The following is a 115,343-nucleotide window of genomic DNA, read 5'->3' as shown; positions in this document are numbered from 1 at the left end:
GTTCGGTGTCAGATTGCGCGAACGCCATGGAGGGCAGACTGCCGCAAAACAATGCCGCGACAATAAGGCGACGAAAAAACATGTGCTTACTCCGTTTTGCTGCGTTCAGTGTATCAGGCAGCGACCATCAACTGACTCTTTTGTTTGTTGTCTTAGTTGTGCGCCAAGTAAAGGGTAACGAAGGTTCGAGGAGTAAAAGGATCGTCAGCGCCAGTTGATATGTGTTTCCACAGGGTAAGAGATACGGAGCCAAGACGGAATTTCAACTGTTCTGGGGAACATCAAACCCGCCCTTCACTAAACTGGGGGTCAAGTCGCAAATAGGTGCACGACGGCAGGCAGAAATGCTTACCCGATCAAAAGGATGTACGGCGCCACCAACCGACAACTAGAACGCGATTTGCACATAAAACTTGCTAAGAGCGCTAAAAATAATGAATATTTGTATATATTTTTAGTGAGTCAATAAAGCTGCAAACAAGCTTATTGTGAGGCAAGTGTCGAGCACAGTGCGATCCGCACGCATCAGGACCCAAAGGGGGAAGGGGCTCGATTTTGTCGTGGTTAAAGATTGTTTTGATTCTTTTCGTCGTCGTGATCATACCGTCGCAGACGATTGCTAATATTGGGAAAGTCATCAGCGCGGAACAAGGTGCACAGCTTATTCGAGGGGGAAAAGCACAGCCCGTATATTCAGGGATGGAGGTCGCGTCAGGGGATACTATTTCGACGGACCGGACGGGTTTGATCCAAATCGTCTTTGTGGATGAAACCAAGATCGCAATTGGACCCAACGCTCGTATGGTGTTGGATGTGACCCTGTTGCGTGGCAACCGCAAAGCCAAGAGCTTTGCTGTTCAGGCTCTGGGCGGCAGCTTTCGGTTCATTTCCGGCAAAAGCCGAAAGCGGGCCTATTCGATCAGGACACCATCCGCAACGATGGCGGTGCGCGGCACAACGTTCGACATGTGGATTGTGTCAGACCAACAAAGTGCCATGCTTGTCTTGCAGGGTACGGTTCGAATGTGCGGTCAGAAAGGCTCGTGTAGGTCTTCAGGACGCCAGTGCAGTATGTACGCAACAAGCGGGCGTGGAACTGTCGGACGCCCTGCTGATCAGGCGCAATACGAACAAGCGCTGAAAAGTGGATTTCCTTTTATCCAATCGCAAGAGAGTTTGTTGCCCCCATTGCAGGTAAGAGTGGAAGGTTGCGCCGGTGAAGCTGCACCTGTGCGGCGTGTCAAACCCAACAGATCAGAACCCCGCGCAGCCGCTCCTCAGCGGCAAGTGTCAACCGAAACCGTGAATGTGAGCCCTTCGTCAAGCCCGTCACCTTCAGGTAGTCCGTCACCTACAGAGCAGGCTGAACCGGAAAGAGAAGAACCAGAACAAGAGGAGCCGGAAAGAGAAGAACCAGAGCATGATGAGCCTGAGCATGATGAACCAGAGCCTGACGAGCCGGATCGAGAAGGGTCTGAAGAGGGGCTCTCGATAAACGTATTTGATTAACAAGGGCTTGTTCCTCTTTTCCGGAGGATAGATTGAGCGAAAAAACACGAAAAACCAAGAATGGACGATGGGCTTTTCGCCTTGTGGGATTGGTCCTGATCCTCGTGGGCTGTTTTATCCGGGTATTGGATCCTTACCCCGTACGAATGACGCGTCTTGTCTATTTCGACGTTCTTCAAAGATTATCCCCTCGCGAGTTCAATCCCGACCTTCCCATACGCGTCGTGGATATAGATGAAGATGCACTTGCCAATTGGGGGCAATGGCCGTGGCCGCGCACCCTCGTGGCTCAGCTGGTTCAAAACCTGGGCGAATACGGTGCCGCAGCCATCGCATTCGATATGCTGTTTGCCGAGCCTGACAGGTATTCACCATCGCGCCTTCTGAATGATCCGTCCCTGGCGGGAATTCTGACCGTGGAACACCATGCCAAGAGATTGGACAATGATATATTGCTTGGGATGGAAATCGCCTATTGGCCAGTGGTTTTGGGCGCGGCCGCACGGTTGTCTGAAGAAGGCAAGAATGTCACCTCCAAAGCCGGTATCGTCGAGTTTGGTGAAAATCCGACTGCGGGTCTGATCTCGGTTCCTCATTGGACGCCAATTGCACCGCCTTTGGATCGCACCGCCGCGGGTATAGGTGGGGTCAATGTCTCTCCTATCGGCGGGACCGGAATTGTGCGCCGCGTACCGGTTCTTTGGAACGGGCCGGATGGGCCAATGCCAGGTTTGGCCGTCGAATCTCTGAGGGTCGCACTGGGAGAAACCAATATCTTTGCCGAAGGCTCAATGGATGAAGAGGGCATCATGCTGGCTGTTGAGGTCGGCGGATACCAGGTGCCAACGACCGAGAATGGCGAGCTTTGGCTGAAGTACAGGCGGGACACTCCCGATCTTTACATTTCGGCAGGTGAGGTCATGACCGGTTCTGCCGACCCGTTATTGCGTGCCGAAATCGAAGGGCGCATCATACTTGTTGGAACCTCTGCCGCCGGTTTATTCGATATTCATCAAACGGCGCTGGGTGAAAGCGTTCCCGGCGTTTCCATTCACGCACAGATGATCGAGCAAGTCCTGACCCAGGAAATGCTCAGCCGGTCTGACGTGACTTCGGCGCAGGAATTGCTAGCCTTTGCGCTTCTTGGGCTTGTCGTGATCGCGGTCATGTCCAGCTTTGGCGCCGTAGCATCCTTTATTGCCGGTGGTGTTGCCGCAGCAGCTGTTCTTGCCATCAGTTGGCTGGTTTTTCAAAATCAGTCGGTACTGTTTGATGCAACGTTTCCCTTGATTGGCGGAATCGCAAATTTCGGTCTTTTGGCTGGATACTTGTTCATATCGACCGAGCGAGAAAAGCGTGAGATCCGAAAAGTTTTTTCGCACTACGTTGCACCGGAAATCTTGGATGAAATGGAGCATACGGGCCACCAACTGAAACTGGGAGGCGAGATTCAGGAAATCACCGTGATGTTCTCGGATATCCGTGGGTTTACGGCTTTGTCCGAGTCTGCGTCGGCAACAGAGCTTGTTTCGCTTTTGAATGCGCTGTTTTCCAAGATTGGGGATCAGATTCTGTATGAGCGGGGGACAATCGACAAATTTATCGGTGACGCGGTCATGGCTTTCTGGAACGCACCTTTGCCCGTTGCGGATCACCCATGCCGTGCGGCGCTTGCTGCGCTCAGGATGAGAAGTGCCCTGGCGGAGTTCAACGCATCCGACATTATGCAAGACCGACAACCCATCGCACTGGCAACCGGAATTGCCACAGGGCAGGCTTGTGTCGGGAACATCGGGTCACAAAAACGGTTCAACTACACAGTTATTGGTGATGTGGTGAATGTTTCGGCGCGGATCGAGCAATGCTGTCGCACCGTGGACTATGACATTGTTGTCTCAAGCGCAGTTCACCAAGCAGGTCAGTCTGATCTGGCCTTATTGGAGGCTGGCCACGTCGACCTGAAAGGCAAAGCTTTTCCCGAGCCCGTCTTTATTCTGGTAGGAGACCGCTCAGTGCGGGAAACTGATGCGTTCCAGAATCTCCTTGCTTTGCATGGCGAGTTGTCTTCGGCGTTGGCGGCGCGAGAGGCTCAGGCCAGCATTGAGCGTATATGTCAGCGTTGCGAAGAAATAGCCGAAGACATCGAGCCGGGGTTATGCCAGTTTTATCGCGCAATACCGGGTCGCGCGGCTGATTTCAGGTCAGACATGCCGACTGGGCATTATGTGTTCAGTAGATACAATCGTAGAGTGGGAGCTGAATAGCCTTTGGATCCAACGGCTTTGCGTTATTGGTCGGCGTTGGATCATTGCGCCACGCCTCCCAAGGGTGTTGGTTGACAGCTGACCCAAGATTGGCAGCTGAGCGACCAAGGTCCGTATATGGGCGCGCGGCTGTCATTGTCGTCGGGATTGAAATCCTGGGTTTATGACTTTCAGGTCAGTTTCAGGTTCAAGATAAACGCGCTGCAGGCGTCTATCAGACCGTCGAAGCGGGAACTCTCCTTTACGTACAGGTAAACCTGCCGTCTGTCGGGTAGATCGGGTAAATCCCTGAATGTGACGTTCTCGGGGATTATGCGAGCGATGGTCTGAGGAAGAAGTGTGATCCACTTGCCGGTTCCCACCATCGTTATGAGTGATTGTGTATTGTGGATAGTGACATCGACGTCGTCGAGCGCATTTACAAACTCTGGCGTCTCAATGAGGTCACACAGAGTATTTCGCACGAACGAGGTGGTTACTACATCTTCCACGGTTGGGCGCTCGGGCTTAGTCATCAGGGGATGATCAGCCGCGCACACCAGTCCGAACTGATCTTCAAACAAAGGATGCGCTTTCACACCTTTCACAGGATGAAAGCCGGACGCAATTCCAATATCGGCTTTGCCATCTGCAAGCGCATCCAGCACTTGCCGCGTATCGGCGTCCCTGAGCTCGATCTTTGCACCGGGAAAACGACGCGTCATGTTTTCAAGCACAGATGGGAAAACCAAAGCGGCGACAGAAGGGACGGATGCTATTCGGATCAACCCATTGGCTGCATGGGCGGCGGTTTCGATGGATTGCACTGTCTGGTCGAACTGGCGAACCTGTTTGAGGGACATCTCAAACACCTGCTCGCCCAAGACTGACAATTGGTTCTTTCTTTCCCCAACAAACAACTTTTTCCCCAAATGATCTTCAAATTGCTTCAGGGTCATCGAGACGGCGGATTGGGTTCGCCCTAATCGATCCGCCGCTTCGGACAAGTTTCCCGTTTGCGCGACGGTGCAAAAACAACGCAGCATTTCGATTTTAAGTGTCACGTTTCAGAAATCCTGAAGTTTAGTTAATTTAATTGAATTTGACTGATATTGCGTAAGAAGTCCATTCTAGCCTCAACTTCTTTTATCTTGGGGCAAACCGTGACCAACCTGAACCTGATTGCTGGCGAATGGCTTGCCGGCGAAAGCGAGATTGAAAACCGTAATCCTTCGGACCTGAGCGACCTGGTTGGCCATTTCGCGCAAGCCAGCGCGGATCAGCTGGAGGCAACGCTGGATCAAGCGCGCGTCGCGCAAGCCGAATGGGCAGCCTATGGGCTTGAACGCAAGCAGGCCGTGTTGATGAGCATTGGCAATGAGCTGATGACCCGCGCCGAAGAACTGGGCAATTTGCTCAGCCGGGAAGAGGGCAAGCCGCTTGCAGAAGGGAAGGGCGAGGTCTATCGCGCTGGGCAGTTCTTCACCTACTATGCCGCTGAATGCCTGCGCCAGATTGGAGAGAACGCGGATTCCGTGCGTCCTGACATCGAGATTGACGTGCGCCGCGAGGCGGTTGGGGTTGTCGCTGTCATCAGCCCGTGGAATTTCCCGACCGCAACAGCCTCGTGGAAGATTGCCCCGGCGCTGTGTTACGGCAATGCAGTGGTCTGGAAACCGGCCAACATCACGCCTGCCTCTGCCGTGGCCCTGGCCGAGATCATCAACCGTCAAGACATTCCCAAGGGCTTGTTCAGCCTTGTCATGGGTTCGGGTCGGTCCATTGGACAACGGCTGGTGGAAAGCCCCAAGGTCAACGCCATCTCGTTCACAGGGTCAGTGCCAGTGGGTAAGGGTATTGCAGCGGCGGCCATCCAGAACCTGACCAAGGTGCAGATGGAGATGGGATCGAAAAACGCGCTTGCCGTGATGGACGACGCCGATCTTGACCTTGCAGTTTCGTTGGCGTTGGGCGGTGCGTTTGGGGGAACCGGTCAGAAATGCACCGCCTCGTCGCGGCTGGTGGTTCATGCTGCTGTGCATGACGCATTTGTCGAGAAACTGGTGGCTGGTGCACAGGCTATGAAAGTCGGTCACGCGCTGGAAGAGGGGACACAGATGGGGCCCGTCGTCAGCGCACAGCAATTGGCCGAGAATCTGGCTTATGTCGATCTGGGCAAATCCGAAGGGGCGGAACTGGCCTGTGGCGGGCAGCGTTTGGAAATGCCGCATGATGGGTACTACATGAGCCCCGGCGTGTTCCTGAACACGACCAACGACATGCGTATCAACCGGGAAGAGATGTTCGCGCCGCTGACCTCGGTGATTAAGGTTGGCAGCTATGATGAAGCGCTCGCAACCGTGAATGACACCAATTTCGGTTTGACCTCGGGCATCGTCACGCAAAGCCTGGCCCGCGCCACGCATTTCCGGCGCAACGCGCGCACCGGGGTAGTGACGGTGAACCTGCCGACGGCGGGCACCGACTATCACGTGCCTTTTGGCGGACGCGGCGACAGTTCTTACGGCCCACGTGAACAGGGCAAGGCCGCGGCCGAGTTCTATACTACGGTCAAAACCGCATATATCAGCGCAGGAAAGCCAATGTGATGCGGATAGATGGTCTGCAATACGCCAATTGGTCCGAGAAGACTTTTCGGCAATTGCGCGAAGGAGGCGTGGACGCGATCCACGTCACCATCGCCTATCACGAGAATTTCCGCGAAACTGTTCTGAACTTTGAAAAGTGGAACCGCTGGTTCGAACAATACCCGGATCTGATCATGAAAGGGCTGTGGGCCAGCGATATCGACACCGCTCGGGCAACAGGGCGCACGGCGGTGTTCTTTGGGTTTCAGAACCCATCGCCCATCGAAGATGACATTGGGTTGGTCGAAATCGTCCATACGCTGGGCGCGCGGTTCATGCAGCTGACCTATAACAATCAATCGCTATTGGCGACGGGATGTTACGAAGCCGAAGACACCGGGATCACCCGCATGGGGCGTCAGGTGATCAAAGAGATGAACCGGGTCGGGCTTGTTGTTGACATGAGCCATTCAGCCGACCGTTCCACCATCGAGGCGGCCGAGCTGTCCGAGCGTCCGATTGCGATTACCCACGCAAACCCGTTTGATTGGGCCCCCGCCCTGCGCAACAAGCGTGACACGGTAATCCGAGCGGTGACTGAAAACGGTGGGATGCTGGGATTTTCGGTCTATCCTCATCACTTGAAAGACAAGTCGGGCTGCACCCTTGAAAGCTTCTGCGAGATGATTGCGCGGACAGCTGAGCGATACGGAGCGAAACATCTCGGGATCGGCACGGATCTGTGTCAGGATCAGCCCGACAGTGTCGTCGAATGGATGCGGGTTGGCCGTTGGTCGAAGCAGATCGACTATGGCGAGGGGTCGGCAAGTAACCCCGGATTCCCCCCGATGCCGTCCTGGTTTCGGGACAATCGGGATTTTGGAAACCTTGAAGAGGGATTGCGTGCGACCGGTCTGAACGATGAAGAAGTGGCCGGTATCATGGGCGGAAACTGGTATAGGTTCTTTGCTGAGAACTTCGGTGCTCAGGGGTAGTCGGATGGACACTCAAGCGCAGACACAGATTGAAAGGCGCGACCCGGCCACCGTTATGCGGCTGTCGCGGCTGGGGTCGTTGCATCAGTGTCGGCTGAGTTTCATGCGGCAGTTGACCCGCCGAATGGCCAGTGAAAACTGGTCATTCACGCGGCCTGTCTTCGACATTGACACCAATGGCGTCGGTCGGGCGGTCTATACCGCTCAAGGGCCGGACCGGGCGTACTCTCTAGTTGCCTTTGCACATGACCTACCACCGGAACAACGCTCGGACCGCGTGATTGCCGATGCGTGGGATGCCACTTTTGCCTTGTTCGACGGTATCCCGACCGGGGCTGATATCGAACGCCTTTCTCAAAACGTACCTCTGCAAGAGGCTGGACGGGTGAGCGAGAGCGAGTTGTCCTTGTCCCGCGCCAATCGCTCGGTTCGCCTTTGGGATCATGTTGTGGAGGCTCTGGCCGCAGGGCATCAGCCGGATGTGGAGCAGATCTATCAGGTCGGGTACTTGATGCGTACGACTGCTGTCTATGGCTCGGGCAAATTTGGCGCGGCAGATCGGGAGAAAGTTGCAGACCGGTCCGAGACTCAGGCCCCATTTCAGGTTGAGATGCTTTCGGTCTTCCTGACCCGGACGTTTGTGCGTGATCTGGTGCAGCATATGGCAAATGTCAAAGGCTGCGGCCAGGCCGCGACTTTGGACCCCGAGATTGCCCGCTGGCTTGGAATTGGTAACTCTACCGGACTTGGCATGGCGCCCTTCATCGTCAACCACCCGGTTCTGTTCAACAACTGGATCATGGTGCGGGAGGAGGCGATAGCACGGGTTCGGTCTGTGGAAGTGGCCAGCACGACTGAGATCTCTCAGTTCCGGGATGTCTTTGAACGCAGCCAGTTGTCGATGTCGTGGTGGCGGTCCGAGCATCCTATCCAGATTGGTAAACTTGAAGAACTAAACGCGGACCTGCATTTGATTGCCGAGTACTTGCGCCACAACGACCTGAGGGGGAGTAGACCTTGGAATCGGGTGATGAGCTGGTCAGAAACCAAGCTTAGCGAGGAAGGTCAGGAGTTTCTGGCGTCGTTGATCCTGGAGCCTTATGGCGATCTTGTGGATGGGCTGACCTCTTGCATGGCAGACAGCTGCACGCAGGCGTTTGTGATCGATGGGACCATGCTCATCGGGAAGGTCTGCGACCTGATCCGGGAAACATACGCCTGGGCTTTAGACCTGGATTGGGAAGCCCGCGAGAACTGCGCCCGGGCCTGGTACGTGTCGGAGGAAAAGCTGGAACCCCGCATGGGCGAACGGTTCGATGAACCCATTTCAGACTATGAACAACCTCTGGCCCCGGCGCGGGATGCAGCGGCTGTCTATGACGCGCTGCAGGGTTGGGATGACACCAAACCCGTGGCCGAATTCCTGCTGCACCACCCGGAACATCGCCATACGATCCGGCGTATTCAAATGACCACCTCCGCGCCTTACGGCGAAATCCGGGACAACACGATTGGGTCTAAGGTGCTGCCCATCGACATGCTTCGGGCAAAGCTTTCTTTCTTTGGCGCGACCCATTTTGACCCCCGCTCGGATCGGTGGGTTCGTATCTGCATGTATTCCGGTGCGCCGTATCCGGAAGAGCTTACTTCAGAAAACGCGGATCTCTGGGTCTACCCGCAGGAACCAACATGAATTTTTCACTTAACGAGATGGAAGCGACCGCCAAACGCGCGACACGTGGCGCGGGCTATTCCTGGGGGCAGGCCGAGGAGGCGTCGAAGGCGGCCCGCTGGCTGTGCGCGCAGGGAATGGACGGGGCCGGGGTTTTGGCAGGGCTGTTGGAGCAGGGGCTGGCCTCGGACTCGGCGGCGCATCGTCCTGGGCAGATTGATCGTCTCTGGCTGAGTGAAAGAGCGTTGTGTCCATTATCCGCGGGGCCTTTGTTGTCTGATGCCGCCCACTTGTTGAAAACGGGCCCGGTCGAGATGCGGAATGTCGCAGCGCCCGCTTTGTTGCTGCCGTTTGCGTGCCATGCAGCACGCCTTTTGAAAGAGGTGCTGACGATCGAGATCGACGGTGCGCAAATGATGACGGACGGGGAACGGCTTGTGGCCCCGGACAGTTTGCCCGACACGGTCCACAAAGTTGTGGTTACAAATGGGGGGGCGCTTACTACCCCTCGTAAACAAAATGCGCGCGCTTGTCCTGACCCACAGGATTGGTGCGTACTGAACCGCTTTGCCCACCGCACCTATGCCCCCGCAACCGAAGAATCCCGCCTGCTGGGTGCAGGGTCCGGGCTTTCTGACAATGATTGAAGAGATGCCAAAGTGACCGATACACAAACCCTGACCCTTGCTGAGATCGAAGACCTGTCCTTCCGCGCGCTGGTTGCCGCAGGGACATCCGAAGAAAATGCCCGCCCGCTGGCGCAGGCCACGGCGGCAACCGAAGCCGATGGCGTTGCAAGTCACGGGCTGGCCTATATCCCGATTTATTGCGAGCATGTGCAATGCGGCAAGGTCGATGGGAAGGCGGTTCCGGTTCTGTCGCGCCCCAAACCCGGCGTGGTGGCGGTTGACGCTGCAACCGGCTTTGCGCATTCGGCTATCGACGCAGGGTTCGAGGCCCTGATCCCGGCGGCTCGAGAACAGGGTGTATCGGTGCTGGCCATCAAAAACAGCTATAACTGTGGCGTTTTGGGCTACCACACCTATCGGCTGGCCCAGGCTGGGCTGGTGGGTCTGGGATTTACCAATGCCCCAGCCTCGATTGCACCTTCCGGGGGATCGAAGCCCGTGGTTGGTACCAATCCCTTTTCCATCGCAGCGCCCGGTGTCGATGGCGATCCCACCCTTTTGATCGACCAAAGCGCCAGCACCATTGCCAAAAGCGAGGTCATGAAACATGCCCGCGAAGGCAAGCCGATCCCTGTCGGGTGGGCGCTGGATGCAGAGGGTAATCCCACAACCGACCCGGAAATTGGTTTGAAAGGGTCGATGGCACCGTCAGGCGGGTACAAGGGCGTTGGCGTTGCTTTGACCGTCGAACTTTTGGCCGCAGCGCTGACCGGTGCCACATTGGGGATTAACGCGTCACCATTTTCCGGAACGGTGGGTGGTCCACCCAAAACAGGCCAATTGTTCATAGCGATTGATCCTGATGCGACGGCCTCTGGTGGATTTGAAAACGGCGTTTCAGCTCTGGTAGAGGCGATCCGTTCACAAGAAGGCGCTCATCTGCCCGGAGATGGTCGCGGGGCCAAACGGTTGGCCGCCCGCACAACGGGCGTCGCGGTCAGCAAGGCAACACTGGCCAAGATCGAAAACTTTTTGTAGGGCGCGACCGAAACGGGTTTGGCGGGTCCGCAGGCACAGAAATTCTCTGAGGCCAAAGGCGAAAAGCACGTCGGATTCACCGGCGTGCCAAATGGATTCCTGCGATAGTGCAGCGCACCGAACCGCCGGCCATTTCGATTGTCGGGATGGGAAGCGGTACGAGTTCCGCGCTTTTTTCGATGATTGTTTTCTGATCTTCCATCAACGCATCAAAAGCTGTTTGCGACAGAGCAAGAATTCGACCGTTTCTGCCCTGAAGTTCAATCGCGTTACCAGCGAAGGCTTCGATCTGGTCATGGCTGAGTTCGATCACGTCACGGCCGGGTTGCCCGAGACGCTCGACGATTTCTTTGCGGCGGTTTTCGTCAGTGATCATGCTTGCACCGATCAGTGCATAGTCCGTACCGATGCACATAAGAACGTTTGTGTGATACACTGCCACACCCTGTGCATCTGTTGCGGCGAACGCCATCGGCTCATAGTTGAAGTGAGTGCAGAAACGCTCCAACAGGATCGGGCTTGTTCGATCAGATTCAACGGCATAGGCAACACGGTCGGCATGATCGATGACCATGGCGCCGGTACCTTCAAGGAACAGATTGTCCTGCTCAAGCCCCGAGTAATCGATGATATCCTGCACTCGGTACTTTTGCTTGAGCAATTCGATCACGTCGGTTCGACGCTCCAGACGTCGGTTCGGCGCCATCATCGGATAGATAGCGACATGCCCACCAGCATGGGTCGAAAACCAGTTGTTGGGGAAAACGCAGTCTGGGGTGCGGTTGTCGTCTCCCTCGAATACATGAACAAGTACACCGTGCTGGCGCAGGATTTCCGCCGACCGTGTTGCCTCGTCATATGCCTGCTTGGCGATATTGTTGCTTGCAGGCAGGCTTGCCTGGAACACGTTGTCGCCGGTTTCCGTATTCACCGAAAAATGATGCGGACGGATCATGACCACAGAAGAAGGGGCTTGAATGCTGGGCTTTTCCATTTGGTGAACTTTCAAACAGCCCGTTACTTGGCGCGCAGCAACATGCCGAACAGATCGCGGGGATCGTCCGGGTCAGCCAACATGTCTAGGTCTTGATAGAATTTCGTATCTTTGACGCGGTCACGGATGAAACGTAGGGCCGAGAAATCCTCGATCGCAAAGCCGACACCGTCGAACAGAGTGATCTGACGATCGCTGGTCCGGCCTTGCTTGGCGCCGGTGATGACTTCCCACATTTCTGTCACACCAAAATCTTCTGGCATCTGTTGAATCTCACCCTCAACACGTGTTTGCGGCGGATATTCCACAAAAACGTCTGAGCGCAGCAATATGTCCTTGTGCAACTCGGTTTTGCCGGGGCAGTCGCCACCGATGGCGTTGATGTGCACACCGGCGCCAACCATGTTGTCGGTCAGAATTGTTGCGTTTTGCTTGTCAGCCGTACAGGTGGTGATGACCTGAGCGCCCTCGATAGCGTCTTCAGGTGTTTCGCAAGCCTTAATGTTGAACCCGCGCCCTTCAAGGTTGCGGACCAGTTTCTCGGTCGCCTTGCTGTCGACGTCATAGAGGCGCAGAGTGTCGATACCGCAGAGCACTTTCATCGCGGTGGCCTGGAATTCGGACTGGGCGCCGTTCCCGATCATCGCCATGCAGCGCGCGCCCTTGGGGGCCAAATGCTTGGCAACCATAGCAGATGTTGCAGCGGTACGCAGCGCCGTCAGAATCGTCATCTCGGTCAGCAGAACCGGATAACCTGTATAGACATCCGCAAGCAGACCGAAGGCGGTGACGGTTTGCAGACCTTCCTTGGTGTTTTTCGGATGGCCATTGACGTATTTGAAGCCATACGCTTCGCCATCCGAAGTCGGCATCAATTCGATCACACCAACTTCCGAATGGCTGGCCACGCGCGGGGTTTTGTCAAATTTTTCCCAACGGCGGAAATCGTCCTCAATGTAAGACGCAATTCCTTCCAGCATGGCCTCAAGTCCGATGCTGTGCACAAGGCGCATCATGTTTTCGACGCTGACGAAAGGAACATATGCGAGTTCGGATGGGGACGGTTTGGTCATGGGTGCGCTTTCGAATCTTGGTTTTCTTCATTATCTTCTGTAAGAAATTTTGAATAAATGAGCTAATTGCTTAAAATTATCCCCCTCGACTAAGCGAAATGCTAAGCAATTTTGTGCAGAAAGCTAAACATGACAAAGCAAAGCCATAGCAAGCACATCTACGATGACCTCGACCGCAAACTCATCTCTTTGCTTCGTCGCGACGGTCGAGCACCGGTATCAAAGCTTGCGGACGTGCTTGGTGTGACACGGGCCACGGTTCAAAGCAGGATGGACCGATTACTGGAGACGGGCGCGCTTCTGGGGTTCACGGCCCGCGTTCGCGAAGATTATGAAGAAGACTATATCCGTGCGATCATGATGATCGAAGTCATCGGAAAATCCACCAGTCAGGTCATTCGGGCGCTGCGTGGAATGCCCGAACTCTTCACGTTGCACACGACAAACGGCAATTGGGATCTGGTTGCGGAAGTCAGGGTTGCCAGGTTGCACGATTTTGATCGGGTTTTGCGCGAAGTTCGCATGATCGACGGAGTGTCGAACAGTGAAACAAGCCTGCTTCTTTCGAGTGTTTAACTGTCCGTTGTCAGCCATTTCTAGCGCTGGGAAGAAGAGCAAAGGCTGCTCATCTGATCCAGCTTAGCGGTTAGTTTCCTTGCAAAACCGCAAACCGTAACGCTTTCCATAATTGGCCATGAATAGTTGCACGTGACGTTGGTCCTTGTATCCGCGATGCTTGATTTGTGATCGTGTGCTTGGCAACACATCAGAAATCGACCCGTTACCCTTTTCTATCGCGCTTCAGAGGGACATGAACAATGAAATGGAAAAAGACACTTCAGATTGTTGATGCGCACTGCGGAGGCGAGATCGGGAAGGTTGTGACATCGCAAGTGCTAGAGATTCCGGGCGCGACGATGCTGGCTCGGATGAACTATATCAATAATACCGATGACAGCCTGCGCCGCTTGTTGACGACGGAGCCACGAGGGTCTGCGCCTATGTCCGTCAATTTGCTGATGCCGCCACTGCGGCCCGATGCAGATGCGGGTTTGATCGTCCTTCAGGCCGACAGGGCACATCCGATGTCCGGATCCAACGCGATCTGCGTCACTACTGTTCTTCTAGAGACCGGCATTCTGCCGATGCAGGAGGGGCAGAAAATTGTGCGGCTTGACACCCCGGCCGGTCTGGTGACGGCGAACGCCACATGCCTTGATGGTCGTTGCGAAAAAGTCGCGCTGGATATGACGCCCGCCTTTGTTCAGGATCTCGACGTCGCCATCGACACAGAACGCTTTGGCCGTGTGTCCGCAGATATCGCTTTTGGCGGTGTCTTTTACGCGCTGGTGGATGTGGAACAGCTGGGCTTTCGGATTGATCCTGACAACGCAACTCAGCTTGTCGATGCCGGAACTTACCTGAAAACCCAATTCGAACAGCACGTGGCTGTGCGACACCCTGAAAACCCGGATCTGAATAACTTGGCTTACGTGATGTTCCGCCAACGTGAAGAGGATGAGGCCATTCGCACCTGCACGGCCATGAAGCAGGGGCGGCTGGATCGTTCTCCATGCGGGACCGGCAGTTCAGCGCAGTCGGCAGTGATGGACGCAAAGGGAGAGGTCAAATCTGGCGATGTCCTTGTCACACGTTCGATTATCGGGTCGGAATTCCGGGTCGAGCACAAAGGCGCGAAAACGCTATCAAGCGGCGATCCGGCTGTTCTGCCCAACATCACCGGCAGCGCGTGGATTTATGGGGTGTCGCAGATTGGGCTGGACCCAACCGATCCTTTCCCAAAAGGTTTCATACTGGGCGACACCTGGGGACCGTACGCCCACGAGCTTTAGGTCGATCACCTGCGGTCCGATTGCCACAGACCGCAAGTTTCCGGCGCATTTTGAAATAATGATGAAGATGAAAAAAATTCTTACGCCATGTCGAAAATCGATCCGCATTGACGTCCTTGGGGTGTGAACCGAATGATGAAAGGAAATTCACAATGAAATACATGCTATTGCTCTACGCAGCGCCCGACAAAGAACCTGCTTACGGGACCCCGGAATTTGATGAAATGATGGCCAGTTTTGCTGCGGTCAGTGAAACCATGGTGAATGACGGTGTATTCATAGGGGGTGAAGGTTTGCAGGGGAACGAGACGGCAACCTCGTTGCGGATCAAATCCGGTAAGGTTGAAACGATGGATGGCCCCTTTGCCGAAACCCGCGAGCATTTGGGCGGGTACTATGTCTTGGATGTCCCGGACCTGGACACCGCATTAAAATACGCCGCGTCAATTCCAATCGCCCATTTTGGCACTGTCGAAGTTCGGCCACTGTTGGATTTCAATCAGGCAGGTTAAGCGATGAAGAACGCCGCCCCCAAAGCCATTGCAGTCAACCGATTGGTTGAGCACGTGATGCGCCAGAACAGGGGGCGGCTGTTGGCTGGGCTGATTACACGGCTCGGTGATTTCCAGCTGGCAGAGGACGCCTTGCAGGAAGCGTCCGTTTCCGCCCTCAAGCATTGGGGTCGATCCGGGCCTCCTCATGATCCGGTTGCTTGGTTGATGAAGGTTAGTTTCCGCAAAGGGATCGATCTTATCCGAGACAGACAACGGGAACTAAGGAAATCGGACGCGATACGTATCGAGGCACTGGCTGATGCTGAAAGCAAAACACCTCAGATTATTCCCGACGAACGTCTTCGTCTGATCTTCGCATGTTGCCACCCCATGCTAGAAGAAAAATCCAGAGTCGCCCTTACACTGCGAACAGTTTGCGGCCTGACCACTCGAGAAATCGCAGCCGCTTTTCTTGATTCCGAACAAACAATGGGACAACGCCTGTCTAGGGCCAAGGCGAAAATCAAGTCCAAAGGGCTATGTTTCGCGGTTCCGGAACCAGAAGAGTGGGACACACGCCTTGGAACTGTTTTATCGACACTCTACCTGATTTTCACTTCCGGCTATGTAAACGAGGACACTGGGCCTCGGGACCTATGCCAGGAAGGTATCTTCCTGGCGCGCCTCTTGAATGAACTCCGACCGAATGAGGCAGAAATCAAAGGTGCGCTTGCCCTTATGTTGTTGACGGATGCAAGGCGTCCTGCACGAGTTGACGCTCACGGGGCTATCGTGCCCGTAGAAGACCAGGATCATCGTCTCTGGCCGGAAGACATTGTGGCAGAAGCCCGCAAGATCTTGGAAAATGCCGTAAGGCAATTGCAGCCAGGTCCGTTTCAGATCAAGGCGGCCATCTCTGATTGCCACATGGCGCGCCCCACACCCGATTGGCCGCAGATGGCGCTACTCTACGGGTCGCTTTGGGTGTTCGAGCCAACACCCGTTGTCGCGTTGAACTGGGCAGTGGTTCTTGCCGAAACTGGACAAGCTGAACTTGCGTTGCAGAGGCTCGATGAGTTGCAGTCAAGTCTAAGCAACTTTCAGCCCTGGTATGCGGCCCGCGCGCATATTCTGGAAAAGCTTGGGCGCACTTCGGAAGCGCACACGGTTTATCGGACAGCCATTCAACTGGCACCAAATGATGCATCGCGAAAGCTCCTGAGCCGGAAGGTTCAAGCCATCACCATCTGAAAGCGTGCGTTTTCAGGTGCAACGCCATCAGAGAGTTTTCGGTCCCTTCAATTGGACGCGAAGTGGATCAGAACCAAAGACGCAGCTTTGTCTTAAATCGGGGTCTAGTAACATGTTTTCCCTATGGCTCATCAGGCGCATGAGACGCAAGTGTTTCCACTTTCCCTTCGGCTTGACGTGTCAGGGTGGTGACAGTGCGCGACCCGGTCGGTTTTTCGGTCTCGACCAACCAAGATCGGGTTATTGGCGGTCTCGCATGCGGTGGGGTCCTTTCCCAATAACTCTATGACTTGAGCCTTAGCCTGCTTGAGCTTACCAATCAGGTAGAGAATGGCAGGCAAAAGAACGGCGTGACTGCTTCAGATGCTAGGGAAAAGGGCGATCAAATGAGCTTTAACGTCAAACTCTCAGGCGTGATGCCTGCGCTTGTCACCCCCTTCGGGGCCGATGACAAGATTGATTTCAAGGCGTTCGAAAACCTGCTGACCCATTTTCGCGAAGCGGGCGTGACAGGCTGGGTTCCAAACGGATCGACCGGAGAATACTTTAGTCAGTCGACAGAAGAACGCCGTCAGGTGCTGCAGTTCGTCAAGGATTTTGCTCGCGGTGATGAGGTTCTGATTGCCGGAACCAACGCTCCCGCGACCCGTGAGGTGATCGAACAGACCGCGATGGCCGAGGAAATCGGGTATGACAATGTGCTGCTGGCGCCACCGTTCTACACGCGCCCCACGCAAGAAGAACTGATCAGGCATTACGAAACGGTTCTGGCCGAGGTTGACGTGAACATCGTGCTTTACAGCTATCCGCTTAAGGATGGGGCCGATATCTCATTTGAATTGATGGACCATTTCGCTGACAATCCCCGCGTGATTGCTATCAAGGAAAGCTCTGGCGTGTTGCAGTGTGCGATCGATATCGCTTCGCGCTACGAAGGCAAGATTCAGTTGGTTTCCGGTTCGGACGATATCGCCCTGGATTTTATGTTCTGGGGTGCCGAAAGTTGGATTTGCGGACCGTCGAACTGCATGGCTAAGGCGTGTTGTGAACTGGACCGTCTGTATAGAGCGGGTGAATTGGCATCTGCCAAGGACCTGATGAAAAAGCTCCACCGTGCCATGAATATCCTGGAAAGCGGCAAGTTTGTTCAGAAAATTAAGTTCGGTGCAGAGTTGCAAGGGCTGAATGTAGGCGAATGCCGCGCCCCTCTGGGGCCGTTGACTGACGCTGAGAAGGCTGAGTTTGCTGCGGCCATGAAGCCCATTTTGGCGATGTAAGCCACAGGCCGACCCAGAAGTATCGAAAAAAGAACAGGAGCGAACCATGACCGAGAAAACATGCCTTATCATCGGTGGAGGACGTGGGATGGGAGCAGCCACTGCCCGTGAGATGTACGGGCGGGGCTACAAGATGGCGTTGATGTCGCCTTCTGAGTCCTGTGAGTTGTTGGCTCAGGAACTGGATGGGGTCGCACATCGTGGTAAAGCGGAAAATGCCGAGGATACGCAGGCAGTCTTTGATCTGGCCATGTCTACTTTTGGCCGCATCGACGCCTGCCTGATCCATGTTGGTGGACCGCCCAAAGGTGACCTGCTGGACATTCCCGAAGGAGACTGGGACCGCGCACATGAGATGGTTTTGAAGCCTGTCATCCGCATGGCCAAGCTGCTTACCCCCGTGATGGAGGCGCAGGGTGGTGGGTCAATCGTGAACATCACCACGTTCTCGGCTTTCGAGCCATCCCTGACGTTCCCGACCTCCAGCGTGTACCGCGTCGGTGTGTCCAGTTTCACCAAGCAATTCTCGGATCGGTACGGCCCGGCGAATATCCGTATGAACTGCTTGCTGCCGGGGTTCACCGACAGTCTTGATCTGCCACATAAATTTGCCGAAATGTCTGCGCTTGGTCGTTTGGCTCGGGCCGAAGAACAGGCCAAGGCTGCCGCCTTTTTGTTGAGTGAAGACAGTAGCTATATCACCGGTCAATCCCTGCGTGTAGATGGCGGCGTGACCCGGCATATGTAAGTGTTTACCGCGCTGGTCTTGGGGCGGCTTTTTCAGAGTTGAGGAATGCGCAGATGCGTTTGGGGTTCTTCGGAACGGGCGTTATCACCGAGGCTGTCATAACCGGGCTTCTGGCGTCCGATGTCGATATTGGTACAAATTTTTAACACAGCGCAATCGCATGGTGTCTGCCCGGCTGGCTGCATTCAGCGATAACGTGATGATCTGCGACACGTCGCAAGAGGTTTTAGACCGCTCGGATCTGGTGTTTCTGGCAGTTCGCCCGCAGGACGCGCAAGAGGTTCTTACACCCTTACACTTCACCGAAGGACAGCACCTGTGCAGTCTGATTGCTTCTGTGACCCATGAGACGTTGCAAGATTGGATTGGTACACCTGTCCGCCTGTTCAGGTCGATCCCTTTGCCTTCGGTGGCACAACATCGAGGCGTAACCATTCTGTTTCCGCATGATCCGGTAGGCGACATGCTGTTTCGTCCACTCGGCACAGTGGTCAGCGCCAGAACCGTGGAAGAATTCGACGCGCTTGCATCCGCCAGCGCCATGATGGGGACGTATTTCGGCGTACTTGAGGCAGCTTCGGACTGGATGCAATCTAGCGGGATCGGGCAAGGGGATGCGCGAAGTTACCTGAGCGGCGTATTTGCGGGTCTGGCGCAGACGGCGGTGGAGAACCCTGGAAAATCGTTTGATGTGCTGCGCTCCGAACATTCGACACCGGCGGGGTTGAATGCTGAGGTATTTGAGGTTTTTTCTGAAGCCGGTGGAACAGACGCGCTGAAAGCTGGCTTGGACAGCGTCATGCAGCGGCTTACTACAGCCCGAGAGGCGGTCGTAGAACCAGAGACTTAGGTCGGCACTCATGAGCTGACAGGGCAATGCAGCTACCATCGTGCCAAATGTCACAAGCGGTATTGGGACAACAATTCGCATGCATTTCGAAACCAAGACGACGCTGGTTGTCTGCGTGGGACCGTGATGACAGTTTAGGGGCTGACAGAATTTCAGGGTTGATCGATGTTGCGCCCCGCCCTAGCGTTCGACATATGTCAAAGTTTGTTCATCTTGTTATCCTGGAGCACCACTGCGCTCATCGTCGGAAGCGTTTCGCAGGATAGCGGTTCCCGGCATGTACCACCTGGGCGAAACTTTATCCGGATACTTGAGATGAATGAATTTACCGAAATTCCGGTGCTTGATCTGGCACCCTTGATCCATGGCGAAGACACAACCAAACTGTCGCTGGAATTCCTTGAGGCGTATGGAAAGACGGGGTTTGGTTATGTGATAAACCACGGGGTGGACCCGGATGTGCGCACCGCCGTGTTTGCTGCTTCGAAACGGTTTCACGCTTTGTCAGAGGCCGCAAAAGGGGCCATCGCTCTCGACAAAAACCATCGCGGTTACATCGCCATAAACACGTCGACGGACGTGAACTCCGATTTGGCCAAAGTGACAAAGCCGAACCAGTCCGCGTCGTTCATGATGATGAGAGAGGACGCAGAGGTTGACCCGAATGTCTATCTGTCCGGGCCAAATCAATGGCCGGAACTGGATGGGTTCCGAGATACCTGCGAAACCTACGCGAAAGCGATGACCGGATTGGGTCACAAGCTGTTAGGGTTGGCCTTGGGCGCAATTGGGGTTGAGGATCGTGCGATCCTTGCTGCGTTTCAAGAGCCGACGATCTGGTTGCGTCTGCTGCACTATCCGCCACAACCCCCGCAAGCCCCGGATGATCTGTTCGGATCAGCCCCACATAAGGACTTCGGGGTTCTGACACTGTTGGCGCAGGATGATGTTGGAGGTTTGCAGGTTCAGACACCTTCGGGCCATTGGGTCGATGCGCCGCCGATTGAAGATGCATTTGTGGTCAATGTCGGGGACATGTTGCATCGGTTGTCCAATGGCAAGCTCTTGTCCACGCCACATCGGGTGATCAATACCAGTGGGCGAGAGCGTTATTCCGTGCCGTTCTTTTTCGATCCGCATGTATCTGCCGATATCGCACCGCTTCCGGGGACAGGGAGGGCCGAGTTTGCGCCTTTGAATTTTGGCGAATTTTTAAGGAGCGAGCTGGAAGCCAGTTATGAGGCCCACCAAGATGACACATCGGATTCCGAGCCTTGACCGCAGCTTGAGAACACTCTAGGCCCGGCGTCCTTTGCAAATACAGCTCGGAGACATGCGCCATGGCCCCTACCAGCCCGTGGATCGGAATCGACTTTGGCACGTCGAACTCAGCGGTTGCCTATCTCGATGCTGGCGCGCCCCGACTGCTGAAGGTGGATGGCGCTGCAACAACGCTTCCCACCACCTTCTTCTTTGATTTCGACACGCGTGAAACCCTGATCGGTGAGTCAGCCAACCAGGCGCTGCTGGAGGGGTTGGAAGGGCGCTTCATGCGGGCGCTTAAACGGGTCTTAGGCACCACGCTGATGCATGAAAAGCGGCAAATCCTGAATGAACGGGTGACATTTGTCGAGGTCATCGGCTCTTTTTTGCATAAACTGAGACAGCGGGCTGAGGCCGAGCGCGGTGTTCCGTGCACACGTGTCGTTTCAGGTCGCCCCGTGGTCTTTCACGGTGTGAACGACCCGCGTGAAACTCAGGCCGAGGCGGGCTTGCGTGCGTGTTATGAGGCCGCCGGGTTTACGGACATTCGATTTTGCCCCGAACCTGCCGCAGCTGCCGTCGCAACTGGCGCGATTGGGTGGGGGTCGATGACGGGTGTGGTTGTTGATATCGGCGGCGGTACGTCGGACTTTTCGGTTTTTCAGGCCAGCCCGTCAGGGGTTGAAATTCTGGCCAATTATGGCGTGCGTATCGGTGGTACGGACTTTGACCGCGCGATCAGCATAGATCGGGTAATGCCTGTATTGGGCAAAGGCTCGATGATCCGGGATGTTTTTGGAGACGGGCTAACGCAGACTCCCAATGCGATCTTCAATGACCTTGCAACGTGGGAGATGATCCCGTTTCTCTATACGGCGCAAAACCGGCGTTTGGTTGGTGATATGCTGAAGCAAGCGGAATCGCCCGAGCGGTTAGGTCGGCTCGCTGCGGTTCTTGAGCATGAATTGGGTCACGAACTGGCTTTTGCGGTAGAGCGCGGAAAAATTGCTGCGAACTCAGGCGCGAAGGACCCGGCAATCGAATTGAACATGCTGGAGAAAGGGCTGTCGGCCCCACTGAACGATGCTCGGGTGGCAGAAAGTCTTGCTACACATGCAGCACGTTTGGATGGCGGAGCGCAAGAGGTGCTGCGCATTGCCGGGTTCAGCGCAGATCAGATCGACCGTGTCGTCTATGTTGGCGGTTCCAGCCTGATGGCTGTGGTACCGGAAACGATGCGGCGCGTGTTTCCGGCGGCAGAGCATTCCTTTGCTTCGGTTTTTACCGCGGTTGCCGAAGGTCTTGCCATCATGGCTGGGCTTGAGGGCGAATAATAGACCGCGTTCAACAGCGGAAAGCGCCCCGCCTCGTATCGGAAACGGGTGTCATCCAGCGACATGCACGGGTGAGCTGCGTACTGTCAAACTGCGCTGATGAGTGGCATTTCGTCTGCGCGACCTTGTGGGGCGCGCCGTTGCGTGGTCCGGTGTTGCCCCGGCACGCAGCAGGCGCGTCTTTCGGAAACGTTTAGCTGGTTGCGTACGTGGTTTATACAAGCACGACGACGAGCGGGGCTCAGTAGGGCTGCGCGTTCAGGCCTGCAAATCATCCACTGGATGAATTACTTTTCGGCCTTCATCCTTTGTGGCTTCCCTCAGGATCAGTTTGTCCAACGTCAGATCAGAAACTGCTCGTCGCAATCGCTCGTTCTCTTTTTGAAGCCGCTTCAGTTCTTTCAACTGATCTACGCCTATTCCGCATTCTCCGTTGGGCTCGAACCAATGGCGCCGTCAACAACGCCAATCTGTCTCCTCGCATCAAGACGGGACATGCCTTGCCCCATCAGAACTTCAACCAGCCGTAACTTTGAGACAATCTCTTCGGGCTTCGGGCTTCGGGCTTCGGGCTTCGGGCTTCGGTCTCATGTTGGCCATTCTTAGTCCTCCGTTTCCTAAACATAGGGGTGGACCAGTTCAGGTGGGGATGCTCCTTGGATGTCCGCAATGCGCGGGGGATCAATTGACGATTGCAGGAATCACTAGGATCGGCGAACCGATTTCCTTTGCATATGACCTGAAAGGCGAGATCGCAGAAGGGCCTCGAAGATGTATGGCCGCAACACATACTGACACACTGAATTTTAAGGAGACAAAAATAAATTTTGATCTTCTCTGAATAATTCTATTGAATGGCTTGCACTTTCCGAACCTCAGGAGACCACGAATGCAAGCCCCTACCCAGCGTGCCAAATCCAAGCAGAAGGGTAAGCCGACCGAGCTGGGGCAGGCCATCCGCAGGCGTCGAAAGGCAATGGGAAAGACACTGGACCAGGTGGCGAAATCTGCTGAGCTGACAACTGGATTTCTGTCACAGGTTGAGCGCGGGTTGAGCTCTCCTTCACTGACATCATTGATGTCGATTGCGGCCGCGTTACAGACCAGTGTCGAACAATTGCTCAGCGTGCCCGAGGTGTTCTCGCAATACGTTGCGCGCGACAATCGCCAGTCATATTCGCTTGGAACGCGTGGTCGATTTTATGAAAAACTGGGTCCAGGCTTTGCCGGAGCGTTGTTTCACCCACAGATTGTGCACCGCCCACCAGGGCATGTATCCGAGCACATGTGCCACACCGGGGAAGCCTTTTGCTATTTGCTGTCCGGGCAGTTGGAATATCACCTTGGAGATCGGGTTTTTACGATGTCACCGGGTGATGTGATTCATCATGACACGTCAACGCCACATTACTCGATTGTGCTGGGTGAGACCGAGGCGGTTGAGCTTTGGGTGACGACTTCACCAATCAATAACGCCGCAAACGAAAATTCGCCTTCGTAAAAAAAATTTCGGTATTACTAAAAAAAACTTTAGTATTGTTAAAAACTGGGTATTCTCCCATCGCATGAAGCAGATGCTTTTGCGGGAGGAAAAGAGAATGCACTTGAAATCGGTATTGGGACTGGTTGTTGCCTCATCATTGGCGATGCCGGCATTAGCGCAGGAAAGAGGCGGCACGCTGAACTTCGCGCGATACGACGGGTCTAGGTTGATTGACCCGATCTATGCGGATCGAAACCCCGATATTTGGATGGTCGGCAGCCTTTTCGACACGTTGCTGCGTGGCAGTGCCGATGGGAATTCCGTTGAGCCCGGGCTGGCCGAGACGTTTTCGGTCTCTGACGATGGCAAGACGGTATCGCTGACGTTGCGAGAGGGTGTTCTTTTTGCCGACGGATCATCTATGTCGGGTGAAGATGCCGTGTTCTCTCTGGACCGGGCGCGGAACCCGGATCTTAGCCCATGGGCGGGCCTGCTGGGTTCGATTGACAGCGTTTCAGCCGACGGCAATGCGGTCACGATTTCCTTGAAGGATGCGGATCCGACAATTCTGTCGATGCTGGCCACGTTCAACACGGCGGTTGTGTCAAAAGCGGCATATGACGCAGCACCGGGCGACACGGATCAGGATAAATCTGCGGCGATCTTTGCCTCGACATCTGCCGGTGTCGGCTCTGGCCCATTCTATCTTTGCGGTTTCGAACAAGGGGCCTCGATGGATTTTTGCGCCAACGAGCATTACTGGCGCATGGGGGCGGACGGAAAGCCGCTGCCTTATCTGGAAGGTGTACACTTCGAGATCATCCCGGATGACGCCACACGCATACTGAGCTTGCAAGCTGGTGAAGTAGACGCAGCCGAGTTTATCCCGTTCAGCCGCGTGGCCGAGCTGGAGGCTGATCCAAACATCAACATGCAGCTCTACCCATCGACTCGGATCATCTATTCTCCGATCAACACGCGCGACACGCGCGCTGACGGATCGCCAAACCCGTTGGCGGATGCCCGCGTGCGGAAGGCGTTGAACTATGGCACCAACAAAGATGCCTTGATCGGTGTGGTTCTGCACGGCGCGGGTCAGCCGATGAGCTCACCGCTGATGGCGAAGGCAACTCAATATGCATCTGATCTCAGCCCTCTCTATTCGTATGACATGGACAAGGCCAAGGCGCTGATCTCCGAAGCCGGTCTGGAACCGGGGACCGAGGTCACGCTGACGACGCTGGCAGGTTCAGCTGATGACGCAACCATCTTTGCGGCATTGCAACAGATGTGGGCGCCTTTGGGTATCGAATTGGTGGTCGAACAGGTAGATGGTGCCACACGCGGCGCCAAGAACCGTTCGGGTGAGTTCGACATCCACACCTATGGTTGGGTCAACGATGTAAACGACCCAAGTCAGGTCGTAGGCTGGCTGGGATATACGCCGACTGCCAAGGCTGTTGGCACGGGTTGGGAGAATGCCGAGTTCAACACGCTTTTCGAAGAAGCCGCGAAAGAGATGGACCCCGAGGCGCGCAAGGCCAAGTTCGCCAAGATGCAGGACCTCTATGCCGAAGCAGCGCCTCTGCTGTTTATGTATGAGACCCCCTTCGCAGTGGCGCTGGGATCTGCGGTCGAGGGCTATGTTCAGACGCCCTTGGGTAATAACATCTTCGATGAAGCCACAGTCAGCCGGTAAGAGCTGAAGCCTTTGCTTCGCCGCACCCTGGCGGCGGGGCCTTTTCGCGGAGTGCGGATGTGTCCAGCCTGAACTATATCTTCAAGCGCCTGCTGCTGATGGTGCCAACCTTCTTTCTGGTCATGGTCATCATCTTCATGCTGGTGCGTATGTTGCCGGGTGATCCGGCCATTGCGATGGCGGGTGACCGCGCCTCGGATGCCGATATTCAGGCGATCCGCGAGCGGTTGGGTCTGACCGAGCCCATGCTGGTGCAGTTCTGGTTGTTTCTCAGCAATACGGTGCAGGGGGATCTTGGACGATCGATCCTGATGCGGACGGACGTGATAGACGTCATCGCAGACCGCCTGCCGATTACAGTGTTTCTGACCGTTTACTCGGTGGTTTTGTCGCTGCTGATTGCGGGGCCGCTGGCCTTTGTCGCCGCGCTCAATCGCGGACGTTGGCCGGATGCGGTGATCCGCACGATTTTCCAGATCGGGCTTTCAATGCCTGTCTTCTATATCGGTCTGGTTCTGCTGACTTTCTTGGCAGCGCAGCTGCGCCTGTTTCCGGTGGGCGGTTACGGGGACACGTTTGGAGAAAAGCTCTATCACCTGTTTTTGCCATCGGTCACGGTGGCGCTTTACACCTCGGCCATTATCATGCGGAACCTGCGCAGCGCGATTATCGAGGTGCTTGACGCCGAATATGTCCAGTTCGCCCGCGCCAAGGGTCTGCCGTCGCGCCTGATCCTTGGACGGCACGTGTTGCGCAATGCGCTGATCTCAACCGTTACACTTCTGGGTCTGTCCATTGGCAATCTGATGAGCGGAACGCTGGTCACCGAGACAGTGTTTGCCGTGCCCGGTATGGGACGGCTGATGCTCGAGGCGATCTTTGCGCGCGACTACCCGCTGATCCAGGGTCTGACCCTGACCTTTGCAGTGTTGGTCTCGCTGGTTTTCCTGATGACGGATCTTTTCCAGAGCCGCCTTGACCCACGGATGCGCCTGCAATGAGTGATGTAGCTTTCAGTTCGGACCGGCCTTCTTTCGTTCGCAAGGCGTTGCGCAAGCCTGGTCTTGTCGCCGGGATGCTGATCATCGGTTTTTCAATCCTGCTGGCGATTTTCCCCGGTCTATTTGCGCCGTATGATCCAAACGCGATTGACTACAACGCGATCCGTCAGCCCCCGTCTTGGTCGCACCCGTTTGGTACCGATCTACTGGGTCGTGACAGCCTGTCCCGCGTGATCTGGGCCTATCAGGTCAATATGCAGATGGCTGTGCTCGGCACCGTGTTCGCGTTGGTGACAGGTGTGATCATCGGAGCGCTGGTCGGGTATTACCGAGGCATCGCGGATATGATCTTTGGCCGGATCGTTGATGCGGTCATCACCTTCCCGTTTCTGGTTCTGGTTATCGCGGTGGTTGCGGTGCTGGGACCGGGACTGGTCAATATGTATATCGCCATCTCAGTGGTCTATTGGGTGTATTATGCACGTCTGATGCGGGCTGAGGTCATTGCACAGATGGGCAATGACTACGCCGCCGCCGGGGTCGTCATGGGCTATTCCGACAGGCGCATTATTTTCCGCCACTTGCTGCCCAATGCGATCACGCCCGTGATTGTCTATTGGATGACCGACATGGCGCTGGTGATCCTTTTGGGTTCTTCGCTGGGCTATCTGGGGTTGGGTGCGCAACCGCCGCAGGCCGAATGGGGCGTTCTGATTGCCGAAGGGCGAAACTTTATCTCAACCGCCTGGTGGCTGAGCCTGATGCCGGGGCTTGCAATCGTTCTGACCGGCCTTGGTTTTTCCCTGCTGGGCGACGGGTTGGCCGATCTGTTGAGACCGAGGGGGTAAGGGATGGACGAAAACACACCGATCCTGCAGGTCGACGGCCTGAACACCACCTTCTACCGCAATGGCAGCGCCTTGGCTGCCTTGCGTGACATCAGCTTTTCTGTCGCACGGGGTGAAGTGTTGGGTCTGGTCGGGGAAAGCGGGTCGGGCAAAAGCGTCACTTTGCGTTCGATCATCGGATTGGCGCGCCGTTACGGGGATGTAACCGGAGCGGTGCGTTGGCAGGGGCGCGATCTGGTCGGGATGGCAGATCGCGCCTTACGTCAGATACAGGGCCGCGAGATCGCGATGATCTTTCAAGAGCCGATGACCTCACTCAACCCGCTGCTGACGGTTGGTCTGCAACTTGAAGAGACGCTGCGCGCCCATACCGACCTGTCGCGCACAGCGCGTCGGGATCGCGCAACCGAGATGTTGGATCTGGTCGGCATCCCTTCGGCTTCACAACGGTTGAAGGATTATCCGCACCAGTTTTCCGGCGGAATGCGGCAACGGGTGATGATCGCCATTGCACTGGCGGCGAACCCGAAATTGTTGCTGGCGGATGAGCCGACCACGGCGCTGGACGTAACCATTCAGGCGCAGATCCTCGATCTGATCCTTCAGTTGGCGCAGGACTTGGATATGGGCGTGCTGATGGTCACGCATGATCTGGGTGTCGTAGCGCAAACCTGCGACAACGTTGCGGTGATGTATGCGGGCCGGATCGTCGAGCAAGGACCGGTAAGGGATGTTCTGCGCGAACCGCGTCATCCCTACACCGTCGGCCTCATGCGCTCGGTGCCCGAGAATTTGCCGCCGCGCTCGCCTCTCTATTCCATACCCGGCGTGCCACCGGGGCTGGACGCTTTGCCAGTGGGGTGTGCCTTTGCCCCGCGTTGTGCGTCTTGCATTGCGCCATGCAGTCAGGATCGCCCGACCTTGTCCCTGATCACCGAAGGGCGGCAGGTGGCCTGTTTCAATCCGATTGCCACGTCTCAGGGGAATGCCGCATGACTGCCCCGGTGATGGAAATCCGCGACCTGCACCTGCGCTTTCCTTTAGGGCGCAGCCCGGGTGATTTTCTGACGGGGCGGCCGGGTCGCGTCGTGAACGCTCTGAATGGTGTCAGCCTGGATCTGATCCGGGGCGAAACACTGGGTGTCGTTGGAGAGTCCGGTTGCGGCAAGTCCACACTCGCCCGATGTATCGTGCGGCTTTACAAACCCAGCGATGGTGAAATCCGTTTTGATGGCAATGACATCTTTGCGGCCGATCAGCGCTCGGACCGGGTGTATAATCGCCGGGTCCAGATGATGTTTCAGGATCCGTACTCGTCGCTCAATCCGCGGATGACCACGGGACAGATCCTGACCGAAGCTTTGCGCGTGCATGAGATGCGCCCAGAAGCGGACATCCCCGGTCGTGTCGCTGAACTTTTGGAACTGGTGCGATTGCCGCAGGATGCGCAACACAAGCTGCCCCACGAGTTCTCGGGCGGTCAGCGTCAGCGCATCGCGATAGCCCGTGCATTGGCGGTCGAGCCCGAGGTTCTGATCGCGGATGAACTGGTCTCGGCACTGGATGTTTCGGTGCAAGCTCAGGTGGTCAATCTGCTGTTGGAGTTGCAGGATACCTTGGGGCTCACGATCCTGTTTGTCGCCCACGACCTGCGCTTGGTGCGTCACGTTTCAAACCGGGTTGCCGTGATTTATCTGGGCCGGATTGTCGAGATCGGAGACAGCGAGACGCTGTTTTCCGCCCCGTCACATCCCTACAGTCAGGCGTTGCTACAAGCAGCTCCGTCGCTGAACCCCGATGATCGGGGCAGGGCGGTCAAGCTGGAAGGTGAACTGCCCTCGCCCCTGAATATGCCGTCCGGTTGCCCGTTCCATGTGCGCTGTCGTCACGCCACCGATATCTGCAAGTCCACACGGCCCACCTTGCAACCGTTTAAGGAGCAGGGCGAAGTTGCCTGTCATAATGTTGAAGAGATCAATACACATGCTTGACGCCCCTGATGCAAACCGGGCCCCAATTGTCGCCGCCTTGCGGGCCGAACTGCGGGCAAGGCAGTTGGATGCCTTTGTTCTGCCGCGATATGACGCGCATCAGGCGGAATATGTCGCGCCCTATGATGAGCGTCTTGCTTACGTGACAGGTTTCACCGGATCCGCTGGTCTGGCCATCGTAACAATGAATACGGTCGCAATGTTTGTGGATGGGCGCTATGTGGTTCAAGCGGCGAACCAATGCCCCAAGCCACTGTTCTCGCATCACCATTTGTTCAATGATCCGCCCGAGCATTGGCTGGCAGGTGTGACGCAGCCCGGCTGGCAGGTCGGGTTTGATCCGATGCACGTTCCGCCGGCCCAGTTCGACCGGTTTGCCAAAGCGATCCAGCAAGGCACGTTGGTCGCGGTTGAGGACAACCCCGTTGACAGAATCTGGGTGAACCAACCGCAGCCGACAGTAGCAAAGATAGAGCCGTTTCCGCTTCAGATTTCAGGCCAGTCAACCAGTGATAAGATTGAAGAGCTAGTCAGCCGTATGCGGGCCAACAGTGCGGATCTTTTGGTTGAGACGCAGCCCGACAATATCGCCTGGTTGCTGAATGTTCGGGGGGCCGATGTCGCCTTCAACCCAATCCCACAGTCGTTTGTTCTGGTGAACGCGAAAGGCAAGGTGTTTTGGTTTGTTGCGGCGCAAAAACTAAACTCGGATGTGACCGAATTCCTGCCGAACACGGTTCAAATCTGCGGACCTGAGGAGTTCCTGCCCGCAGTGAAAAAGCATGTGGAACCCGGACAAAGTGTCTTGGTCGACCCCGCTTTTTCCCCGGTTGCCGTGCGCACGACCATAGAACAAGCTGGTGGCATTGCGCAGCCGCATTCCAGCTTCCTGACTGCACGCAAGGCCATAAAGAACCCTGTAGAACTGCAAGGGATGCGGTCGTGCCACATCGAAGATGGCATCGCATGGGTTGAGTTCTGCGCCTGGCTCGCCGCCGAAGTCCCGCGCCGCAGCGATGGCGGACAGCCTGTTACCGAGCGCGAGGCAGAAGATGCGATCCTGCGCTTTCGTCGACTTCAGTCCGGTTTTCTTGAGCAAAGCTTCAATTCCATATCTGCCTCGAGCGGTAACGCGGCGATGTGTCATTATTCGACGCACGAAGCCAACCAGGTGGCGATCGGTTCCGGCGATACGTACCTGCTGGATTCCGGTGGCCAGTACGAAACCGGCACCACCGATGCCACCCGCAGCTTTGCTTTTGGTCCGGTCCGTCCGCAGGGATACGATCGCGCCTATACGGCTGTGTTCAAGGCGTTTCATGCCATAGCAACCCTGCGCTTTCCGCAAGGCACGCAAGGCCACCACATCGATGCCATCTGTCGTCGACCGCTGTGGGATCTTGGGCTGGATTACGATCATGGGACAGGCCATGGCGTTGGCCACCGGCTGTGCGTGCATGAACACCCCCAGCGAATTGGTAAGCCTTACAACCCGGTTGATCTGGTGCCGGGCATGATCCTCTCGCTGGAGCCCGGCTATTACGAGCAGGACAGGTTCGGAATTCGGATTGAAAACCTGTTTGAAATTGTCGAGGCAGATGATGGGTTCCTGACCTTCTCGAACCTGACATGGTGTCCTATTCAGACAGATATGTTGCAGACCGAAATGTTGTCGGAAGCCGAGTGTGAATGGCTAAACTCCTACCATCAGAATGTTCTGGATCGCCTTGGGTCGAGCTTGTCTTCTGATGCCCTTGCATGGGCAGAATCAGCCTGCGCTAGGGTTTAGTTCAATCTGGTCAACGCGCAGAGCACCCTTAAGCCGACGGAATATGGTCTTGCGCCGCGGTGTTTCGGTATTGGCGATTACGTCTGTCATTTTGCGTTTCTTGTTCGTTCATCTGCGTAATCCTGGCGGAAACAACTCCGGGTATCTCCGCGAAGAAAGAAAGCGAAAAAATTGTTCCCCTGAAAATTAGAGGTAAGGAGGTTTGCAACGTGCAGCGGGTTCAAGCCGCGCGTATCATTGGCGATTTAGACCTTGCCGCAGCATGGACAATTGACTGTCGTTAATGTGAAAAGACGCCGAAGCCGGATACACAAGAGTTTTTCAACGTCATCGGGCACGCTAAGAGACTCGGGCTATGTCTGGACCGAAAAGCAAGGAACCTGTCATGACCGACACCTCCCAATCTGCATTGGTATTCGATGCGGCTGCCGTGCAGGATCTTTTGTCGAAGGTCGACGCCTTGGGCGCGATGCGTGCCTTGTTCACAGAGCTTGGGCGCGGCCAGGCAGTGCAGCCGGCGCAGGCCCTGACGCTTTTTCCAAATGACAAAGGCGACTTCATCACTTATCTGGGTGCAAGCACTGGCGCTGAATTGTTTGGGGCCAAGCTGTCGCCTTATCTTGTGAAGCCTGGCAAGCCGGTCATCACCGCTTGGACGGTATTGATGTCCATGAAGACAGGTCAGCCGTTGATGCTGTGCGATTCAGGTGAACTGACCACGGAAAGGACCGCCGCGACCACGGCACTGGCCGTTGATCATCTGGCGCGCTCGGAGGCGGAAATACTGGCGGTAATTGGGTCGGGTAAAGTTGCTCAAGCGCATCTGAAGCATGTTCTGGCCCTCCGGGATTGGAAAGAGATCCGCGTTTTTTCCCCAAGTCTGAGTGGCAATGATACTCTTGCAGCGAAGTGGCGTGATGCAGATGCACGCGTAAAGATTGTCGAAAGCGCCAAATTGGCCGGAATGGGCGTGGATGTGGTCATGTTGTGTACCTCTTCCGGAACGCCTGTCTTTGACACAGCGTCAGTCTCGCCAGGCGCTCTGGTCACGTCGATCAGTACCAATGTGGCCAACGCACATGAGGTCGACCCGGCCTTCCTGAACAGCGCCGAGGTTTATTGCGATTATCGCGCGACCACCCCTGCGTCCGCCGGAGAAATGAAGCTGGCCGCAGAGGCTGGGTGGTCTGCCACTGCCATCCGTGGCGATCTTGCCGAACTGCAAACCGAATCCTGTGACAAACCGTCGGGCAGCAAGCCGGTGTTTTTCCGCTCGATTGGACTGGGTCTGGAAGATATTTTCATAGCGCGCGCCATTTACGATGCGGCTTTGGCGTGACCGAGACTTAAGGAGAGACCCATGGACATCAGACCTTTCGGCGTCGAAATGTGGATGAATGAGTTCGAAACCAAATGCGAATTTAATCTGGCGGAAACCTGTGTTGAGTCCATCACGCTGGGTGAACTGTTCGAAATGGCCGGTCAGCATAACAGTATTCTTGGTGACCTGTCGGCCATGAAGATGACCTATGGCGCTATCGAAGGGTCGGATCGTTTGCGTGACGCTATCTGTGGGCTATATGAAAGACAGACGCGCGAAAATATTCTGACAACGCATGGCACGATCGGAGCCAACGCGTTGGTACATCAGACACTTGTCTCGCGCGGGGATCACGTGATTTCTGTGATCCCGACTTATCAGCAACATTATTCGATCCCCGAAAGCATCGGTGCGGATATCGAGTTGTTGCACCTGAAACCTGAAAACGAGTTCTTGCCTGACCTGGACGAGTTGCGCACGATGGTGCGGCCAGACACGCGGCTGATTGCGATAAACAACCCCAACAATCCGACCGGCGCCCTGATGAATCGCGCGTTGCTGGAGCAGATCGTCGACATTGCCCGCAGCGTTGATGCGTGGGTGTTGTGCGATGAAGTCTATCGCGGCACTGACCAGACCGGCGATGGGTTCACGGCTGCGGTTGCGGACCTCTACGAAAAAGGGATCAGCACAGCGGGCATGTCCAAGGCTTATTCCCTGGCGGGCTTGCGGGTTGGTTGGATCGCGGGACCTAAAGACATGCTGCATGAGGTGATGGTTCACCGGGACTACAACACCATTTCGGTTGGTCAAGTTGACGAGTTGCTCGCGGCTATGGCGTTGGAAAACCGCAACAGGATTTTGGCGCGGGCACAGCGGATCACGAGGGAGAACCTGCGGATCGTTGAAGCGTGGATCGCGAATGAACCGTTGATCAGTTGGGTGCCTCCAAAGTCGGGGACCACGGCTTTGTTGAAGTACGACCTGCCCATGTCTTCGCGTGATCTGTGTGTGGCGCTGTTGAAGGAGGAGGGGGTGATGCTGACCCCGGGCAGTGCCATGGATATGGAAGGCTGGTTACGCCTCGGCTACACCAATCCGACAGCAGACCTAAAGGCCGGGTTGGCAAAGCTCTCGGGCTTCTTGACGCGCCACAGCGCCGCGTAGAAGGGCACAGGTGCCAATCTGGGCTATTAAGGAGTGACCCTGGCTGAGGCCTTTGGGATCATTTTGCAAGTTTGGACAAGGTCCGTGAAGCATTTCTGTCTGGCAGGGGCTGACATCAGGTGCACGGGGTCGCTGGTTCGGGTTGCGCCATGCGGTCGCTACACCGAACGATCTGCGATGGCTTTGGAAATCCGACGGGTCACGCCACATTCGTAGTCATCTTCGTTTGAACAGGCGCGCAGCCCTCGTGTCCCGCGCAGATGAGCAGGCTTGCTCTGAAAGGTCCATCCCACCAAGATAGAGTTCCGCGGATCGAACAATTCAACGAGTCGGAGGAAGCAGGATGTATCGCGTCAGACTATTTGCAGTCCGCCATTCTCGTTCGTTTGAATGGATCTATCGCCGCGTTGAAGCCTCTCTGGTTTCGCTTGACCCGGTGTTTCGGCGGATCGGGTATGAACGCGTCGAGCCTTTTGTTGCGACCTTGGAAAGATGGACCAAGTCCTTTCTGTTTGATTGCAAGATGTGCGGGCAATGCGCATTGTCTTCGACGGGTATGTCCTGTCCTATGAACTGCCCCAAGACCCTTCGGAATGGGCCTTGTGGGGGTGTCCGGCCGGGTGGGTATTGTGAGGTCAAGCCCGAGATGAAATGCGTCTGGGTCTGTGCATGGGATGGCGCGTCGCGGATGAGACACGGGAACCAGATCGAAATCGTCTTGCCGCCTGTGGATCATTCGCTGAAAGGCACATCTTCCTGGTTGCGTGTCTCGCGTGAGAAGGCCGTCAGCCTGCGCGAAGCGCAAGAGGCCCGCCGCTCGACTGTCGCCAGAGCCTTTAAATCCGCGCGGGAAAAGGAACCGGCCACGGCACCGCTTGCACCCGAGCCCGGCGAGAAGAAAGACACATAGGACCATGGCCACGGGATTAGATATACCAACCAATTCCTACCCGGAACTGTCCGAAGGCATTGTCTCTGGCAGCCGTCTTGAACTTGCGCTGAAGGCCGGAAAATTTGCGATCACGGCAGAGCTCAATCCTCCGGACAGCGCGGACCCCGATGATGTTTATCAGGCTGCAAGACCGCTGAGCGAAGTTGCTGACGCAATCAACGCCACCGATGCCTCGGGGGCGAACTGCCACATGTCGTCGCTGGGAATCTCGGCCTTTCTGGTTCAGGCCGGTTACGAGGCCGTTTACCAGATCTCGTGCCGTGACAGGAACCGCATCGCCATTCAGGGGGATGTGCTCGGCGCGGCGGCGCTGGGTGTTAAAAACGTCCTGTGTCTTACCGGCGATGACGTCGGGTCGGGGGATCAACCGGGGGCAAAGCCAGTCTTTGATCTGGATTCCGTTTCTTTGTTGCGCACTTTGCGCACGATGCGGGATGAAAGTGTGTTTCTTTCAGGTCGAAAAATCAGTCGCCCGCCTCGGCTATTCATCGGCGCGGCAGAAAACCCATGCGTCGATCCCTTGGAGTGGCGTCCGGACAGGCTGGCCAAAAAGGTCAAGGCGGGTGCCGAGTTCATCCAGACAAACTATGTCTTTGACCTCCCGAGGTTTGAGCAATTCATGTCCAGAGTGCGGGATCTGGGCTTGGATCAACAGATCTTTTTGCTGGCTGGCGTTGGTCCGCTCGCTTCGGCGCGGGCCGCGCGTTGGATGCGATCGAACGTGCCAGGAATTCACATTCCAGATCATGTTATCGCGCGTATTGAGGGGGCGGAAAACCAGGCAGCTGAAGGTGAGAAGATCTGCATCGAACTGATACAGCAGATCCGCGAAATCCAAGGTGTGTCGGGTATGCACATCATGGCCTACAGACGCGAACACCAAGTTTCGAAGATCATAACAAGCAGTGGCTTGCTGGATCGCCGAAACCGACGCTGACGCAGCCATTGTGTGACGTTAAGACCAAGTCCACTGAGACTAAGAACCGTGCGCCGGACCGGGTTTTGTGGGCGAAGGCCCGGACACCGGGGTGTCGGCGGCAGTCACAGTGTCGAACATTATGCAGCATTGAGTCGATGGTGCGCTTGCAAGGTCGGATGGCATTTCCACTCGGTCCGGCTTATATATGGCGTATGAAAGATACGGCTCCGGATTGGTTCGAAACCTGCATCGGCCAGCTGACTGCCAACGGCACGCAGCGGGTATGGTCAGTGCTGGTTACGATTTTTGGTGATCTTGCCCAAAGCGGGTCAGATCAGATCAGCGGTGCGCTGATCACGGCGCTCACCAGTCTGGCGGGGATCAAGTCCGAGGCGACGCGTGTTGCGCTTCACCGATTGCGCAAGGAAGGTTGGATCGAAAGCACGCGGGTGGGGCGCAACAGTGTGCACCGTTTGACGGATTTTGGTCGCGACCAAAGTGCCGCCGCCGCGCCACGAATTTATGCCCGTGACACCAACAACCCTGACACCTGGCATGTGCTTATCGCCAGCGTTTCCGAGAGGTCCCGGAAAGAGCTGTCAGACCTGATGCTCATTGGCGACTATATCCCTGTCAACCCGTCCACTGCCATAGCGCCGGGTCCAGTTCCCGATGGGCTGGAGGATCTGCTGGGGATTGAAAGCAGCGCCATTTCAGTTCCCGACTGGATGCGGGATTTGTGTGGACCTGAACCCCTGAAAGCAGCTTATGAGCAGTTTTGGACAACGCTTCAGCTTGTCGAGCGGCATTTGCCTGCCAACGGGTTGGACGACCCCTTACAAACCGCCGTTCTCCGCGTTCTGATCGTGCATGGGTGGCGGCGACTTATCCTGCGTCATCCCTCTTTGCCCCCCACGTTTCTGCCTGCAGACTGGAAAGGTGCAGAGTGTCGCCAGAAGGTGTTGCAGTTGCTGGACAGGTTGCCTCGTCCAAGCCTTGCATCGCTGGAAGCCGTGCTGGGCGATTGATGTTTACCTAGACCCGCGCATCGACTGGTCTGCTAAGTATTGTTAGGTTCGAAGCTCTATTCTGTCCGAACATCGAAATGGTAAAGTCTTGCCTCAATATGTTACAGAATACTTGAAAATTTTCGTATCGGGGTAACATAAAGCTTGCCTCGAATCGATTGATTCAATATCAACCGACCAGACGGTTAATAAATTTGGGCGCGAACAGGAGACCTCAGAGATGGACGCATTCATCTGCGACGCGACGCGAACACCGATAGGACGGTATGGCGGGGCGTTGTCGTCGGTTCGCACAGATGATCTTGCTGCTCAGCCCTTGGCGGCGTTGAGGGAACGCAATCCTCAGGTCGACTGGGCCAGTTTGGACGATGTGATCTATGGAGATGCCAATCAGGCCGGAGAGAGCAACAGGAACGTTGCACGCATGGCGGCCTTGTTAGCCGGGTTGCCGATCGACGTGCCGGGCACAACGGTGAACCGTCTTTGCGCCAGCGGAATGGACGCAGTTGGAATGGCAGCGCGTGGCATCAAGGCAGGCGATTACGATCTGGCCATTGCGGGGGGCGTGGAAAGCATGTCCCGCGCGCCGTTTGTGATGCCCAAGGCAACCACGGCGTTCACGCGCAGCAATGCGGTTTACGACACCACTATTGGCTGGCGCTTCGTGAACCTAAAGATGAAGCAGGAATACGGCGTAGATTCCATGCCGCAGACCGCCGACAACGTGGCCGAAGACTATGGTATCAGCCGCGAAGATCAGGATGCCTTTGCCGCGCGCAGCCAGGCCCGATGGGAGGCCGCTCATGCGGCGGGTGTCTTCAAGGATGAGATCACTCCGGTTTCAGTGCCCCAGCGCAAGGGCGATCCGATCATCGTGGACACTGATGAGCATCCACGCGCCGGAACCACAGCGGAAAAGCTATCGGGCCTCAAAGGGGTGAATGGGCCGGACAAGACGGTTACGGCGGGCAATGCCTCGGGTGTCAATGATGGTGCGGCAGCCATTCTGATGGCAAATGAGGCGGCAGCGGCCAAGAATGGACTGAACCCCATGGCTCGTGTGGTCGGTATGTCGGTTGCGGGTGTTGCGCCGCGCGTCATGGGCATCGGCCCGGTGCCCGCCAGCCGAAAGGTTCTGGCCCGTGCAGGGCTGAGCATCGAACAGATGGATGTGATCGAATTGAATGAGGCTTTTGCCTCTCAGGGCCTTGCCACCTTGCGGGAACTGGGCCTGCCGGACGACGCACCGCACGTAAACCCCAATGGCGGGGCCATCGCTTTGGGCCACCCACTGGGCATGAGTGGTGCGCGTCTGGTGCTGACCGCAGCTTATCAATTGAAACGTACTGGGGGTCGCTATGCGCTCTGCACCATGTGTGTGGGTGTTGGGCAGGGTGCGGCTCTTATTCTTGAACGCGTGTAACGGAGGAGACGGGACATGTACGCTCAGATGGTTAAATCCGAGGCGTCGAATGACGATCCGGAAAAACTGGCAGAGTTCCAGGCGCGGATTGATGCCGATATCAAGATCGAACCAAAGGACTGGATGCCTCAGGGGTATCGTAAGACCTTGATCCGACAGATCGGCCAGCACGCGCATTCCGAAATCGTCGGACAATTGCCAGAAGGGAATTGGATCACCCGCGCACCCACGTTGGAGCGCAAGGCGATCCTTTTGGCCAAGGTGCAGGATGAGGCCGGGCATGGGTTGTATCTGTACTGTGCCGCTGAAACGCTGGGCGTTAGCCGGGATGAGTTGACTGAGATGCTGCTGGACGGGCGCATGAAATACTCGTCGATCTTCAACTACCCAACGCTGAACTGGGCCGATATCGGTGCGGTCGGATGGCTGGTCGATGGGGCCGCTATCATGAACCAGGTACCGCTGCAGCGGACATCTTTCGGGCCATATTCGCGCGCCATGATCCGCATCTGCAAGGAAGAAAGCTTTCACCAGCGGCAAGGCTATGACGCGATCCGCAAGATGGCCGAAGGTACGCCAGAGCAAAAGAAAATGGCGCAGGATGCGATGAACCGTTTCTGGTATCCGTCGCTGATGATGTTCGGGCCGTCCGACAAAGAATCGGTCCATTCCGCGCAATCGATGGCATGGAAGATCAAGATCAACACCAATGACGAGCTGCGCCAGAAATTTGTCGACCAGACTGTGCCCCAGGCTGAATATCTGGGCCTGACCATTCCTGATCCGGACCTGAAGTGGAACGAGGAACGCGGACATTACGACTTCTCGGAACCCGACTGGTCCGAATTTTTCGATGTGATCAAAGGCAATGGTCCCTGCAACGTCGACCGTCTGGCAGCCCGCAACAAGGCGTGGGACGACGGCAAATGGGTCCGAGACGGGCTATTGGCCCATGCTCGCAAGAAAAAGGCTGGCAATCTGGCCGCTGAATAAGCTTACCCTGAGGAGGAAACCCGATGAACACTGAATGGCCCCTGTGGGAAATCTTCATCCGTGGCCAACATGGGATGAGCCACCGGCATGTCGGCTCGCTGCATGCCCCGGACGCGGAAATGGCGATCAAGAACGCGCGCGATGTTTACACCCGCCGTAACGAAGGCGTTTCGATCTGGGTGGTTGAGGCCAACAATATCTCTGCCTCGTCGCCCAGCGACAAAGGCCCGCTGTATGAACCCAGCGAAAGCAAAGTGTACCGCCATCCAACCTTCTTCGACATTCCCGATGAAGTGGGAGCGATGTAATGAGTGTTTCGGTTTCCAATGACGCTTTGCTGCAGTTTCTGCTGCGGATGGGGGACAACACCCTGATCCTCGGCCACCGGGTCAGTGAGTGGTGCGGTCACGCGCCGGTCCTGGAGGAAGACATTGCGCTGGCCAATACCGCGCTGGACCTGATCGGGCAGACGCAGATGTGGCTGGGTTTGGCAGGTGAGATTGAGGGCGGCAAATCCGCCGATGATCTGGCCTTTCTGCGCGACGCCTGGGATTTCCGCAATGTGCTGCTGGTCGAGGTTCCGAACGGAGATTTCGGCCGCACGCTGATGCGCCAGTTCCTGTTCGATGCCTGGCATTCGATCATGCTGGGGCGCTTGATGACATCCTCGGATGACCGTGTCGCCGCCATTGCCGCCAAGGCCAGCAAAGAGGTTGCCTACCACCTCGAACGCTCGGGCGACACGGTTGTGGGTCTTGGTGACGGCACCGAGGAAAGCCATACCCGGATGCAGGAAGCTTTGGATTATCTGTGGCCTTATGTCGGTGAGATGTTTGCCAGCGACGAGGTTGACGCCAAGATTGTCGCCGCAGGTATCGCGCCGAACCCAATCGACCTGCGAGAGGAATATGACGCTCTGGTCGAGCGGATTCTGACCCAGGCAACGCTGACTATTCCAGAAAGCCGCTTTGCTCATAAAGGTGGTCGCGACGGGCGAATGCATACCGAGCATCTGGGCCACCTGCTGACGCAGATGCAATGGCTGCAGCGCGCCTATCCTGGGGCAAAGTGGTAAGAGCAGATGCAGACCTCGACTGATCAGATCTGGAGCTGGCTGGACGCCGTTCCCGACCCAGAGATTCCGGTGATCTCGGTCGTGGATTTGGGCATCGTTCGTGATGTGCGTTGGGACGCTGAAACGCTGGTTGTGAGGGTCACACCAACGTACTCCGGCTGTCCGGCAACGTCCGTCATCAGTATGGATATCGAAACCGCATTGCGCGACCATGGGATCGGCGATGTGCGGATCGAAACCAGCATAGCACCTGCCTGGACCACCGATTGGCTTAGTGAAAAAGGCCGTGCCAAGCTGGAAGACTATGGGATCGCGCCGCCACAACCGGCGGGCGGACCAGAACGTTGCCCGCGTTGCGGCAGCGAGGCCGTTGAAAAAGTCAGCCAGTTTGGCTCGACCCCGTGCAAGGCCCATTGGCGCTGCACCGACTGTCTGGAACCCTTTGACTATTTCAAGTGCATCTGAGGAGGAGCACCGGATGGCACGTTTTCATGACCTGAAAGTCACCGACATCCACAAAACCATCCGCGATGCGGTTGTCGTGACGCTTGAGCCCGCGAATTGCGGAGCGGACCAATTCAACTTTGCCGCTGGTCAGTACCTGACGTTCCGGCGCGATTTTGACGGCGAAGAACTCCGTCGCTCATACTCGATCTGCGCTGGCAAGGATGACGGCGTTCTTCAGGTTGGTATTAAACGTGTAGATGGTGGAGCATTCTCAAGCTGGGCCAACGCGGAACTGAGCGTTGGCGACGTTGTGCAGGCGATGCCACCGATGGGCAGCTTTCACGTGCCAATCGAAGCGGACGCGGAAAAACAATACGTCGGCTTTGCTGGCGGATCGGGGATCACACCGGTTCTGTCGATCCTGAAAACAACGCTGGCCCGCGAACCCAAGTCCCACTTCACGCTGATCTATGCCAACAAGGGCGTCAACACGATCATGTTCCGAGAGGAACTTGAGGACTTGAAAAACCTCTATATGGGCCGCCTGAACGTGATCCATATTCTTGAGACCGACGCCCAGGAGATTGATCTGTTCACGGGGCTCGTGACGCAGGAAAAATGCGGCGAGCTGTTCAAACACTGGATCGACATCAAGAACGTTGACATGGCCTTCATCTGTGGACCTGAACCGATGATGCTGGGTATTGCCGCCGCGCTGCGGGAGCACGGGCTTGAAGACAACCAGATCAAGTTCGAACTCTTTGCCAGCGCCCAACCTGGTCGGGCCAAGCGCAAGACAACTGCGGCAGAAGCTGGAAAGCAGGCGAACCAGACCAGCGCTTCAATTACGCTCGACGGCTCCACCCAAACAGTAACCCTACCCAAGGATCAGTCCATTTTGGACGCAGCCTTGGAAAACGCCATGGACGCGCCTTACGCCTGTAAAGCTGGTGTGTGCTCCACCTGTCGCTGCCGCGTGCTCGAGGGTGAGGTCGAGATGCTCGCCAATCATGCGCTCGAGGATTACGAGGTCGAAAAAGGCTATGTGCTGAGCTGTCAGGCTTATCCGGTAACAGACCGCGTGGTCGTGGACTACGACCAATAAAGGGAGAGGATAAATGACCGAAGCCATGACACTTGACAGCTATCTGGCCGCGGGCGGGGTGCTGACCAACCCGACCAATGTGCCACCACGTTACCGCGCCGAACTGATGAAGCTGATGGCAACCTTTGTGGATAGCGAATTGGCAGGCGCCGCCGGTTTTGCGGATATCATCAACCAGGGGCCGGGCATCAAGGAACGGATCGCGGCTGCCAAAATCGTGCTCGAGAAAACCGATCACGCAGACCGCGTCCTGAAAATCATGGGGGAGTTCGGTGCAGATACCGAGCGATATGCTACGCATCATCCTTGGACCGCGCGGCTGGATCGCGATGACGATGTCGGTGCGACCCGCAGTGAACATGACATGCGTCTTGCGGTGTTCAACTATCCGATCTCAGGCTGGACCGACGCCGTGATCATGAACCTTCTGATGAGCCGCGCGGTGGCCGAGCAATTGGCTGAGTTTTCGACGGTTTCGTACCAACCCCTCGCGGAGGTCTTCCGTCAGATCGCCCCTGTCGAGGCTCATCATGGCGCGCTTGCGCTTGAGGGTGCTGTGAAGCTGGCAGAAAGCGGAGAGACAGAGCAGATGCAACGCGCCGTGGACTATTGGTGGCCCCGTGTCGCGGTGTCCTTTGGCGGAGACGATCCGAAACGGTTCGCATTTCTGACGTCGATCGGTTTGCGTCACAATCGAAACAGCGCACTGAAAGAACGTTGGGCCCAAGCCGCAGGCGCCGTTGTTGAACAACTGGGGTTGTCCACCCCAGCGTAAGACTTGGCATACTTGGAGCCGGCTTCCGTTCAAAACGGGGGCCGTGTCTTCAAGTCTCAATCTATTCTCTTTTGTAAGTTTTCGCGGGTGTTAGCACCTTCGTGCACGTCGTTGAAATCCTGGTCTGAGAATTGAAGGGGCTGGGTGAAAAAAAGGCGGAGCAGAACGATTTATTGCTGGTGTGCATACTTCTTAGGTGGATCAGAGGCATAGCTCGATCTCGCGCCTCGAAAATCGCCTGAACTCACGGCTCATCATAAAGCAGCTCCGCCAAGTCCGAGAATTTGGAGCCAGGTGCGCACAGCCCCCATACCGTTTTACGTATGGCTTCGGCCCGGTCCGTTCCCAAAGAGGGGGCTGCAAATTCCATGAACTTCTCGTCCACTTCAGCGTCATCCATAGGTGCTTCGGGCCCGCCCCGCGCGTGTACATCGCCTGAGTCCAGAACCTGCCCATCTGTCAGTGTTATCGAGACATCGGCGAACCGACTTTTGGGGAAGCGGCGTGAGTGGCGTTCCGTCTCAAAGACGGAAATGCGATCGGCAATCGACGCGACCAAAGGGTCCGACAGCCCGGCGCCAGTGATGTGTTCGACCCCGATCCGCCTATGGGCGGCCATGGTGGCGACCGCAAACGGAAGGGAATACTGTGCCTTCGACGTATCGTCTGGCATCCCTTGAAACAGACAAGCGCTTTCGCGGAAGGTATTGACCCGGATCGCCGCGATATCCGTGTGATTCAGTTCATGATCGCGCATCAACGCACGTGTTGCGTCAATTGCGGCATGTGCCCAACGGCAGATCGGGTAGGGTTTCACATATTGGCGCTCCATCTGCCAAAACCGCCCCAGGTCTTGCCAGTATGGCGCGACCTCGTCCGCTTCGATGGTGATCGCAGGAGCGCCAACAAAGCCTTTTTCCGCCAGAACGACCGAAGATACTCCGACCAAGGCACCCCAACCTGAACCGTCATGCAACATGGTAGGATTGGCGATTTCCCGCATCATCTGACTGCGGGGCCCGTGGTATTCGGCGATCCCCATGGCCTGCCGCATCTGCTCGGCGCTCAGCCCACGTAGCCGAGCCGCAACTGCCACCACTCCCAACGCGTTCCATGCGCCCGAAGTGTGATAATCGCTGACGGTGTTGTGCAAAGAGATCCCGGCCCGACCAGCAACCTCGTAGCCAATGGTGACACCGACCAGAGCTTCGGGGCCTGAAAAATCTCTGACCGTTTCAGCCACAGCCGCCAGCGCGGGAATAACCGCAACACCGATATGGCCCTTGGTCGGGTTATACCCGTCATGGCCATCCAGATTATCGGTCTGGGTTGCGGCAGCATAGGCGGCTCCGGCGGCACTGACCGGGCGACCATCAAACAGCATCCGCGCAGCATAGGCATCGTCACCCGCGCCATAGAGTGCGCGGGCGGTTTCGCGTGCGATCACCCCGGCCGTCATGGGTGCGGATCCGATCGCGATACCCAACGTGTCCAGCGTCATCCGCGCGGCAGCTCTCAGCGTTGTGGCCGGGATATCCTCGACAGATGTTCCAAGGGTAAAGTCTGCAATATTTTGAAATCTGTCCGCCACGGCCTGCCTGCTTGTGTTTTTGGGATCTGGATACCGATCTTGGCAGAAAATTAAGCGCCTTTTACTTTGGCGGCACGAAAACAATCCAAGGGCATTGGCCCCGGAATTTTTGTGGCAATGAGATCCGTCTTGTCCCATATGTAAAATTCTTTTTGTCGCAAAAGTACAATAGGCCGGGCCTGCTTCGCCATACTCGACATGTAAACTGCCATGGATCACTGCACATGATGAACCTGCCGCACCTGTCCTTTCTGCGCTCTTTCGAGGCCGCTGCCCGTCACCTCAGCTTTACCAGCGCGGCGGAAGAACTGAATTGTACGCAGTCGGCTGTCAGCAATCACGTGCGTTCGCTTGAAGAGTTTCTAAAGCGCCCGCTTTTCGTGCGTCACGCCCGGTCTCTGTCACTGACGGATGTGGGCAAAGCTTATCTGCCCTCGGTGCGCCATGCGTTGCAGGAAATCGATGTGGCCACCCAATCTCTGGTGCTGCGACCTCATACCCGAACAGTTGTCGTCTCTTGTCCTGTCAGCTTGGCCGAAAACTGGTTGCCCGATGTCATTCAGAGTTTCACGGAGGTGCATCCCGACATTTCCCTGACTGTTCACGGCACGATTTGGACCGATGTCGATCCCAACGTCTCAGACATCTCGATCATCATTAGCCATGTCGACGACGTAGCCGAGGGCCTGACGCGGTTGTGGACGGACAAGCTGACTGTTGTCTGCGCCCCGAACTATTGCGTCGCGGATCAACCCATGAGGGACCCGCATCAATTGAGCAGTGCCCAACTGATTCACATTCTTGGACGCCCCGCCTATTGGGAGAAGGTGGCGGTAGAATTCGGGCTGGAAGATCTGAACCAGAAAGAAGGTCCAAGGACCAATGTCTCGAATCTTGCGTTGGAGCTGGCCTCGAAATCTCTGGGATGTGTGGCCTTGCCGAAATCGCTTGCTCGTCCCTATGTGGATCGAGGTTTGTTGATAGAACCTTTCGATCTGAATCTGGAAAGCCCTTGGGCTTATTATGCTAACCTCCGGCAAACGGGGGCCACTCCTGCGGTTCAGCTGTTTCAAGACTGGCTGATGACGGTGGCGGCACAGACGGGCGATCTGCTTGGTTAAGCGGACCTCGTCCGGTGCGGCACGGACACACCGGATCAAAACCTGCGCGCCAGACGCGCAGAAAAATCGACCGCTTTGCCACAGTTTTTTTCGCATGTCACAAGATGTGAACCACCCTAGGGTCCAAACCAACATTTTGAAAGACAACACAAAGCGTCACCTGCCATGAGCCAAACCCCGAGAATTGCGTCAGTTCAGACTTGCAGCCCTTCAACTCAGATCGATCACTTCATGAAATGCGGTGAGCTTAAGGACATTTACTGATGAAAACCCACGCACAAGCTGTTGTCATAGGTGGCGGTCTTGCCGGTACTTCAATCCTGTACCACCTTGCTAAGCTCGGTTGGACTGACGTCATCCTGCTGGAACGGGACGAGTTGACCAGCGGCTCAACCTGGCACGCGGCCGCCAACATTCATGGTCTGCATGACAACAATAACATCACTCGTATCCAGCATTATACAATGAACCTGTATAAAGAACTGGAGAAGGAAACCGGCCAAAGCTGTGGGGTGTTTCAACCCGGGTCGCTTTACCTGGCCCAGACCGAAGAGCGCGAGCAGCAGTTGCGCCTGCAAGAGGCCAAAGCACGATTTTACGGTCTGAACTTCCACGAGGTCAGCCGGGAAGAGGCGAAAGAACTCCATCCGCTGGCGCAGTTCGATGACATTCGTTGCATCATGTACGAACCCGATGGTGGCAATGTGGACCCCTCGGGTGTTCCTCACGCCTATGCTGCTGGGGCCCGGGCCATGGGGGCCACAATTGAACGGTTCTGCCCGGTCATAGGGACTGAACAACAGTCCGATGGCAGCTGGATCGTGCGTACGCCCAAGGGCGACATTCATACCCAGTGGGTGGTCAATGCCGCTGGCCTTTGGGGTCGTGAAGTGGCGGCACTGGCGGGCCTGACCCTGCCGCTGCAACCCACCGAACACCAGTATTTCGTGACCGAAGCCATCGACGAAGTGGCCAATCTGGGCCGCCGTTTGCCCTCGATCGCCGACCGTGACGGCGAATACTACTTCCGGCAGGAAGGCAACGGGTTGCTGATCGGTGCCTATGAGAAAGACATGAAGTTCTGGGCCGAAGACGGCACGCCGCTGGACTTTGCACATGACCTGTTCCCCGACGACCTGGACCGGATCATGGAAAACGTCATCCGCGCCACCGAGCGGGTGCCGGTTGCGGCAACCGCCGGGGTCAAGCGGGTGATCAACGGGCCGATGATCTGGTCGCCTGACTCAAACATGCTGTGGGGGCCGGTGCCCGAGCTGAAGAATTACTTTCTGATCGGGGGGTTGATCCCCGGGTTTTCGCAGTCTGGTGGTCTGGGCCTTTTGGCGGCGCAATGGATGATCGAGGGCGAGCCGCATTATGACATGTTCGCTTGGGATCTGGCCCGTTTTGGTGACTGGGCCGACAAGAAATTCACCAAAGCACGCGTGCAGGATTCCTACATCCACCGCTTCAAGATCCACTTCCCCAATGAAGAGCGCAGCGCAGGACGCCCGGCCCGCGTACGTCCCGCTTACGAGATGCAGAAACGGATGGGCTGCGTCTTTGGACTCAACTGCGGCTGGGAACACCCGCTTTGGTTTGCCGATGAACCCGGCACCGAAGAGACCACCGGCTTTACGCGCCAAAACTGGTTCGATCAGGTTGGGCGCGAGGTAAAGATGCTGCGCAACAGCGTAGGTATCATCGATATCTCGAACTTTGCCAATTACGTGATCAAGGGACCGGGCGCTTACGACTGGCTGGACCGTCTGGTCGCCAATCGCGTGCCGACCGAAGTGGGGCGCAGTTGCCTGACTCCGTTGATCTCGGTTCGCGGCGGTGTGGCAGGTGATTTTACCATTACCAAGCTGGCCGAAGACGAATACATGATGATCGGTTCAGGCATGGCCGAACGCTATCATCAGCGCTTCTTCCAAATGGTCGAAATGCCCGAGGGCACCACGCTGGAGGTTGCGACCGATCGCATCGCCGGGTTCAACATCGCTGGCCCCAAATCGCGCGAAGCGCTGTCGCGTCTGACCAATGCCGACCTGTCGAACGAAGCGTTCCGCTTCATGCGGTCGCAGAAGATCACCGTCGCGGGTGTGGAATGTGTGGCCATCCGCGTCAGCTTCACCGGCGATCTGGGTTGGGAATTGCATTGCGCCGAAGACGATCAGGTTGCGCTTTACACCGCACTGCTTGAAGCTGCCAAGGATTGCGGCGGAGGCCCGGTTGGTGGGCGTGCGTTGGGGTCATTGCGTATCGAAAAGGGCTATGGGTCCTGGGGGCGGGAATATTCTCAGGAGTATTGGCCGCAAGAGGTCGGATTGACCGGGCTGATCAAACTGGACAAGGACTTCCTGCACAAGGACGCCTATTTGGCGATCAAGGACAATACCCCGCGCGAGGTTTTGTCCGTGTTCGAACTGGACGTGACCGAAGACGCCGACGCCACGGGCAGCGAGCCGATCTTTTCGCCCGACGGTGCGCCTGTGGGCCGGGTCACATCCGGGGCGTACGGTTATTCGGTCGGGAAGTCGCTTGCCCTTGGGTTCCGCAACCCCGAAGTGGCAAACCCCGGTGATGAGGTGGTGATCCAGGTGATCGGAACGCCGCACATAGGCCGAGTTCTGGCAGAGGCTCCATTCGACCCAAAGGGCGAAAGGCTGCGCGGTTAAAACCTCTGCACGCGTCCAAAACAATTGGTCCTGCCCAAAATGCGGGGTGGGGCCTCAAAAAACCACCAAGCGCATCGGGACAAGCGATGCGCACGTGCTCCTCACAGGCTGGGCACTGCCGGGTACACCCTCAACCTTGCGAAACCAGCCACTGGAGCACGTTCTGAACTTCGCGTCGGTCCCGGCTTTCGTCCTGGGCTTCGACAAAATAGCCATGCGTTGGTTTGATATCTTCGTCGAAAAGGCGCAGCACGCGCCCTTCTCTGAGGTCTTGATCGATCAGCGGCAACCAACCCACAACCGCACCTTGTCCTTCGGCTGCGCCGCGCAACAGAATATTAGCATCTTCGAAGATCACGCCCTCCAACGCGGATGAGGGCTGCACGTTCATTGCGACAAACCAGTCAAGCCACCCCCAGTGGTTACGTTGGTGTAGGATAGGTTTGTTCAGCAGGTCCTCGGGCGTGTCAATTGGCCCGTATTGTTTGATGTACTGCGCGCTGGCGATAGCGACAGGCCGTAGTTCCAGCAACTTGAGTGCACCACGTGGCATATCCGCCAGGCGATGCCAGCTCAGGACAATATCTGCATGCGTCTGATCGCCCATGCGCGGGCGGTAAAAGGGCACGACCTCAAGCTCAACCCCTGGGAAACTCTGCCACAGATCGCTGATGCGCGGCATCAGCCATCGGGCTGTCAGAATGGGTCCAGCAGCCAGGCGCACAACCTTGCGTGATGTTCTGCGCAGGGTTCCAACCGTGTCTTCCAGCAGTCCAAACGCCTGCGCCGTTGTCTCGGCCAGCCGCTTTCCGTCTTCTGTCAGCCTGACTTCACGCCCTACACGTTCAAACAGCAACGTGCCCAGTTGACCTTCCATTCCACGGATGTGGTGACTGATGGCCGTTGGTGTCACCGCAAGGCGCTCGGCCGCAGCACGAAAACTGCCAGCCTTGGCCGCAGCGTCGAAAGCGCGCAGCGCGGATAGAGATGGAAGCATGAGGTTCTCACTGATGAGTTCAACTCACTAAATGCTGAGGAAAGACCATTTGTAAATAGGCCATTATGGCCGCAACTATTGCAGATAGTTAAACTGGACTCATGCAAAATGACCTCTACCGCCCGCAGGCGTGGCCGCAAGCAGCGGCTGAACCAAACAACTGAACCCGCGTTGAACCCTCCGGTCTGGCCGGGTGTCAATGGTGGGCGGTTTAAGCCGCTTTTGCCTGACGAGGCGGCGCTGGTTGAAGAAACGGCGCTGACGCTGCTGGAAACGCTTGGCCTTAGCCAGGCTATTCCGTCGATGATCGACAAGGTGCTTGCGGCAGGTGGGTCGATGACGGCCGACAACCGTTTGCTGTTCCCCCGCGCGTTGGTGCAACAGTCCATCGTTGATGCAAAGCGCAACTTTCCCCTTTGCGCTCAAACACCTGAACACGACCTGGATATCAGCAACGCCCGCGTGCACATGTCCAGCGGCGGTGCGGCCCCCGGCGTGTTTGACCTGGAAACGGGCAACTACCGGGATTCAACACTGGCTGACCTGTATGACGCGGCTCGGATTGTCGACCAGATGGAAAACATCCACCATTTCAGCCGTTCGGTTGTCGCCCGGGACATCGAAGACAATGCGGTGATGGACCTCAACACCGCTTATGCCTGTCTGGCAGGCACGTCCAAACATGTGTCGATGTCGATCAGCGCGCCTGAAAATGTGTCCACGATTGCGCAGCTATGTTATGCCGTCGCCGGCAGCGAGTCGGCTTTTCGCGCCCGACCTTTCCTGACCGTAATGGTGTGCCACGTTGTGCCACCCATGCGCTTTGCCGGAGAGGCATGTGAAGTGCTCGAAGCCGCAATTCTGGCGGGTTTCCCGGTTCAACTTATCAGCGCCGGACAAGCTGGGGCAACCAGCCCGGCCACCATTGCCGGATCGTTGGTGCAGGCCGTGGCCGAAACGCTGGCGGGGCTTGTGTTCGCCCGCCTTGTTGACCCAGAGGTCAAGGCAATCTTTGCGCCCAAACCGCTGGTTGCAGATCTGCGCACCGGTTCGATGTGCGGCGGCGGTGGAGAACAAGCGATTCTGATGGCTGGCGCTGCGCAGATGGGGCGGCATTTCGATCTGCCAACCTCCTCTATCGCTGGGATTACCGACGCCAAATGTCTGGATGCGCAATACGGGGCCGAGAAATCGCTGGCTGTGACCATGGCTGCCCATGCGGGCTCGAACATCGTTACTCAAGCTGCGGGAATGCAGGCCAGTTTGCTGGGCGTCAGCCACGCGGCCTACGTCAGCGACAATGATATGCTGGGCAATATCCTGCGAACCCTACGCGGGATCGAGGCCACGTCAGAGAATATTGCCGCCGATGTAATCGCCGACGTTTGTCGGGGTGAAGGGCACTATCTGGGCGAACAACACACGTTCAACCGGATGAAATCAGATTATTTCTACCCTGAAATCGGGGATCGCAAGACACCGCGGGAATGGCAGGAAGACGGTTGTCGACTAGTGGGGGACATCGCGCGGGACAAAGCGCGCGAGATAATGTCCGGCCACTTCCCACAGCACATTCCTGATGACGTTGATCGGGCGCTACGCGCGCGTTTCGACATTCGTTTGACACGACAGCAAACCGGCAGATCCTCATGAAAAGTCAAAGCCTCAGCGCCCGCGCCCATGCCGTGATGCCCGGAGGTGTCAGTCACGAGTTGCGGTATAAAACCCCACATCCGATTTATTTCGAGAGGGCCCAAGGGGCCGAGAAATGGGATGTGGACGGCAAGCGCTATATTGATTTCAAACTGGGTGCTGCCAGTCAGATACTGGGTCACGCCCATCCCGAAATCGCCGAAGCTGTCGCCCTGCAGATGGCGCGGATGCCCTATACCGCTGATTGTCATCCGCTTGAGGTCGAATGGGCCGAATGGCTAAACCGTCTGTTTCCATCTGCCGCGCGGGTACGTTTCACAGGATCCGGCACAGAATCGACGATGCTGGCCCTGCGACTGGGCCGTGCGCATTCGGGCCGTGATAAAGTGCTGCGCATCGATGGCCATTTCCACGGCTGGCACGACATGTTGATGAAAGGTGCCAAACCCGGCATCAACACAGCGCCTTCTTTGGGTATACCGCACGCTGTCACCGATATGACGGTGATATCTCCCTTGGATCTGGGCGCTGTCGCCGAACTTTTGGACAGCGACCCGCAGATCGGAACCGTTTTTGTCGAGGCATCCGGCGCAAATTACGGTTCGGTCCCGCTGCCGGACGGGTTCTTGCAGGGGGTGCGGACTCTGACTGATCAAACTGGTCATGTGCTGGTCTTTGACGAGGTGATCACCGGCCTGCGCTGGTCGCCAGGCGGACGGCAGGCGCGTGACGGAGTGACACCGGATCTGACCACGCTGGCCAAGATTGTCACCGGAGGTCTGCCCGGTGGGGCAGTTGTCGGCCGGGCTGATATCATGGATCTGCTCAGCCCCAGTGAAACCCGCGACGGGCTGTCGCCTCCGGTCAGCCACAAGGGCACCTTCAATGCAGCCCCTTTGGTGGCTGCCGGTGCGGTCAAGGCGATAGAAATCCTCTCGACCGGTGACGTTCAGACCCACGCCGATGCAATGGCCGCGCGCCTGCGCGATGGCTTCAACGCTGTATTCCGAGCATTGGACGTACAAGCATTGGCTTATGGCGACAGCTCGACCTGCCATCTTTATTTCGGCGGGCGATCCATTGACGGGCTGGATGCCGCCGCAATCCGCAAAACACCCCCCGCTGTTGTCAAAGGTTTGCGAGACGGGTTGCTGGAGAGAGGCGTGGACTTCATGTCCTTCACCTCCTGCGTCACTGGTCTGCCACATACACCCGACCTGATCGACGAGGCGGTCGTGCATTTCCGCGACACCGTATCCGATCTCATCCGCGACGGAGTGCTGTCATGACATTGCCCACCCATGCCCGAACCGTCATCATCGGCGGTGGTGTCATCGGCTGTTCGGTCGCTTATCATTTGGCGCGCGAAGGGCGGAAGGACATCGTTGTTCTGGAACGCTCGAAACTCACCAGCGGCACCACATGGCACGCGGCCGGTCTGGTGCGGCGCTTGCGGCCTTCGGCGACACTGACGAAGCTGATCAACTATTCCATCGATCTTTATGGCGAGCTTGAACGTGAAACCGGGCAAGCTACGGGCTGGACTCAAACGGGTTCACTGACGCTTGCCACCAACCAAGACAGGCTGACCAATATCAAACGTCAAGTCTCGCTTGGCCGTGCCTTCGGGCTTGAGGCCGAGGTTGTGGATGCGACCCGTGCCAAGGATCTGTGGCCGCTGATCGAGGTTGATGATGTGATTGGCGCTGTCTGGTCGCCCTCGGATGGGCGGGTCAACCCCTCTGACGTGGCTTTGGCGCTATCCAAAGGCGCACGGGCGCGAGGGGTTCAGATCTTTGAAGATACCCGCGTGACTGGCCTGCAAAAGAAAAGCGGTCGGATATCTGCCGTCGAGGTCGGCGACCACGTCATTGAGGCCGACGAGGTTGTGATCGCCTGTGGGCTCTGGTCGCGCGAGGTCGCGGCAATGGCCGGAGCGCACATGCCGCTTTATGCTTGTGAACATTTCTACATCCTGACCAAACCCTTGCCCGAGGTTCAGGCCCTTGGAAAAGGCGTACATCTGCCCACGTTGAACGATCAGGACGCTTTCCTTTATGCCCGTGACGATGTTGAAGGGCTACTGGTGGGCTCGTTCGAGCCACACGCCAAGGGTCTGCCGCTGGAAAAATTGCCTGCCGATTTCTCATTCGATCTGCTGGATGAGGACTGGGACCATTTCATGCCGATGATGGAAAACGCCCTGCGCCGTATTCCGGCGCTGGAACGGGCCGAGGTGCGGATGTTGCTGAACGGGCCTGAAAGCTTCACCCTCGACAGTCAGTTCATTCTGGGCGAAAGCCCCGAAGTGCCAGGGCTGTTTCTGATGGGCGGGATGAACTCCACCGGTATTGCTCTGGCTGGCGGAGCAGGCAAAGCGCTGGCCGAATGGATTATTGCCGGTGAACCCACCATAGAGCTGAACGAGGCCGACATTCGCCGGTTCAGCCCTGAAATGAACGTCCTTGGCGCGCTGGAAGCCCGCATCCCCGAGGTGCTGGGTCGGCACTATGACAATCCTTTTCCCGGGCGCACGATGGAGACAGCGCGAGGTCAGCGCCGGTCGCCCATTCATGCCGGGTTGGTGGCCGCCGGAGCGCAATTCGAAGCCCGTGGAGGTTGGGAGCGCGCGGTGCATTTCGGTGGCGAAGCCGCCCATCTGCCGCTGACCTTTGGTGTACCAGCCTGGCGTGATCAGGTTGGACAAGAGGTTGAAGCCTGCCGCAGCGGTGCGGCCATTCTGGATCAAAGCGCCTTTGGCAAGATCATGGTGCAGGGGCCGGATGCATGTGCCTTTCTGAACCGGCTCTGCGCCGCGCAAATGGATATCCCCGAGGGCCGTATCGCCTACACTCAGATTCTGAACGCGCGCGGCGGTGTCGAAAGTGATCTGACCGTGCAGCGGCATTGGCCTGAAACCTATCTGATGATCGTCGGCGCCAATGAGACCGTCCGTGTGATGCAACGGATGCGGGACACTAGGACTAACTATCGTGCCGAGTTCTCTGATGTGACTAGTGGATATGCCATATTGGGGCTCGCCGGAGCGAAAGCGCGCGAGGTTCTGCAAGTAACGACAAACACACCTGTGCCCGAACTGAAACGCTTCCGGTTCGCCCCGGTTGAGATTGGTCTGGCGCGAGGATGGGCGGGGCGGCTCAGCTTTACCGGCGAAGAAGGCTATGAACTCTACATCCCGGCCGAGATGGCGATGGCTGCGCACGAAGCGCTGGTCGCTGCTGGGGCAAGCCATGCGGGGCTTTATGCCAGCGGATCGCTTCGCATCGAAAGTGGCTTTAGGGCTTTCGGCCACGAACTGACACCGGGTACCACTCCGCTTGAGGCCGGGTTGGGCGTGTTCTGCGCCATGGGTACCGGGTTTGTCGGTGAAGATGCCTTGCAGGACCACAAACCCAAGCGGCGCATCGTTTCGATCTTGTTTGACGATCCCGCTGCGATCCCCTTGCATGATGAGCCTATTTACTTCGATGGCAACGTAGTGGGCCAGATCACCTCGGCCGCGTGGAGTTACCGGTTTGGCCGCTCAGTGGCGCTTGGCCTGATCAACGCTCCGCTTGATCTTCTGGAAACACAGGATGTTGTGGACGGTTTCGAAGCCGAGATCGCTTGCACAGGCTTTGCCGCCAAAGCTTCTCTCAAACCCGCAAAGGTAGCTTTCGCATGAGCGATACGATCCAATCCACACGGGTAGCCATTATAGGCGGCGGCATCATGGGCGTTGCCGCGCAGTTTCAGCTGGCGGAAAACGGATGGACTGACACGATCCTGTTTGAAAAAGCAGAACTGACCAGCGGTTCCACATGGCACGCCGCCGGTCAGATCGCCCATGCGGTTGGCAGCCGCCTTATGGGGTGGATCAACAAAACCTCCATCGAAACCTACAAGCGGGTCGAGGCCGAAACCGGGCAAAGCATCGGCTGGCACGAAGTCGGCGGCATCCGGATTGCCACCACCGACGATGAAGTCGATTGGATGAAATCGATCATGGGCGTGGGCAAGCTGTTGGACCTGCCAATGGATCTGATCGGCTCGGAAGAGGTGGCGCAGATCAACCCGTTTTACAGGGTTGATGACGTGAAGGCCGCGGTTCGCACCTATGCGGATGGGCATATCGACCCCTCAAGTGTGACCATGGCGCTGGCCGTCGCAACCCGATCGCGCGGTGCGCGGATCGAACGACACAACCGGGTAATCGGGGCCTCTCGCAAAGGCGATATGTGGCTGCTGCAGACGGAAAAGGGTGACGTTCTGGCCGAACATGTGGTGATTGCCGCCGGCTCATACGCCAATCAGGTTGGTGAGTGGTTCGGTTTGAAAATCCCCTCGGTGTCCTGTCTGCATCATTACCTTGTGACGGACACCGTGCCGCAGTTCGCCGACAGGCCGGAGCTACCCGTGATGCGCGACAACGCGTATGGCGGCTACATCCGGCAGGAACAGAAATCCGGCTTGATCGGAATTTATGAAGGCCATGTCTGCCCGACAGTCTGGGAAATGCCCAAAGGTGCGCCATGGGCAGCGGAGAATGAGCTGTTTCAGGCCGATTATGACTCGATCGGCGATTTTCTTATGGTGGCCTTCGACAAAATGCCGATCCTGGCCGAGCTTGGTATCAAACGTGTCGTGCGTGGGGCCATCACGCACACGCCCGATGGTGGGATGTTGGTGGGGCCATCTGGTGCCCCAAATGTCTGGCTGTCCTGTGGTTCGTCCATCGGGTTGGCGTGGGGCGGCGGTGCGGGCAAGGTGCTCGCCGATTGGATGGTGCATGGCGAGGCCGAGATCAACACGCGCGGCTTCGATCCCCGCCGTTACGGAGATTTCGCCTCGGACAGCTTCATCGTCGAGCGCACCAAGGACGAGTTCATGCGCCGCCATGACACGCCGTGTCCGGGCAAGCAGTTCGACAGCCTGCGACCGTTGAGAAAGCACCCGTTGTATGACCGGCTTGCCGTCAAGGGCGCAGTTTTCGGTGAAATCGCCGGATGGGAGCGCCCGCGCTATTTCGGTGAAGTGGGAGAAGTTGAGCAGATCGGCTGGGGGCATCAGCGCTGGCACGAAAACGCCAGCGCCGAAGCTGAGACCACCCGCAATTCTGCCGGTGTGATAGACCTCTGCGCGTTTGCCCAATTCGAAATCTCAGGCAAGGATGCAGGCGCTCTGTTGGACAGGCTTTCGGCCAACCGTATTCCGACGAAAGACGGGCGGATCAGCTTGAACCATTTGCTGACATCACATGGCCGTTTCGAGACCGAGATCACTATCTGGCGGATTGCTCAGGATCGGTTCTTCACCGGCTCTCCCATCGCCCGGGCCGCCCCGGATTTTGACTGGATCAGATCACACATCCGTCCGGGCGAGGATGTGACCATGATCAACCGTTCGGCGGATTGGGGGATGTTGGCGTTGTCCGGCCCTGCGTCGCGCCGTATCTTGTCCGAGCTTACCGATGCCGACCTGTCCAACCGCGCCTTTCCATGGCTTTCGGGGCAGGAAATCCGTGTTGCGGGCATTCCCTGCTATGTCTTGCGGGTCTCGTTTGTTGGCGAGTTGGGGTGGGAATTGCACGCGCCGTTAGGTCAGATCGGTGATCTCTATGACGCACTATTCGAAGCGGGGGCCAAGCATGGGCTGACCGATCTGGGTTCCTATGCGTTCAACGGGATGCGCATGGAAAAAGCTTATCGCGCCAGTGGCGAACTGACCACGGATGTTGGCCCGCTTGACGTCGGACTCGACCGTTTTGTTGTCAGCGAAGGGCGTGATTTCCTGGGCCGCGACGCGTTGTTGAAACGCGATCCGACATGGCAGCTGTTCTACGCAGAGCTACATGCAGATGACATCGACATTCACGGTGGAGAACCGGTTTTACTGAACGGAAATCCCGTGGGTCTGACGACGTCGGGCGGGTACGGGTACACGATTGGCAAGTCGCTTGGCTGGCTGTTTGTCCGAAAAGGTACGCCGCAAACAGGTCTCAGTGTCCGAATTCTGAATCGTGACATCCCGGTGACCGTCCATCAGGATGCGCTTCTCGACCCGCAGAATCTGCGGCCGCGATCCGAGGAGTGACACTTGCTGCAACGAACAAATATCATTGAGAAATCGGCGACCGACCTTGCGACCGATCTGCGCGCCCAAACCCTGAGTAGTGATGAAGTTCTTGACGCGTACCGTACCCGTGTCGAAGACGACACAGCCGGGGTGAACGCTTTTGTCACGTTGGACTGGGACGCCGCAAGTGCTCGGGCCGATGAATTGGACAAGATGGCTGTGCGCGGGCAGTTTGCCGGACCGCTGCATGGGCTGCCCATCGCGATCAAGGATTGCTTTGAGACCGCCGGTCTGCGAACCACGCACGGGTCAAAAAGCTTTTCCGAACATGTCCCTACAAAAGACGCGCTCCACGTGGCGCGCCTGCGGGCGGCTGGTGCCATTATTGTTGGCAAAACAAACACGCCCGAGTTCACTTTTTCCGGTCAAACCACGAACTTTTTAGCAGGCACGACGCGCAACCCGCTAAACCCTGAAAAGACGGTCGCGGGTAGCTCTGGTGGCGCCGCGGCCGCGCTGGCCGCCAACATGGTCGCGCTTGCTGATGGCTCGGATCTTGGGGGCAGTGCCCGTACACCTGCCGCATGGTGTGGTGTGGTCGGTATGCGCCCCACATCGGGTTTGGTGCCTATGGATCCGAACCCGGCCCCTTTCGACGGGTTGTCCGTTCCATGCCCAATGGCGCGCACCGTCTCAGACCTCGCTTTGATGCTCAGCGTGATGCAGGGGCCGACGCCCAACCAGCCCCTTGGTTTTACCGGCAGTTACCCGGACCCCGCCGCGTTGGACATCCCGCTGACGGTCGGACGCGCGGCGTTGAGCCTGGCGCCCTTTGGGGCCAGTGTTGATCCTTCGGTAAAGGCGGCTTTGGCCCCGGTTGCTGATCTGTGCCGCGATCTGGGTTGGCTCGTCGATGAAGACATGGCCCCGGACCTTACCCCGCTGCTTGCACATAACAACATCATTCGGGGCCAATGCGCCTTGCAAATGCGCGCTGCTCTGAATCCAGACATGTCATTGGCAGGCGAGAGCTACCGCACCGCCTGCGCACAGGGTGAAGGGCAAAGCCTGTCTGATCTGATCGCCTATCAAACGACGCGCCGTCAAGTCTGGGACTCGGTTGTCACGTTTTTCACCCGCTATGATTTTGCCCTTTGGCCCACCGCCACTGGTATGCCGTTCAGCGCTGACCTGCGCGACAGCGAAATCACCGAGGACTGGCGCACAGTCACTCTGACACCCACGATGGAGCTTCCATCGGTTTCTATCCCCATGGGCCAGTCTTCGGACGGTATGCCTGTGGGTCTTCACATCACCGGCCCGAAAGGATCGGACGAACGGCTGCTGCGCTTTGCCCGCCAGATTGAACGCCAAATTTCCGGAGACTGAACATGACCACCATAAATGGCGGAGAAGCCGTCTATCGCGTTCTGAAAACCAACGGCATCGATACCGTTTTTGGATTGTTGGGCGGTTCAATGCTCGAGCTCTACGACGCCATGTATCAGGGCGGTCAGATCGCCTATGTGGGCGCGCGCGACGAACGTGCTGCGGGTCATATGGCCGATGCCTGGGCGCGGATGACGGGTAAACCTGGTGTGGTTCTGGGGGCACAGGCCGGGCCCGGCGTGGTCAACATTGTGACTGCAGTGGCCGAGGCGCAACTGGCCTATTCACCGCTTGTTGTGATTGCCGGAGCGATCACTCGCGCCGATCAATGCAAGGACACGTTTCAGGAAATCGATCAAGTCGCGCTGTTTGCGCCCATTTCCAAACGCTCGGTCATGGTGACAGACCCTGCGAGGCTTGCACCGATGCTTGAAGACGCCATCCGGTTGGCAAATACAGGCCGGCGTGGTCCAGTGGTGCTGCATGTCCCGCGTGACTTGTTCGCCGCAGGCATACCGGCCTTTGAGCCTGCTCCAGTGAATATTGCGCGCGCGGGTCCTGCCGCGCCCTCGGACATAGCCGCCATTGCAAAGCTGTTGTCAGAGGCCCAAAGGCCGGTGATTTTTGCCGGTGGGGGATTCAAATGGGGGGCAGGGCGTGATGCCCTCATGGCGCTGGCCGAAAAACTTGAAGTACCGGTCGTCGCCTCAACCGGTCATGCCGACGTCATGCCCCACGGGCACCCGTGGTTTGCGGGGCAGGCTGGCCCACGTGGTAACGTGGTCGCCAGCAGGCTGACTCGCGATGCAGATGTCATGGTGGTGCTTGGTGCCCGGCTTGGGTTCAACTCGACCTTTCATTCCAACGATTATGTCGGAGCCGACACCCGGATCGCCCATGTCGATATCGAAGGCGCAGCGGTTGGCCGGTACTTCCCGGCCGAAATCGCAGCGCAAGGCGACGCCCGCCTGACAGCCGAAGCTCTGGCCGATATTGCGCCCCGGCCAAACTGTGATCCCTGGCGCGCGGCCTTTCGTGCCGATATGGACGACCTCGCAGCCGAGCGCACCGCTGAGGCAGCTCTTGAGAGCTTGCCCATGCACCCACGCCGAGCGCTGGCCGAAATCCGCGACACGCTTCCGGAAGACGCCATCGTAACACTGGACACCGGCAACACGTGTCTGCAGGCCGCCGACCGGCTGGCACATTATGCGCCGATGTCTTTGATCACACCCTTGGACTTCGGCCTTGTCGGCTTTGGCCTTGCCGCCGCAATCGGGGCCAAGGCGGCAGCACCGGATCGCCCCGTCATAGCCCTCATGGGAGATGGCGCCGTCGGCTATACGATGATCGAAATTCAGACGGCTATTCAGAACAACCTTCCGATCACGATTGTTGTTTTGGATAATGAAGCATGGGGGGCCGAGAAAGCCTATCAGCAGGAGTTTTACGGTGGTCGGTTACTGGGTGCCGAAATCCGCTCGCCCCGCTTTGACAAATTCGCAGAGCTGTGCGGTGGCCAAGGTATCTGGGTCGATGGCCCGGGTGACATGGGGCCAGCGCTGGAGCAAGCCATCGCGTCGAATGAAACCACTGTTATTCAGGCAAAGATCGACCCCGGCGCTTTGATGACCCTGCGCAAAGACCTGTTCAAAACGCCGCAAACGAGTTGACTACTCAGCATATGCGCACTGCCGATCCGGCGAGACTGACACCACCGTCCGGGAAGTGTTGATATTCCTGAATATCGGGGCTGGCAGTTCGGGTTGTTTCGCTCTATCGCCCGTTTGGAACAACCCACCCGCGACAGGAGTTACCAGCCGTGACCATTACCCGCATCGAAACCGGCCAGCGCATGAGCCGCATCGTCAAGCATAACGGAACCGCCTATCTGTGCGGTCAGGTTTCGGATGCCGCCACGGTGGCTGATCAGACCCGCGACATCCTTGCCAAAGTCGAGGACCTGCTGGAGAAAGCTGGCAGTGACAAGACGCGTATCTTGCAATGTGTGATCTGGCTGTCAGATATGGCGGATTTTGCTGAAATGAACGCCGTCTGGGACGCTTGGGCGCCCGAAGGCCACGCGCCTGCCCGCGCCTGTGGCGAGGCGAAGCTGGCCCGCGATATTCTGAAGGTTGAGATGATCGTTACCGCGGCCTGCGACTGATCATTGCAAGAAACCCGCCCTGTACCGATTTTCGGTGCGGGGCGTAGCCCTTGTTTGCGAAACTGTCAAAAACCGGATGCAATCCGAAGCTGGCGGCATAAGTGTTAACACAAATGATTACCCGGTTTGGTGCTAACTTCGACGCTTTTTCACCAGTCGGACGCGGGATTTTTCTTTCTGTAAAAACGCTGCATGACCATTGGAGTCAGATACATTGGAATCTGATAGGCCCCGATAAAGGCCATGACGGGTGCGGTCACGTCAATTGGCAACGCTACAAAGAAAAGGGCGATGTTCCGGTTGCCTGCGATAAGCGACATGGCCGTGGCCTTTGGCTGCGGTAGCCTGCCGGACGTCAGAAAAAACACTATGATCTGACTGCCAAAATTGGCCAGGCACGCGAGTACGATCCAAAACAGGGCAGTGGCGGGGTCTTTCAACGCCATGGCACTGACTGCAGGCATCAATCCGATAACAAAAACGGCCAGAGTGATTGCGCCCAATCCTTCCAAGTTCAAAAGCATGGCTTGCGAAGGATTTCGCAGCACTTTGCGCCTTACGAAAATGGCTGCTCCGGTTGCGCACAAGATTGTCAGCGACAAGCGCAAACCCACCCACAAAACAGATTGAATGTCACCCAACTCGGGCATGAGCAGGAAAACGGGCAGTGCCGTCAGGGGCAACAGGGCTGTGCCAACCACCATTAGCCGCATAGCGTGCTCTGGTGCGTGCCCCATCATCATGCACATATTCGGACTGCCTGCTATGGAAGGGGCCGCGGCCATGATCAGCAAGGACAGAAGGACTGGCGTTCCGATCCACCCTCCGACATATCCTATTCCCAACAGGATCATCGGAATCACGAGCTGAAACCCAACGATCGTGACTACCACTTTGGGCAGGTCACTCAGCGATCCTAAGATCGCTTCTGGGTCCATCCTCAGCACGGTGACGAAGAGCAACAGTACAACCAGGGGCGGAAGCAGGCCCCGCATCGGTTCAGCCAAGGCCGGCAGCAGCAGACCTGCGACCAGACCACTGATCAGTACAAATGGACCTTGACGCGCCGCCAGATGAAGCGGGTTCAAAGCTTATCTACCCTCCAGAGGTTTGTCGCAGGTTCTCGGGCAACCAAGTCGCGAGATCGGGGAACCAGATCAGGATAAAGACCATCAGCACCATGATCAGGAACATCGGAATGGCCGCCCGTGCGATGTAGCTCATCTCGTGGTTGGTCATGCCCTGCATGACGAACAGATTGAACCCGATCGGGGGCGTGATCTGTGCCATCTCAACAACGACAACGATGAAGATACCGAACCAGATCAGGTCGATCCCGGCGTCGCGGATCATGGGTTCGACCACGGCCATGGTCAGCACGACCGAAGAAATGCCGTCCAGAAAACAGCCCAGAATGATGTAGAAGACCAGCAGCACCATGAGCAGTTCAAACCGGGTTAGCTCCCATCCGGCAATCAAATCGGCCAGGCCACGCGGCAGGCCGGTAAAGCCCATGGACAACGAAAGGAAGGCCGCGCCCGCCAGAATGAGGGCAATCATCGCGCTGGTGCGCGTGGCTCCCATCAGGCTTTCGGTAAAGGTTTTCCAGGTTAGCGATCCCTGACCCGCCGCCAATAGCAGCCCGCCGATGACCCCAAATGCTGCGGCCTCGGTCGCGGTGGCATACCCCAGATACATTGACCCAATGACCACCATGATCAGCAGTATTACAGGCAGCAGAAAACGCGAGTTTTTGATTTTCTCGGAAAAGCTCAGTTTGGTTTCGGTATCGGGGCTCCAATCCTTACCGAGCTTGGAATAGATAGCTACGTAACCCATGAACATCGACGCCAGTACCAGACCCGGCAGAATTCCGGCGAAGAACAGCTTGGTTATGGATTCATTGATCGTCACGCCGTATACGATCAGGGTCAGTGAGGGCGGGATCATCAGCCCAAGTGTGGCGGCCCCGGTCAATGTCCCGATGATCATCCGCTCGGGGTAATTGCGCTTACGCAGCTCAGGGATCGACATCTTTCCAACCGTTGTCAGCGTGGCCGCTGAGGAGCCCGAGACGGCCGCGAATACCGTACATCCAACGATATTTGTGTGTACCAGCCCGCCAGGCAAAGGAGCCATCCATGGGGATAAGCCCTTGAACATGTCTTCGGATAATCGCGTTCGGTACAGGATTTCGCCCATCCAGATGAACATGGGCAGTGCGGTCAGGGTCCATGACGACGATGCCGACCAGATGGTGGTGATCATAACATCCCCGACGGGGCGGGTAGTGAACAGCTCCATCCCGACCCAGGCAACACCCATCAGGGCCAAACCAACCCAAACGCCGGTGCCCAGCAAGGTGAAGAGAACAAACAGAAAGAGGATAATGACAGAGAGGTTTTCCATAGGCTTACTCTCCGTGGCTCTGGTCGGCCAGATCGCGGGTGATGCGGTGGTCGCCCTTGAACAGCACGTGGATCAGGTGGTCGGTCAGGGCGATGGCAAGGATGATAGCACCGATCAACATTGCAGATTGCGGGATCCAAAGGGCAGTTTTGTCCTGTCCCTGGCTGATGTCGTTGAACTTCCAGCTCCAATAGACAAAGCGGTAAGCGTACCAGCAAAAATACCACATGACGGCTGTGGCGATTGCAAAACACCAGACTTCCAATATGCGACGGACACTGTCGGGCACCGCGTTCAGAAGGATTGAAACGCGAATGTGGCTGCCTCGGTTCAGCGCATTGGCAAAGGCCAGAAAGGACGCGGCGGCCATGGCATAACCTGCATAGTCGGGTGCTCCGGGGAACACCTCACCGGTCCAGCGGGCCAGCATCTGCACGACGATCAACAGCAGGATCGCAATGAGGCTGAGAGCCGCAAGTACCCCCGCCGCCTGATAGATAAAGTCCAGTACGGACCGAAGCCCTCGCAATACCGCCATGCTGTCCCCGCTGTGTTTTGATTGGATGCGAAAAAGGCGGCAGGATGAACCGCCGCCCAATTCGAAAGGTTACTGAGACGCGTTGAACGTTTCGACGATGGCCTTGCCTTCGTCACCGGCTGCTTCCAGCCATTCATTGGTCATGGTCACGCCGATCTCTTTCAATTCCTGCACCATTTGGTCGGATGCCGGACCAACCGTCATACCGCCATCCCGCAAACCCTGCAGAGTGAAACCAGTATATTCCTTGGCGCGCCAGTTCCCTGCATACTCGGCTAACTCGGCGCACCCCTTAATGACGTTTTTGCTAGCGTCTGAAACGCCCGACCAGACGTCCGAGTTCACCATCACGTAGTTGCGCGGAAGCCAGGCATCGACCTCGTAGAAGTACTTCAGGCTTTCCCAGACCTTGCGGTCGTAGCCGGTCGAACCCGAAGAAATCATAGAATCTGCAACACCGGTGGCAAAAGCCTGACTGATTTCCGCAGCCTCGATGGTCACGGGCAGCATCCCGGTCAATTCAGCCAACCGCGATGTAGCGTTGTTATACGAGCGGAACTTAATGCCCTTCATATCGGCGACAGAAGTCACTTCGTCCTTGAAATACAGGCCCTGAGGCGGCCACGGCACCGCATACAGCAACGTTAGGTTCTGTTCGGCCAGCACTTTTTCGATAGATGGCTTGGCAGCTTCCCAAAGTTTGGCGCTATCGTCGAACGACGTTGCCAGGAACGGGATGGAGTCAAACCCGAACAGCGCATTTTCGTTCTGGTGACCGGATAAAAGGCGCTCACCAATCGGGGCCTGCCCGGTCTGGATCGCGCGTTTGATATCGGCACCTTTGAACAACGAGCCGGAAGGGTGCGTAACGATTTCGATCTCGCCACCTGTACCGGTTGTCACGCATTTTGCGAACTCAGCGCCTGTTGCCGAATGGAAGTTCGACGCCGAATAGGCCATTGGCATGTCCCATTTTTCGGCCATGGCCGGTGCTGCTGCAGCTGTGGTCAAAGCTGTCGCTGCCAGAAGATTTGTCAGTTTTTTCATCGTTTTCTCCCTATTGAGTTTTAGAATACCGATGTTTTTCATCAGCTTGTTCTTATGTCGTGTAGCGCGACGGCGCGTAAACGCTCACATCCGCGTTCGGGGTTCTGCCTGCGATCATCTGCGCCAGAAGACGTCCAGTTTTTGGCCCGCCTGTCAGGCCAATGTGATGGTGTCCGAAGCCCATGTAAGCACCTTGGATACCGGGCACGTCGCCAATGATCGGGATCGAGTCAGCCGGGGCGGGCCTGTGCCCCATCCATTCCACTTCCTCCTTCCATGTTATGCCCGGAAAAGCCGCCCGGGCATTTTTGCGCATCAATTCAAACGGTGCGCGTGAGGGCGGTGCATCCAACCCTCCGAACTCTACAATTCCCGCCAAGCGTATGCGCCCATCCATGGGTGTGGCAACAAACTTACCTGAGGCGACCATGACCGGGCTGCGTGGCATTGCGGAAGGCTCCACCAATTCAAGATGATACCCACGTTCGCTTTCAAGAGGAACAGAAACCCCCAATCGTTTTGCCAATGGTCCCGACCAAACGCCAGCCGTTACAATGGCTGTGTCGCACGCAATGGTCTCACCGTCCGCGCGCACGCCTGTGACGCTGCCATTTTCGCGCGTAACATCCTCGACATTGGCACGGATGATCCGACCTCCCTGATCTTCAACATGCGCAGCTAGATCTTTCACATACCGCCCCGGATCGGTGATATGGCCATGGTCTGATAGCTTGGCCGCAAATCCGATATCCGGGCTGAATACGGGGTCGTAATCGTGGAACGCCTTGCCTTCCAATTCTTCCCACGCGAAACCGTACTTGCGCCGAATGCTCCAGCCAAAGGCATCGCTTTCGAAATGGGCGCGGTTTTCATAAAGGAACAGATAGTCGCTGGGGACGATCCATTTCTCGGCGCCGGTTCCTGCAGCCAAAGCCTTGTGGTCGTTCAGGCTGTCGCCCACGATGGGCGTCAGGGCCGCAGCGATCCGTTCAACATCTGCGGCATTTGCGTGGCTCAAGTACTGCCTGAGCCACGGCAGCAGCTTTGGTAGGTATCCCCATTTCAGGAACAGTGGCTGAGAAGGGCTTAAAAGCATCTTGGGTGCTTTGCCGAGCAACCCCGGAACCGTCACGGGTATGATAGAGCAGGACGCTAAAACTCCGCCATTGCCATGCGAAGTTCCTTCGCCCGGCCCGGCCTTATCGATCAGAATCACGTCATGGCCATCGCGCTGTAGCCAGACTGCAGCGGATACACCGACAATTCCGGCCCCGATGATGGCTATGGTCTTCTTCTCACTCACGCGGCCACCGCCTTGGACACTGCGTAGTGGTTCAGTTTGCTCAAGTCGGGCTTGCCGCCAAGACCGGGGCCGTCGGGAACGCAGACCTGTCCCTTACTGACCTGGAACGGTTCTTCCAAAATGTCTTCTTTCAGGAAATACGACGCCTGATAGAACTCGCAGCCCAGAGTGATTTCCGGTGTCGCGGCAATCATGTGCGTGCCCGCCAAATGGGCAAGCCCAGCCTCGAACATATCGCCGCCATAGGCGGTCAGACCGTGTGCAGCCGCAATGCGCGCTACGGTCTGACCGCGCGTCAGGCTGCCGGACTTCATGATCTTGACGGAAACACCATCGCAAATCCCCTCGCGTGCCGCGCGCTCCATGTCTTCAGGGCCAAACACGCTCTCGTCTGCCAATAGCGGAACATCTGTCATTTGCCTCAGCTTGGACATCATGCCGTAGTGGTGGGCGCGCACGGGCTGCTCGATGAAATCGGGATCGAATCGGGCGACGTCTCGGACCTGTGCCGGGGCATCTTCGATTTTAAGTCCCTGATTATAATCCACACGCACCGAAAACTCGGGGCAGTTCTGAGCGAGGTATTCCAGCCGCATGATGTCAAAGGCGTGATCCTTGAACCCGGTTTTGAGTTTCACGATCCGGACACCATCGTCGTGCAACCTTGCCAACAGGTCGATATCCTGCGCGAAGTCCGGATTGGCGATGGAGCAACTGAGCGGGATCGTATCCCGGAACTTGCCGCCCAGCAAAGACCAGACCGGAACGGAGCTGATCCGGCCCGCAAGATCCAAAAGCGCGGATTCCAGCGCCGCTTTGGCTTCTGTGCAATGCGCCACGGCATAAGCCGCGCGCGCCATGATCGCGGATCTATCACCGACACGCGCATTCAAAACAAGCGGGCGCAGATATCGATCCAACGCGGCAAAGGTCGCCTCTGGGGTGCCAGTGAACACCGACCACGGTGAGGCTTCGCCAAATCCTTGAGTGCCGTCCTCGGATGTCAGCCGCAAGATGACAACCTCACAAACGCCTTCCACAGATCCAATGCCGTGATCCCGCCGCGAGTTTACCGGCAGCTTTAGGTGCCATAGGTCATAGCCCGTGATTTTCTGTGACAGATCGCTCATTCGGCCCCCTGTGGATAAACGGAAGCCTGCCTTGACCAGCATATCATTTCAAATACTATATCTTCGACAGTTCATCATAAAAAATGATATATTGCCGATGTCATTGCGTTTTCGCCAGCTTCAAGCCTTTCACGCCATCATGGAAACCGGAACCGTGACGGGGGCGGCGTCGGTTCTTGGGATCTCGCAACCCGGCATCAGCAACCTTTTGGCACAGTTGGAACGAGAGGCGCGATTGCCTCTGTTTGAGCGCAACAAGGGCCGTTTGCTGCCCACCCCGGAAGCCGAACTGTTGTACCATGAGGTCGACACTGTAGTGCGTGGGTTGGATCACGTTGCCCAAGCGGTGACGGATCTGCAGAACAAGCATCCCGGTCAGTTACAGGTTGCTGCCCCGCACCTGTTGTCTTTTGGCTTCATGCCTCGAGAGATCGCGCGGTTTGCCGAAAGCCGTCCGAACCTGTCCGTCAGCTTTCAGTCGCAATATTCGTCGAAGATTCAGGAGTGGGTGACATCTGGCCTATTTGAGATCGGCATCGTTGAGATGCCGATCCTGCACGACACGCTGAACTACCAGGTGTTTCAGTTCGAAACGCTGGCGACCTTCCCTGAAAACAGCCCGTTGGCGGCGTATGACGTTCTGACGCCGGAAACTATGGAAAACGAGCCTTTTATCGTCATGGGGCCGGAGCATCAGACGCACCGAAAAACCCGAGACATTTTCCAGCGTGCCGGGCGCGTATGGCGCACGCAGATTCACACGCACTTGTCTGAAAACCTGCTTAGCTTCGTGAAGCAAGGCATGGGGGTCGCCATGATCGACCCCTTTACCGTTACCTTCGATGAAGAGAGCGGGTATCAGACCCGCCCTTTCAAACCAGCGGTCATGCTGGAGCTTGCAATCATCACGGCCAAAAGTCGCCCCCTGTCCAGGATCGCTCAGGAGTTTCTGGAGCAACTGACCCCGTCAATAGCCTCTTACGCTACCCACTCGGAAACGGGCGCGGCCGCGTCGTGAAGCTGTTGTGAATGGATGTCGACCAAGGTGGGACCGTCATGTTCGATGGCCTGCTTCAAGATGTTTGGCAGGTCTTCGGGGTCTTTGACCGTCCATGATTTTACACCAAAGGCAGACGCCACCGCGGCATGGTCCGTGCGGTCGAAGTCAACGTTGTAGAATCTTTGGCCAAAGCCCGCATCCTGACCCGCCTTGATCCAGCCGAAGACCGAGTTCGAAAAGACGATCGAGGTGATCGGCATCTTGTGCCGCACCATCGTTTCGAACTCACCGCAGGTGAAACCAAACGAACCGTCACCCATGACAGCGAGGGTCTTGACCGACGGGCGCCCGACATGCGCACCCATCGCCGCACCTAACGAATAGCCAAGCGCGCCGTGGGCTCGATTGGTGATGAAATGCCGCCCCGGTTTCTGCCAACGGTAGTGTGCACTGAAATAGGGGCAGGGGGTGCCGGGATCAGCAACAACTATCGCGTCGTCATCCAGAATATCCATTAACGCAGCCATGACAGTTTCGGGCCGGATCGGCATTTCGCGGCTTGCGGCCAAGGGCGCAAAGGCCGCCAGTTTGGCATCCCACGCTGCGCGGGCCTTTTCCGCCCCTCCTTGCAGGTTCAGGTCCTGCCGACCCTCCAGTGCACGGGCCAGAGCTTCCAGCGCCAGGCGGGCGTCTGCACAGATTGCCACTTCGGTCTGGTAGTTTGCACCAATAACCATTGGATCGCTGTCGATGTGAATAATCGTTGCATCGCGCCCGGGGCTTCTCCACCGTTCGGTTGTGACCGAACCGGCGCGGCATCCAATGAACAGGACAACATCCGCCTGATCGACAACGGCGCGTGTCGCGGGGACGCCGCCGTTCGACCCGACAACGCCCAAAGACAGCGGGTCGGTTTCAGCGACAGAGCCTTGGCCGGATACGGTCGTGGCAATGGGCATATCCAACAGGCCGGCGACCTGCCTCAAGGCGTCAAAGGCTCCGGACAGGACTGGCCCGCCACCGCAGACCGCAACAGCGGATTTGGCCCGTGCCAGAATGTCCGCCGCCGCTTCGACCGCATCCATGTCCGGTGCAGCGCGCTCGGCAGGATAACTGCGATGCCTTTCATCCGCCCAGATTTCAGCCTCGTCTACTGGTGCTTTCTGCGTGTCGAAGGGCAAAGCCAGATGCGTGGCGCCCGGCGTGCCTGTTGTCATTGCCCGGAAGGCGGCCCGCACCATGGCCGGAAGCCGCGCGGCGTCGTCCAGAGAGGCGTTCCACTTGGCCAATGATTTGAACAGGGCGGGCTGGTCCAACTCGGTCAAAGGGTATTTGCCCCGGCTGGTTGTCGCGACGTCCGAGGTAATCGCCAGTATCGGAACCGAGCTTTCGTTGGCTTCAACAACGCCAGGCAGGATGTAAGTCGCGCCACCGCCCGAGGGGCCCTCGCAGACACCAGGCTTTCCTGTCACGCGCGCATAGCCATCCGCCATATAGGCTGCGTGCCGTTCGTCCCGGGTCAGAAAGTGCTGAATACCGTGATCCATGCGCGACAGAGCGTCATAGAACGGCAATGTTGTGTCGCCGCACAGACCAAACATGTGTTTCACGCCATGTGCTTCGAGCATACGCACCATTGCCTCTGCTCCGGTCAGATAATTCGTCCCTGTCATGATCCGCGAGTCCCTTGATTCCAATCTGTACGCAGATCTGTATACAATTTTGTATATTGATTTCAAGTTCTGCGTGTGGCACCTGTGACTCGTAAGAGGAAAGGCAGGGTTTATGGCGGGTCCACGCGTCGATGACATTTATGATCAGGTTAAGGCGATGGCGGTCTCGTTCCGACTGCGGCCCGGGGATCGTCTGAACGAAGTTGCCCTGTCCAAGGATCTGGGCGTCAGCCGGACTCCATTGCGCGAGGCGTTGAACCGCCTCGTCGCCGAACGGCTGTTTGATTTCCGCCCGGGACAGGGATTTTTCTGCCGTCCGTTGGATGCACAAAGCGTGTTTGACCTGTTCGAACTGCGCCAGATTATTGAAACTGCTGCCGCTCGTGCGGCCTGCGCCAAAGCGTCGGATGAAGACCTGCAGATGCTGAAGGATGAGCTTTATTCAACGGGCATCGACATCAGCGGCCTGACCGTCGAGGAAGCCGTCAGCCGGGACGAGGCGTTTCACCTTGGGATTGCAAATCTGTCGGGCAACATGGAGCTCTTGCGGACCCTGACGCGGATCAACGAGCGGATCCGCTATATCCGTTGGATTTCAATGAGTATGGACCGGGTGCACCGTTCAAAGGATGAACATAAGCGCGTTATGCAGGCGTTGATCGAACGGAACGCGGATGAGGCCGCGCGAGTTCTGGGTGTTCATATCGCCAAGCGCATGGATCAGGTGCAGGACGCCGTGCGTCATGGGATCACCAGCATCTATATGGAAGGATCCGAAGACGTCTCGGCGCGAATAATCGAGGAGGTCGAGGGATGATCACGCAGGGCGGAAAATCCATCTATGGCGCATCCGTCGGTATTTTGATGCTGGATGCCCGGTTCCCGAGAATCCCCGGGGATATGGGCAATGCGTTGACCTGGCCGTTTCCGGTTCTCTATCGCATTGTCCGTGATGCTTCGCCGGATCGGGTGGTTCGGCACCGGGCCGAGGGGATGCTTGATGCCTATATTGATGCGGCGCGGGATCTGGTGCGGGATGGTGTGGACGGAATAACCACCAATTGCGGCTTTCTGTCCTTGTTCCAGAAAGAACTGGCCGAAGCCGTCCCGGTTCCGGTGGCCACGTCCTCCTTGATGCAGGTCGAGATGGTGAACTGCATTCTGCCTGCGGGAAAGCGCGCCGGGGTTTTGACCATTTCCGCCTCTACCCTGACCAAAGACCATCTGCTGGCTGCTAACGTGCCATTGGATACACCTATTGGAACAACCGAAGGCGGGCAGGAATTCACTCGCGTGATCCTTGGAAACGAACTAAGCTTGGATGTTGGGAAAGCGCGCGAAGACAATGTTCAGGCTGCGTTGGCGTTGGTTGCGGACAACCCTGACTTGGGTGCGATCGTGCTGGAATGCACGAATATGTGTCCCTATGCGTCCGATATTCAGCAGGCGACCGGGTTGCCGGTGTTCTCGATCGTTTCATTCATCAAGTGGTTCCAGGCGGGTCTGAGCCCACCGCCTTACTGAGCACGAAACACCTGGCGCAGTGAGTAAACTGCAGGTTAAACCCCAATTGAAAACGCCCGGTCTTTTGGACCGAGCGTTGAATTGCAAGTGGTGTCTGAAACCTGTCAGAGGCCCCATTTCTCGCGGTTCGCTTCAAAGAAACCCTGCGCTTTTTTTACTTCGATCCAGTTGTTCACGTAATTGATCCAGACCTGATCGCCCTGCGGCAGGATCATTGCAATAGGCGACGGCGACCGAGGGCCGGCATTCTTGACACGGACCACTGGGAATTTCACCTCTAGGGTCGATCCTTCGATATTCGACGTGATGAACACATCCGCGCGCCCGGCGATCACCTCTTGAAAACCGCGGGCCGGGGCTTCGACCACTTTGATCTCGGCATTTGGAAACCATTCACGTACGCGCTTTTCAAACGTGGTGCCCAACGTGGTGGCAACTGTGACGCCCGGTTGGTTGATAGAGTCGTAGCCGTCGAAATTGTCCGCTTTGTCTTTGGTCGTATAGGGGAACAGTTCCACCGCGATGTAGCTGTCTGAGAAACCGGCAACCTTCATGCGCGGCGGAGAGATCGAGGCCGAACCGGTCAGGTGGTACTTGCCAGCCACCACGCCATTGACCAGCGTTTTCCAGTCGGTGGGTACATATTCGACCTCAACCCCCAGATCGGTGGCCAGTTCGTTCATGATGTCGATGTCATAGCCTTTATAGCTATTGGTGGCGGGGTCGCGCAGCGACATGGGGTTCCAGTCACCGGTGGTGCCCACCTTGAGCACGCCGGAATCCAGAATCTCGTTGAGCGCGGATTGCGCATGTGCGGCCCCCGACAGTACCAGCCCAAGCGCAGCTGCAGCCGCTGCTTTCAAAAAAGTGTTCATTGGTTTCTCCTGTTGGTGGTGTTTCTGTCTTGTCGCCGTGTTCATCATTGATTTAACCCGAAAGAGAAAGATAACCTCAAGAAAATATTACAACTTGACCAAAACAGGGACAGACCAGCTTATGCCAGACGCCGCAATCGAACTTGTGGGTGTGAACAAGTGGTTCGACACGTTTCACGTACTCAAGGATATAAACCTGACGGTCAACAGCGGCGAAAAGGTGGTGATCTGTGGCCCTTCGGGGTCAGGTAAGTCCACTGTTGTTCGGTGTATCAACCAGTTGGAAAAACACCAGAAAGGCACCATCCGCGTAGACGGAGTCGAGCTGACGAATGACGCAAAATCTGCCGCGACCATACGGTCCGAAGTTGGAATGGTGTTTCAACAATTCAACCTGTTCCCGCATTTGACCGTGCTGGAAAATCTGACGTTGGGCCCGATCAAGGCGCGGGGTCTGAGCCGTAAAGAGGCCGAGGAAAAAGCACGTCATTATCTGGAACGCGTGCATATTCCAGATCAGGCAGACAAAAAGCCCGTTCAACTGTCTGGCGGCCAACAACAACGCGTTGCCATTGCGCGATCCCTGTGCATGGAGCCGCGTGTTCTGTTGTTCGACGAGCCAACCTCGGCACTGGACCCCGAGATGATCTCGGAAGTGTTGGACGTGATGGTCGCGTTGGCCAATGAGGGCATGACCATGGTGGTCGTCACGCATGAGATGGGTTTTGCCCGAAAGGTAGCCGATAAGATGATTTTCATGGACGCCGGTGAGATCGTCGAAGAGGGCAAGCCCGAACATTTCTTCACCAACCCGCAATCCGAGCGGTGTCGCAAATTCCTGTCGCAGATTCTGCAGCACTGAGAGGGGCCGATGAAAAAAATTCTTCTGATATCGTCCCTGCTTTTGCTGGCGGGTTGTTCGTCTTCCCAGACTTGGGGCTGGTATGTGATTAATCCGACCACGGCATCGGGCTGGATCAATGTGAAATTCCTGATCTCGGGCATGTGGGCGACGATTCAGATCTCGTTGATTGCGGCGGTTCTGTCAATTGTCGTGGGGTTGATGGTGGCTTTGCCGGGGCTGTCCGAGAAACGCGGCTGGAGGCTGGTCAACAGGGTTTATGTGGAATTTGTCCGGGCCATTCCACTGCTGCCTATGCTGTTCTGGGTCTTTTACGGTTTGCCCATCGTGTTCCAGTCAATGGGAATGAGTGTCCCGATTGACCCATTCTGGGGCGCAATCATCACGCTGGCGATTTCGGACAGTGCGTTCACCGCCGAGATATACCGGGCAGGCATTCAATCCATCGCACGCGGTCAGCGCGAAGCGGCGCAGACCATCGGGCTGAACTATGTGCAGACCATGCGCTATGTGATCCTGCCACAGGCGATCCGGCGTATTCTGCCGCCTTTGGCAAACCAGTTCATTTACATCGTCAAGATGAGCGCTTTTGCCAGCGTCATCGGGATGCAGGAACTGACTCGCCGTGCAAACGAATTGGTGGTGACGGAATACCGCCCGCTGGAAATATACACTTTGCTGATTTTCGAATATCTGATCCTGGTTTTGATCATCAGCGCTGGGGTGCGTTGGCTTGAGCGACGCATGGGCGCGGACGAACGAGGATAAGGAGCAGACAAATGGACTGGAAAGATTTCATGGCCGAGACTGAGGCCAATATCGGAACATTCTCGCAGGAAGTACCGGAAACCGTTCGCGGTTTTGGCATCATGGGCAAGGCCGCTAAAACGGATGGTGTGTTGAGCGAAAAGACCAAGGAATTTATGGCCCTGGGTATAGCCATTGCCACCCGATGCGACAGCTGCATTGGGTTTCACGTGCGCTCTCTGGTTCGGCTGGGTGCCACACGAGAAGAAATGTGCGAGGCGCTGGCCATGGCGACGTACATGGGCGGCGGCCCGTCTTATGCCTACAGCGCCAAAGCGCTTAAGGCTTTTGACGTGTTTTCCGAGTGAGAGTGAATTGTAATGATCCGGCAACGCCAGCTGCATTGGGTGTGATCGCGGTTCAATAGACTGCTGTCTGATCGCCGTGCCCCGCGTTCAGATTGTTCTTTTCCGCGGTTTTACGGATGATCGCGCCGATCTTGAGTAATTTTTCACTCAGCGGGTTGGTCTTTCGCCAGATCAGGCCAATCGTTCGTGTAGGCGGGGTGTCCTGAAAGCGGGCGATTGTGACGTCGGCGGATCGGGTTTCCAATCCGACCGCCATCTCGGGGATCAGAGTGACGCCAATCCCGGCCCCAACCATCTGTACGAGGGTAGAGAGCGAGCTGCCCTCCATAATATGCTGCGGTTCGATATTGCGGATCGAACAGAAAGACAGGGCCTGATCCCGGAAACAGTGGCCTTCTTCCAGCAACAACAACCGCATTGTTCTGAGTTGCGACGAACTTGGCATCGGCAGGCCGGCATCCCGCGCTGGTCGTACCAGCAAGAAGTCTTCGTTAAACAGCGAAAACTCCCGAAGACTGGGTTCCGAGACGGGCAGAGCGACGACACCGACATCCAGCCGTGCCTCAAGAATTTCTCGGATCACGGATTCGGTGATGGTCTCTTTGGGTTCTATTGTCAGCTGCGGAAACCGCTGGGTCATCGCCTTGATAATCGAGGGCAGTAGATAAGGTGCTACTGTGGGAATCACACCGATCCTTAAGCGGCCTGACAAGGGCCCGGAGGGGGACTGCACCAAATTTCCCAGATCCTCGACCCGCGTCAGGATTTCGCGGCTGTGTTTCAACACATCTTCGCCAAGGGCGGTCAGGCGGGTTTCACGTGCAGCGCGTTCGACCAATGGGCCGCCCATGATGGCTTCCAGCTCTTTGATTTGAATGGAAAGTGCCGGTTGCGAAATTGCGCTTGCCGCTGCAGCCTTACCAAAGTGACCATGGGTGGCAAGGGCTTCGAAGTAACGCAAGTGTTTTAGGGTCAGTGCTTTCATATGAAAAACTAATCGCAATGATAGTAATTACAAATTTCCATTTATCGATTGGGTCGGGTACGAGTCAAGGCATCTGAACCCCTAGGTAAATACTCAGGAGATTTACAATGGACGGTAACCCCCACAATCATCAATCCGGCGGCTGCCCTGTCATGCATGGTGGCAATACAGGAACGGGCAATTCTGTCACCAAATGGTGGCCCGATGCGCTGAACCTTGACATTCTGAGCCAGCACGACACACGCACCAACCCGATGGATGCGGATTACAACCATCGTGAAGCGGTCAAGGGACTGGATTTCAAAGCCGTACGCGCCGATGTCGAAGCACTGTTGACCGACAGCCAGGACTGGTGGCCGGCCGACTGGGGTCACTATGGTGGCCTGATGATCCGTTTGGCGTGGCACTCGGCCGGGTCTTACCGCTTGGGCGATGGTCGTGGTGGCGCGGGATCGGGCAACATCCGGTTTGCTCCGCTGAACTCGTGGCCAGACAACGCCAGCCTGGATAAAGCCCGCCGTCTGTTGTGGCCGGTGAAAAAGAAATATGGCAACGCGTTGTCCTGGGCGGACCTGATCGTTCTGTCAGGGACTGTTGCCTATGAGTCCATGGGTCTGAAAACCTTTGGCTTCGGCTTTGGTCGCGAAGATATCTGGGGGCCGGAGAAAGACGTTTACTGGGGTTCGGAAAACCAGTGGCTGGCCCCGTCCGAGAACCGGTATGGCGATCTGGAAACTCCGGGTACGCTGGAAAACCCGCTGGGTGCGGTGCATATGGGTCTGATCTATGTGAACCCCGAGGGAGTGAACGGCAACCCAGATCCGGCAAGGACCGCGCTGCATATACGCGAAACATTTGCCCGCATGGCGATGAACGACGAAGAGACTGCGGCACTGACCTGCGGTGGTCACACGGTCGGCAAAGCACATGGTGCGATGGCAGGCGACCATATCGGCGCTGAGCCCGAAGCCTGCCCGGTGACCGGTCAGGGTCTGGGATGGGACAACCCCGACCAAGACGGCAAAGCGACCAATGCCTTTACTTCTGGTATCGAAGGCGCTTGGACAAAGCACCCGACCAAGTTCGATATGGGCTTCTTCGACTATCTCTTCGGTTATGAATGGGAGTTGGGCAAATCACCCGCGGGTGCCAATCAGTGGCAACCTGTCGATATGCCGGAAGATGAAAAGCCGGTCGATCCGACTGATCCTTCGGTCCGTCGTATGCCGCTCATGACAGATGCGGACATGGCAATGAAGATCGATCCGACATACAACGCGATCTGTCAGAAGTTCATGGCTGACCCAGACTATTTCGCCGATACCTTTGCCCGCGCATGGTTCAAGCTAACCCACCGCGACATGGGTCCGCGCGTCAACTACTATGGCCCGGATGTTCCTGCGGAAGAGTTGGTCTGGCAGGATCCGATCCCAGCAGGTTCGACTGGCTATAATGTCGAGGCCGTCAAAGCAAAGATCGCAGAGAGCGGCCTTACCGCCGTCGAGATGATCAACACCGCTTGGGACAGTGCCCGCACTTTCCGTGGTTCGGACAAACGCGGTGGCGCAAATGGCGGGCGCATCCGTCTGGCACCGCAGAAGGACTGGGCGGGGAATGAACCCGAGCGTCTGGCAAAAGTACTGGGTGTGCTGGAGCCGATTGCAGCAGAAACCGGTGCCTCTGTTGCCGATGTGATCGTTCTGGCGGGTAACGTTGGACTGGAGCAGTCGATCAAGGCCGCAGGTTATGACGTGGCGGTTCCGTTCTCGACCGGTCGTGGTGATGCGACTGACGAGCAGACCGACGTCGACAGCTTCTCGGTCCTTGAGCCGCTGGCCGATGGGTTCCGCAACTGGCAGCTGAAGGAATACGCCGTATCGCCAGAAGCGATGATGCTGGACCGCGCGCAACTGCTGGGACTGACCGCCTCTGAGATGACCGTTCTGGTCGGTGGCCTGCGTGTGCTGGGTGCCAACCACAGCGGATCGGCACATGGTGTCTTCACTGACCGCGTGGGTCAGCTGACCACCGACTTCTTCGTCAACCTGACGGATATGTCGCTGAGCTGGCAACCTGTCGACGGCGGCACCTATGAACTGCGTGACCGTGCATCGGGCGAGGTCAAGTTCACTGCGACCAGCGCTGATCTGGTCTTCGGCTCGAACTCGATCCTGCGTGGTTATGCCGAGGTATACGCACAGGATGACAATGCCGAAAAGTTTGTGCGCGACTTTGTGGCGGCCTGGACCAAGATCATGAACAACGACCGGTTCGATCTGGCTGCCTGAGGCAAAAAAGATACCAGGCGAGGGTGCCCTCGCCTGGTTTCGCAGTTCTGGGTTCGGGGCGTGAGCCGACACGCGTTCCAACACATTTCAATTTGCTGAAACCGACACCGGTCAAGTCAGGTCATTGGTTTTCCTTTTCGCGCAAATCCTGATGTTGGGCGAATACCTTTCAGATCTGACAAACCGTTCTCAGAATATGACCACCAAAAGCCTTGATTGGTTCCGTTTTCCGATTTCGGAGCAACCAACCATTGTCATCAGGCATCAGGAAAAGATCGAGTGTTTTTGCCGTGATGGCAAATCCATCCATCAATGTACAGACCACCACAGTGCCCGCAGGCAGGGCAACCCGACCCAATCACTATTGTCGGATAAATTGCCAAAGGTTCGGGTACTGCGTACTTGGTCAAACAGAGTAAGCCAGCGAATTGAAGTCGCGGTTATCCCGCGACTTCAGATGTAGGAGTGTGGTGCTTGAACTGTTGATCGAACAGGGCGCGGAAGCTTCCGCTTTTCTTCATCAACTCGTCCAGATTACCCTGTTCCACGATTGCGCCATCCTGAACCACGATAATCTTGTCGGCCTCCAATACCGTCGACAAACGGTGAGCGATGACGATGACGGTCACGTTCTGAGTCAAGGCATCCAGAGCTTTTTTGACGAGCGATTCCGATTCCGCATCCAGCGCGCTTGTCGCTTCGTCCAACAGCAGGATCTCAGCATTGCGCAGAATGGCGCGGGCAATAGCAATCCTCTGTTTTTGACCGCCGGACAGGAAAGTACCGTTTTCGCCAACCGGTGTGTCGTAGCCTTTGGGCAAACCCATTATGAAGTCATGTGCATGAGCCGCTTTGGCCGCGTCAATAATTTCTTCTTCGGTTGCGTCCGGGGCCGAGCATCGCAGGTTGTCTAGGATCGAGGCCGAGAACAGGAATGTGTCCTGACCAACAAACGATATTTTCCGACGAAGTGAAGAAAAGCTCACTTCGCGCAGATCTTGACCGTCGATCTCGACGACGCCCTCATCAGGATCGTAGAACCGCATGATCAACCCAAACAAGGTGGACTTGCCGCCGCCGGACTGTCCGACCAGCGCCGTGGTTTTGCCCGCTTCGAAAGAGACATTCATGTCTTCGATCACCGGTACGGCACCTTGATATCCAAAGGTCACGTTGCGCAGGGCAATGTGACCCGGTCCGTCAGTCAGGTCACGGGCGTCGGGGGATTCCACCATGGTGTCTTTCTGATCCAGCAGGCTAAACAACATGCCGACACCAACCATATTTGATTCAATCTGGACACGCATTCGCGACAGGCGCTTCGCCGGCTCATAAGCCATCAACAGGGCGGTGATAAAGGACATCAGTTGCCCGGCGGTAGGTTGTTCCGTGCCCGCGATGCCCATCGTGCTGACAATTAGGACGCCAGCAACGGCCAGACCTGCCAGGAATTCCATCAACGGGCTGGCGATAGCCTGAAGTCTGGCGATATCGTTCGAGCGTTGCTCGACTTTTCGGATGGCGGTTTCCATCCGGTCGATCATCCGGTCTTCGAGCGAAAAGACCTTGATGACCTTGATACCGGCCGAGGTTTCCTGCAACACGCGAATGATCTCGGCCAACGATTTGAACTCGGCCTGCATGATCGAGCGTACACTCTTGAGCAGATATCGCACCCCCAGCAAGGCAATGGGGCCGACGATAAAGAACATCACCGACAAAACAGGCTGTTGATAAAGCATGACCGCAACCAGCCCGACCAACGTCAGCGCGTCGCGGACAAAGCCGGTAACCAGAACATCGATCAAGTTGCGGGCTGCTTGCGCGCCGTTGGTTGTGCGCATCAACAGATCGGAAGATTCATTGGCAGAAAAGAAAGAAACACCGTGCCGAAGCAGTTTCCGGTAAACCTTTTCCTGCTGCTGTGCCACGATCCGGTTGCCTGCGCGCGCAAGATAGTTAGCCTGAATGTAAGAAGCAATCGCCTTGGTCAGAAACAGCAGCACAACCGCCAGCGCTATCACATGCGCCCATCCGCGAAGCTCGGGGCTGGTCATGGCATCGACGATGAATTCCATCATATAGGCGGACCCGGCGGTGGTTACGGCCACCATGATCATCGCCAACATCGCAACGGCGTATAAGGGGCCTTGTGCATAAAAGCTTTCGCCCACAAGGCGGCCCATATAGCCAGATCGCCATTTTTTCCAGGCGCGCGTTATCATTGCGTACTCCAAATCGTGAAACGGTGCGCACGTTCAGATACCCTAATTTTTGCCGGGCCTAAAGAGCAGATGCCGGGATGCGGCAGAGCGGCTCATGCCAACGGTCTTACGTGCGACGCCGTAGATAGGGAATGGAATGGGATTGGACAAGTGCAATGCGCGTCAAAGCGCCGAAAAGAAGCTGGTTCAGGCGGCGCGGTTTTACTTTATTGTTTCGAAAGATACGGCAGATAACTCAATCATCAGTGCGCGGTGATCCGCGCGACTGAGTTCAAGTGGGAATTCGGAACAGTTTAGCTTGCGTCCTGCAAATACGCGAGCAGGTTCACAATGTCGTCTTCCTTTTTCAACCCCGGGAATTGCATACGATTACCCGGAAGAAACCCTTTGGGGTCGGCCAGAAATGCGGCCAGGTTTTCCTGCGTCCAGACGACGTCTATATCCTGGAGGGCAGAAGAAAACCTGAACCCTTCGGCCTGACCGGCGGATTTGCCAATAATAGCGTGCAAAGACGGGCCGACACCGTTGCGACCTTGGTCAAGCTTGTGGCAGGCGCTGCATTTTCTGAAAACCTTTTTGCCTGCTTTGGCGTCCCCTTGCACTGCTGCCGCTACGATCTCTGGTGTCGCTGAGGCTGGCGTTGCGGCGGCCTGTTTGCCGTCAGAATGAAAGATCAATCTGGCCGTTATCGGCACTGTCCGCGTAATGCCTGACAGGTCTGCCAGTTCCTTCAGCGTGTCCACGCCCGCATTGATACCGGCGTCTTCCGCATTGAGGAACACCATATCGTTGGTTGAGACCATGACCGCAGTGTCAGACAGCCGCGCAACAAACAGTTCGGCGTCGAAAGTAACATCAGTGCCAGCCAGCGAAAGAACGGATTCTGCATCTATCGTGGTGGTTTCTCCGACTGACAGCCCGGACACTTCGGACATGTCGAAGTCAGCCGTCAGCTTTGCCGAGCCTACTTTGCGAAAGACAAACTCGATCATCCGCTCATTTCGGATATCGATATTGGTCTCGACAGAGGACAAGTCGATGTCGATTTCGGCTTTGCCGTCAGGAGTCACATGTCCGCTGAGATTGGTGAAACCGTTGACCTCGCCCACAGTGTTTTTCTTGATGGTACCATAGGCCAGATGCGAGCTGTCGCTGTCCAATGTCCAGTTGTCCGCAAGAGCAGGCGTTGCAACAATTGCCGACGCAATCGTGACAGCTTTCAACAGAAGTTTCATTTAAATTCTCCTAAGATTATGACATTCCTGCCCCTGCGGGCCCGGTCCGTGACAGACAAACACACACAGGTCGCGATTTATTCGATGAGAGCCGAAATGACTTCCGAACAGGCCGTGCGCGATGCGGTGCAGACGCATTCGAAACGCGTCTGGCGGTTTGCTCTGGCTTTGTCAGGGGCATCTGATGTGGCTGATGATCTTCTGCAGGCGACATGTCTTCGCGCGCTGGAGCGTCATCATCAGGTCACGTCGCACAATCGTTTGGACAGCTGGCTGATGACGATCTGCCGCTCGATCTGGCTGAACGAGGTGCGCTCACGCTCGGTTCGGCGGGCGCAAGCGCTATCGGTGACACCAGAAGCAGACCTTGTGGCACCAGGAGCAGATTCAGAAACGAATATTTTCGCCACTGAGGTGTTTACACAAGTGATGCAGCTGCCAGAAGCGCAGCGGGAAACGGTAATGCTTGTGTTCGTCGAAGGGTACAGCTATCGCGAAGCCGCTGCCATGCTGGAAGTGCCCATCGGTACAATCATGAGCCGGTTATCGAATGCCCGGCAGAAACTGAAAACCGTGATGCAGCTTGATGCGGCAGACACCGCGCGACGGAGTGGTAAATGACGTTTTCCGACGAGACGCTATCAGCGTATCTGGAAGGCTCACTGGATGAAGCTCAGAGCCGCGCCATTGAGGCGGCGGTCGAGCATGATGTCGAGCTTGAACACCGCCTGATGGCGCTGGATCCTCTCGCGCCGGTCATTCAGGACGTTTTTGAGACAATTCCCACCGAGGTGCCGAAATTCGATCTGCCCGAGCCTGATGTGCAACACTCAAGTAGCGGTGTTCTGCACGTTGTCGCTGTGGCAGCAAGCACTGCGATTGCCGCTTTTGCCGTAACGTTCTGGGCAACCCGCCCCGCAGAACTGGGATGGGCGCAGCAGGCGGCGATCTATCAGTCACTTTATGTGCCCGAGACCATCGCCCCGCTGGACGATTCCGAGGCGTCGCTGGATAAGCAGTTTGAAATGGCAGAGGCCGAACTTGGCCGATCCCTGAACCGTGAAACGTTGGAAGCGCTCCCAGGGTTGGAGCTTAAACGGGCTCAGGTTCTGTCCTTCAAAGGCAAGCCTTTGATTCAGATTGTTTTTGCGGATGAGCAAGGGCGACCCTTTGCATTCTGTGTCATCCGTCAGGGCCCCGACGCGCCTCCTGCTGAGATCAAGCAAGCGGTACTGAGCGGATTAGCGACCGCCACATGGGCGCAGGATGGCTATGGGTATATGCTGTTGGGCAGCTCTCCGCAGACTGATTTGAACAGCGAATTGGATGTTTTGACCCAAACCTTTGCGGGCTGACGGAAAACCCCTTGTGAACCGGTACGAATGTCCGAAGAATACCGGGCATGATTGCGAAGAAACCAATACCCGTTTCACAGGGCGAGGCTGAAGATCTTGGACCCGCCAGTATTTACGATGGGGACTCTTCGGAAGAAGAGGATTTGTGGTTTCTGCCGCCGGACGAGTTCGTGGAGGAAGATTACTTTCTACCCGGCCCTCGATCCGATCAGCGCCTATTGTTCGATCCGCGCGACTGGCGTGCGGCTCAGTCCGAACTTTCTGCTGAGCTTGCCGATCTTGCCCTGACCTTTGGTGCGCTGGACGAACGGTTGCGGGCTGGCCCCAAGGGGTGGACGCATCGTCTGGCCCTGATGGAAACTTCTGATCTGGGCTGGTGGACAGGCGATCGGGTCAGTGTGGACCGTCTGGCCTTGTGGACGGGCCTACGCATCGGCGCGACCCATGATGACGTGCAGGCGCTGTTCCGTGCTGGCTGGGCGGTACGCCGCCTGAGTTCGGGCGCGGCCCCTTCCGAGGGGGGCTGGGAAAGCGGTTTGACCGCGTTTCTTGACCGATTGGCACAAGGGTCTGAAGCTGCACCCGAGGCGGTCATTGATCTGGCCGAAGTCATGCAAAATGTCGAAGGTTTGCATCCGGTTACCCAATCAGCAATTGCGTTTCACGCGTGGCGGGCGTTGGCACAGGAAATTGGACAAGACACCGAAGCAGCAGTTATCGCAGCGCGGCACGCGGCGTCAATGGGGCGTGGGGGTGCTCTTTTCATGCCTTTGGCCTTGTCGGGGCCTGGGGCACTTCGCGGGGCGGGGACGCCAACTGAAAAGCTGAGCGCCTGGATACAAGGGGCGGGGCAGGCGGCCCTTGCCGGGTTGTTGCATCTTGATCGGGTCAACGCGTGGGAGAACCAGGCCCGGGACGCCACGCAAGATCTGAGTGGACGCACCCCGCCACGACTGATTGAGGTCTTGGCCTCGTGGCCGATGGTCTCTGCCCCTTTGGCGGAAGACCTGACCAAATCGTCGCGTGCAGCGGTACAGCGCAATTTTGATCTGTTTACCCGTCGCGGTCTGGTGCGTGAGGTCACTGGACAGGGGCGTTACCGCGTCTGGACTGCCGCGCTGTAGTCCAGCAGCCAATCCCGGAAAGTACGGGCCGCAGGGCGCAGTGTGGTTCTGGAAGGGTAAACCAGATGATACGCCTCTTGTCCCGGACAGGAGCAGTCAGGCAGACAGGCGACGAGACCCGAGAGATCCATGATCCGGTCAGACGCTGGGGCGCGGGCCAACGCGATACCCAAACCAGCAGCAGAAAGCTCTGCGGCCATCAAGGAATTGTCGGCAAAGAAATAGCGTGCCTGCCCCGCTGGCAGTCGCAGGCTTTCAAACCAATGAGGCCAGCTTGCGCGATGGGTCGAGACCTCGATCAGCGTAAACTGAAACAGGTCCTGCGGGGTTTCGATCTGTGCCGCAATGTCAGGCGGGGCGACGGGATACAGGCTTTCGCGCATCACCTCATCGTTTTCGGTACCAAAAAGGGCGGGATTCCCGAATACGATCTGCAGATCCGTAAATCGGTTGGCGAAATCGGAAACGACATTTCCAGTGGTCAGGGACAGGTTGATCTGGGGATGCGCGGTTTGAAACGTGGGAACACCGCTGGCTAAAATGCCGTGTGCAAAAAGCAGTACGGATTGTACATAAAGCCGTTGTGCGCGGGTTTCACCAAACAACACGGTGGTTGCGGTTTCGAGCATGAGCAACGATTGCTGCACCGAGGGCAGATACGCACGCCCGGTTTCGGTCAGGGTTACGGCATGGGCGTGGCGATGAAACAAGGGCGTGCCCAATTGGGTCTCAAGTGCTTTGACCTGCTGGCTGACGGCAGCGGGTGTCATGTTGAGCTGGCTTGCCGCTCGGGCAAAGCTTTCGGTTCGGGCAGCAGCTTCGAATACACGAAGCCAGTTGAGAGAGGGGACTCGAGTGCTCATCCTCGTAGGCTAAGCAAAACTTAGCCTCACCGGCAAGACAATATGGTCTGAGGTTTCGGCCTCCCGTTTTAGACTTGTGACCAGCGAACAAATAAAAACGAGCCCGTTATGTCAGACCCTGCCTTGCCTCCACGCCCCAGGCGCAAGATTTGGAACTTCACACCACAATTGCCGATCCAAACTTCGCCTTATTGGGATTGGCCTATGAAGCCCTTGGCGGCGCTGCGTTACCTGCTGCAAAGCTGGAATCCGCTGGCCCTGCGCGCTTTGCTGCTGGTTTTTGCAATCATCACCTGGAATTTCCTGACCCCTTCGTTGGCTCGGATCGAGACTTTCAGCTGGGATTGGGTGGCCGAGATCTGGTTCCGCAACTTCTGTATTCTGATGGTTGTGGCCGGTGGCCTGCATCTGGCTTTGTGGAAGTTCCGCACGCAACAGGATGAATACCGCTATGACATGCGCCCGATGATGAAGGGTGCGAAGGTCTTTACCTTCAAGAACCAGGTCTGGGACAACATGTTCTGGACCCTCGGGCCGGCGCTGACCTTCTGGGCTTTCTGGGAATGCCTGATCCTGTATTCCTATGCCAACGGCTGGATCACGATGATCACATTTGACGGCAATCCGACCTGGTTCATCGCGGTTGTGATCTTTGTCCCAATCTGGGCAGGCTTTCATTTCTACTGGCTACACCGTTTGCTGCATGTTGGCCCGCTTTATACCAAAGTGCATGCTTGGCATCATCGCAACATCAACACTGGCCCGTGGTCCGGTCTAGCCATGCATCCGGTTGAAAGCTTCTTTCTGATGTTCGACACGATGATCTTTTTCCTCCTGCCTTCGCATCCGATCCATGCCATTTTCCTGCTGTTTCATCACGGTATTGGCGCGCCGACCTCTCATGCTGGGTTCGAACATGTGAAGCTTGGCAACAAAGCCAAGTTTCAGGTCGGGGATTTCTTTCACCAGCTGCATCACAGGTTCTTCGACTGCAATTACGGTACGTGGGAAACCCCGTGGGATGAGTGGTTCAACACCTTCCACGACGGCACAGACGAGGGCAACGAAATGGTCAAGGAACGCCGTCGCAAGATCTGGGCCGCTGAGTAGAGTTTGAAACGTGATGTACCGGGCCTTTTGCGGGCCCGGTTCTCTGAGTCATGACTGTTTAGAACGCAGGCAGCGTAAAGCGTTCAGCGCCCGACGCCAACATAGGTTTCAAACCCCGACTTGAGCGCCGCCGATCTCGAATAAATGTTGCGCAGGTCGACCATGCGGGCCGTGTTCATCGACTTGGCCATTTCAGTCAGGTTCAGCGCCCGAAACTCGTTCCACTCAGTCAACAGCACGACGACATCCGCTTCTTGAGTTGCCGCATAGGGGTCATCACACCACTCGACCCCTGGCAAAAGCGCCTCACCCTCTGATCTGCCCTGAGGGTCGACAACGCGTACCTTTGCGCCTCCGCCGATCAAAGCGGGGACAATGGACAACGAAGGTGCGTCGCGCATATCGTCTGTGTTGGGTTTGAACGTGACGCCTAGAACCGCCACGGTTTTTCCATTGAAACGGTCGTCACAGACCTCGCGGATTTTCTCGATCATACGTTTCTTGATCTCGTCATTCACACGAATGACGGTTTCGGTAATCTGCATCGGATGCGCATGATCCTGACCGATCCGGGCCAGCGCTGCAGTATCTTTAGGAAAGCACGACCCACCATAGCCAGGGCCAGCATGTAGGAACTTGTTGCCGATCCGTCCATCCAGACCGATGCCGCGCGACACTTCTTTGACATCTGCGCCGACCTTTTCGCAAAGGCCCGCAATTTCGTTGATGAAGGTAATCTTGGTCGCCAGAAACGCGTTTGCGGCGTATTTGATCATCTCAGCGCTTTCCAGATCCGTGGAAAGGATCGGAAAATCACGCAGGTAAAGCGGGCGGTAGATCTCGGCCATCACTTCGGCGGCGCGATCGTTTTCCACACCCACCACAACGCGATCCGGGCGCATGAAGTCATCAATCGCCGCACCTTCGCGCAGGAATTCAGGGTTCGAAGCGACGTCAAATTCAGCTTTGGGATTAGAGGCCGAGACAACCTCTTGCACTCGTCTGTTGGTGCCCACGGGTACAGTCGATTTGGTGACAATGACCGTATAGCCAGTGACAGCCCCTGCAATTTCTTCTGCAGCGGCCATAACGTAGGTCAGATCTGCGTGGCCATCACCCCGCCGCGTTGGGGTGCCGACTGCAATGAAGACAGCATCAGCGCCATCTACCGCAGCGGCCAAATCAGTCGTAAAGCTCAAGCGACCGGCAGCCACATTTTTGGCCATCAACACATCGAGGCCCGGCTCGTAAATTGGGACGTCCCCGGCTTTGAGCATGTCGATTTTCTGATCTGCCTTGTCGACGCAAATCACGTCATGACCGAAATCCGAGAAGCACACGCCAGACACAAGGCCCACATATCCGGTGCCGATCATTGCAATACGCATCTGTAAAATCCTTCTTACTAAAACCTGTCGACAACGCGCGAACAATTGAAGAAACCAACACCGAATTCAATGGTTCACAATAGCTGTGGGTTACATCCCATAGATTCTTGCTGTTTTTGAGGCAATAAGAGCGCAGAGAAAAACTTGCGCTGCACGTTAAAGTCCAAACTGCTTTTAATCGCCTGAATACACAGCAGATGCAGACGAGAAAGGCACCTTGCGAATACTTAAAGCTATTCGGTTTCTGGGTTCGGCCAGGGGACCCGGTCTATCCAAGGGTCTGCGGCGGTGCTCGGTCTTTCGCTTGCGCATGGTGGGGAAGATTCACACGAGGCTGTAACTGTAAAAACCGGGGCGGCTCGCCAGAAATGAGCTTTGAAGCCGTGTTTGTTAAACTCATGCCTGGAATCTAGAATTGGTCATCTTCGACCTTCGAGAAATATAGCTGCCCGAGACATACGCCGTCGGACGGCCATTTGAATTAGTACCAGCGCCCGATTGCTGTAACGGTTGGAGGCAGTGTCGAGGAATCCGACAGGGTCGACAGCACTTTGCAATTAACGTGTGTCGTGTTGGGTGTGTCCATTCCAATGAAACGATTGGTTGCCCCTCCGCTACCACTGACACTTGGTGCCGCAGTAAAGGTTGCAGGAAAGTCCCACGCTATTGCAGAGCTTACGAAAAAAGCACCTTCAGCATTGGTGCAGTCAACTGCGGATAAAGTAGCGGTGCAGATCTGGGTGCCATCGGCGAACCGCACAAACTCTCCGTTTGCGTTACTTCCGCGCTCGATAACAGCGCCGGTCGGGGTGCCCGAGTTTTCCGAGACAGATCCCAAAAGATTAGCGGGTCCGTAACCGAAATCCGCTCTCATAAGGCGGCCAGGGGTTGTATCGGTTGCATCGCTTTGGACAGCCGCGCCTGTTGCCGTTCCGGTGGCTGGATCAAACTTCAAAGCATCGGTCCAGCTGCCGCCATCGAGTGAGACTTTGATGGAAAAACCAGTATTGCCCGACAGGCCCATCTCAGCGTGGCCTGTCCAGTTCGATTGGAACAGCAATGACGCGGTGTCGCCCGCACTGGCTTTGTTGATCTTCAGTTGATGTCCACCACCTTCGTGGGTCAGCAATGTGGCCGGGCTGCGCACCGTCAGGCGGTTCGTCGTGTCTGAGGTGGCCGCCACCCCTACACCATCCAGGTTTTACGTGTCCACCGGTAGAGGCAACCAGGTTGTTCCGTCCCAGAATTTGAGATCACCAGAGTTTTCATCCCAAGCGCGCCAACCAACGGCTGGGGCCACGAAATGCCAGGCATTGTCCAGCCAAGCTGCAAGTTCCCCGGCGTGCCCTACCCAATCGCCGGTTGGGGATGTGCCCACCGCATAAACCTCGCCCTGTTGGGGAACAACCGGGGGGGTGCTGGCGTCGATTGAGCGGACTGTCAGCTGCACGATCAAATCAAGCTGACGCAGAGCTTCGTTGTGGGTGACGTGCTTTTGCGCCTGCGAGGGTTGCAAAAAAGGCAAGTTCAGTCGGGGTGAGATTTGTGACACGAAGGTCCTCCTGTAGCTGTCGGTCCGAAACACCGGTTGCGCGCTACACTGCCGCAAAGCGCGTCAATCCTCTGTGATCGGGCCGACCGCCCAAGAAACCTTTTGCTAACTTTTAAACGGAGAAAAAGCCCCACTTTATCCATGCCCTGCGTTCGTGGGCCTGATCACATCAGACTTTTCACGGGCATTTGGAAACAGACCACAACATGTTCCTGATGCTCTGCAAGAACACAGGATGAATTGTGTCTACGTCGGGTCTGTTGCTGAATCTCTACCCACCAAAAGTGCGATTTAACGCGCAGGTGAAACATTGACTCTTGGTTACTGGGCCGCTTTTCCCGTCGCTACAATGTCATTGAGATACTGACTCAGGTCGTCTCGCAGATCGTCACGTGCAAGCGCAAAGGCAACGGTGGCTTGTAGGAAGCCCGATTTCGACCCGCAATCAAAGCGTTGTCCGTCGAACTTGTACCCAAACACGGGCACACCTTGCGCGATGTCTTCGGCGATTGCATCCGTCAGCTGAATTTCGCCACCACTCCCGGCTTTCTTTGCGTTCAGGTTGTTCAGGACAGATGGGCGCAGAACATAGCGCCCGATAACCGCAAGGTTGGAGGGCGCTTCCGCGGGTTCGGGTTTTTCGACCATGCCACGGGCAGGGATAACAGGACCGATACTGTCGCCTACATCCAGCACACCGTACGAGCTTGTCTTTTCCTGCGGAACTTCCATGGCGGCTACCATGTTGCCACCGGTCTCTTCATAGGCTTCGATCATTTGTTGCAGGCAAGGCTTGCCCGCCGCGATCACATCGTCCGGCAGCATGACGGCAAAGGGCTCATCGCCGATCAGGCGGCGTGCGCACCAAACAGCGTGCCCGAGGCCCAGTGCTTTGTGCTGACGGATGTAGGCAATCGCGCCGCTTTCCATATTGGTCTTGTTCAAGATCTCAAGCAGCTTGTCTTTCTTCTTGGCCTTCAACTCCTGTTCCAGCACGAGGTTGTGGTCAAAATAATCTTCTAGCGCAGACTTCCCGCGTGATGTGACAAAGATAAACTCCTTGATCCCGGCGGCGCGAGCTTCGTCGATCGCGTACTGCACCAAAGGGCGGTCTACCAGCGTCATAATTTCTTTTGGAACAGACTTCGTTGCGGGTAAAAAACGCGTTCCCATGCCTGCAACAGGAAAAATCGCTTTGGTGACCTTGCGTGTCATGGTGCCTCTCAAATTCAATAGTCGGTCGGAAGAATGAATAGCGTCCGATGTGTTCTAATAGGCTGCGCGCCCCGATCAATCAACGATGCCCAATAGTCCGGGTGGCAATTGGTTAAATCGTGCCATTTTCTAGGGACGTGGTCAAAAGAATGTGCTGATGTCATGCTATCCGGAACAATACAGAAAAGTGCTGTGGTTCAGGGTATTTCTACTTTTGATCCGTGTCTGATTTATGTTGATTGATCACGTAGTGTTTACCCACGTTCTCAATAGGCCTTTCTCCTTCGCCGATTGAACGGTACCGTTTCGCAGCGTCAGATGAAGGCTATCTGGCCCATAACACTGTGCTTTTATGCTGAGTTTCTGAGGGTGATTTCAATCTCACGAGCCAAGGCAGACGTGCAACCGAAAGGCTTTTTCGTTGGTTGGCGCTGAATACGCAAAGACAGGAGGCAAGTTGAGTTGCAGTGTTTCTTCCAACAAATGGAGGGTAAGATTTGAAGTGAGAAAGCTGTAGCGCTGTTCTGAAATTGGCAACAATGAGTCAAAATTCCCCTCAGTGAACGCAGGACGGGCCTGAGATTCGAGCACATGGGCGCGGCACGGGTCAGCAAGTTGGAGGCAGACCTCTGCCAAATTCGCTGTTTTTCGGAATCACTCGACCGTTAAGGAACCAGATCGGCTTTCATCCCGGCATCTGGAAAGCAAGTTGGCGCGAGTCCCAAAGACTGTTGCCATCGACCGATTGAGCGGCGCGTTTTGAACCCAGGCAACCCATCTGCGCCACCAACATCATGGCCCAATTCTTCGAGGGCGCGCTGCATTATCGCAACGTCGGATCGATACAGCCCTCCGACCTTTCCCCATTGCCCAGCAAAATCACCGACGCCGTATTGAATGCGGTCGCCGACATGGCCAACGAACAGAGCATAAAGATCGCTTTTGTTGTATTCCTTGAGGACATAGAAATTTGGTGTGACCAGAAAAGCAGGCCCATGTCGGCCTGCTGGCATCATCAGAAATCCTTCGCCATCACGTTCATGGGCCGGGAATGGCCTGCCCGAGACCCGGCGTATCCCCATCTCTTCCCATTTGTGAATGGGCCGTCCCTGATCGGGCCCTTCCAGAGAGCAAGACACGTTTGCGGGAACGGACACCTCGAAACCCCAGTCTCGATTGCTGACCCAGCCATGTTGGTCCAGATAATGGCCAATGGATGCAATTGTGTCAGCGGGCGACCCCCAGATGTCAGCCCGCCCATCTCCGTTGCCGTCTCTTGCATAGGTCAAAAAATTGGACGGCATGAATTGTGGCTGACCTAATGCGCCTGCCCAGCTGCTTTTCATGCCCCGAGCAGGCAAATATCCGGATTCAGCAATTTGCAGGGCTGCGATCAGCTCGCCTGTAAAATACTCGGCGCGCGTGCTCATGAACGCTTTGGTTGACAGAACACGAAACGCGTCGTGGCGGATCGGCACTTGTCCGTACCCGCTCTCTCTGCCCCAGATTGCCAGGACTATGCGGCCGGGCACTCCGGTTTCACGTTCGACCGAGGCAAGTGTCGCTGAATGCCGTGTCGCCATTTTGCGACCAACGGCGGTGGCACCCTGAACGGATCCCGCGTTGAAATATCGCCCGGGTGAACCGAATTCGGCTTGTTTCTGGGTTTTCGGGGTTTTGGTTTTTTGTCCGGGCGGAACCAGATCCGGCAGCTTCCAGTTCAGGGTCACTCCAGCAAACGCTTGTTCCATCGTTTCGCGCGAAACCCCTTTGGCTTGTGCTTTTGGCCAAATTACGTCCTGCAACCACGCCTGAAACTGACGTTCGACCTCGGCATGATCCTGAGCTGATGCGGTGTGCGACAGCAGGTTAAAGCACATGACTGCAAGTATTGTGCGCATCAAAGTAAACATGCGTCCCTGCTCTGGTAAGGTGTCAACGACGGGTGTTTCCCGTTGGTGCCCAAGGTTGAACAAAACAGTACCTCGGCAATCTGCAGTTTGGAAAGGTCTTGAGAAAACTTTTGCATTTGCCGATAGTTGGGTGAAATTTGGATCACGAGAGGGCTGTGCGTTATGGCCAAAGGCAGAATGTCCAACCCGTCCTCGCTCGTGATGGCTGCTTTGGTCTTTCTTGCGGTGACACCATCGATGGCGTTGGCCAGCGACAGTTTCATGGATCCGCAAGGTCCGATTGCCGCCATTCAGAAAACCCACCTGTTGCGGGCGACCGCGCTGATCATGGTGGCGGTTATTCCCGTTCTCGTTCTGGTTCCTTGGATCGCGCTTAGATACCGACGTCGAAAGGGCGGAACCGCTGCCTATAGGCCGGACTGGGATTTTTCAGCTAAACTTGAATTTGTCATGTGGGGCGTGCCTGTATTGATCGTGGCGCTTCTGTCTTTCTATCTTTGGAAGGCGACACACAGGCTCGACCCGTATTCGGCAAGTTTTGGTGAGGAACCGGCGGTGCAAGTTCAGGTGGTGGGCCTGGATTGGAAATGGCTGTTTCTCTATCCCGAACTGGGTATTGCCAGCGTGGGTGAGTTTGGAATTCCCACCAAACGGCAGGTCGCCATGACATTGACGACCGATACGGTGATGATGTCTTTCATGATCCCCGCCCTTGCCGGTCAGATTTACGCGATGCCGGGTATGACAACGCAACTTCACCTGGTTGCAGATACCCCGGAGGTCATGCAGGGCGAAAACACGCAGTATAACGGGCGCGGGTTTACCAAACAAAAGTTCCGCACAGTTGCAATGGACCAAGACGCATTCGAGGCATGGGTGGACAAAGTACGTGCAGGCGGCATCCCTTTGGATGCGGCGACTTATCAGACGCTTGCAAAGCGGTCTGACAGGGATGAGGTTCAAGCCGCCCTAGGCACTGCACAGATGCCGGACGATGCACTGTACTTCACGCTGGAGGAAGACGTGTTCCACAACATTCTGCACCGATATCACAGCGGCAAGGCCCTGCCAGTTGATCAGCAACCCGGCACAGCATCCTTCGGGCGGGAGGCGCAGAAATGACCTCACCCAAAACAGACTTCTTCGGCCGCCTAAGTTGGGATGCGCTTCCGATTGCCGGCTTGCTTGAAAATCCAAACACGAATGAGATCGTGGCAAATGCGGCCGCTGGTATCGTGATTGTTGGCGTCGTGGTTGTGGTCGTTTTGCTTAGCTGGTTTCGATTGTGGACAACGCTGTGGCGCGATTGGCTAACCAGCGTCGATCACAAGAAGATTGGCATCATGTATGTTGTCTTTGCCATCGTGATGCTTGCACGCGGCGTGTTGGAAGGCGTTGTCATGCGCGCTCAGCAAGCCGCCGGGCCCGGAGATGGGTTTCTGGAAGCTGAACATTTTGCCGAGCTTTTCAGCACCCACGGCACGATCATGATATTCTTTGTTGCTGTGCCCTTTGTCTTTGGGATCGCCAACTATGTTGTGCCGTTGATGATCGGTGCGCGGGATGTCGCGTTTCCTAGACTGAACCAAATCAGTCTGGGTCTGACGGTGTCCGCTGGCATGATGTTGATGGTATCGCTGGTGGTGGGGCGGTTCTCGACTGGCGGCTGGACGGCTTACCCGCCATATACGGGTGCTGCGTTTAATCCGGGCGTAGGGCCGGATTACTGGATCTGGGCCATCGTTGTGTCGGGTGTTGGTACCACGCTCACAGGTATCAACTTTGCTGTCACGATCTACAAGATGCGCGCGCCGGGTATGACCTTTATGCGACTGCCGATGTATTGCTGGACGATCATCTGCAGTTCGATCCTGATCATCTTTGCCATGCCGCCCTTGGGCGTTGCCGCACTGATGCTGGCCGCAGACCGATATCTGGATTTCCACTTCTTCACCAACGATCTCGGCGGCAACATGATGAACTATGCCAACCTGTTCTGGCTGTTCGGCCACCCCGAGGTCTATCTTCTGGTCCTGCCTGCCTACGGTATCTATTCCGAGGTGTTCGCGACGTTCTCGGCCAAGCGGCTGTATGGCTACAACTCACTTGTCATTGCGACGATGTCGATTGCGGTGCTGTCCTTCACGGTCTGGTTGCACCACTTTTTCACCATGGGTCAGAGCGCACTGATCAACGCCGTCTTTGGTATCGCAACCATGCTCATTGCTATTCCAACCGGTGTGAAAGTCTATGACTGGATGGCCACCTTGTGGCGGGGACGTATCCGGTTTTCGGTGCCGATGCTGTATGGTTTGGCGTTTCTGATGCTGTTTGTGATTGGTGGCCTCAGCGGAGTGATCCTGGCCAATCCAACGGTGGACTATCAGGTGCACAACACGCTGTTCCTGGTGGCGCATTTCCACAACGTGCTGTTGCCAGGGGTGCTGTTCGGTTTGTTGGCAGCCTATAACTATTGGTTCCCCAAGGCCTTCGGCTTCCGCCTGAACGAGTTCTGGGGACGTGTAACGGTGGCTCTTTGGACCGGAGGGTTTTTGTTGACCTTCATGCCGCTCTACTTTGTCGGACTCATGGGGATGCCGCGCCGTTCCTTCAGCTATGACGATCCGTCCTTCCAACCTTTTATGATCGTCGCCATCATCGGGGCGCTGGTGATTACTTGCGCTTTGTTCTCGGTGCTTATCCAATTGTGGGTCAGCATCCGCGACCGCAAAAAAACACGCGTTCCAGTGGGGGATCCATGGGATGGCCGCACCTTGGAATGGTCGATCCCGTCGCCACCGCCACCTTACAATTTTGCGATCATCCCACAGGTTACAGATCGTGATGATTTCGCCGCAGCCAAAGAACGTGGCGTCGCGTATCCTACGCCGGACGCCTATGAAGATATCGAATTGCCGCGCAATACCGGCATCGGTTTTATCCTCTGTGTTTTCAGCGGCATCTGGATGTTTGCTTTGGTTTGGTGGATCTGGTGGTTGGCGGCCCTGATGACGGTGCTGATAATCCTTGCCGTGATCATCTGGACCTTTGATGACAGCACCGAGCTCACCATCGCGGCTGAAGAGGTTCGCAGAGACCATGAAGCCTGGCTCTCTCTGGTGCATAACGAAACGGCAGTGGATCGCGATTACGAAACCTCCTCAGAAAACCGCGGCCTCGCCCGCCCTGATCTGGAGGCAGTCACATGAAGCGTGCACCGACCCACAGCTATCCCGGCATCAATCTGGGGGAACGTCACGCCAGTGCGGATAAGGCGGCTGAGGTTGTCACCTTTGGGTTCTGGGTCTTCCTAATGAGCGATCTGGTCTATTTCGGCCTGATGTTCGCGATCTACATCACCATGATTGACGCACAGGCGGGTGGACCCGGTCCGCATGAGTTGTTCGACCTGAAAAGTGTCTTTGCTCAAACCCTGATCCTGTTGACCAGCAGCCTGACGGTCGGTCTTGCAATGCTGGCATTGAAATACAACCTGCCACGCGGGCGCATCATTCTGTGGTTTGGTGTCACGCTCTTGTTAGGGCTCAGTTTTCTTGTGCTCGAAATTCGCGATTTCATGGCCATGGCGGAAAAAGGCGGTATCCCGCAGCGCAGTGGGTTCCTGTCAGCTTTTTTTGGTCTTGTTCCACTGCACGGTTTGCACGTCGCGGCGGGCTGTTTGTGGCTGATCGTTCTGGGCGTCCAACTGCGGGTCAAGGGGATGACAGATGTGATCATCTCACGCGTTGTCCGTTTGGCGCTGTTCTGGCACTTCCTGGACCTGATTTGGATCGGGATTATCACAATCGTCTATTTCGGAGGTCTGACCTATGGATAACCGTTCCGAAATGCACCGGCGCGAGCGACGGCGTTATGTGATTGGATATGGCGGATCACTGATTTTGACCCTCGCCATGTTCGGAGTGGCCTACTTGTTTGGGATCGAAACGGTTGGGGTATATCTGACCATCGGGTTGCTTGGTCTGGCGCAACTTATTCTGCAACTTGTTTATTTCCTGCATATCGACCGTCGGCGCAGCAGCCGGGAAGACCTGCATCTGGTCCTGTTTTCCACCATGGTCCTGCTGATCATGATCCTTGGCACCGTTTGGGTCTTGGGCAATTTGGCGATACGGATGCACATGCATACGATGTAAGCAGTCAGGGAGAAGCGACAATGAAATCTCTCAAAACAGCAGCAATTGCCGCAATGTTGGCAGCTATTGGAGTTGGTTTACTGCTGTTCTGGCGACATGAGGAACGGTATCCGTCCACCAAGGATGCCTATATCGGAGCCAATATCATCTATGTGGCGCCTCAAGTGACCGGTCAGGTCGCTGAAGTTCATATCTCGGACAATCTACCTGTCAAAGCTGGCGATCTTCTGTTCACTATTGACCATACGCAGTTCAAAGCGTCGGTCGATGCGGCCAAAGCCGATTTAGACAGTGCGGTTCAACAGGCCAAATCCTATTCCACTCAGATAACCGCTGCTGAAGCAGCCGTCGAAAGCGCGCAATCCGCATATGACACTGCAAACAAAAGCCTCGAAAGAGCAAAGGCGCTGTTTGCAGCCGGGGATGTCGCGCAGGCTTCGCTGGATCAAACCACGTCAGAGTTCGCTCAAGCCTCGGCACGGTTGACGACCAGCCAATCCAGCTTGTTGGCATTGCAAAGCGGGTTGGAAGCAAAACAGGACGACATCCTGTCTTCGCAGGCAAAGCTTGAGATCTCGGAAACGAACCTGGCTTGGACCAAGGTCTATGCGGCAGCAGACGGCTGGATCGCCAATCTGACATTGCGCCCCGGATCTTCGGTCTCTGCTAACGCACCGCAGTTTTCGATTGTCGAGTCATCGGACTGGTGGGTTGACGCCAACTTCAAAGAAACGTCTTTGCCGCGCATCCGCCCCGGTCAGTTGGTCACGGTTCAAGTTGATATGCTGCCGGGGGTGAAACTGACCGGCAAAGTGGCCTCGATCGGGCGCGGATCTGGTGACACGTTTTCCTTGTTGCCATCCGAGAATGCGAGCGGAAACTGGGTCAAGGTCACACGTCGTTTTCCAGTGAGGGTCGAATTGGACCCGACAGATGCGCCTTTGCGTGTCGGCGGCAGCAGTAAAGTGGTTGTGGACACAACAGGCCCGGCGGACGGCAAATGACCTCGGCGGCGTCCGGTCATGTAAACCGGGTGATCGTGGTTGCTGTTGTTCTCAGCGCCATACTGGAAGTGTTGGACAGTACAATCGTCAATGTCGCCTTGCCGCATATTCAGGCGGCGTTTGGGGCGACAACCGATCAAGCAACATGGATTTTGACCAGCTATATCGTGTCGGCGGTGGTCATAATGCCACTGACCGGCTTCGTGGCCCGTCGTGTCGGGCGGCGACGGCTGATCCTGACAGCAGTGACCGGTTTCGCCGTTATGTCGGTGATGTGCGGCCTGTCCTGGAGTCTGGAAGTCATTGTGGCCTTTCGGCTGGCCCAAGGCATGTTCGGGGCTTTCCTTATCCCACTATCGCAATCGATCCTGTTCGATTCTTTCCCCCGCGAGGAACGTGGTAAAGCGATGGCGGTCTTTGGTTTGGGGGTTGTGGTGGCACCGGTACTTGGGCCGACGGTTGGTGCGATTCTGACCGAATATTTCTCGTGGCGGATGGTATTTTTCGTCAATCTGCCTGTGGCTGCCCTTGCCCTGCTCTTGCTGGCCGGGGAATTGCCCGAAGACAAAACCGAAGATGTGCAGATAGATTGGAAAGGTCTGGCTCTGCTTGCGCTGGGTATCGGGTGCCTGCAATTTGTCCTGGATCAGGGCGAAACCATGGACTGGATGTCTTCCCGCGTTATTCAGGTGGCTGTGATTGCGTCGATTCTGGGGGCGCTGGGGTTTGTCGTTCACACGCTGACAGCGCGAAATTCGGTTGTGGATCTGCGACTGTTTGCGGATCGGAACTTTGCCCTGTGCAACCTGATTATTGCTGGCTTCGCTGTCTCACTGTTCGGCGGCATCGCAATTCTACCAACGCTTGTGCAAAGCTTGCTGGATTTTCCTGTCATCGCTTCGGGCCACTTGTTCATTCCGCGAGGGCTGACGGCAGGATTGTCGATGGTTTTGACGGGCGCGGTGCTGGTCCATCATTTCGATCCACGTATGTTGGCAGGCGTTGGCCTGTTGTTGACCGCGCTTGGAAATTTCATGATGGGGGCTATAAACCTCAACGCCGGATTTTGGGAACTAGCCTGGCCCGGAGCCATCAGTGGGTTAGGCATGGGTTTGGTTTTTGTCCCCATGTCTATTCTCGCGTTTGAGAGCATCACCCAAAACCGGCAAGACGAAGCCTCGGGCCTGTTCAACGTGACACGGCAATTGGGATCATCGGTTGGAATCTCTCTGGTCGGGACATGGATTGTACGAGGGCTTCAGACAAACACGGCGGTCCTCAGCCAGAATGTGACACCGTACAATCCCGCGGCCCAAACTTATCTGAATCCACTCGGTCTTGCGCCTGACAGTGCGCAAGGTGCCGCGATATTGGGGCAGGAAATCATGAGACAAGCCGAAATGATTTCTTATCTGACCGTGTTCAACAATCTGGGCCTGCTGGCATTGGGCGCAATCCCTTTGCTTTTCTTTTGCCGTGCCCCCAAGCCGGGCACCCAGACCGCTGCCCATGTGCATTGATTTACTGGTGTCAGGTCGAAAACAAAGCTCGGTGGTCGCACGCTACATCAAACAACGCGCCATGCTCGTCGGCCGTAACAAGGCTGCTGTAATGTCATCCTGAAGGGCTAGCTGGGGTCCGACCTTGGGTTATTCGCCACATGTGTGTTGATCCTGCGAATGCTCCATTCAACGGCATCTCGCATTGCACGCCCCAAGGCTAAATCAAAGGCTTTGACCAAATCCGGGGTCTGGTCGCTAGCGGCCACCACGTTTTCCTGAAACGAACTGGATGCAATGATCTTGTCTTCGTATTCGTCGATCACCTTGATATTCATGCGGACTTCAATGCGGACCTTTTTCCCGGCTTCAGAGTCCTCGACCACAATGCCCTGAAACTCGCGCAGGTCCGGCGCAATCACATAGTCAGCGCGCAGACCAACCGTAGAACGACCAACCGCGGCTACTTTGCCCGAGTTCTCATAGCTTTCCACCAACAGCGTTTGAACGATCAAAGGCGCGCGGTCCACCCAGCGTGCGCGTGGTAGGTATTGCACTTGCAAAGGGGTCGGCTGAATGGCGATCTGATCAGTGTTCACCGCAGCGGTGGCTGTTGGTTCCTCGACAACGATCTGTTTTTGTATTCTGGGCAACGCGGAAGAGAACGTGCTTTTCGGCGTCAGCAAATACAGGTCATTGGGTTTGGCTGCTTGTTTCAACGTACCCAAACCGGCGCACCCACCGATTATGGCAACAGCCAGCAAAGCGAGAGCAGGCTTGATCATTGACGGAACTCCGATGCTTGGGTGCCCAGAAGGAAACGTGCAGGGTCACGTTCGACCTTGTCCACCAGACGATCCAGGCTGATGACAAGGCGTTGGGATTCTTCAATAAAACGAATAAATTGCGGTAGACCTACACGCAGGAAATCGGAAACCTGACGGCGATTGGCCTGAACGATGCCGTCGATGGTGCCCAAAAGCTCGGACGCGGAATTGGACGCGCTGAGAACATCGTCCGAGATCTGGTCGATCTTTTCGGTGATATTCGAGACGGTCTCGGTTACTTGGTTGGCAGCCTTGCGAATGTCTGCGGCAACAGGCGCAACCTCGTCCTCCATAACCCGATTGGCAGAGTTGAATGCGGTCTCTGCCGACGACAGCGCCCCTTTGGCGGTATCCATCGCCGATGTGATCGAGCCCAGCGTCGTATTTGCGTTCAGAACGGTTTCGTTGACAATTTCCAGCGTGACGCTGCCTTCGTCGGACAGTAACGTCAGGCGTTCAGCCAGTTGCGAGCCACGCTCGATGAAGGGCTGAATGTCCTGCTGCAGGATACGGTCCGCCGTCTGGATCGTGGTTTTTGCTTCGTCCAACGCTGCTTTTGCGGATTCAGATGCGGTTTTGACCGAGTTGAGCGTATCGGTTCCGGTTTTTAGCGTTGTCTCTGCGGTTTCGATCAAAGGGTCCAAACGTTTGGAGAAATCGCCAATATCCTGGGCTGCCTTGCCGATATTGCTGGCGACGGAATCGAAACTTGTCAGGGTTTTGTCCAATCGACCTGTGGCTGATGCAAGATTGTCCAAAATGCTGCTGACGGCGTCGCGGTTCTTGTCGTCAACGACTTTGTTCAGGCTTTCCAAAAGAGTGACGGCTTCATCCAGCACTTTTGGTGCGCCCTCAAAAAGGGATTGTATCGTACTGCGCTTGCTTTTGATCACACTGTCTTGCGGCAAACGTTGGGAGGTTGGTGTGCCGCCGGTCAGCTCGACATAGCCCACACCAGTCACGCCCAACGACTGCAGTTGCGCGACTGTTTCTTCCGTGATCGGGATTTCTGCGTCCACTTCTATACGCACCCTGACTTTCGAGGGATCGTTTTCATCCAGATTCAGCGAGATCACCTGACCAACGGGCAAACCGTTGAAGTTCACCCCGCCTGCCGCAGAAAGCCCCGAAACATTGTCGAAAAGAACGTCGTAATATGCGTACTGGCGCGTGACCTCGAACTTGGCAAGCCACAGGAAAAAACCGAACGCGCCCAAAAGCCCCGCAAGGGTAAACGCGCCGATCAGGATATAATTTGCTCGGGTCTCCATTGCCTCTACCTGTCCTGGCCCTTTTGTTGTGCTGCGCGGGCGCGGGGGCCTGTGAAGTATTCCTGCACCCAAGGATGATCAACCTTGGTCATGTCTTCTATCGGACCTTCGACCAGTACGCGCTTTTCTGCAAGTACGGCAATCCGGTCGCAGATGGCATACAAGCTGTCCAGATCATGGGTGACCATGAACACCGTCAACCCAAGTGCCTGCTGCAACTCGCCAATCAGCTCATCATATGCCGCTGCACCAATCGGGTCCAACCCGGCGGTTGGCTCGTCCAGGAACACGATCTCAGGGTCCAAGGCCAACGCCCGGGCCAGTGCTGCGCGTTTGCGCATGCCGCCTGACAGCTCGGATGGAAATTTGCCGCAACTCAACTGCGGCAACCCCACCAGGCTGATTTTCAGTGCGCCCAGCGACTCCATCAGTTTTTCGCTGAGACCCGTATGCTCGCGCAGTGGGGCCATCACGTTTTGCAACACCGTCAGAGAGGAAAATAGCGCACCGTCCTGAAAGGCCACACCCCAATGGCGCTCGATTCTGCGGCGGTCTTGCTCGGGGCCGTTCACAACATCGACGCCCAGAACTTCGATACTGCCGGCAGCGGGTTTGTTCAGCCCGACAATTGTTCTGAGCAAAACGGATTTGCCCGTACCCGATCCGCCGACAACGCCAAGAACCTCACCACGCCAGACGTCAAGATCAAGGTTCTCATGCACGACCTGCGTGCCGAACTGGTTTCTGAGCCCGCGTACGCGGATCACTGCGTCTCGTTGCGTTTTGCTAGAGGTAGGTGCGTGCTGCACATCGTCCATCATGTCAGATTCCGATCTCTGAAAAGAAAATCGAAAACAGGGCATCGATTGCGATCACCATGAAGATGGATTGCACAACGGATGCCGTCGTGCGCTGCCCCACACTTTGCGCTGACCCTTTGACTTGCATGGCCTGCCAACAAGAGATCACGCCGATGACCAGAGCAAAGAACGGAGCCTTAATCAGACCAACGGCCAGTTGCCAGACATCTGTGTTCTCTTTCAACCGCGTGAGAAACATCCCCGGGCTCACACCCAAATCGATCCAACTCATCAAGGCACCGCCAAACAGGCCGGCAATGTCGGCAACAAATCCCAGAATGGGCAGCATGATCAGCAAGGCCAAGACACGGGGAATGACCAGAACTTCAATCGGGTCCAACCCCAGCGTTCGCATGGCGTCGATCTCTTCCTGCACTTTCATCGAACCGATAGAGGCCGTGAAGGCGGAACCCGATCGCCCCGCGACGATGATGGCGGTCAGCAAAATTCCCAATTCACGCAGTACCGAGATCGAGATCAATTCAACCACAAAGATCTCTGCGCCAAACTGCTTGAGCTGCGTGGCACCCTGAAAGGCCAGCACAACACCGATCAGAAACCCCATCAGCGCCACGATGGGAAGGGCCTTGACCCCGGTTTCCTCCATATGCGTGACCAGGGCCGCCTTGCGCAGCCGCCACGGCATGATGAAGGTGCGAAACAGCCGGTGCAGAGTAAGGCCCAGAAACTCCAATATCGAAAGCGTATCTTTCCACGCCCCGAACGTTCCGCGCCCAACATTGGCGACCCAGTCCATAAAGCTGAGGGGTTCTTCAAGCTTCCCAGGTTTGTCCGGGATATTGTGAGTTACAGTATCGATAAGCGTGGCGTGCGCGGGCTTTGCCCCCTGAATTTCAATCTCTGCACCGTTCGTGGTGAAACGGCGACCAAGATTTGCGATCAGCCACGCCCCGCCGGTATCAAGTGCTTCAACTTTGGACAAATCAAAAACCACCCGATCCGCCGAGGGTTGGATGGCAGCAAAGTCCGCTTCAACTGTTTGCAACGATTGGGTAAGCAACTCGCCCGAGATACGGACATGTGTGCCGTCGGGGTCGTGCTCGGATGAAATCGCTGGCTGCGTCATACCGACATGTGAAGTAAAACCTTCGGGACCTGCAAGTCTTTGTTCCCAAAGGCCGGGTTTTTACTTTGCAGGATGGCGCTCGCGTCACGCATAAGGCCGCTTCTACGCAAATTTGTCTGCTATTGTCAGCCCGCGAAAGAAAGTTACGGAGCGCTTCTTAAATAAGTTGCGTGAGCGCAAGAAGACAGACACATTTCGCCGCGGAAACTTAGGTTTGGAGTCGGAGAAGCCAGATGCCTCAGGCCAAGAATGTCTTGTTCATCATCATCGATCAGCTTCGTGCGGATTGCCTCAGCGGCGCTTTGGCGGATCACGTGAAGCTTCCAAACCTTCGGGCATTCATGGAAGAAGCGGTGACATTCACGCGGCATTATTCTGTCACTAATCCCTGTGGCCCTTCGCGGGCTTCGCTTTTGACCGGACAATATGCGATGAACCACCGGTCGATCCGAAATGGAACACCGCTGCGTCACGATACCCCGAACATCGCCACTGAAATGCGTAAAGCGGGGTACATGCCGATGCTTTTCGGCTATACGGACACCTCAGCCGATCCGCGCGTTCATGACGCCAACGATCCGGTGCTCAAATCATATGAACAATCCATGACCGGATTCCTTGAGGTTGTCGAAATGCGCCTTGAAGAGTCGTATCCTTGGCAAGGGCACCTGTTGAAGAAAGGGTACGAGTTTGATCAGTACTGGGACGTCTACAAACCTGTCTCTGGGGATGGTCAACCTCCCAAATTGAACGACCCGGCGCTGTATCGGGCGGAAGACAGCGACACGGCGTTCCTGACGGATGCGTTCCTGGATGGGATCGCACCTCATTGTGGCGAGGGATGGTTTGCCCATCTGACCTATATCCGCCCCCATCCGCCTTTGGTCGCGCCCGCGCCGTATAATGACATGTACAACCCGGCGGATATCCCGCTGCCGCAACGGTTGCACAGCGCAGAAGCTGAGAAAGAACTACACCCATTTTTCGGGCCAAAGCTGGATGTCTATACAGCCAAAGAGTTTGTTCATGGCTTTGACGAAGTTGAGCCGACGGATGAGAATATTCGTACTTTGCGCGCTGTCTATCTGGGGTTGGCAACAGAGGTCGATCACCACATCGGCCGTGTGGTGAAGTACCTCAAGGACAGTGGGCGATACGACGACACGATGCTTGTGATCACCGCAGACCATGGTGAAATGCTGGGGGATCGTCACAGCTGGGGCAAGATGACGGTCTACGACGCGGCCTATCATACGCCGCTAATCATCCGTCTGCCTGACAACGAGGTCCAAGCGGGCACCCAGATCACCGTGCCAACTGAGTCGATAGATGTAACACCGACAATCCTTGACTGGATCGGGCAAACAGCTCCGAACGCGATGGATGGTCGGTCATTGTTGCCATTGTTGCATGGTGACATTCCCGAAGACTGGCGCAGCTATTCCTTCAGTGAACTGGATTTCTCGGAACCTGAAAACCCAACGTTGTGGCAACAAAGACTTGGAACCGGCAACAGCGACTCGTGTCTGGGCATACTGCGAGATGACCGGTTTACCTTGGTCGAGTTCGCAGCCGACCTGCCGCCGATTTTGTTTGACCATCAGGGCCAGGGTGAGTTCGAAAATGTAGCTGACAAGCCCGAGTTTGCAGCCGACCTGGTCCGATTGAGTCGTCAGATGCTGCGGCACCGGATGCGAAACATGGACCACACTTTGTCCCTGCACTCGATTACGTCCGAAGGCGCAAAATCCCGCTCACGATACTACGCTTCCCGTTAGTGACCCGACTCCGTTTGGGAAAACTGTAGACAAATTCGCATCTTACGATATCGTCGCAGAAAAATACGCTTTTGTTTGCGCTCTGACGGCCTGTGGTGCCGGTGATTTGTGTTTCCGGTTTTGAGTGAAATGTCCAGATCGGCTTGTCAGCGATTTTGAAGTTCCAAACACATCCATGTTCACACTGGGTGATTTCGGGAGGACAGTGATGGGCGATTGGTTTGTGAATGTGCTGCGCAGCTATCCTGAACTGGCGGTTTTTCTGTCGATAGGGATTGGGTTCTGGATCGGTCCCAAAAAGCTTTTTGGCTTCAGCCTCGGGACTGTAACGGCAACTTTGCTTGCGGCTGTGATCATCGGGCAAACGCACATCCAAATAGACTCGGCAGTCAAATCGACATTCTTCATCATGTTCATCTTCGCGGTGGGATATGGTGTCGGGCCGCAATTTATCCGTGGCCTCAAGGCAGACGGCGCACGTGAGGTGTTGTTCGCACTCAGTGTATTGGCTTTGTGTCTGATTGTGCCGATTATTTCTGCCAAGGTCGCAGGATTGGAACTGGGTTTTGCGGCTGGCTTGTATGCCGGGTCACAGACCATTTCTGCCGCGATTGGTGTGGCGACGGATCAGATCAATCAATTGGGTCTGTCGTCAGAACAGGCGCAGACCTACGCCAATCAGATTCCGATCGCATATGCTGTCACCTATATCTATGGCACTATTGGCTCTGCCATTATTTTGGCCAAGATTGGCCCGCGCCTGATCGGTGTGGATCTGGTTGCGGCCTGCAAGGAATACGAAGCCCAGTTGGGGGGCGGAACGGCAATCGAATCCGGCAACGGTATCGTTTCGGCCTACCGAACGATCGAGGCTCGGGCATTTGAAATCCCTAATGACAGTGACCTGCTGGGCCAGCCGGTCAAAGACCTGTTGCCTGGTGTGCGGGTCTATGCCGAACGGATCAAGCGTGGTGCCGCTATTGTCGAGGTTGAAGACAGCACGGAGCTTCAAGCGGGCGACATCGTTATGTTCTCGGGTCGCCGGTCGGAGTTGGTCGGCCTGCTGGAAGGTCGTCTGAAAGAGGCTGACGCCCCGGAACTGCTGAACACGCCAACCGAGAAGCTGGATGTTCTGATCACCAGCAAAGAGGTGCACGGCAAATCTCTGGAAGAGTTGAGCAAGCTCTCGCTGGCCCGTGGCGTCTATGTATCAAAACTTATGCGCAACATGGTTGAACTGCCGCTGCTGCCAGGAACTGTCGTGCACCGTGGTGACATCCTGACTGTTCTAGGCTCAAAGCGTCATGTCGAAGTGGCAATCGCCAAGATTGGATATGCGGACCGTCCGGTGGACACGACAGATCTTGCTTTTGTCGGGTGGGGGATCTTCATCGGTGGTCTCGTCGGAACCCTGGCAATTACCATGGGCGGTTTCCCGATCAGCCTGTCCACAACAGGTGGAGCACTTTTGTCAGGTCTGTTGCTGGGTTGGTTACGGACCGTGCATCCGACATTCGGGCGCATTCCTGGCCCGTCTTTGTGGTTGATGAACACTCTTGGCCTTAACGTTTTTATCGCGGTGATCGGCATCAGCGCCGGCCCCGGTTTTGTCGCGGGCCTGCAACAGGCCGGTGTCGCACTGCTGCTTTGGGGGATCGTCGCCACCTCTCTGCCGATGATCTTTTCAGTCTACGTTGGCCACTATGTGTTCAAGTTCCACCCGGCCATACTGTTTGGGGCCTGCGCCGGTGCGCGAACAACCACAGCGGCGCTTGGGATGATCCAGGAAGCCGCGCAAAGCCGGATACCCGCGCTGGGGTACGGGATGCCTTATGCGATCGGGAATACGTTGCTGACCATCTTTGGCATGGTCGTTGTTTTGATCCTCAGTTGATTTGGAAAGGTATGTGTCATGGACCGTCTGAAACTGCACGATTACGAAGCGCTCAGCCCTTTTCAGATCAAGGATGAGCTGATCAATCTGGCCTCGGATGAAGCGCGAAAATCCAACAGTGCGTTTCTGAATGCGGGGCGAGGAAACCCCAACTGGATCGCGACCCGCCCGCGTGAAGCGTTCTTTGCTCTCGGTCAGTTTGCCATCACCGAAGCCAAACGCGTCATGGATCATCCGGCGGGTTTGGGCGGAATGCCAGCTATCAAGGGGTGCTATGATCGATTGGTAGGCTGGGCTGAGGCCAACGCAGACATGCCCGGCACAGAAACCTTGATGACCGTTGTCAAACACGCCATTCGTGCATTTGATTTCGATGCGGATGCATTTGTTCACGAACTGACGGACTCGATCATTGGCGACAATTACCCGGTGCCGGACCGCATTCTGCACCACAATCAGATCATCGCGCACGAATATCTGATGTGGGCCATGTGTTCCGGTCGACAGCCCGACGCGCGATTTGATCTGTTTGCGGTCGAAGGCGGCACGGCGGCGATGTGCTATATTTTCAAGTCACTCAAGGCCAACCGCCTGTTGAACCCTGGGGATACGATTGCGCTGTGTACCCCGATCTTCACTCCTTATCTGGAAATGCCTGAACTTGAGGATTACAGCCTCGAATCCGTGCATGTGGAAACGGATGAAGAAGATGGATTCCAATTAACCGATGCGGCGGTCGAGACACTGAAAGACCCCAAGATAAAAGCGTTCTTTCTGGTCAACCCGGGCAACCCTTCGTCAGTCGCCTTGAACAAGGCATCCCTGGAAAAACTAGCGGATGTTGTCGAGAACCACCGTCCCGATCTGATCGTTCTGACAGATGATGTATATGGGACCTTCGTACATGATTTTACTTCGGTCATGGGGTACATGCCGCGCAACACGATCGGCGTGTATTCGTATTCAAAATACTTCGGCTGCACGGGCTGGCGTTTGGGTGTCATCGCAGTGGCGCAAGACAATATCTTTGACCTCAAATTGGCTGGGCACAGTGAAGAGATCAAACAGACCCTGGATAAACGCTATGGCACGCTCAGCCTGACTCCTCGTGAGATCAGGTTTATTGATCGTCTGGTTGCGGACAGCCGGGATGTTGCCCTGAACCACACCGCTGGTCTGTCCCTGCCGCAACAAGTCATGATGAGCCTCTTTTCGCTCGTCGAACTGGCAGACACCAAGAAAGACTATCAAACCGCCTGCATGGAGCTTGTACATCGACGTTTCCAACTGTTGACCGAAGCGATGGGTATCGAAGTCAATGTAGGCGAAAACTACGATGCCTATTACGGGATCATCGATTTCGAATACTGGTTGCGCAAATATGTAGGCGATGATGTTGTTGCATGGATCAAGAAGAATGTGCACCCGCTCGACATCGCGTTCAAACTGGCCGAGGATCACGGGATTGTTTTGTTGAACGGCAGCGGATTCGATGCGCCAGGGTGGTCTGCACGCGTGTCCTTTGCCAACCTGCCAGACGAAGCCTATACCCAGATCGGCCGCGCCGTACGGTCCGTCGCCAGAGGTTATGTCGAGGCTTATCATGCCGCCAACAAAATGCCGCTGCATGGCGAGTCATAAAGTAGCAATGTCCAAGAATGAAACCCACTATCCGTACCTGAAATCAGGTGCTACGCAGGGGTTGTGGAAAAGGCAAACTTGGACATAACGGAAAAGCGCATCAAGGCGATGACAACCGCCGGACTGAACCTGATTGGTCAGGCGCTTTCCATTTATGACAGCAAGTTGCAGCTGGTGCTCAGCAATCGCCGGTTTCAGGAAATGTTCGACTTGCCGGATGAGCTTGTCCAACGCGGCGCTTTGTTCCGAGACACAATCTACTTTCTTGCCAGCCGAGGAGAATACGGCCACGACGAAAGTGTGGAAGACATGGTCAATCTGCGCATCGAGCAAGCTTTGACCTTTGAACCCCATTACATGGAACGCGTGCGACCCAACGGACAGGTTGTTTCAATCGAAGGTGCACCGTTGCCTCAGGGGGGGTGGGTTGCGGTCTATACCGATATCACAGGCACTCGGCGGGCCGAAAACCTGTTGCGGGCGCGGTCAGAGGAATTGTCTGAACAATTGCTGGGTCACGCCGAAGAACTTTCGGCCACCAATCGCAAGCTTGCAGCCACAATAGCTGCCTTGGAAGAAGCCAAACGGGAACTGACCGAAATTGAAGCCCGCACGCGCCTTGTGACTGAGATGATGCCAGCGCATATCGCGCATTTGGACAGTGACGGTTTGTATGACTTTTCCAACCGGCGCCTGAGCGCGGTTATGCCTGGGCGTCCGTCCGATATTCTGGGCCTACATATCTCCGACGCGCTTGGCGAAGCAGCATTTGAGCGCGTGGAAAGCCACCTGCGAAAGGCTTATGATGGTGAACCTTCGGTTTTTGAATTCACCGAAGACCAGGATTCTCGCCGGATCCGTGTTTCATTCACTCCAGATGGGGCAGGGGGCGTCTATGTCATGTCCGTGGACATTACCGAAGAAACCCAGGCGCGGGTCGCCCTACAACAAACCCGTCGCCGAGAGATGGCGGCGCAGATGACCAGCGGACTGGCGCATGACTTGTCCAACCTGCTAACGATTATCCTTGGGATGCAGTCCAGACTGGACAAGATGGGCTTGCCGGAGGAAGCGCAAGAACTTGTCGCAGCCACTCAACAAACGGCGCGTCGGGGCGGGCAATTGCTGAACCGCATCGCAGATATGACAGGCAACCGAACGCCACGGCCACAAGCTACAGATATGCGCGGTTTGCTGGAAGATCTGCGTATCCTGGCCACCCCATCCTTGCCGCGCGGCATGGGGTTTTCTGTCGTTAACACTTTGCCGGATCAGACATTAATGCTGGATCCGGGGATGGTGCAGGATGCGTTGCTGAACCTTGTTCTGAATGCGCGGGATGCGTGCGGAAGCTCAGGTCAGATCACCATCAGCGCACATGCGATCGGTAAGATATGGGTCGAAATCACGGTGTCGGACACCGGTTCAGGATTTTCACCCGAAGCGCTGGACAAGGCGCTGAACCCCTTTTTTACAACCAAGGGCAGTGACGGGTCCGGTTTGGGTTTGTCAATGGTTTACGACACAGTGAAACTTGCGGGCGGCGATCTGAACCTCAGAAATACTCCATCCGGCGCATCGGTCGTGTTGCGATTGCCGTATCGCTCTGCTCCACCCGCTCAGGATGGCTTGGTGTTGCTGGTGGAAGACAGTGACGAGTTACGGGGCCAGTTCAGGGACATGCTGGTAGAGCTCGGTTTTACAGTTATCGAGGCCAATTCGGCGGATGAAGCTCTGACGCTGCTTTCTAGTGTTGAAGACATCTCGATGGTTTTGTCCGATATCCGCTTAAAAGGCGGGGGAACAGGTCTGGATCTTCTGCGGAAAGTAAACTCTGGATTGCCGTGCATCCTCATGACTTCGTTGCCGAATTCTGATCCTCTGTACCAACAGGCGCTTTCTGCGGCGCCGGTGTTGCGTAAACCGTTTTCACAGGCTCAATTGGCCGCACTGATCCAAGCCGAGGCCGCCTGATGACGCAACCGTTGGTGACTATTCTCGATGACGAACCCGAGATACGACGTATTCTTACCGACGCTTTGGAAGAAGCCGGGTTCCGAACACAAAGTTTTTCCCGCGCGCGGGAATTTGAGGCGGCACTGAACCGCGTGACACCAGATGTCTGTCTGGTCGATCTTTCATTGCCGGATACCGACGGGTTGGCGTTGGTTCATCGCCTTGCATTGGAACAGGGCGCGGCGGTAATCATCATTTCCGGACGGGCACAGGTGCAGGATCGGGTGACAGGACTGGAACTTGGAGCTGACGACTACATAACGAAACCGTTCGACCCGGCAGAGGTGGTTGCTCGGATTCGTGCCAGATTGCGGACACCGCGCGGTCAAACCTCACATTCGGATACAGCTGTGTTCAATGGCTGGACAGCGCATTTTGACCGTTATGTTCTTGAGGATGGGGCCGGTGCTGAAACGCCTTTCAGCCATGCTGAAGGGGAAGTCCTCCGGTTGTTTTTGGAAAGTCCCAAGCGTCTGATCAGCAGGGCGCAAATGCAGGAGTCCTTAGGCGGCGCGGCTGGTGACAGTTTCGACCGGGCCATGGATGTTCGAATTTCGAGATTGCGCACAAAACTTGGGGAAGACCCAAAAAATCCGCGCCTGATCAAAACGATATACGGCGCAGGATACATTTTTTTAGGCGACGTAGCCTGGAGCTAAGTGCGGTATTATCGCACGAGTTTTTGGCCACGTGTTGGCAATCAAACGATGTCGATCGCGCTGAGAAAACCCTCTTGCCGAGGTCTACTCGCGCAAAGCCTGGTCCTTGATCTTCACGACGGGTTGCAAAATGTAATCCAGAACAGATTTACGACCAGATAAGATATCCACTTCAGCAATCATGCCGGGTATGATTTCAACCGCAACACCGTTCCCGTCCAGCATTGTGTTATTGGTGCGAATTTCCACGACGAACACCTCTTCTTCATTACGTTCCGAGCGCGTGATCGTATCTGCACCAATGCGTGTGATTTCACCATCCAGCGCGCCGTAGCGCGCGAAGTCATAAGCTGTGATCTTGACCTTCACGGGCTGACCAGCGTGCAGAAACGCGATATCCTCGGGTTTCACATAGGCTTCGACCAGCAATGTGTCATCCAGCGGCACGATTTCGACGAGTTCCTCGCCGCTTCTCGCTAAACCTCCGATGGTCGTTTGATGAATGCGATTGACAATGCCCCGCACCGGAGAGCGAACTTGGCCCTTGATGCCCGGTCGCGCAAAGCTGGCAGGGTCGGTTGCAAAGTGGCCAATTCAGCCGTGGCGATCGCCAGGTCCGTCAGTGCCGCACTGCGAAACCGACTATGGGCAGCCCGGATGCGATCGTCGATTTCATCCAACCCTGTTTGTAATCTGTTGGTTGCGGCTTCGGCACGCACCTTCCGACCGCGCCACTCGGCCTCACTCCGCCGCAACGCTAGCAGAGTTGTCGCAGGTTCCATCTGTTGTTTAACCAGAGGAGCAATGATGGCGCGCTCGTCCGCAAGAACTTTGAGCGTTTCGTCGGCCGTTACTTGATCTACCAAGCCTTCTTCATATTCCCGGTACTTCTGTTGCCGGCGGTGGCGATGACGGGGTGAGCCTGTTTACCCTGACACCGCAGGGTCAGTTGGTCTATCAGGACAGCTTTGCCGACACTTTGGCGAGCGGGTTGCAAAATGTCGAAACAATCAGCGTTGCGCATGTTGGCGATGAATTGCAGATCCTGGTGTCGTCTCAACAAGACGCTGGCGTGACAGTTCTGTCAGTGCCTGTGGATGATCTAGGAACGGTGGCAACGGGATTTGGTACCGTGACTGGAACCGCATCAGACGACATGTTGAGCGGCAGTATTCTGGATACCACTCTGCTTGGCGGGCACGGGGATGACATCCTGATCGCCGGAGCAGGTGCAACAACCATGACCGGTGGGGCAGGGGCGGATACTTTTGTGATGCAAGCCGGGAGCGGCCTGACCACGATCACAGACTTTCAGGCCGGAGTGGACCGGTTGGACATGTTCGATTACTTGCTGTTGCGCTCCCCACAGCAACTGACCGTGACCAGTACAGCGCAAGGTGCGAGGGTCGAATACAGGAACGAAGTGGTGGAAGTTCACTCGGCCGCGGGTGGTCCACTGACAAGCTCCGACATCTTTGGTGCCGGATTCGGCGGGTCCGATCATATCCCGGTTGATTTCGGCGATTTTGGCGGGTTGACGCCAGACAGTTCGGATGGGGTGGCTGGACAGATTGCTGTAAACAGCGAAACGTCGAATCCTGGACTGACGGACGCAGAGATCAGCTTTACACCCGATGGAGGAGGCACCGTATCAGTTACCGCTGATGATCAGGGGAATTTCGACTTGGACTTGCCAGACGGCACATATTCGGGCTCGTTGGACATCGTCAAACACTATTCGACGGCAAGCAACGAAATCGACGCTTTGGACGCACTGCAGGTCCTGCGCATTGCAGTTGGCCTCGACCCGACATGGTGTCCGGCGACGGCAGAAGATCTAATAGCAGCCGACGTAAACCAAGATGGTATCGTCAACGCTTTGGACGCACTTGCGATCCTGAAAGTGGTTGTCGGCCAGCCGTCAGCGCCGAATCTTGAATGGGTTTTTCTGGATGAAAACGCGGATTTGTCCGGAATTACCAAAGACAATGTGACCTATGAAACAGGTGCCGATGTCGTTGCTGTAGATGGGGTTATTGACATGGATATGACGTCGATATTGTTGGGTAACCTCGAAGCCGCATGACCTGCGTCGAGTCTATTCATGTTATAGCGAACTTGGCCTGATCTCTCCTGCTCGATCTGCGTTGTTGAGGATCTATGCCGCTCGTTCTTTCATCTGAGTGGGTGATCGCCGCCCTTTGACCTAGCAAGCGCGGGTGGGAAGATATTTCCAACCGCGCTGTGGGGTCATGCTTTCAGTTTAGCAAAAGCAAAATGGAGGCTTAGGAACTATCACCGTTTGTACGAATTAGTCCAACAACTGTTTCAGATAAGGGCCATATGTGGACTTGGCGAAAAGTTGCGCCCGTTCTTCCAGTGCGGCATTGTCGATCCAGCCATTTGCCCACGCGATTTCGTCGAGGCTGCCAGTCTGCATTCCCTGACGGTCTTCGAGGGTCCGTACAAAGTTGCCTGCATCCAGCAAGGACCCGTGCGTGCCGGTATCCAACCAGGCAAAGCCGCGCCCCATGGTTTGCACCTCCAGCAAGCCTTCGCGCAGGTACATTTCCAACAACGAGGTGATTTCCAGTTCGCCGCGCGCTGATGGCTGAACATCATGCGCTCGGGCCGGGGCGTCACCATCCAGAAAATAAAGCCCGGTCACTGCATAGTTCGATGGTGGAACCTCAGGCTTTTCGATAATCGCCCGGGCTTTGTTTCCTTCAAAATCCACCACGCCATAACGTTGAGGGTCGGCAACGCGATAAGCGAAAACGGTCCCGCCGCGTTGTTGTTGGTCCGCTTCAACAAGTAGTTCCGGCAGACCATGTCCAAAGAAAATATTGTCGCCTAATATCAGCGCCGAAGGGGCACCGGCCAGAAAATCCTCTGCCAGTGTATAAGCCTGTGCCAGACCGTCAGGAGAGGGCTGCACGATCCACGTGAGAGACAGTCCATAATGACTGCCATCACCCAGCATACGTTGAAATTGCTCCTGATCCTGGGGGGTGGTGATGATTGCAATCTCACGGATTTTCGCGAGCATCAGAACGCTCAGGGGGTAAAAGATCATAGGCTTGTTATAGATTGGCAATAATTGCTTCGAGACTGCCATTGTGATCGGATAAAGTCGGGTACCGGATCCTCCTGCAAGAATAATGCCTTTGCGTTGCATACCTTGTCCTTTCACGGTTCAGCCTGTTGCAGAGTTCAACTCGCGCAAGACGTTGTTCAGGCCAGCTTTCCAGTCTGGTCTGCTGAGTCCAAAAGCGGTGTTCAAGCGATCACAGTTCAAACGTGAATTCAGCGGTCTGGGGGCTGGGGTAGGGTAGTCTGTCGTCGGGATATCTTCGATCTGAACCGCCAAACCAGACTGCGCAATGATTTCGCGGGCGAAATCTGCCCAACTGACATCAGGTGCGCCAGAATAATGAAACAAGCCGTATTCGTCATTTGGCCCAGCTTTGGCCATAAGAAGAAGGGTGTCGGCTATATCGGCCGCGGGTGTCGGCCCACCGATCTGATCGGCTACAATTGTCAGTCTGTCCCGTGTTTCAGCTAGCCTGAGGATGGTTTTTACAAAGTTCTTTCCATGGGCAGAGAACACCCAACTGGTGCGCAGAACTGCGTGCCACCCTCCGGCTTGTGCAACTTGGTGTTCGCCATCCAGCTTGGTTTTACCATAAACCCCCAATGGAGCTGTTGAGTCTTCGGTTTCCCATGGTGTCATGCCTGACCCGTTAAAAACATAGTCCGTCGAGACATGCAGGAAGGGCAGGCCGCGTTCAGCGGCTGCGCGCGCCATCGCGCCGGGCGACTCCGCGTTAACAGTTTGGGCCAGTTCGGGCTCATCTTCCGCCTTGTCGACCGCTGTATAAGCAGCGGCATTGATGATTACATCAGCGTCCGTGCGCCGAATGGCCTCAGCGCATTGAGCAGGGTCGGACAGATCTGCCATCGCGCGATCCAGTGTCTGGAGCGTGAATTCATGGTTCTGTGCGCGGCGACGCAACTCGGTCGCCACCTGACCGCTATAACCAAAAACCAGCGCCTTCATTGGGCCGTCCCCAAACGCTTGCCAACACCGTTGCGCGCTTGCAGGGCGTTCAACCAGTTTGTGTTGTCCAGGTACCATTGCACGGTTTGCTCCAGCCCGGTTTCAGGGGTGTGCGACGGACGCCAGTTCAGTTCCTCACGGATGCGGGTCGGGTCGATGGCATAGCGGCGGTCATGGCCTGGGCGATCCGTTACAAACGTGATCAGATCACTATAGGGTGCTGTTCCCGGCTTCAGTCGATCCAGAATTGTGCACAACATTCTGACGAGGTCTAGATTGGCCATCTCATTCTCGCCACCGATATTGTAACTGCGACCAAGCTCTCCTTTTTCCAGCACCAGCAAAAGCGCTTCGGCATGATCTTCGACATGCAGCCAGTCGCGAATATTGTCTCCTTTCCCGTAAACCGGGATCGGCTTCCCGGCTAACGCATTCAGGATGACGACGGGTATCAGCTTTTCCGGGAACTGGTAGGGGCCGTAATTGTTCGAGCAATTTGTCAAAACCACAGGCAGACCATAGGTTTCCCGCCATGCACGCACAAGGTGATCTGATCCTGCTTTTGAGGCGGAATAGGGCGAATTGGGCTGATAAGGGCTATCTTCGGTGAAATACCCGGTTTCCCCTAGCGATCCAAAAACTTCGTCTGTCGATATGTGATGAAACCTAAAACCCTCGGGGTGGCCCGCACCCACCCAATAGGCGCGCGCGGCTTCCAGAAGAACGTAGGTGCCAGTCAGGTTTGTATCGATAAAGGCCGCAGGTCCATCGATTGAACGGTCCACATGGCTTTCAGCTGCCAAATGCATGATGGCGTCAGGCTGATGCTTGTCCAAAACTCCTGACATCGCCGAGGCATTCCGGATATCCGCATGCTCAAAAACGTATGTCGGTGACTCAGCCACCGACGCAACATTATCCAGACAGGCAGCATAGGTCAGCGCATCGACGTTGACGATAGAATGCCCGTCGGAAATAGCGCGCCGAATAACAGCAGACCCAATAAATCCGGCCCCTCCCGTAACCAGAATCTTCATTGCGCAGCCTCAAATACAAAAGGGGTTTCAATGTCGCAAAGACGTGGCGCGACCTTGTCTTTATCGGACAACTGGGGCGCTGAATTGCTGCTTGGCCAGTCTATTCCGATATCAGGATCGTCCCAAAGGACTGCCCCTTCCGTTTCAGGCGCATAGGTGTCTGAACACTTGTAGACGATCTCAGTGCTCGGCTCCAATGTCACGAAACCATGCGCAAAACCCGCAGGAACCAACAGCATCCGCCCATTTTCAAAGCTCAATTCTTCTCCGACCCACTGGCCAAAAGTCGGAGAGCCCTTACGAATGTCCACAGCAACATCAAACAGCCTACCACGTCCGCAGCGCACCAGTTTCGTCTGCGCACGGGGAGGGGCCTGGTAATGCAGGCCGCGAATTGTGTTCATTGCGCCGGAGAGCGAATGATTGTCCTGAACAAACTGCGTGTCTATGCCTACAGCGGCAAAACTGTCGGCATTATAGGTTTCTTCGAAAAACCCGCGATGATCACCAAAACGCCTCGGGGTAATCAACTTCACTTCCGGAATGGAAAGCGCAACTATTTCCATTGAAACTAAATCTACTCTTTAAGCTATCCTGTTGTCTAAGAAAGCTATGTCACATGTAGGCTGATTTCGCCACAGCCCATGTATGAAAACGGGCAAGTTATGGCTGTAGCGTGACGGTCTCAAGTATTTTTGCAACCCTTTTATGAAGGGGCAGATGTTGCTCCGAAACAATTCGGCTGCCTCGATTATGGCGAATAACACTAACTGCGGAGAGCCCAGCCGATGCCGACAATCTAAACCGTGCGGATCAAACTTGCGGCTTCGGTCTCAAGCAATGGTGAGACCGCTAACCGGCATTGGGCTCAGAGTTCTTGGAAAATTCCTGTTCTTTGACAGCCTAGGTTTCTGAATGCGCTGGAGCCGGGTGATAGCGCCCCAGCTTCCAGCAGAAAAAAGATCACAGCAGGAAGCCGTCCTCCTCCAAAAGAATGGCAAGAGTGGGGTCCAGGTCCTCCTTACTTTCATTGATGGAAAGATTGAACCAAGCGATTTCGCTGAGATTTTCGTCAACAGAAACACCCAGGTCCTGGGTATCCAGATACTCGTCAAACGTGGCGTCGCTTTCCGAGGCCGATGTCAGATCTGGCACAAATTGCAGTTCATCAGCCGCCTCATCCCAGTCCGACAAATTCAGATCCTGCTCAGCAACAGCCAGTTTCGATTCTGCCGTTGAGGGTGCGGTCTGCTTTGGCAATTGGTGCCCAATAGCACCACTGCCATCGATATCCGCTCCATAGAAAGCTTCTACATCCGCCAC

101 protein-coding genes and 1 pseudogene (1 of these 102 running past the window's edge) are annotated in these 115,343 nt (G+C 56.2%); 67 read left to right on the top strand and 35 right to left on the bottom strand.

Features of this window, described 5'->3' with window-relative positions; all coding sequences use genetic code 11:
* Window positions 1-82, bottom strand: partial view of a hypothetical protein gene (locus ALB80_RS12165; RefSeq protein ID WP_050604343.1) — the 5' portion only. The gene continues 353 nt to the left of window position 1, outside the view; 82 of the gene's 435 nt are visible here — the first part of the coding sequence; it begins with the start codon at window positions 80-82; its stop codon lies off the left edge, out of view.
* 512 nt (window positions 83-594) lie between these two features.
* Between ALB80_RS12165 and ALB80_RS12160 the strand changes: the two genes are divergently transcribed.
* Entirely contained in the window at window positions 595-1,509 is a 915-nt protein-coding gene (locus tag ALB80_RS12160) for a FecR domain-containing protein (RefSeq protein ID WP_256364022.1), read from the top strand.
* A 32-nt stretch (window positions 1,510-1,541) separates the two neighbouring features.
* On the top strand, window positions 1,542-3,773 hold the full coding sequence (locus ALB80_RS12155; protein WP_050604341.1) for a CHASE2 domain-containing protein: 2,232 nt from the start codon (window positions 1,542-1,544) through the stop codon (window positions 3,771-3,773).
* 170 nt (window positions 3,774-3,943) lie between these two features.
* Here the strand turns inward: ALB80_RS12155 and ALB80_RS12150 are convergent, their stop codons facing one another.
* Complete coding sequence (locus tag ALB80_RS12150) at window positions 3,944-4,816, bottom strand: LysR family transcriptional regulator (protein ID WP_050604340.1); 873 nt, start codon at window positions 4,814-4,816, stop codon at window positions 3,944-3,946.
* 99 nt (window positions 4,817-4,915) lie between these two features.
* Here ALB80_RS12150 and ALB80_RS12145 point away from each other — a divergent pair, with 99 nt between their 5' ends.
* The 5 genes from ALB80_RS12145 to ALB80_RS12125 are packed head-to-tail and all read left to right on the top strand — an operon-like array spanning window position 4,916 to window position 10,674.
* Window positions 4,916-6,361 (top strand): aldehyde dehydrogenase family protein, encoded by a 1,446-nt coding sequence (locus tag ALB80_RS12145; protein WP_050604339.1) that lies wholly within the window; start codon window positions 4,916-4,918, stop codon window positions 6,359-6,361.
* The gene (locus ALB80_RS12140) at window positions 6,361-7,335 is read left to right on the top strand and encodes a membrane dipeptidase (RefSeq protein WP_050604338.1); all 975 of its coding nucleotides are present in this window, start codon (window positions 6,361-6,363) and stop codon (window positions 7,333-7,335) included. The genes ALB80_RS12145 and ALB80_RS12140 overlap by 1 nt, the downstream gene beginning before the upstream one ends.
* A gap of 4 nt (window positions 7,336-7,339) precedes the next feature.
* A complete protein-coding gene (locus tag ALB80_RS12135; protein WP_050604337.1) occupies window positions 7,340-9,028 on the top strand; it encodes a hypothetical protein in 1,689 nt (562 codons plus the stop codon).
* Window positions 9,025-9,654, top strand: a complete 630-nt coding sequence (locus ALB80_RS12130) for a DUF3726 domain-containing protein (RefSeq protein WP_050604336.1) — start codon at window positions 9,025-9,027, stop codon at window positions 9,652-9,654. The genes ALB80_RS12135 and ALB80_RS12130 overlap by 4 nt, the downstream gene beginning before the upstream one ends.
* Window positions 9,655-9,666: 12 nt before the next feature.
* Entirely contained in the window at window positions 9,667-10,674 is a 1,008-nt protein-coding gene (locus tag ALB80_RS12125) for an Ldh family oxidoreductase (protein ID WP_050604335.1), read from the top strand.
* Between the two features lie 76 nt (window positions 10,675-10,750).
* Here the strand turns inward: ALB80_RS12125 and ctlX are convergent, their stop codons facing one another.
* Window positions 10,751-11,668 carry a citrulline utilization hydrolase CtlX gene (ctlX, locus tag ALB80_RS12120; protein ID WP_050604334.1) on the bottom strand — a complete coding sequence of 306 codons (918 nt, stop codon included), beginning with the start codon at window positions 11,666-11,668 and terminating at the stop codon, window positions 10,751-10,753.
* A 23-nt stretch (window positions 11,669-11,691) separates the two neighbouring features.
* Complete coding sequence (locus ALB80_RS12115; protein ID WP_050604333.1) at window positions 11,692-12,741, bottom strand: ornithine cyclodeaminase; 1,050 nt, start codon at window positions 12,739-12,741, stop codon at window positions 11,692-11,694.
* A 129-nt stretch (window positions 12,742-12,870) separates the two neighbouring features.
* On the opposite strand from ALB80_RS12115, the gene ALB80_RS12110 reads away from it, so the two are divergent.
* The 9 genes from ALB80_RS12110 to ALB80_RS12070 all read left to right on the top strand — a co-directional run bounded on the left by ALB80_RS12110 (window position 12,871) and on the right by ALB80_RS12070 (window position 21,811).
* The gene (locus tag ALB80_RS12110) at window positions 12,871-13,317 is read left to right on the top strand and encodes an Lrp/AsnC family transcriptional regulator (RefSeq protein WP_050604332.1); all 447 of its coding nucleotides are present in this window, start codon (window positions 12,871-12,873) and stop codon (window positions 13,315-13,317) included.
* A 242-nt stretch (window positions 13,318-13,559) separates the two neighbouring features.
* Window positions 13,560-14,594 (top strand): proline racemase family protein, encoded by a 1,035-nt coding sequence (locus ALB80_RS12105; RefSeq protein ID WP_050604331.1) that lies wholly within the window; start codon window positions 13,560-13,562, stop codon window positions 14,592-14,594.
* Between the two features lie 152 nt (window positions 14,595-14,746).
* Window positions 14,747-15,106, top strand: coding sequence for a YciI family protein (locus ALB80_RS12100; RefSeq protein ID WP_050604330.1), 360 nt, complete (start codon window positions 14,747-14,749; stop codon window positions 15,104-15,106).
* A 3-nt stretch (window positions 15,107-15,109) separates the two neighbouring features.
* Window positions 15,110-16,339: an RNA polymerase sigma factor gene (locus ALB80_RS12095; RefSeq protein WP_050604329.1), complete on the top strand. Its 1,230-nt coding sequence runs from the start codon at window positions 15,110-15,112 to the stop codon at window positions 16,337-16,339.
* Between the two features lie 386 nt (window positions 16,340-16,725).
* On the top strand, window positions 16,726-17,616 hold the full coding sequence (locus tag ALB80_RS12090) for a dihydrodipicolinate synthase family protein (RefSeq protein ID WP_050604328.1): 891 nt from the start codon (window positions 16,726-16,728) through the stop codon (window positions 17,614-17,616).
* A gap of 46 nt (window positions 17,617-17,662) precedes the next feature.
* Window positions 17,663-18,364 carry an SDR family oxidoreductase gene (locus ALB80_RS12085; protein ID WP_050604327.1) on the top strand — a complete coding sequence of 234 codons (702 nt, stop codon included), beginning with the start codon at window positions 17,663-17,665 and terminating at the stop codon, window positions 18,362-18,364.
* Between the two features lie 160 nt (window positions 18,365-18,524).
* Complete coding sequence (locus tag ALB80_RS12080; RefSeq protein WP_050604326.1) at window positions 18,525-19,214, top strand: pyrroline-5-carboxylate reductase dimerization domain-containing protein; 690 nt, start codon at window positions 18,525-18,527, stop codon at window positions 19,212-19,214.
* A 315-nt stretch (window positions 19,215-19,529) separates the two neighbouring features.
* The gene (locus ALB80_RS12075; RefSeq protein ID WP_050604325.1) at window positions 19,530-20,492 is read left to right on the top strand and encodes an isopenicillin N synthase family oxygenase; all 963 of its coding nucleotides are present in this window, start codon (window positions 19,530-19,532) and stop codon (window positions 20,490-20,492) included.
* Between the two features lie 62 nt (window positions 20,493-20,554).
* A complete protein-coding gene (locus ALB80_RS12070) occupies window positions 20,555-21,811 on the top strand; it encodes an Hsp70 family protein (RefSeq protein ID WP_050604324.1) in 1,257 nt (418 codons plus the stop codon).
* Window positions 21,812-21,906: 95 nt separating this feature from the next.
* Here ALB80_RS12070 and ALB80_RS22660 read toward each other — a convergent pair.
* A pseudogene (locus ALB80_RS22660) lies at window positions 21,907-22,353 on the bottom strand (hypothetical protein); the annotation flags it as partial.
* 347 nt (window positions 22,354-22,700) lie between these two features.
* Between ALB80_RS22660 and ALB80_RS12060 the strand changes: the two are divergent.
* The 19 genes from ALB80_RS12060 (at window position 22,701) to ALB80_RS11970 (ending at window position 41,827) form a co-directional block, all read left to right on the top strand.
* Window positions 22,701-23,312, top strand: a complete 612-nt coding sequence (locus ALB80_RS12060) for a helix-turn-helix domain-containing protein (protein ID WP_050604323.1) — start codon at window positions 22,701-22,703, stop codon at window positions 23,310-23,312.
* Window positions 23,313-23,409: 97 nt separating this feature from the next.
* Complete coding sequence (locus ALB80_RS12055) at window positions 23,410-24,993, top strand: ABC transporter substrate-binding protein (protein WP_050604322.1); 1,584 nt, start codon at window positions 23,410-23,412, stop codon at window positions 24,991-24,993.
* A gap of 59 nt (window positions 24,994-25,052) precedes the next feature.
* The gene (locus tag ALB80_RS12050; protein ID WP_050604321.1) at window positions 25,053-25,994 is read left to right on the top strand and encodes an ABC transporter permease; all 942 of its coding nucleotides are present in this window, start codon (window positions 25,053-25,055) and stop codon (window positions 25,992-25,994) included.
* A complete protein-coding gene (locus tag ALB80_RS12045; RefSeq protein ID WP_050604320.1) occupies window positions 25,991-26,842 on the top strand; it encodes an ABC transporter permease in 852 nt (283 codons plus the stop codon). Before ALB80_RS12050 ends, ALB80_RS12045 begins: the two co-directional genes overlap by 4 nt.
* A gap of 3 nt (window positions 26,843-26,845) precedes the next feature.
* Window positions 26,846-27,838, top strand: a complete 993-nt coding sequence (locus ALB80_RS12040) for an ABC transporter ATP-binding protein (protein ID WP_050604319.1) — start codon at window positions 26,846-26,848, stop codon at window positions 27,836-27,838.
* Window positions 27,835-28,833 (top strand): ABC transporter ATP-binding protein, encoded by a 999-nt coding sequence (locus ALB80_RS12035; RefSeq protein WP_050604318.1) that lies wholly within the window; start codon window positions 27,835-27,837, stop codon window positions 28,831-28,833. The genes ALB80_RS12040 and ALB80_RS12035 overlap by 4 nt, the downstream gene beginning before the upstream one ends.
* Entirely contained in the window at window positions 28,826-30,622 is a 1,797-nt protein-coding gene (locus ALB80_RS12030) for an aminopeptidase P family protein (RefSeq protein ID WP_050604317.1), read from the top strand. Before ALB80_RS12035 ends, ALB80_RS12030 begins: the two co-directional genes overlap by 8 nt.
* 385 nt (window positions 30,623-31,007) lie before the next feature.
* Window positions 31,008-31,961: an ornithine cyclodeaminase family protein gene (locus tag ALB80_RS12025; protein ID WP_050604493.1), complete on the top strand. Its 954-nt coding sequence runs from the start codon at window positions 31,008-31,010 to the stop codon at window positions 31,959-31,961.
* Between the two features lie 21 nt (window positions 31,962-31,982).
* Entirely contained in the window at window positions 31,983-33,110 is a 1,128-nt protein-coding gene (locus ALB80_RS12020) for an aminotransferase (protein ID WP_050604316.1), read from the top strand.
* A gap of 343 nt (window positions 33,111-33,453) precedes the next feature.
* Window positions 33,454-34,020, top strand: a complete 567-nt coding sequence (locus ALB80_RS12015) for a methylenetetrahydrofolate reductase C-terminal domain-containing protein (RefSeq protein ID WP_050604315.1) — start codon at window positions 33,454-33,456, stop codon at window positions 34,018-34,020.
* A 4-nt stretch (window positions 34,021-34,024) separates the two neighbouring features.
* The gene (locus tag ALB80_RS12010) at window positions 34,025-34,999 is read left to right on the top strand and encodes a methylenetetrahydrofolate reductase (protein ID WP_050604314.1); all 975 of its coding nucleotides are present in this window, start codon (window positions 34,025-34,027) and stop codon (window positions 34,997-34,999) included.
* A gap of 158 nt (window positions 35,000-35,157) precedes the next feature.
* The gene (locus tag ALB80_RS12005; RefSeq protein ID WP_253276871.1) at window positions 35,158-36,009 is read left to right on the top strand and encodes a PaaX family transcriptional regulator C-terminal domain-containing protein; all 852 of its coding nucleotides are present in this window, start codon (window positions 35,158-35,160) and stop codon (window positions 36,007-36,009) included.
* Window positions 36,010-36,229: 220 nt separating this feature from the next.
* Window positions 36,230-37,432 carry a 3-oxoadipyl-CoA thiolase gene (gene pcaF / locus ALB80_RS12000; RefSeq protein WP_050604313.1) on the top strand — a complete coding sequence of 401 codons (1,203 nt, stop codon included), beginning with the start codon at window positions 36,230-36,232 and terminating at the stop codon, window positions 37,430-37,432.
* A gap of 15 nt (window positions 37,433-37,447) precedes the next feature.
* Window positions 37,448-38,425, top strand: a complete 978-nt coding sequence (gene paaA, locus ALB80_RS11995; RefSeq protein WP_050604312.1) for a 1,2-phenylacetyl-CoA epoxidase subunit PaaA — start codon at window positions 37,448-37,450, stop codon at window positions 38,423-38,425.
* A gap of 23 nt (window positions 38,426-38,448) precedes the next feature.
* Window positions 38,449-38,733, top strand: a complete 285-nt coding sequence (paaB, locus tag ALB80_RS11990; protein WP_050604311.1) for a 1,2-phenylacetyl-CoA epoxidase subunit PaaB — start codon at window positions 38,449-38,451, stop codon at window positions 38,731-38,733.
* Window positions 38,733-39,500 carry a 1,2-phenylacetyl-CoA epoxidase subunit PaaC gene (paaC, locus tag ALB80_RS11985; RefSeq protein WP_050604310.1) on the top strand — a complete coding sequence of 256 codons (768 nt, stop codon included), beginning with the start codon at window positions 38,733-38,735 and terminating at the stop codon, window positions 39,498-39,500. Before paaB ends, paaC begins: the two co-directional genes overlap by 1 nt.
* Window positions 39,501-39,506: 6 nt before the next feature.
* Window positions 39,507-39,965 (top strand): 1,2-phenylacetyl-CoA epoxidase subunit PaaD, encoded by a 459-nt coding sequence (gene paaD / locus ALB80_RS11980; RefSeq protein ID WP_050604309.1) that lies wholly within the window; start codon window positions 39,507-39,509, stop codon window positions 39,963-39,965.
* A gap of 13 nt (window positions 39,966-39,978) precedes the next feature.
* The gene (locus ALB80_RS11975) at window positions 39,979-41,052 is read left to right on the top strand and encodes a 2Fe-2S iron-sulfur cluster-binding protein (RefSeq protein WP_050604308.1); all 1,074 of its coding nucleotides are present in this window, start codon (window positions 39,979-39,981) and stop codon (window positions 41,050-41,052) included.
* Window positions 41,053-41,065: 13 nt separating this feature from the next.
* Complete coding sequence (locus ALB80_RS11970) at window positions 41,066-41,827, top strand: Phenylacetic acid catabolic protein (protein ID WP_050604307.1); 762 nt, start codon at window positions 41,066-41,068, stop codon at window positions 41,825-41,827.
* A gap of 244 nt (window positions 41,828-42,071) precedes the next feature.
* Here the strand turns inward: ALB80_RS11970 and ALB80_RS11965 are convergent, their stop codons facing one another.
* A complete protein-coding gene (locus ALB80_RS11965) occupies window positions 42,072-43,418 on the bottom strand; it encodes an MmgE/PrpD family protein (RefSeq protein WP_050604306.1) in 1,347 nt (448 codons plus the stop codon).
* A gap of 224 nt (window positions 43,419-43,642) precedes the next feature.
* Between ALB80_RS11965 and ALB80_RS11960 the strand changes: the two genes are divergently transcribed.
* On the top strand, window positions 43,643-44,539 hold the full coding sequence (locus tag ALB80_RS11960) for a LysR substrate-binding domain-containing protein (protein WP_050604305.1): 897 nt from the start codon (window positions 43,643-43,645) through the stop codon (window positions 44,537-44,539).
* A 263-nt stretch (window positions 44,540-44,802) separates the two neighbouring features.
* On the top strand, window positions 44,803-47,220 hold the full coding sequence (locus ALB80_RS11955; RefSeq protein ID WP_050604304.1) for an FAD-dependent oxidoreductase: 2,418 nt from the start codon (window positions 44,803-44,805) through the stop codon (window positions 47,218-47,220).
* Between the two features lie 130 nt (window positions 47,221-47,350).
* Here the strand turns inward: ALB80_RS11955 and ALB80_RS11950 are convergent, their stop codons facing one another.
* Window positions 47,351-48,217 (bottom strand): LysR family transcriptional regulator, encoded by an 867-nt coding sequence (locus ALB80_RS11950; protein WP_050604303.1) that lies wholly within the window; start codon window positions 48,215-48,217, stop codon window positions 47,351-47,353.
* A 108-nt stretch (window positions 48,218-48,325) separates the two neighbouring features.
* Between ALB80_RS11950 and ALB80_RS11945 the strand changes: the two genes are divergently transcribed.
* From ALB80_RS11945 to ALB80_RS11915, 7 genes are all read left to right on the top strand, one after another.
* The gene (locus ALB80_RS11945) at window positions 48,326-49,870 is read left to right on the top strand and encodes a trimethylamine methyltransferase family protein (RefSeq protein ID WP_050604302.1); all 1,545 of its coding nucleotides are present in this window, start codon (window positions 48,326-48,328) and stop codon (window positions 49,868-49,870) included.
* Window positions 49,867-51,159 carry an aspartate aminotransferase family protein gene (locus ALB80_RS11940; protein WP_050604301.1) on the top strand — a complete coding sequence of 431 codons (1,293 nt, stop codon included), beginning with the start codon at window positions 49,867-49,869 and terminating at the stop codon, window positions 51,157-51,159. The genes ALB80_RS11945 and ALB80_RS11940 overlap by 4 nt, the downstream gene beginning before the upstream one ends.
* A complete protein-coding gene (locus tag ALB80_RS11935; RefSeq protein WP_050604300.1) occupies window positions 51,156-53,555 on the top strand; it encodes an FAD-dependent oxidoreductase in 2,400 nt (799 codons plus the stop codon). The genes ALB80_RS11940 and ALB80_RS11935 overlap by 4 nt, the downstream gene beginning before the upstream one ends.
* A complete protein-coding gene (locus ALB80_RS11930) occupies window positions 53,552-55,963 on the top strand; it encodes an FAD-dependent oxidoreductase (protein ID WP_050604299.1) in 2,412 nt (803 codons plus the stop codon). The genes ALB80_RS11935 and ALB80_RS11930 overlap by 4 nt, the downstream gene beginning before the upstream one ends.
* Window positions 55,964-55,966: 3 nt before the next feature.
* Window positions 55,967-57,334 carry an amidase gene (locus tag ALB80_RS11925; RefSeq protein WP_050604298.1) on the top strand — a complete coding sequence of 456 codons (1,368 nt, stop codon included), beginning with the start codon at window positions 55,967-55,969 and terminating at the stop codon, window positions 57,332-57,334.
* Window positions 57,335-57,336: 2 nt separating this feature from the next.
* Entirely contained in the window at window positions 57,337-59,007 is a 1,671-nt protein-coding gene (locus ALB80_RS11920; protein WP_050604297.1) for a thiamine pyrophosphate-binding protein, read from the top strand.
* A gap of 149 nt (window positions 59,008-59,156) precedes the next feature.
* Window positions 59,157-59,501 (top strand): RidA family protein, encoded by a 345-nt coding sequence (locus ALB80_RS11915; RefSeq protein ID WP_050604296.1) that lies wholly within the window; start codon window positions 59,157-59,159, stop codon window positions 59,499-59,501.
* 149 nt (window positions 59,502-59,650) lie between these two features.
* Here the strand turns inward: ALB80_RS11915 and ALB80_RS11910 are convergent, their stop codons facing one another.
* The 6 genes from ALB80_RS11910 to ALB80_RS11885 all read right to left on the bottom strand — a co-directional run bounded on the left by ALB80_RS11910 (window position 59,651) and on the right by ALB80_RS11885 (window position 65,928).
* Window positions 59,651-60,589, bottom strand: coding sequence for a hypothetical protein (locus tag ALB80_RS11910; RefSeq protein ID WP_050604295.1), 939 nt, complete (start codon window positions 60,587-60,589; stop codon window positions 59,651-59,653).
* 7 nt (window positions 60,590-60,596) lie between these two features.
* Window positions 60,597-61,910, bottom strand: coding sequence for a TRAP transporter large permease (locus ALB80_RS11905; RefSeq protein WP_050604294.1), 1,314 nt, complete (start codon window positions 61,908-61,910; stop codon window positions 60,597-60,599).
* A 4-nt stretch (window positions 61,911-61,914) separates the two neighbouring features.
* Window positions 61,915-62,448, bottom strand: a complete 534-nt coding sequence (locus ALB80_RS11900; protein ID WP_050604293.1) for a TRAP transporter small permease — start codon at window positions 62,446-62,448, stop codon at window positions 61,915-61,917.
* Between the two features lie 69 nt (window positions 62,449-62,517).
* Window positions 62,518-63,495 (bottom strand): TRAP transporter substrate-binding protein, encoded by a 978-nt coding sequence (locus ALB80_RS11895; RefSeq protein ID WP_050604292.1) that lies wholly within the window; start codon window positions 63,493-63,495, stop codon window positions 62,518-62,520.
* Between the two features lie 52 nt (window positions 63,496-63,547).
* Window positions 63,548-64,798: an FAD-binding oxidoreductase gene (locus ALB80_RS11890; protein WP_050604291.1), complete on the bottom strand. Its 1,251-nt coding sequence runs from the start codon at window positions 64,796-64,798 to the stop codon at window positions 63,548-63,550.
* On the bottom strand, window positions 64,795-65,928 hold the full coding sequence (locus ALB80_RS11885; protein WP_050604491.1) for an enolase C-terminal domain-like protein: 1,134 nt from the start codon (window positions 65,926-65,928) through the stop codon (window positions 64,795-64,797). The genes ALB80_RS11890 and ALB80_RS11885 overlap by 4 nt, the downstream gene beginning before the upstream one ends.
* Before the next feature lie 97 nt (window positions 65,929-66,025).
* Between ALB80_RS11885 and ALB80_RS11880 the strand changes: the two genes are divergently transcribed.
* Window positions 66,026-66,946: a LysR family transcriptional regulator gene (locus tag ALB80_RS11880; protein ID WP_050604290.1), complete on the top strand. Its 921-nt coding sequence runs from the start codon at window positions 66,026-66,028 to the stop codon at window positions 66,944-66,946.
* Here the strand turns inward: ALB80_RS11880 and ALB80_RS11875 are convergent.
* Window positions 66,907-68,601 (bottom strand): thiamine pyrophosphate-binding protein, encoded by a 1,695-nt coding sequence (locus tag ALB80_RS11875; protein ID WP_050604289.1) that lies wholly within the window; start codon window positions 68,599-68,601, stop codon window positions 66,907-66,909. The genes ALB80_RS11880 and ALB80_RS11875 overlap by 40 nt on opposite strands.
* A gap of 112 nt (window positions 68,602-68,713) precedes the next feature.
* Here ALB80_RS11875 and ALB80_RS11870 point away from each other — a divergent pair, with 112 nt between their 5' ends.
* Window positions 68,714-69,418 (top strand): GntR family transcriptional regulator, encoded by a 705-nt coding sequence (locus tag ALB80_RS11870; protein WP_050604288.1) that lies wholly within the window; start codon window positions 68,714-68,716, stop codon window positions 69,416-69,418.
* The gene (locus ALB80_RS11865) at window positions 69,415-70,125 is read left to right on the top strand and encodes an aspartate/glutamate racemase family protein (RefSeq protein ID WP_050604287.1); all 711 of its coding nucleotides are present in this window, start codon (window positions 69,415-69,417) and stop codon (window positions 70,123-70,125) included. Before ALB80_RS11870 ends, ALB80_RS11865 begins: the two co-directional genes overlap by 4 nt.
* 104 nt (window positions 70,126-70,229) lie before the next feature.
* On the opposite strand, the gene ALB80_RS11860 is transcribed toward ALB80_RS11865, so the two are convergent.
* Entirely contained in the window at window positions 70,230-71,000 is a 771-nt protein-coding gene (locus tag ALB80_RS11860) for a transporter substrate-binding domain-containing protein (RefSeq protein ID WP_050604286.1), read from the bottom strand.
* 121 nt (window positions 71,001-71,121) lie between these two features.
* Between ALB80_RS11860 and ALB80_RS11855 the strand changes: the two genes are divergently transcribed.
* Genes ALB80_RS11855 through ALB80_RS11845 form a run of 3 tightly spaced genes read left to right on the top strand, consistent with a single transcriptional unit; the run spans window position 71,122 to window position 72,977 of the window.
* Window positions 71,122-71,862, top strand: a complete 741-nt coding sequence (locus ALB80_RS11855) for an amino acid ABC transporter ATP-binding protein (RefSeq protein ID WP_050604285.1) — start codon at window positions 71,122-71,124, stop codon at window positions 71,860-71,862.
* A gap of 9 nt (window positions 71,863-71,871) precedes the next feature.
* A complete protein-coding gene (locus tag ALB80_RS11850) occupies window positions 71,872-72,630 on the top strand; it encodes an amino acid ABC transporter permease (protein ID WP_050604284.1) in 759 nt (252 codons plus the stop codon).
* Window positions 72,631-72,641: 11 nt separating this feature from the next.
* Entirely contained in the window at window positions 72,642-72,977 is a 336-nt protein-coding gene (locus tag ALB80_RS11845) for a carboxymuconolactone decarboxylase family protein (RefSeq protein ID WP_050604283.1), read from the top strand.
* A gap of 52 nt (window positions 72,978-73,029) precedes the next feature.
* On the opposite strand, the gene ALB80_RS11840 is transcribed toward ALB80_RS11845, so the two are convergent.
* Window positions 73,030-73,962 (bottom strand): hydrogen peroxide-inducible genes activator, encoded by a 933-nt coding sequence (locus ALB80_RS11840; protein WP_050604282.1) that lies wholly within the window; start codon window positions 73,960-73,962, stop codon window positions 73,030-73,032.
* 107 nt (window positions 73,963-74,069) lie between these two features.
* Here ALB80_RS11840 and katG point away from each other — a divergent pair, with 107 nt between their 5' ends.
* On the top strand, window positions 74,070-76,250 hold the full coding sequence (gene katG / locus ALB80_RS11835) for a catalase/peroxidase HPI (protein ID WP_050604281.1): 2,181 nt from the start codon (window positions 74,070-74,072) through the stop codon (window positions 76,248-76,250).
* A 440-nt stretch (window positions 76,251-76,690) separates the two neighbouring features.
* Here the strand turns inward: katG and ALB80_RS11830 are convergent, their stop codons facing one another.
* Both ALB80_RS11830 and ALB80_RS11825 read right to left on the bottom strand, forming a co-directional pair.
* Window positions 76,691-78,475: an ABC transporter ATP-binding protein gene (locus ALB80_RS11830; protein ID WP_050604280.1), complete on the bottom strand. Its 1,785-nt coding sequence runs from the start codon at window positions 78,473-78,475 to the stop codon at window positions 76,691-76,693.
* A 293-nt stretch (window positions 78,476-78,768) separates the two neighbouring features.
* Entirely contained in the window at window positions 78,769-79,710 is a 942-nt protein-coding gene (locus tag ALB80_RS11825; protein WP_157054198.1) for a cytochrome c family protein, read from the bottom strand.
* 96 nt (window positions 79,711-79,806) lie between these two features.
* Between ALB80_RS11825 and ALB80_RS11820 the strand changes: the two genes are divergently transcribed.
* From ALB80_RS11820 to ALB80_RS11810, 3 genes are read left to right on the top strand one after another with little or no spacing between them, the layout of a single operon-like run.
* Entirely contained in the window at window positions 79,807-80,331 is a 525-nt protein-coding gene (locus tag ALB80_RS11820; RefSeq protein WP_253276870.1) for an RNA polymerase sigma factor, read from the top strand.
* A complete protein-coding gene (locus ALB80_RS11815; protein ID WP_050604279.1) occupies window positions 80,328-81,065 on the top strand; it encodes a hypothetical protein in 738 nt (245 codons plus the stop codon). The genes ALB80_RS11820 and ALB80_RS11815 overlap by 4 nt, the downstream gene beginning before the upstream one ends.
* 47 nt (window positions 81,066-81,112) lie before the next feature.
* Entirely contained in the window at window positions 81,113-82,189 is a 1,077-nt protein-coding gene (locus ALB80_RS11810; protein WP_050604278.1) for a helix-turn-helix domain-containing protein, read from the top strand.
* Here ALB80_RS11810 and ALB80_RS11805 read toward each other — a convergent pair.
* The gene (locus tag ALB80_RS11805; protein ID WP_050604277.1) at window positions 82,162-83,052 is read right to left on the bottom strand and encodes a LysR substrate-binding domain-containing protein; all 891 of its coding nucleotides are present in this window, start codon (window positions 83,050-83,052) and stop codon (window positions 82,162-82,164) included. The two genes, ALB80_RS11810 and ALB80_RS11805, sit on opposite strands and share 28 nt — an antisense overlap.
* 204 nt (window positions 83,053-83,256) lie before the next feature.
* On the opposite strand from ALB80_RS11805, the gene ALB80_RS11800 reads away from it, so the two are divergent.
* Complete coding sequence (locus ALB80_RS11800; RefSeq protein WP_253276869.1) at window positions 83,257-84,162, top strand: sterol desaturase family protein; 906 nt, start codon at window positions 83,257-83,259, stop codon at window positions 84,160-84,162.
* 83 nt (window positions 84,163-84,245) lie between these two features.
* On the opposite strand, the gene ALB80_RS11795 is transcribed toward ALB80_RS11800, so the two are convergent.
* From ALB80_RS11795 to ALB80_RS11775, 5 genes are all read right to left on the bottom strand, one after another.
* Entirely contained in the window at window positions 84,246-85,550 is a 1,305-nt protein-coding gene (locus ALB80_RS11795; RefSeq protein ID WP_050604275.1) for a UDP-glucose/GDP-mannose dehydrogenase family protein, read from the bottom strand.
* Window positions 85,551-86,031: 481 nt separating this feature from the next.
* Window positions 86,032-86,733 carry a hypothetical protein gene (locus ALB80_RS11790; RefSeq protein WP_050604274.1) on the bottom strand — a complete coding sequence of 234 codons (702 nt, stop codon included), beginning with the start codon at window positions 86,731-86,733 and terminating at the stop codon, window positions 86,032-86,034.
* Between the two features lie 18 nt (window positions 86,734-86,751).
* Window positions 86,752-87,102, bottom strand: coding sequence for a DUF2793 domain-containing protein (locus tag ALB80_RS22655; RefSeq protein WP_050604273.1), 351 nt, complete (start codon window positions 87,100-87,102; stop codon window positions 86,752-86,754).
* Between the two features lie 321 nt (window positions 87,103-87,423).
* On the bottom strand, window positions 87,424-88,317 hold the full coding sequence (gene galU / locus ALB80_RS11780; protein ID WP_050604272.1) for a UTP--glucose-1-phosphate uridylyltransferase GalU: 894 nt from the start codon (window positions 88,315-88,317) through the stop codon (window positions 87,424-87,426).
* A 665-nt stretch (window positions 88,318-88,982) separates the two neighbouring features.
* Window positions 88,983-90,230: a lytic murein transglycosylase gene (locus ALB80_RS11775; RefSeq protein ID WP_371255975.1), complete on the bottom strand. Its 1,248-nt coding sequence runs from the start codon at window positions 90,228-90,230 to the stop codon at window positions 88,983-88,985.
* A gap of 162 nt (window positions 90,231-90,392) precedes the next feature.
* Here ALB80_RS11775 and ALB80_RS11770 point away from each other — a divergent pair, with 162 nt between their 5' ends.
* From ALB80_RS11770 to ALB80_RS11745, 6 genes are read left to right on the top strand one after another with little or no spacing between them, the layout of a single operon-like run.
* Complete coding sequence (locus ALB80_RS11770; protein ID WP_050604271.1) at window positions 90,393-91,352, top strand: ubiquinol oxidase subunit II; 960 nt, start codon at window positions 90,393-90,395, stop codon at window positions 91,350-91,352.
* Complete coding sequence (locus ALB80_RS11765; RefSeq protein WP_083445282.1) at window positions 91,349-93,439, top strand: cbb3-type cytochrome c oxidase subunit I; 2,091 nt, start codon at window positions 91,349-91,351, stop codon at window positions 93,437-93,439. Before ALB80_RS11770 ends, ALB80_RS11765 begins: the two co-directional genes overlap by 4 nt.
* On the top strand, window positions 93,436-94,068 hold the full coding sequence (locus tag ALB80_RS11760) for a cytochrome c oxidase subunit 3 (RefSeq protein WP_050604270.1): 633 nt from the start codon (window positions 93,436-93,438) through the stop codon (window positions 94,066-94,068). Before ALB80_RS11765 ends, ALB80_RS11760 begins: the two co-directional genes overlap by 4 nt.
* Complete coding sequence (locus tag ALB80_RS11755) at window positions 94,061-94,387, top strand: cytochrome o ubiquinol/quinol oxidase subunit IV (protein ID WP_050604269.1); 327 nt, start codon at window positions 94,061-94,063, stop codon at window positions 94,385-94,387. Before ALB80_RS11760 ends, ALB80_RS11755 begins: the two co-directional genes overlap by 8 nt.
* A 20-nt stretch (window positions 94,388-94,407) precedes the next feature.
* On the top strand, window positions 94,408-95,391 hold the full coding sequence (locus ALB80_RS11750; RefSeq protein WP_050604268.1) for an HlyD family secretion protein: 984 nt from the start codon (window positions 94,408-94,410) through the stop codon (window positions 95,389-95,391).
* On the top strand, window positions 95,388-96,911 hold the full coding sequence (locus ALB80_RS11745; protein ID WP_050604267.1) for a DHA2 family efflux MFS transporter permease subunit: 1,524 nt from the start codon (window positions 95,388-95,390) through the stop codon (window positions 96,909-96,911). The genes ALB80_RS11750 and ALB80_RS11745 overlap by 4 nt, the downstream gene beginning before the upstream one ends.
* Window positions 96,912-97,018: 107 nt before the next feature.
* Here ALB80_RS11745 and ALB80_RS11740 read toward each other — a convergent pair whose 3' ends face one another.
* Genes ALB80_RS11740 through ALB80_RS11725 form a run of 4 tightly spaced genes read right to left on the bottom strand, consistent with a single transcriptional unit; the run spans window position 97,019 to window position 100,935 of the window.
* Window positions 97,019-97,675 (bottom strand): ABC-type transport auxiliary lipoprotein family protein, encoded by a 657-nt coding sequence (locus tag ALB80_RS11740; protein WP_050604266.1) that lies wholly within the window; start codon window positions 97,673-97,675, stop codon window positions 97,019-97,021.
* Complete coding sequence (locus tag ALB80_RS11735; protein ID WP_050604265.1) at window positions 97,672-98,988, bottom strand: MlaD family protein; 1,317 nt, start codon at window positions 98,986-98,988, stop codon at window positions 97,672-97,674. Before ALB80_RS11735 ends, ALB80_RS11740 begins: the two co-directional genes overlap by 4 nt.
* A 5-nt stretch (window positions 98,989-98,993) precedes the next feature.
* The gene (locus tag ALB80_RS11730; protein WP_050604264.1) at window positions 98,994-99,809 is read right to left on the bottom strand and encodes an ABC transporter ATP-binding protein; all 816 of its coding nucleotides are present in this window, start codon (window positions 99,807-99,809) and stop codon (window positions 98,994-98,996) included.
* Between the two features lies 1 nt (window position 99,810).
* A complete protein-coding gene (locus ALB80_RS11725; protein WP_050604263.1) occupies window positions 99,811-100,935 on the bottom strand; it encodes an MlaE family lipid ABC transporter permease subunit in 1,125 nt (374 codons plus the stop codon).
* A 233-nt stretch (window positions 100,936-101,168) separates the two neighbouring features.
* Between ALB80_RS11725 and ALB80_RS11720 the strand changes: the two genes are divergently transcribed.
* The 5 genes from ALB80_RS11720 to ALB80_RS11700 all read left to right on the top strand — a co-directional run bounded on the left by ALB80_RS11720 (window position 101,169) and on the right by ALB80_RS11700 (window position 108,923).
* Entirely contained in the window at window positions 101,169-102,713 is a 1,545-nt protein-coding gene (locus ALB80_RS11720; protein ID WP_050604262.1) for an alkaline phosphatase family protein, read from the top strand.
* Between the two features lie 208 nt (window positions 102,714-102,921).
* Window positions 102,922-104,607 (top strand): aspartate-alanine antiporter, encoded by a 1,686-nt coding sequence (gene aspT / locus ALB80_RS11715; RefSeq protein ID WP_050604261.1) that lies wholly within the window; start codon window positions 102,922-102,924, stop codon window positions 104,605-104,607.
* Between the two features lie 18 nt (window positions 104,608-104,625).
* Window positions 104,626-106,248, top strand: a complete 1,623-nt coding sequence (locus ALB80_RS11710) for a bifunctional aspartate transaminase/aspartate 4-decarboxylase (RefSeq protein ID WP_050604260.1) — start codon at window positions 104,626-104,628, stop codon at window positions 106,246-106,248.
* Between the two features lie 108 nt (window positions 106,249-106,356).
* Window positions 106,357-108,222 carry a PAS-domain containing protein gene (locus ALB80_RS11705; RefSeq protein WP_050604487.1) on the top strand — a complete coding sequence of 622 codons (1,866 nt, stop codon included), beginning with the start codon at window positions 106,357-106,359 and terminating at the stop codon, window positions 108,220-108,222.
* Complete coding sequence (locus ALB80_RS11700; RefSeq protein ID WP_050604259.1) at window positions 108,222-108,923, top strand: response regulator transcription factor; 702 nt, start codon at window positions 108,222-108,224, stop codon at window positions 108,921-108,923. Before ALB80_RS11705 ends, ALB80_RS11700 begins: the two co-directional genes overlap by 1 nt.
* Before the next feature lie 84 nt (window positions 108,924-109,007).
* Here the strand turns inward: ALB80_RS11700 and ALB80_RS22650 are convergent, their stop codons facing one another.
* Window positions 109,008-109,448 (bottom strand): HlyD family efflux transporter periplasmic adaptor subunit, encoded by a 441-nt coding sequence (locus tag ALB80_RS22650; protein ID WP_253276868.1) that lies wholly within the window; start codon window positions 109,446-109,448, stop codon window positions 109,008-109,010.
* A complete protein-coding gene (locus ALB80_RS22645) occupies window positions 109,400-109,789 on the bottom strand; it encodes a hypothetical protein (protein WP_253276867.1) in 390 nt (129 codons plus the stop codon). The genes ALB80_RS22650 and ALB80_RS22645 overlap by 49 nt, the downstream gene beginning before the upstream one ends.
* A gap of 50 nt (window positions 109,790-109,839) precedes the next feature.
* Between ALB80_RS22645 and ALB80_RS11690 the strand changes: the two genes are divergently transcribed.
* A complete protein-coding gene (locus ALB80_RS11690) occupies window positions 109,840-111,009 on the top strand; it encodes a dockerin type I domain-containing protein (protein ID WP_050604258.1) in 1,170 nt (389 codons plus the stop codon).
* A 225-nt stretch (window positions 111,010-111,234) separates the two neighbouring features.
* Here ALB80_RS11690 and rfbA read toward each other — a convergent pair whose 3' ends face one another.
* The 5 genes from rfbA to ALB80_RS22410 form a co-directional block, all read right to left on the bottom strand.
* A complete protein-coding gene (gene rfbA, locus ALB80_RS11685) occupies window positions 111,235-112,101 on the bottom strand; it encodes a glucose-1-phosphate thymidylyltransferase RfbA (protein WP_050604257.1) in 867 nt (288 codons plus the stop codon).
* 18 nt (window positions 112,102-112,119) lie between these two features.
* Window positions 112,120-112,983, bottom strand: a complete 864-nt coding sequence (rfbD, locus tag ALB80_RS11680; RefSeq protein WP_050604256.1) for a dTDP-4-dehydrorhamnose reductase — start codon at window positions 112,981-112,983, stop codon at window positions 112,120-112,122.
* Window positions 112,980-114,020, bottom strand: coding sequence for a dTDP-glucose 4,6-dehydratase (gene rfbB, locus ALB80_RS11675; protein ID WP_050604255.1), 1,041 nt, complete (start codon window positions 114,018-114,020; stop codon window positions 112,980-112,982). The genes rfbD and rfbB overlap by 4 nt, the downstream gene beginning before the upstream one ends.
* Window positions 114,017-114,586: a dTDP-4-dehydrorhamnose 3,5-epimerase gene (gene rfbC, locus ALB80_RS11670; RefSeq protein ID WP_050604254.1), complete on the bottom strand. Its 570-nt coding sequence runs from the start codon at window positions 114,584-114,586 to the stop codon at window positions 114,017-114,019. The genes rfbB and rfbC overlap by 4 nt, the downstream gene beginning before the upstream one ends.
* 397 nt (window positions 114,587-114,983) lie before the next feature.
* Window positions 114,984-115,343: hypothetical protein (locus tag ALB80_RS22410; protein ID WP_172677886.1), on the bottom strand; the 360-nt coding region annotated here is incomplete at its 5' end.

It is taken from the genome of Ruegeria sp. 6PALISEP08 (assembly GCF_001238295.1).
In the GTDB taxonomy this organism is placed as follows: domain Bacteria; phylum Pseudomonadota; class Alphaproteobacteria; order Rhodobacterales; family Rhodobacteraceae; genus Ruegeria.
This window is presented reverse-complemented; position numbering and strand designations above follow the sequence as displayed.

Excerpts from the sequence above, each read along its gene's own strand:
- rfbB (WP_050604255.1), bottom strand. The coding sequence starts at position 114,020 with ATGAAGATTCTGGTTACGGGAGGGGCCGGATTTATTGGGTCTGCTGTT.
- ALB80_RS12030 (WP_050604317.1), top strand. The coding sequence starts at position 28,826 with ATGCTTGACGCCCCTGATGCAAACCGGGCCCCAATTGTCGCCGCCTTG.
- ALB80_RS11875 (WP_050604289.1), bottom strand. The coding sequence starts at position 68,601 with ATGACAGGGACGAATTATCTGACCGGAGCAGAGGCAATGGTGCGTATG.
- galU (WP_050604272.1), bottom strand. The coding sequence starts at position 88,317 with ATGACACGCAAGGTCACCAAAGCGATTTTTCCTGTTGCAGGCATGGGA.
- ALB80_RS12110 (WP_050604332.1), top strand. The coding sequence starts at position 12,871 with ATGACAAAGCAAAGCCATAGCAAGCACATCTACGATGACCTCGACCGC.
- ALB80_RS11825 (WP_157054198.1), bottom strand. The coding sequence starts at position 79,710 with ATGAAACTTCTGTTGAAAGCTGTCACGATTGCGTCGGCAATTGTTGCA.
- ALB80_RS11885 (WP_050604491.1), bottom strand. The coding sequence starts at position 65,928 with ATGAGCGATCTGTCACAGAAAATCACGGGCTATGACCTATGGCACCTA.
- ALB80_RS11730 (WP_050604264.1), bottom strand. The coding sequence starts at position 99,809 with ATGATGGACGATGTGCAGCACGCACCTACCTCTAGCAAAACGCAACGA.
- ALB80_RS12105 (WP_050604331.1), top strand. The coding sequence starts at position 13,560 with ATGAAATGGAAAAAGACACTTCAGATTGTTGATGCGCACTGCGGAGGC.
- paaA (WP_050604312.1), top strand. The coding sequence starts at position 37,448 with ATGTACGCTCAGATGGTTAAATCCGAGGCGTCGAATGACGATCCGGAA.
- paaB (WP_050604311.1), top strand. The coding sequence starts at position 38,449 with ATGAACACTGAATGGCCCCTGTGGGAAATCTTCATCCGTGGCCAACAT.
- katG (WP_050604281.1), top strand. The coding sequence starts at position 74,070 with ATGGACGGTAACCCCCACAATCATCAATCCGGCGGCTGCCCTGTCATG.
- ALB80_RS12095 (WP_050604329.1), top strand. The coding sequence starts at position 15,110 with ATGAAGAACGCCGCCCCCAAAGCCATTGCAGTCAACCGATTGGTTGAG.
- ALB80_RS11700 (WP_050604259.1), top strand. The coding sequence starts at position 108,222 with ATGACGCAACCGTTGGTGACTATTCTCGATGACGAACCCGAGATACGA.
- ALB80_RS11855 (WP_050604285.1), top strand. The coding sequence starts at position 71,122 with ATGCCAGACGCCGCAATCGAACTTGTGGGTGTGAACAAGTGGTTCGAC.
- ALB80_RS12115 (WP_050604333.1), bottom strand. The coding sequence starts at position 12,741 with ATGACCAAACCGTCCCCATCCGAACTCGCATATGTTCCTTTCGTCAGC.
- ALB80_RS12040 (WP_050604319.1), top strand. The coding sequence starts at position 26,846 with ATGGACGAAAACACACCGATCCTGCAGGTCGACGGCCTGAACACCACC.
- ALB80_RS12135 (WP_050604337.1), top strand. The coding sequence starts at position 7,340 with ATGGACACTCAAGCGCAGACACAGATTGAAAGGCGCGACCCGGCCACC.
- ALB80_RS11935 (WP_050604300.1), top strand. The coding sequence starts at position 51,156 with ATGACATTGCCCACCCATGCCCGAACCGTCATCATCGGCGGTGGTGTC.
- ALB80_RS11940 (WP_050604301.1), top strand. The coding sequence starts at position 49,867 with ATGAAAAGTCAAAGCCTCAGCGCCCGCGCCCATGCCGTGATGCCCGGA.
- ALB80_RS12025 (WP_050604493.1), top strand. The coding sequence starts at position 31,008 with ATGACCGACACCTCCCAATCTGCATTGGTATTCGATGCGGCTGCCGTG.
- ALB80_RS12130 (WP_050604336.1), top strand. The coding sequence starts at position 9,025 with ATGAATTTTTCACTTAACGAGATGGAAGCGACCGCCAAACGCGCGACA.
- ALB80_RS11860 (WP_050604286.1), bottom strand. The coding sequence starts at position 71,000 with ATGAACACTTTTTTGAAAGCAGCGGCTGCAGCTGCGCTTGGGCTGGTA.
- ALB80_RS11770 (WP_050604271.1), top strand. The coding sequence starts at position 90,393 with ATGGCCAAAGGCAGAATGTCCAACCCGTCCTCGCTCGTGATGGCTGCT.
- ALB80_RS11735 (WP_050604265.1), bottom strand. The coding sequence starts at position 98,988 with ATGGAGACCCGAGCAAATTATATCCTGATCGGCGCGTTTACCCTTGCG.
- ALB80_RS11750 (WP_050604268.1), top strand. The coding sequence starts at position 94,408 with ATGAAATCTCTCAAAACAGCAGCAATTGCCGCAATGTTGGCAGCTATT.
- ALB80_RS11930 (WP_050604299.1), top strand. The coding sequence starts at position 53,552 with ATGAGCGATACGATCCAATCCACACGGGTAGCCATTATAGGCGGCGGC.
- ALB80_RS11970 (WP_050604307.1), top strand. The coding sequence starts at position 41,066 with ATGACCGAAGCCATGACACTTGACAGCTATCTGGCCGCGGGCGGGGTG.
- ALB80_RS12090 (WP_050604328.1), top strand. The coding sequence starts at position 16,726 with ATGAGCTTTAACGTCAAACTCTCAGGCGTGATGCCTGCGCTTGTCACC.
- ALB80_RS11765 (WP_083445282.1), top strand. The coding sequence starts at position 91,349 with ATGACCTCACCCAAAACAGACTTCTTCGGCCGCCTAAGTTGGGATGCG.
- ALB80_RS11830 (WP_050604280.1), bottom strand. The coding sequence starts at position 78,475 with ATGATAACGCGCGCCTGGAAAAAATGGCGATCTGGCTATATGGGCCGC.
- paaC (WP_050604310.1), top strand. The coding sequence starts at position 38,733 with ATGAGTGTTTCGGTTTCCAATGACGCTTTGCTGCAGTTTCTGCTGCGG.
- ALB80_RS11740 (WP_050604266.1), bottom strand. The coding sequence starts at position 97,675 with ATGATCAAGCCTGCTCTCGCTTTGCTGGCTGTTGCCATAATCGGTGGG.
- pcaF (WP_050604313.1), top strand. The coding sequence starts at position 36,230 with ATGGACGCATTCATCTGCGACGCGACGCGAACACCGATAGGACGGTAT.
- ALB80_RS11745 (WP_050604267.1), top strand. The coding sequence starts at position 95,388 with ATGACCTCGGCGGCGTCCGGTCATGTAAACCGGGTGATCGTGGTTGCT.
- ALB80_RS12020 (WP_050604316.1), top strand. The coding sequence starts at position 31,983 with ATGGACATCAGACCTTTCGGCGTCGAAATGTGGATGAATGAGTTCGAA.
- ALB80_RS12055 (WP_050604322.1), top strand. The coding sequence starts at position 23,410 with ATGCACTTGAAATCGGTATTGGGACTGGTTGTTGCCTCATCATTGGCG.
- ALB80_RS12080 (WP_050604326.1), top strand. The coding sequence starts at position 18,525 with ATGGTGTCTGCCCGGCTGGCTGCATTCAGCGATAACGTGATGATCTGC.
- ALB80_RS12035 (WP_050604318.1), top strand. The coding sequence starts at position 27,835 with ATGACTGCCCCGGTGATGGAAATCCGCGACCTGCACCTGCGCTTTCCT.
- ALB80_RS11720 (WP_050604262.1), top strand. The coding sequence starts at position 101,169 with ATGCCTCAGGCCAAGAATGTCTTGTTCATCATCATCGATCAGCTTCGT.
- ALB80_RS11725 (WP_050604263.1), bottom strand. The coding sequence starts at position 100,935 with ATGACGCAGCCAGCGATTTCATCCGAGCACGACCCCGACGGCACACAT.
- ALB80_RS11895 (WP_050604292.1), bottom strand. The coding sequence starts at position 63,495 with ATGAAAAAACTGACAAATCTTCTGGCAGCGACAGCTTTGACCACAGCT.
- ctlX (WP_050604334.1), bottom strand. The coding sequence starts at position 11,668 with ATGGAAAAGCCCAGCATTCAAGCCCCTTCTTCTGTGGTCATGATCCGT.
- paaD (WP_050604309.1), top strand. The coding sequence starts at position 39,507 with ATGCAGACCTCGACTGATCAGATCTGGAGCTGGCTGGACGCCGTTCCC.
- ALB80_RS11865 (WP_050604287.1), top strand. The coding sequence starts at position 69,415 with ATGATCACGCAGGGCGGAAAATCCATCTATGGCGCATCCGTCGGTATT.
- rfbC (WP_050604254.1), bottom strand. The coding sequence starts at position 114,586 with ATGGAAATAGTTGCGCTTTCCATTCCGGAAGTGAAGTTGATTACCCCG.
- ALB80_RS11960 (WP_050604305.1), top strand. The coding sequence starts at position 43,643 with ATGATGAACCTGCCGCACCTGTCCTTTCTGCGCTCTTTCGAGGCCGCT.
- ALB80_RS11755 (WP_050604269.1), top strand. The coding sequence starts at position 94,061 with ATGGATAACCGTTCCGAAATGCACCGGCGCGAGCGACGGCGTTATGTG.
- ALB80_RS11775 (WP_371255975.1), bottom strand. The coding sequence starts at position 90,230 with ATGTTTACTTTGATGCGCACAATACTTGCAGTCATGTGCTTTAACCTG.
- ALB80_RS12060 (WP_050604323.1), top strand. The coding sequence starts at position 22,701 with ATGCAAGCCCCTACCCAGCGTGCCAAATCCAAGCAGAAGGGTAAGCCG.
- ALB80_RS11870 (WP_050604288.1), top strand. The coding sequence starts at position 68,714 with ATGGCGGGTCCACGCGTCGATGACATTTATGATCAGGTTAAGGCGATG.
- ALB80_RS12045 (WP_050604320.1), top strand. The coding sequence starts at position 25,991 with ATGAGTGATGTAGCTTTCAGTTCGGACCGGCCTTCTTTCGTTCGCAAG.
- ALB80_RS11920 (WP_050604297.1), top strand. The coding sequence starts at position 57,337 with ATGACCACCATAAATGGCGGAGAAGCCGTCTATCGCGTTCTGAAAACC.
- ALB80_RS11950 (WP_050604303.1), bottom strand. The coding sequence starts at position 48,217 with ATGCTTCCATCTCTATCCGCGCTGCGCGCTTTCGACGCTGCGGCCAAG.
- ALB80_RS11815 (WP_050604279.1), top strand. The coding sequence starts at position 80,328 with ATGACGTTTTCCGACGAGACGCTATCAGCGTATCTGGAAGGCTCACTG.
- ALB80_RS12140 (WP_050604338.1), top strand. The coding sequence starts at position 6,361 with ATGCGGATAGATGGTCTGCAATACGCCAATTGGTCCGAGAAGACTTTT.
- aspT (WP_050604261.1), top strand. The coding sequence starts at position 102,922 with ATGGGCGATTGGTTTGTGAATGTGCTGCGCAGCTATCCTGAACTGGCG.
- ALB80_RS11710 (WP_050604260.1), top strand. The coding sequence starts at position 104,626 with ATGGACCGTCTGAAACTGCACGATTACGAAGCGCTCAGCCCTTTTCAG.
- ALB80_RS11850 (WP_050604284.1), top strand. The coding sequence starts at position 71,872 with ATGAAAAAAATTCTTCTGATATCGTCCCTGCTTTTGCTGGCGGGTTGT.
- ALB80_RS11900 (WP_050604293.1), bottom strand. The coding sequence starts at position 62,448 with ATGGCGGTATTGCGAGGGCTTCGGTCCGTACTGGACTTTATCTATCAG.
- ALB80_RS11795 (WP_050604275.1), bottom strand. The coding sequence starts at position 85,550 with ATGCGTATTGCAATGATCGGCACCGGATATGTGGGCCTTGTGTCTGGC.
- ALB80_RS11810 (WP_050604278.1), top strand. The coding sequence starts at position 81,113 with ATGATTGCGAAGAAACCAATACCCGTTTCACAGGGCGAGGCTGAAGAT.
- ALB80_RS12075 (WP_050604325.1), top strand. The coding sequence starts at position 19,530 with ATGAATGAATTTACCGAAATTCCGGTGCTTGATCTGGCACCCTTGATC.
- ALB80_RS11945 (WP_050604302.1), top strand. The coding sequence starts at position 48,326 with ATGACCTCTACCGCCCGCAGGCGTGGCCGCAAGCAGCGGCTGAACCAA.
- ALB80_RS11955 (WP_050604304.1), top strand. The coding sequence starts at position 44,803 with ATGAAAACCCACGCACAAGCTGTTGTCATAGGTGGCGGTCTTGCCGGT.
- ALB80_RS11705 (WP_050604487.1), top strand. The coding sequence starts at position 106,357 with ATGACAACCGCCGGACTGAACCTGATTGGTCAGGCGCTTTCCATTTAT.
- ALB80_RS11840 (WP_050604282.1), bottom strand. The coding sequence starts at position 73,962 with ATGAAAGCACTGACCCTAAAACACTTGCGTTACTTCGAAGCCCTTGCC.
- ALB80_RS12015 (WP_050604315.1), top strand. The coding sequence starts at position 33,454 with ATGTATCGCGTCAGACTATTTGCAGTCCGCCATTCTCGTTCGTTTGAA.
- ALB80_RS11880 (WP_050604290.1), top strand. The coding sequence starts at position 66,026 with ATGTCATTGCGTTTTCGCCAGCTTCAAGCCTTTCACGCCATCATGGAA.
- ALB80_RS11805 (WP_050604277.1), bottom strand. The coding sequence starts at position 83,052 with ATGAGCACTCGAGTCCCCTCTCTCAACTGGCTTCGTGTATTCGAAGCT.
- ALB80_RS12070 (WP_050604324.1), top strand. The coding sequence starts at position 20,555 with ATGGCCCCTACCAGCCCGTGGATCGGAATCGACTTTGGCACGTCGAAC.
- ALB80_RS11820 (WP_253276870.1), top strand. The coding sequence starts at position 79,807 with ATGACTTCCGAACAGGCCGTGCGCGATGCGGTGCAGACGCATTCGAAA.
- ALB80_RS12100 (WP_050604330.1), top strand. The coding sequence starts at position 14,747 with ATGAAATACATGCTATTGCTCTACGCAGCGCCCGACAAAGAACCTGCT.
- ALB80_RS11975 (WP_050604308.1), top strand. The coding sequence starts at position 39,979 with ATGGCACGTTTTCATGACCTGAAAGTCACCGACATCCACAAAACCATC.
- ALB80_RS11905 (WP_050604294.1), bottom strand. The coding sequence starts at position 61,910 with ATGGAAAACCTCTCTGTCATTATCCTCTTTCTGTTTGTTCTCTTCACC.
- ALB80_RS12005 (WP_253276871.1), top strand. The coding sequence starts at position 35,158 with ATGGCATTTCCACTCGGTCCGGCTTATATATGGCGTATGAAAGATACG.
- ALB80_RS11760 (WP_050604270.1), top strand. The coding sequence starts at position 93,436 with ATGAAGCGTGCACCGACCCACAGCTATCCCGGCATCAATCTGGGGGAA.
- ALB80_RS12085 (WP_050604327.1), top strand. The coding sequence starts at position 17,663 with ATGACCGAGAAAACATGCCTTATCATCGGTGGAGGACGTGGGATGGGA.
- ALB80_RS11845 (WP_050604283.1), top strand. The coding sequence starts at position 72,642 with ATGGACTGGAAAGATTTCATGGCCGAGACTGAGGCCAATATCGGAACA.
- rfbA (WP_050604257.1), bottom strand. The coding sequence starts at position 112,101 with ATGCAACGCAAAGGCATTATTCTTGCAGGAGGATCCGGTACCCGACTT.
- rfbD (WP_050604256.1), bottom strand. The coding sequence starts at position 112,983 with ATGAAGGCGCTGGTTTTTGGTTATAGCGGTCAGGTGGCGACCGAGTTG.
- ALB80_RS11800 (WP_253276869.1), top strand. The coding sequence starts at position 83,257 with ATGAAGCCCTTGGCGGCGCTGCGTTACCTGCTGCAAAGCTGGAATCCG.
- ALB80_RS12010 (WP_050604314.1), top strand. The coding sequence starts at position 34,025 with ATGGCCACGGGATTAGATATACCAACCAATTCCTACCCGGAACTGTCC.